This is a genomic window from Streptomyces rubellomurinus (assembly GCF_000961885.1).
In the GTDB taxonomy this organism is placed as follows: Bacteria; Actinomycetota; Actinomycetes; order Streptomycetales; family Streptomycetaceae; genus Kitasatospora; species Kitasatospora rubellomurina.
This window is the reverse complement of sequence record NZ_JZKH01000017.1, coordinates 1-109446: the sequence shown is the minus strand read 5'-3', so window position 1 is coordinate 109446 and position 109446 is coordinate 1. Positions and strand designations below refer to the sequence as shown.

Genomic DNA, 109446 nt, shown 5'->3' with positions numbered 1-109446 from the left:
TCGGCGACCCGGGTGTGCACCTTGAGGATCGTCTGCGCGACGCTCAGCTCGTACTCGCGCGGCTTCAGCTCGTAGTCCACGAAGGCGCCGGGCAGCTCGACCTCGCCCTCGTGGCCCGCCGACAGGTCGATGTCCGCCTCGCCGTGCGCGTTCTGCGCCTGCGCGGCGTCGGCCGCGAAGCCCAGCAGGTGCTCGCGCAGCTCCGCGGAGCGGTCGGTGAGCTCCTGGAACTGCGACCACGGCAGCGCCATCGCCACGCCCGCCGTCGCCGCCCGCACCGTGTACGGCCAGTTGCCGGACGCCTCGGTCAACGCCTCGTCGCCGATGTGGTCGCCATCGGCCAGGGTGCCGACCACCGTCTCCTCGCCGTACTTGCCGGTGCCGAGGCGCTCGACCTTGCCGTGCGCGATCAGGAACACCTCGCTGATCGGCTCGCCCTCGCGCACCAGCAGGTCGCCCGGGGCGAAGTCCCGCTGCACGAACCGGCGGGCCAGCTCCTCCAGCACCGCCTCGTCCCCGAAACCGCGCAGCGCGGGCACCTCGGTCAGCGACGGGGCGATCACGCTCACCGAGGTGCCGGTCTTGGCGAAGCCCACCCGGCCGCGCCCGGTGGCGTAGCTGAGCCGCCGGTTGACCCGGTACGTCCCCGCGCTGACCTGCACCCAGGGCAGCATCTTGAGCAGCCAACGGGAGGTGATCTCCTGCATCTGCGGCGCCGACTTGGTCGTCGTCGCCAGGTTCCGCGCCGCCGCCGTGCTGAGGCTCAGCTGCGCCCGCACCTGCACCAGCGCCGCCGCGCCGCCGGCCGGGCCGGACTCGGTGTCGACCGTCATGTCCTTCATCTCCCGTCACTCGGTTCCCGTACTCGGGCATCCGTCAGGAGATGTAATCGGCCGATGCGGTGGCGCCCGCAAGAGGCGCACGACGTACTCCTTCCTGCACGAACCGCCGTACGCGCCCCTTCGCCCGCTCCCGCACCGCCCGTACGGGTGGCCGGTTCTCGTCGGGCGGCACCGTCAGGGGTGAAAAACCGGATGAGATATGACGCGGACCGGGCCTACCCTCACCGCGATGGCCGAGAACCGACATGACGACAAGACCGCCGGGCGCGGGCGCCGCTCCACGGTCCGCTCGCTGCTGCGCCTGTGGCCCTACGCGCGGGCCGTCCGCGGCCGGCTGGCCGTCTCGGCCACCGCCGCGACCCTCGGCATGCTCACCACCCTCGCCGTCCCGGTGGTGCTCGGCCGGATCGTCGACGGCCCGGTCGCCGACCACGACTCCGGCGCACTGTGGCCGCTGGTCGGCCTGGTGCTCGCCCTCGGCCTGATCGAGGCCGGGCTGTTCTACACCCGCCGGGTGGTGCTGTCCCGCCCGCTCGCCGACCTCGAAGCGCGGATGCGGGCCGACCTCTTCGGCAAGCTCCAGCGCCTCCCGGTCGCCTTCCACGACCGCTGGGGCTCCGGCCAGTTGCTCAGCCGGGCCGGGTCCGACCTCTACGTCATCCGGCTGTTCCTGGCCTTCGCCCTGGTCTTCCTGGTCGTCAACTCGCTGACCTTCCTGGCCGGCGCCGCGGTGATGTTCAGCCTGGACTGGCGGCTCGCCCTGATCTTCCTGGCCCCCGCCGTCCCGCTGCTCCTGATCACCCGCCGCTTCGAGGGCCGCTACTCCGACGCCTCCCGGCGCGCCCAGGACCAGAACGGCGACCTCGCCACCGTGGTCGAGGAGTCCGTGCTCGGCATCCGCATCCTCAAGGCCTTCGGCCGGCACCGCTCGATGGCCGACCGCTTCCGGGAGCAGTCCCGCGAACTGCGCCGCACCGAGCTGCGCAAGGCCCACCTGCTCGCCAACCTGTGGTCCGTCGTCACCGGCCTGCCCGAACTCGCCGTCTGCTGCGCCCTCGCGGTCGGCTCCTACCTCGTCGCCCACGACCAGCTGAGCGCGGGCGACCTGGTCACCTTCCTGTCCACCGCGCTCGCGCTGCGCTTCCCGGTCGAGTCGCTGGGCTGGCTGCTCGCCTACGCCAACGAGGCCTCCACCGCCGCCGACCGCGTCTTCGAGGTGCTGGACACCCCCGAGGCCGACGACCCGGGCACCCGCGCCGACCTCGGCACCGAACCGGACGGCATCCGCCTCACCGGCGTCCGCTTCCGCTACCCCGACGCCCCCGAGGACAGCCCCGACCTGCTGGCCGGCGTCGACCTGCACATCCGCAGCGGCGAGACGATGGCCCTGGTCGGCGCCACCGGCAGCGGCAAGACCACCCTCACCGCGCTGCTCCCCCGACTGTACGAGCCCACCGCCGGCACCATCACCCTGGACGGCCGGGACATCCGCGAGCTGCCCCGGCAGCGGCTGCGCGAGCTGGTCGCCGTCGCCTTCGAGGAGCCCACCCTGTTCTCCGCGACCGTCCGGGAGAACGTCCTGATGGGCGCCCCCGACGCGAGCGAGGCGCAGCTGCGCTCGGCCCTCGCCACCGCCCAGGCCGGCTTCGTCGACCGACTCCCCGAGGGGGCCGGGACGGAGGTCGGCGAGCAGGGCCTGAGCCTGTCCGGCGGGCAGCGCCAGCGGCTCGCGCTGGCCCGCGCCGTGGTCGGCGACCCGGCGTTCCTGGTCCTGGACGACCCGCTGTCCGCGCTGGACGTGCACACCGAGGCGCTGGTCGAACGGGCGCTGCGCGAGGTGCTGGGCTCCACCACCGCCCTGGTGGTCGCCCACCGCCCCAGCACCGTGCTGCTGGCCGACCGGGTCGCGGTGCTGGCGGACGGCCGGATCGAGGCGGTCGGCACCCACCAGGAGCTGCTGCGCGACTGCCCGCACTACCGCGAACTGATGTCGGGCGAGGCCGCCCCCGTCCCCGAGGGGAGCAGCGCCCGATGACCACCACCACCGAGCCGGTCGACGAGCTCGAACCGGTCGAGGAGGAACTGCTCCCGCCCCCGGCCGACGAGGAGGACATCCCCGTCCCGCCCGGCGCGCCGCGGGCGCTGCTGCGCTCCCTGCTCGGCCCGCACCGGGGCCGGATCGCCGTCGCGATGACGGTGATCCTGCTCCAGCAGGCCGCGTTGCAGTCCGGGCCGCTGCTGGTGGCCGTCGCGATGGACCGGGGCATCCCGGCGCTGCGCGAGCACGACGCCGGCCCGCTGATCGCGGTGATGGCCGCCTACCTGTGCTGCGCGCTGCTCGGCCCGGTGCTGGAGTGGGCGTTCGTCAAGATCAGCTCCCGGATCAACCAGGACGTGCTGCTGGACCTGCGCGGCCGGATCTTCCGGCACGCCCAGCGGCTCAGTCTGGACTTCCACGAGCGCTACACCTCGGGCCGGATCATCTCCCGCGCCACCAGCGACATCGACGCGCTGCGCGAGCTGCTGTCCGAGGGGCTGCAGGAGCTGCTGCTCGTCGTCCTGTCGACCTGCTACATCTCGGTGCTGCTGCTGGTGCTGGACTGGCGGCTCGGCCTGGTCTCGCTGGCGTCCCTGCTACCGCTGGCGCTGATCGCCCGCTCGTTCCGCAACCGCTCGATCCGGGTCTACCGCCGCTCCCGCACGTCCGCCGCCTCGATGATCGTCCGCTTCACCGAGACCATGAACGGCATCCGCCCGGTGCAGGCGTTCCGCCGCGAGAAGGCCAACGACGCCGCCTACGCGGTGGTCAACCGGACGGCCGCGACCACGACCGCGGACGGCCTGCTGGAGATCGCCCGGTACGTCGGCCTCTCCCGGGTCACCGCCAACCTGTGGATCACCGGCGTGGTGCTGCTCGGCGCCCAGCTGGTGATGCACGACGCGCTGGAGCTGGGCGTGCTCACCGCCGTCGTGCTCTACCTGCGCCGGCTGCACGACCCGATCGACCAGCTGGCGATGTTCCTGAACGGCTACCAGTCGGCGGCCGCCGCCCTGGAGAAGATCGCCGGCCTGCTCGCCCACGAGCCGACCGTCACCGAGCCGGCCGAGCCCCGGGAGCTGCCGGCCCTCCCGGCGAGCGGGCGAGTGGCGGCCGGGGGGCGCGAAGTGCGCTTCGAGCGGACGCGGTTCGCCTACCGCACCGGCAAGGAGGTGCTGCCGCCCTTCGACCTGGTGATCCCGGCCGGGCAGACCGTCGCGGTGGTCGGTGCGACGGGCGCGGGCAAGTCGACGGTCGCCAAGCTGCTGGCCCGGTTCTACGACCCGACCGGCGGCCGGGTCCGGCTGGACGGCGTGGACCTGCGCGAGCTCGCCACGCCGGAGCTGCGGCGCGGGGTGGTGATGGTGACCCAGGAGTCGTTCCTGTTCTCCGGCACCGTCGCCGAGAACATCGCGATCGGCCGCCCCGCCGCGACCCGCGAGGAGGTCGAGCGGGCCGCCCGGGACATCGGCGCGTACGAGTTCATCGCCGCGCTGCCGGACGGCTTCGACACCGACGTGCGCAAGCGCGGCGGCCGGATCTCCGCCGGGCAGCGCCAGCTGGTCGCCTTCGCCCGCGCCCTGCTGGCCGACCCGGCGGTGCTGATCCTGGACGAGGCGACCAGCTCGCTGGACGTCCCCGGCGAGCAGGCCGTCCAGCGGGCGATGCGCACGGTGCTGGCCGGCCGGACGGCGGTGATCATCGCGCACCGGCTCTCCACCGTGGAGATCGCCGACCGCGTCCTGGTGATGGACCAGGGCCGGATCGTCGAGGACGGCTCCCCGCAGGAGCTGATCGACGGCACCGGCCGCTTCGCCACCCTGCACCGCGCCTGGCGGGACAGTCTCGTCTGACGCGGGCCATGGTTCAGCCCGGCCGGGTGCGCCGTCACGCACCCGGCCGGGCCGCTTTGTCCGGGGGGTGGTTCAGTCCACCGTCACCGCGTAGTCGGCGTGCCAGTCCGGCGACGGGCAGTCCTCCACGGCGGCCACCACGTCGATCGTCCCGCCGGGGAGCACCTGCCCGGCCGTCGTCGCCGGGTCGATCACCACGGCCGGGTCGATGAAGATCGCGTCCTTGTAGCGCGGCCCGCTGGGGTAGCTGCAGTCCAGCGTGCGCGGCGAGGTCGAGGTGCAGCGGTACGGCGGCGGGTCGGCGAGCACGGTCCCCTCGGGCACGGTGATCCGCACCTCGATCGGCTGCCGCGAGTAGGACGGCCCGGTGTTGAACACCCACAGCGGCAGGTGGACGGTCGCGCCGGGCTTGCCGGTGAGGTCGCCGGGCTGCGGGTCGGGGCGGCCGTCGCCCGTGATCGCGGAGGAGGCGCCGACCGTGAAGTGCGCCTTGGTGTCGGCGGTGGTGAAGCTGTACGGCGTGGTGTGGCCGGACTGGTCCGGGTCGCCCGGGTAGAAGGCCTGGACGTCGCCGTCGATCGTGATGAACGGCGAGGTGATCGGCGCGACGCGCAGGGCCAGCTTCTCCACCGAGGCGGCGCCCGGCGCCAGGCCGGCCGGGATCTTGTAGGAGCTGCCGGTGCCGAAGTAGGTCAGGGTGACCGGCGGGTCGGCGGACTGGACCACGCCGGGCGACGGGAAGTGCACGACCACCAGGGTCTCGTCGGTGGTGGTCGACGGGCCGTTGTTGGTGATCCTCACTTCGAGCGTGCCGCTCTCCCCGGGGACGACCGGGCCCGGCGGCGAAAGCTCGACCGAGATCCGCGCCTCGGCGGGCGGTGCGGCCTGGGGGTGGGCGGCGGCCTGCGCCGGTGCCGCGAGGAGGACTACGGAGAGCGCGGCGAGGGCGACCGCGCGCAGGGTTCGCATCATGCTGCCCACGCTCCCGCCGGCCCGCACACCGGGCAACCGGACGGCTGCCGTCCGTAGTACTCGGTCGGAGTACCACGAACGGCAGCGCGGACGACCGTGCCTGGCGCGGAGGATCAGCGCAGCAGCCCGGCGTCCATCCCGGCCGACTCGGCGGGCAGGGCGACCAGCCCCAGCTCGGCCGGCGAGGCCAGCCGGGGGTGCGCGGGCAGCACCCGGACGGTGTAGCCGAACGGGCCGGTCCGGGCCAGCTCCAGCGAGCCCTCGTAGCGGGTCCGCCCGTCCAGGTCGGGCCCGCCGACCGGCTTGAGGGCGAGCACGGCGGCGTCCGAGATGCCGTCCGTCTCGTCCACCCGCCCGGAGACGGCCTGCACCTCGACGTCGCCCGGCTCCAGCGCCCCGAGCGCGACCTGCACCCGCAGCTCCAGTGCGCTGCCCAGCTCCTGGGCCTCGCCCGGGCCCTCCGCCTGGACGTGCTCGACCCGCACGGCCGGCCAGGCCGCCCGGACCTTGGCCTTCCAGGCCGCCAGCTCCCGCGCGCCGCGGTGGCCGCCCGCGGCGAGCTCCCGCTGGGCCAGCGCCGCCGGGGCGTACAGCCGGTCCACGTACTCGCGGACCATCCGGCCGGCCAGCACCTTGGGCCCGAGGGTGACCAGGGTGTGCCGGACCATGGCGATCCAGCGGTGCGGCAGCCCGTCGCCGGCCCGGTCGTAGAACCGGGCGGCGACCTGCTCCTCGATCAGGTCGTAGAGCGCGGCGGCCTCGATGTCGTCGCGCCGCTCGGCCTCGCCGCTGTCCGGGTCGAGCACGCCGGCGCCCTCGTCGGCGGTGGGGATCGCCCAGCCGTTCTGGCCGTCGTACCACTCGTCCCACCAGCCGTCCAGGACGGACAGGTTGAGGCAGCCGTTCAGCGCGGCCTTCATCCCGGAGGTGCCGCAGGCCTCCAGCGGACGCAGCGGGTTGTTCAGCCAGACGTCGCAGCCCGGGTAGAGGTGCCGGGCCATGTCCATGTCGTAGTCCGGCAGGAAGACGATCCGGTGCCGCACGGCCGGGTCGTCGGCGAAGGCGACCATCTGCTGGATCAGCCGCTTGCCGCCGTCGTCGGCCGGGTGGGCCTTCCCGGCGACCACGATCTGCACCGGTCGGGTGGGGTGCAGCAGCAGGCCGCGCAGCCGGTCCGGGTCGCGCAGCATCAGGGTGAGCCGCTTGTAGGAGGGCACCCGGCGGGCGAAGCCGATGGTGAGCACGTCCGGGTCGAGCACCGAGGAGACCCAGCCGAGTTCGGCCTCGCCGGCGCCGCGCTGGCGCCAGGAGGCGCGCAGCCGGTGCCGGGCCTCGTCGACGAGTTGGGCGCGCAGGCTGCGGCGCAGGTCCCAGATCTCGGTGTTGCCGATCCGCTCCAGGCCGGTCCAGCGCCGGGTCTCGCCGGTGGTCATCGCCTCCTCGGCGCGGTCGGCGCCGATCTCGGCGGCGCCCAGCCGGACGACGGCCGGGTCGATCCAGGTGGCGGCGTGCACGCCGTTGGTGACGGAGGTGATCGGTACCTCGGCGGCGTCGAAGCCGGGCCACAGGCCGTTGAACATGGCTCGGCTGACCTCGCCGTGCAGGGTGGAGACCCCGTTGGCGCGCTGGGCGAGCCGCAGGCCCATGGCGGCCATGTTGAACAGCTTCGGGTCGCCGCCGGGCCAGGTCTCGGCGCCGAGCGCGAGCACCTGGTCGGCCGGGACGCCGGGCAGGGCGGCGTCGCCGCCGAAGTGGCGGGCGACCAGCTCGCGGTCGAAGCGGTCGATGCCGGCCGGGACGGGGGTGTGGGTGGTGAACAGGGTGCCGGCCCGGACGGCCTCCAGGGCGGCGGCGAAGTCGGGCCCCTCGGCGTCGCGGCCGGCGGCTTCGGCCTCGCGGCCGGCGGCCCGGTCGGCGCTCTGCTCGGCGCACCGGTCGGCGCACCGGTCGGCGACGAGTTCGCGGATCCGCTCGATGCCGAGGAAGCCGGCGTGGCCCTCGTTGGTGTGGAAGACCTCGGGGGCGGGGTGCCCGGTGAGCCGGCAGTAGGCGCGCACGGCCCGGACGCCGCCGATGCCGAGCAGCATCTCCTGGAGCAGCCGGTGCTCGCTGCCGCCGCCGTACAGCCGGTCGGTGACGTCCCGTTCGGCGGGCGAGTTGGCCTCGATGTCGGAGTCGAGCAGCAGCAGCGGGACGCGGCCGACCTGGGCCTTCCAGATCCGGGCGGCCAGGGTGCGGCCACCGGGCAGGGCGAGGTCGACCCGGCTGGGCGTGCCGTCCGGCTCGCGGAGCAGGCTGACGGCGAGCTCGTCCGGGTCGAGCAGCGGGTAGCGCTCCTGCTGCCAGCCGTCCCGGTTCAGGGACTGCCGGAAGTAGCCGTGGCGGTAGAACAGGCCGACGCCGATGAGCGGGACGCCGAGGTCGCTGGCCGCCTTGAGGTGGTCGCCGGCCAGGATGCCGAGCCCGCCGGAGTACTGCGGCAGCGCGGCGGCGATGCCGTACTCGGGGGAGAAGTAGGCGATCGCGGCGGGCGGCGGGGTCGGGCCGTCCTCGGCCCGGGACTGGTACCAGCGCGGGCCGGTCAGGTACTCCTGCAGGTCGTCGGCGAGGTCGCCGAGTCTGCGGAGGAAGCGCCGGTCGGCGGCGAGCGCGGCGAGCCGGGCGGCCGGGACCTCCCCGAGCAGCCGCACCGGGTCCTCGCCGGTCGCGGCCCAGACCTCCGGGTCCACGGACCGGAAGAGGTCCCTGGTCTCGGGGTGCCAGGACCAGCGCAGATTGAGGGCCAGCTCGTGCAGCGGCTGGAGTTGTTCGGGCAGGACGGTGCGGACGGTGAATCTGCGGATTGCCTTCACGGCGTGAAGCGTAGCCCCGACGGCCGTCATGGCAGTGCGTCAAGCGGGCTATTGGGCATCCGTTCGGCCTATTGATGAGATCGCATTCGGCGCATCGATCCGTACGGGGGGCGCACGAGGCGCACATTTCCGGGAGGCGCGCTACCAATGCGTGAACTCTTCGGTACGGATCCATTTCCGATGGTGCGTCCGCCCGGGGCGATGCCCGAAACTCCTGTCGTACTGCTGCAAAAACCTTGTCCCCGGTGCGAGGATGACCGAAGGTCGTTGATGCCGTGGGGAGTGCGGCGACGGGTGGCGTCCCCCTCAGGCAGCACGTCCGGAACCCTTTTCGTGTCGGTCGTTCCCCTTCTTCCTTAGCCCATTCGGCGTTCGCCGCGCACCGGTGCGTGTCCTCGTGCCCGGCCTGCTCGTTCACGGGTGGACCGGATCGCCCAGGGGCGCGCCACCGGGCGACGTGCGCCCGGGACGCGCGCGGCTCCGGGGCGTCCCGCAGCCGGCTCGGCGGGCACCGGGCAGGTTGTTCGGGGACAGCGGCACGGACAGGTCATCCGGTCGCACGTCCTCCCCCACCCAGCAGTCCTCCCGGTAGTCCTCCCTGCCCGGCCCCGGGCGGCGGGGGTTGCCGCCGACCTCGGGCAGGAGCTTGGCATGCACGGCGACACGCGGGACCAGTCCACACCGGTGGCCGACGATCTCGACGCAGCGGTCGCGACGTCCGCCGGACGGACGGATCCTGACCCTCGGACGGATCCGGCGATGCCGGCGCCCCGGGCGGCCGGGGCGGTCCGCACCGAGCCGGCCGAGGCGGCCCCGCGACCCGGGGCCGAGCCGGGCCGGACGGCACCCCCGCGCCGGCGCACCACCACCACGCGCCGCACCGCCGCGACGGCCGCCGGGGCCGAGCCTCCCGCCGGGAAGACCCCCGCCGCGAAGACCCCCGCCGGGAAGACCCCTGCCGGGAAGGCCGCGCCGGCCCGCAAGGCGCCCGCCCGCAAACCCGCCGCCCGCAAGACGACAGAGAGCGACACCGTGATCGGCCGCATCCCCGTCCTGGACGTCAGCCCCCTCGTCGACTCCGGCCGCCGCCCCGCCAAGGCCGTCGTCGGCGAGACCTTCCTGGTCACCGCGACCGTCTTCCGGGAGGGCCACGACGCCGTCAACGCCAACGTGGTGCTGCGCGACCCGCGCGGCCGCAGCGGCCCGTGGACGCCGATGCGCGAGCTGGCCGAGGGCACCGACCGCTGGGGCGCGTACGTCACCCCGACCGCGCCCGGCCGCTGGTCGTACGCCGTCGAGGCGTGGAGCGACCCGGTCGCCACCTGGCGCAAGGCCGCGGCGGTCAAGCTGCCCGCCGGGATCGACACCGCGCTGGTGCTGGAGGAGGGCGCCCGGCTGCTGGAGCGGGCCGCCGCCGGGGTGCCGAAGAAGGAGGGCCGGGCGCACGTGCTGGCCGCCGCCGACGCGCTGCGCGACCCGGGCCTGCCGCCGCTGTCCCGGCTGGCCGCCGCGCTCGCCCCCGAGGTGCTGGAGCTGCTGGCCCGCTACCCGCTGCGCGAGCTGGTCAGCGCCTCCCGTCCGCTGCCGCTGCAGGTGGACCGCGAGCGCGCGCTGTTCGGCTCCTGGTACGAGTTCTTCCCGCGCTCCGAGGGCGCCGTGGTCGATCCGAGCGGGGTCGAGCCGCCGCGTTCGGGGACGCTGCGCACGGCGGCCGAGCGGCTGCCGGCCGTCGCCGCGATGGGCTTCGACGTGGTCTACCTGCCGCCGGTGCACCCGATCGGGCGGGCCTACCGCAAGGGCCCGGACAACGCCCTGACGGCCGGTCCGCACGACGTCGGCTCGCCCTGGGCGATCGGCTCCCCCGAGGGCGGCCACGACGCCGTCCACCCGGACCTCGGCACCATCGAGGACTTCGACCACTTCGTCGCCGAGGCGCAGGCGCTGCACCTGGAGGTGGCGCTCGACTTCGCCCTCCAGTGCTCGCCCGACCACCCGTGGGTGAACAAGCATCCGGAATGGTTCAGCCACCGCGCGGACGGCACCATCGCGTACGCCGAGAACCCGCCGAAGAAGTACCAGGACATTTATCCGATCAACTTCGACCAGGACATGGACGGAATCGTCAAGGAAACGCTCCGAATCCTGCGGTTCTGGATGGCCCACGGCGTGCGGATCTTCCGGGTCGACAACCCGCACACCAAGCCGGTGCTGTTCTGGGAGAAGGTGCTCGCCGACATCGCCCGCACCGACCCCGACGTGGTGTTCCTGGCCGAGGCCTTCACCCGCCCCGCGATGGTCCACGCGCTCGGGAAGATCGGATTCCACCAGTCGTACACGTACTTCACCTGGCGCACCACCAAGAACGAACTCACCGAGTACCTCACCGAACTCACCGGCGACGCGGCCGCCTACATGCGCCCCAACTTCTTCGCCAACACCCCCGACATCCTGCACGCCTACCTCCAGCACGGCGGCCGGGCCGCCTTCGCCGTCCGCGCCGTCCTCGCCGCCACCCTCTCCCCCAGCTACGGCGTCTACGCCGGCTACGAGCTGTGCGAGAACGAGCCGGCCCACCCGGGCTCCGAGGAGTACCTGCACTCGGAGAAGTACGAGCTGCGCCCGCGCGACTGGAACCGCACCGACACCCTGGCCCCGCTGCTGACCGTGCTGAACCGGCTGCGCCGCCGTCACCCCGCCCTGCGGCAGCTGCGCGACCTGCGCTTCCACCCCACCGACAACGACCAGGTGATCGCCTACTCCAAGACCGCGACCACCGAGGACGGACTCACCGACCAGGTCGTCACCGTGGTGAACCTCGACCCGCACCACGTGCAGGAGGCCACCGTCACCCTGGACGGCGACGGGCCCTTCCCGGTGCAGGACGAGCTGACCGGCGCCGCCTACACCTGGGGCCGGCACAACTACGTCCGGCTCGATCCCTCAGCCGAGCCGGCTCACCTCCTCACGGTTCGGAGGAACCCAGCGTGACAGTGAACGAGCCCGTCCCCGACACCTTCCCCGAGACCTCGAAGAAGAACCTGGACCCGGAGTGGTTCAAACGTGCGGTCTTCTACGAGGTGCTGGTGCGGTCCTTCCAGGACAGCAACGGCGACGGGATCGGGGACCTCAAGGGGCTCACGGCCAAGCTCGACTACCTGCAGTGGCTCGGCGTCGACTGCCTCTGGCTCCCGCCCTTCTTCGCCTCACCCCTGCGCGACGGCGGGTACGACGTGGCCGACTACAAGTCGGTGCTGCCCGAGTTCGGCGACCTCGCCGACTTCATGGAGTTCGTCGACGCCGCCCACGCCCGCGGCATGCGCGTCATCATCGACTTCGTCATGAACCACACCAGCGACCAGCACCCGTGGTTCCAGGCCTCCCGCTCCGACCCGGACGGGCCCTACGGCGACTTCTACATGTGGGCCGACGACGACAAGCAGTACCCCGACGCCCGGATCATCTTCGTCGACACCGAGACCTCCAACTGGACCTACGACCCGGTCCGCAAGCAGTACTACTGGCACCGGTTCTTCTCGCACCAGCCGGACCTCAACTACGACAACCCGCGCGTCCAGGACGAGATGATCGCCGGGCTCCGGTTCTGGCTCGACCTCGGCATCGACGGGTTCCGGCTGGACGCGGTGCCGTACCTGTTCGCCCGCGAGGGCACCAACTGCGAGAACCTGCCGGAGACCCACGAGTTCCTCCAGCGGGTCCGCAAGGAGATCGACGCCGACTACCCGGACACCGTCCTGCTCGCCGAGGCCAACCAGTGGCCGGAGGACGTCGTCGACTACTTCGGCGACTTCGCGGCCGGCGGCGACGAGTGCCACATGGCGTTCCACTTCCCGGTGATGCCGCGGATCTTCATGGCGGTGCGGCGCGAGTCCCGCTACCCGGTCTCGGAGATCCTGGCCAAGACCCCGGCGATCCCGGGCGGCTGCCAGTGGGGCATCTTCCTGCGCAACCACGACGAGCTGACCCTGGAGATGGTCACCGACGAGGAGCGCGACTACATGTACGCGGAGTACGCCAAGGACCCGCGGATGCGCGCCAACGTGGGCATCCGGCGCCGGCTCGCCCCGCTGCTGGAGAACGACCGCAACCAGATCGAGCTGTTCACCGCCCTCCTCCTCTCCCTGCCCGGCTCCCCGGTGCTCTACTACGGGGACGAGATCGGCATGGGCGACAACATCTGGCTCGGCGACCGGGACGGCGTGCGCACGCCGATGCAGTGGACCCCGGACCGCAACGCGGGTTTCTCCTCCGCCGACCCGGGCAGGCTCAGTCTGCCGCCCATCATGGACCCGGTGTACGGCTACCAGGTGACCAACGTCGAGGCGCAGCAGAGCAGTTCGAGTTCGCTGCTGCACTGGACGCGTCGCATGATCGAGATCCGCAAGCTCAACCCGGCGTTCGGCCTCGGCAGCTACACCGAGCTGCCGTCCAGCAACCCGGCCGTGCTGGCCTTCGTGCGCGAGCACGAGGGCGACCTGGTCATGTGCGTGAACAACTTCTCGCGGTTCGCGCAGCCGACCGAACTCGACCTGCGGCAGTACGGCGGGCGCTACCCGGTCGAACTGATCGGCGGGGTGCGCTTCCCGTCGATCGGCGAGTGGCCGTACCTGCTCACCCTCGCCGGACACGGCTTCTACTGGTTCCAGCTCCGGCAACCCCCGCGCCTGAGCGGCAGCAGGCGCCCGAAGTAACGATCCACCGCACCCGACTGCGGACCGGACGGCACCACCAGACCCTCCGGGGGCGCGAGTTGAACCCCGCGCCCCCGGAGTTCGCCGCACCACCGTGTACGACACCGCGTACGGAGAACAGCCCAACGGCCACCCACACGAAGGCGTGACACCCGAGCCGCGCTCGCGTGCCGCGACCTCCGCGCCGTCGAAATCCGGAAGACTGACGGACCCGGCCACGACCCGTCGGGCCGTCCGCGTGCTTCCGGGGAAAGGGAGTCATGTCCGAAACCTCCCGCTCGCAAGCCCATGTGCAGCACGACCCGCCGGCGGGCCCGCGCGGCGCCGGGGCCCGGAGAACCGCCCTGGGGGTCAGCGAACTCGTCCAGGCGGCGCTGCCGCTGATCGCCGAGTGGCTCCCCACCCAGCGCTGGTACGCCGGGAAGGGCCGGCCGATCACCGGCCTCACCCCCGTCGTCGGCACCCCGCTGCAGGTCGGCGACCCAGCCCTGCTGCACCTGCTGCTGCGGGTCGACCACGCCACCCCGGCCGGCCTCCCCCACGGCGACATCTACCAGCTGCTGCTCGGCATCCGCTCCGGCGGCCCGGCCGGCATCGAGCCCAGCGCCGTCCTCGGCCGGCTCAGCCAGGGCCCGTACGACGGCGCCGCCCTCTACGACGCGGTGCACGACCCCGACCTCACCGGGCGGCTGCTCGAACACCTCGCCACCGGCGACCGGTTCGGCTCCCTCTCCTTCCGCCGCACCCCCGGCTCCGGGCTGCCCACCAACCTCCCCGGCCGCGCCTCCACCGCCGAGCAGTCCAACAGCTCGGTCATCTACGGCACCTCGTACATCCTCAAGCTGTTCCGCCGCATCCACCCCGGCACCAACCCCGACCTCGAACTCTCGCTCGCCCTCTCCCGGGCCGGCTCCACCCGCATCCCCCGGGTCGCCGCCTGGTTCGAGAGCCGGATGGAACGCGCCGAACCCGCCACCCTCGGCCTCCTCCAGCGCTACCTGCCCGACGCCGAGGACGGCTGGGAGCTCGCCCTCGACCAGGTCGGCCGGCTCAAGGGCGACCCCTCCCCCGGCAACTTCGCCATCGAGGCGCACCGGCTCGGCCGGGCCACCGCCGAGGTGCACCGGGTGCTCGCCCGCTCCATGCCCGTCGCCCGGCTCGACCGCGCCCAGACCCGGATGCTCGCCACCGCCATGGCCGACCGGCTGGACAGCGCCGTCGCCGCCGTCCCCGGCCTGCTGCGCTTCCGCGCCGCGCTGCGCAGCGCCTTCCAGCAGCTCGCCGACGCCCACCCGGACGGCCTGCCCGTCCAGCGCATCCACGGCGACCTGCACCTCGGGCAGGCCATGCGCACCCCGCACGGCTGGGTGCTGCTCGACTTCGAGGGCGAGCCCGCCAAGTCCGTCAACGAGCGCCGCGAGCCGCAGCCCGCGCTGCGCGACGTCGCCGCGATGCTGCGCTCCTTCGACTACGCGGCCGCCCACCTCCTCGCCGGCGGCCCGGTCGACCCCGAGCTGGCCCACCTCGCCGCCGCCTGGGCCCAGCGCAACCGCACCGCCTTCTGCGCCGGCTACACCGCCGGCGGCGGCGCCGACCCGGCCGCCTCGCCGGAGCTGATGCGGGCGCTGGAGATCGACAAGGCGGTCTACGAGGTGGTGTACGAGGCCCGGCACCGGCCCAGCTGGCTGCCGATCCCGCTGGCCGCGATCAACCGGCTCGCCCTCACCGTCTGATCCCGCCCGCCCCACGCCTGTCCCGCACCGCCCGCAGGAGTTCGCCCACCCCCGCCGCAGGAGGACCACGCCGTGACGCCGCCCGACCCGACCGGCCGCCCCACCCGCCCCGTACCGGCCACCTTCCTGGCCGGTACGGACACTCCCGGAGCGGCCCGTCCCGGGCCCGCGCCCAAGGCGCCCGTCCGGGCCGAACGGGCCGTCCGGGCCGAGCGGCCGCAGGACCCGCCGGAGGCTCTGCCGGCGGCCGTACGGCTGCCCGAGGCACCGCTGCCGCCCGCCGAGGTCGACCGGCTGGTCGGCGGGCAGCACCACGACCCGCACGCGCTGCTCGGCGCGCACCCGGTGCACGGCGGCACGGCGATCCGGGTGCTGCGCCCGCTCGCCGAGCGGGTGGTCGTCGAGACCGCCCAGGGGCCGGCCGAACTCACCCACCAGCAGGGCGGGTTGTTCACCGGGCTGGTGGCCGGCGGCGAACGCCCCGACTACACCCTGCTGGTGACGTACCCCGGCGGCGAGCCGCTGCGCCAGCAGGACGGCTACCGCACCCCGCCGACCCTCGGCGAGCTCGACCTGCACCTGATCTCCGAGGGCCGGCACGAGCAGCTGTGGCGGGCACTCGGCTCGCACGTGCGCACCGTCGACGGCGTCACCGGGACCGCCTTCGCCGTCTGGGCGCCGAACGCGGTCGGGGTCCGGCTGATCGGCGACTTCAACCACTGGGACGGCACCGGCCACCCGATGCGCTCGCTCGGCTCCTCCGGCATCTGGGAGCTGTTCGTCCCCGGCCTCGCCGAGGGCACCACGTACAAGTACGAGATCCACACCCGGCAGGGCTGGGTGCTCGACAAGGCCGACCCGCTCGCCCGCGCCGCGCAGTGCCCGCCCGGCACCGCCTCGGTGGTCACCTCCTCCGACCACGTCTGGCAGGACGACGAGTGGATGGCCCGCCGGGCCCGCGCCGCACACCACCGCGCGCCCATGTCGGTGTACGAGCTGCACCTCGCCTCGTGGCGGCCCGAACTCACCACCTACCGCGCGATCGCCGAGGAACTGCCCGGCTACCTCAAGGAGTTGGGCTTCACCCACGTCGAGTTCATGCCGGTGATGGAGCACCCCTTCGGCGGCTCCTGGGGCTACCAGGTCTCCGGCTACTACGCCCCCACCGCCCGGCTCGGCAGCCCCGACGACTTCCGCCACCTGGTCGACACCCTGCACCGGCACGGCATCGGCGTCATCGTCGACTGGGTGCCCGCCCACTTCCCCAAGGACGCCTTCGCACTGGCCCGCTTCGACGGCGAGCCGCTGTACGAGCCCGCCGACCCGCTGCGCGCCGAGCACCCGGACTGGGGGACGCTGGAGTTCGACTACGGCCGCACGGAGGTGCGCAACTTCCTCGTCGCCAACGCCGTCTACTGGTGCGAGGAGTTCCACGTCGACGGCCTGCGGGTGGACGCCGTCGCCTCCATGCTCTACCTCGACTACTCCCGCGAGGGCGGCGCCTGGACGCCCAACCAGTACGGCGGCCGGGAGAACCTCGACGCCGCCGCCTTCCTGCAGGAGATGAACGCCACCGTCTACCGGCGCTGCCCCGGCGTGGTCACCATCGCCGAGGAGTCCACCGCCTGGGACGGCGTCACCCGCCCCACCGACGCGGGCGGCCTCGGCTTCGGGCTGAAGTGGAACATGGGCTGGATGCACGACTCGCTGGTCTACATGTCCAAGGAGCCCGTGCACCGCAAGTACCACCACAACGAGATCACCTTCTCGATGGTGTACGCCTACTCCGAGAACTACGTCCTGCCGATCTCGCACGACGAGGTGGTGCACGGCAAGCAGGCCCTGGTCTCCAAGATGCCCGGCGACTGGTGGCAGCAGCGCGCCAACCACCGCGCCTACCTGGGCTTCATGTGGGCCCACCCGGGCAAGCAACTGCTCTTCATGGGGCAGGAGTTCGCCCAGGGAGCGGAGTGGGACCACGAGCAGGGCCCGCAGTGGTGGGTGCTCGACGAGCAGTGGCCGGCCCACGAGGACCACCGGGGCGTGCGCCGCCTCGTCCGCGACCTCAACCGCCGCTACCTCGACACCCCCGCGCTCTGGGAGCTCGACACCACCCCGGAGGGCTTCCGCTGGCTCGACGGCGGCGCCGCCGAGGACAACCTGCTCACCTTCGTCCGCCACGCCGCGGACGGCTCCCCGCTCGTCGCGGTCTGCAACTTCTCCCCCGTCGTCCGGCACGGCCACCGCGTCGGCCTGCCCGCCCTGGACGGCCGCGAGCAGCTCTGGGAGGAGGTGCTGAACACCGACGCCGAGGCCTACGGCGGCAGCGGCATCGGCAACTCCCACCCCGTCAAGGCCGATCCGACTCCCTGGGACGGCCAGCCGCGCTCCGCCGAGCTCGTCCTCCCCCCGCTCGCCACCCTCTGGCTCCGCCCGGCCTGAGGCTCTAGGCTCCCCGCCTGGGACTGATCGTCAGCAGGCGGGGGGCTTGCTCGTGTTCGTGGCTCTGGAACTGGTCTACCTGCTGCTGCCGCCGGCCTGCTGGGCGTTCCTGGTCCGCACCCGGATCGTCGGAGCGGCCGTCTTCGCCGTCCTCGCCGGCCTGGCCCTCGCGCTGGTCGGGCTGGAGGAGGACTGGTACTTCACCCGCGCCACCGCCGAGATCGAGACCGGCTACCCCGTCGCCGCCGGCCTGGTCCTCCTGGCGGGCGTGCTGGCCGAGCAGCGGCTGCGCGGCCCCCGGACCGGGAAGGACTACGACCACCCGGTCGCCGGATCGGCCGTCGCGGTCACCGCCCACGTCCTGGTCGGCGCGGGCATCGCGTTCGCCTACCAGCTGCTCGCCCACGACGCCTTCGTCCCGAGCCGCGCGGAGCTGTCCCTGCCTCCCGGGCTGACCGCCACCGCCGTCACCGGGGGCTCCTGCGGCTCCGACTTCTGCTCCCGGACCCTCACGATCGGCAGCGACACCGGCCTGCCGGCCGACGAGGTGGAGGCCCGCCTGCGCGCCGCGCTCGCCGCCGACGGCTGGACCCCGGGCCGCGACGGGGCCCTCGTGCGTCCGCACGGCTGGCTGGTGGACGGGCGGGTGTCTCAGGTCCACGTCACCGGGAGGACGGTGGAGCTGTCCGGCTCGGAGCTCGCCGACCGCGGGCCGTGACCTCCGCCGTTCCCGGTGGGACCTTCGTCCTCATTTCCGCCCCGGCCCCCTGCTCGCGGACGGGCGTTCACGGTGCGAAGGTATGGTCGATATGACCACTTTCCGAGACGACGGGACGGAGACACCCGGGTGGCGCGCAGCGTGTACGTGACCGGAATCGACCGGGGGGACGGCCGCCAGGCGGTCGAGCTCGGGGTCATGGAACTGCTCACCCGGCAGGTGGACCGGGTCGGGGTGTTCCGGCCGCTGGTGCACGCGAGCGCACCCGGCGAGCCCGGGGCGGACCACGTGGTCGAGCTGCTGCGCGGGCGGTACCGGATCGACCTGCCCGGCCCGGAGCTGTACGGGCTCACCTACGAGGAGGCGGCCGCGCTGCAGGCCGCGCAGGGCCAGGACGAACTGGTCTCCGTCCTGGTCGACCGGTTCCGCGCGCTGGAACGCCGCTGCCAGGCCGTCCTGGTGCTCGGCACCGACTTCGCGGACACCACCATCCCGGACGAACTGGCCTTCAACGCCCGCCTGGCGAACGAATTCGGCGCCGCCGTGCTGCCGGTGGTCGGCGGGCAGGGCAAGGAGGCGGAGGCGGTGATCGCCGAGGTCCGCAACGCCCACCGGGCGTACACCGACCTCGGCTGCGAGACCCTGGCGATGATCGCCAACCGGGTCGCCCCGAGCACCAAGCAGCGCATCCAGCGCACCCTCACCGAGAAGCTGCCGATCCCCGCCTACGTCATCCCGGAGGAGCCGGCCCTGGCCGCGCCCACCGTCGCGCAGCTGGTCGAGGCGACCGGCGCCGAGGTGCTGCTCGGCGACGCCGCCGGCCTGGCCCGGGACGTCCGCGGCTTCGTCTTCGGCGGCGCCATGCTGCCCACCTTCCTGGACGCGCTGACCGAGGGCGCCCTGGTCGTCACCCCCGGGGACCGCGCCGACCTGGTGGTCGGCTCGCTGGCCGCGCACGCCGCCGGCGCCCCGCCGATCGCCGGCGTGCTGCTGACCCTCGGCCAGCACCCCGGCCCGAACGTGATGGCGCTCGCCGCCCGGCTCGCCCCCGGCACGCCCGTCGCCGTCGTCCCCGAGGGCAGCTGGCCCACCGCCGCCGCCCTGACCCACCTGGAGGGCAAGCTCACCGCGGCCAGCCCCCGGAAGGCCGAGATCGCCCTCGGACTGTTCGAACTGCACGTCGACACCGCCGAGTTGACGAACCGGATCGAGGTCGGCCGGTCCGAGCGGGTCACCCCGATGATGTTCGAGCACGAGCTGCTGGAGCGGGCCCGCGGCAACCGCCGGCACGTCGTCCTGCCGGAGGGCACCGAGGAGCGGGTGCTGCGCGCCGCCGAGATCCTGCTGCGCCGCAACATCTGCGACCTCACCCTGCTCGGCGAGGTCGACGCGGTGCGCCGCAAGGCCGCGGCCCTCGGCATCGACCTGCCGCAGGAGGAGCCGGGCGCTGACCGCGCGCAGGCCCGGATCGTCGACCCGACCACCAGCCCGCTGCGCCGCCAGTTCGCCGAGCTGTACGCGCGGCTGCGCGCCCACAAGGGGATGACCGTCGAGCTGGCCCTGGACGTGGTCACCGATGTCTCCTACTTCGGCACCCTGATGGTGCAGGAGGGCATCGCGGACGGCATGGTGTCCGGCGCGGTGCACTCCACGGCCGCGACCATCCGGCCGGCCTTCGAGGTGATCAAGACCTCGCCGGGCGCCTCGATCGTCTCGTCCGTCTTCTTCATGTGCCTGGCCGACAAGGTGCTGGTGTACGGCGACTGCGCGGTCAACCCGGACCCGGACGCCCAGCAGCTGGCCGACATCGCCATCCAGTCCGCCGCCACCGCCGCCCAGTTCGGGGTGGAGCCGCGGGTCGCGATGCTGTCCTACTCGACCGGCACCTCCGGCTCGGGCGCGGACGTGGACAAGGTCCGCAAGGCGACCGAGCTCGTCCGCGCGCTGCGCCCGGACATCCTGGTCGAGGGGCCGATCCAGTACGACGCGGCGGTGGACCCGTACGTCGCGGCGACCAAGCTGCCGGGCTCGGAGGTCGCCGGGCGGGCCACCGTGCTGATCTTCCCGGACCTCAACACCGGCAACAACACCTACAAGGCCGTCCAGCGCTCGGCCGGCGCGGTGGCGGTCGGCCCGGTGCTGCAGGGGCTGCGCAAGCCCGTCAACGACCTCTCGCGCGGGGCGCTGGTGCAGGACATCGTCAACACGGTCGCGATCACCGCGATCCAGTCGCAGGACCGCAAGGGAGCCGAACAGTGAGTGAAGGTACGCGCGTTCTCGTCCTGAACGCCGGCTCCTCGTCGGTGAAGTACCAGCTGATCGACATGCTGGACGGCACCCGGCTCGCCGCCGGCCTGGTCGAGCGGATCGGCGAGCCCAGCGGGCGGCTGGCGCACGCCCCGCGCACGGGCGACCGGCGCGAGCTGCTGCAGGTCTTCCCGGACCACTCGGCCGCGCTGAAGGCCGTCGCCGAGGAGCTGGCCGCGGACGGCCTCGGCCTGGACTCCCCCGAGCTGGCCGCGATCGGCCACCGGGTGGTGCACGGCGGCAAGCGGTTCACCGAGCCGACCGTGATCACCGACGAGGTGCTCACGGAGATCCGCCGGCTGATCCCGGTCGCGCCGCTGCACAACCCGGCGAACATCGTCGGCATCGAGGTGGCCCGCGCGCTGCGGCCCGACCTGCCGCAGGTGGCCGTGTTCGACACCGCCTTCCACGCCTCGATGCCCGAGCACGCGGCCCGGTACGCGATCGACAAGGCCGTCGCCGACGAGCACCGGGTGCGCCGCTACGGCTTCCACGGCACCTCGCACCAGTACGTCTCGCGGGCCACCGCCCGGCTGCTCGGCAAGGACCCGGCCGAGGTGAACGTGATCGTGCTGCATCTGGGCAACGGCGCCTCCGCGTCGGCGGTCAGCGGCGGCCGCTGCGTGGACACCTCGATGGGCCTGACGCCGCTGGAGGGCCTGGTGATGGGCACTCGTTCGGGTGACATCGACGCGGGCGTGGTGTTCCACCTGCACCGGGTCGGCGGCCTGTCCGTGGACGAGATCGACGACCTGCTGAACCGCCGCAGCGGCCTGCGCGGCCTGTGCGGGGACAACGACATGCGCGAGATCATGCGCCGCGCGGACGAGGGGGACGCGGACGCGAAGCTCGCCTTCGACGCGTACGTCCACCGGCTGCGCAAGTACATCGGCGGCTACTACGCGGTGCTCGGCCGGGTGGACGCGATCGCGTTCACCGCGGGGGTCGGGGAGAATGCGGCGCCGGTGCGCGCGGCGGCCACCGCCGGGCTGGACGAGCTGGGCATCGCCGTGGACGCCGAGTTGAACTCGGTGCGCTCGGCGGAGCCCCGGATCATCTCGCCCGGGTACGCCCGGGTGGCGGTCGCCGTGGTGCCCACGGACGAGGAGCTGGAGATCGCCCGCCAGTCCTTCGCCCTGGTCCACCGGGAGAGCGCACTGCCCGGGGAGCGACTGCCCGGGGAATGAGACCCGCCCGTCTCGCTCCTCGGGACGATTCGTCGGCGATTCCTCACGATCCGTGCCGAATGCGCCTATAACACGAACGGATAGACTGACCGATATGCGCCGAGCGAAAATTGTCTGCACCCTGGGTCCGGCGACGGACTCCTACGAACAGCTGAAGGCCATCGTCGAGGCGGGCATGAACGTCGCCCGACTGAACATGAGCCACGGCAACCACGCGGACCACGAGGAGCGGTACCGAAAGGTCCGCCAGGTCTCGGAGGACACCGGCAAGGCCATCGGCGTCCTTGCCGACCTCCAGGGTCCCAAGATCCGTCTGGCGACCTTCGCCAACGGCCCGGTGACCGTCGACAACGGCGACGAGTTCACCATCACCACCGAGGACGTCCCCGGTGACCAGCACATCTGCGGCACCACCTACAAGGGCCTGCCCGGCGACGTGAAGCCCGGCGACCCGATCCTGATCAACGACGGCGTCATCGCCCTGGAGGTCGTCAGCGTCGACGGCCCGCGGGTGAAGACCGTGGTGGTCGAGGGCGGCGTGCTCTCGAACAACAAGGGCATCAACCTGCCCGGCGCGGCCGTGAACGTGCCCGCGCTGTCCGAGAAGGACAAGGACGACCTGCGGTTCGCGCTGCGCCTCGGCGTCGACATGGTCGCGCTGTCCTTCGTCCGCAACGCGGCCGACATCAAGGACGTCCACGCGATCATGGACGAGGTCGGCATCCGGGTGCCGGTCATCGCCAAGATCGAGAAGCCGCAGGCCGTCGAGGCCATGGAGGAGATCGTCCTCGCCTTCGACGCCATCATGGTCGCCCGCGGCGACCTCGCGGTGGAGTACCCGCTGGAGCGGGTGCCGCTGGTCCAGAAGCAGCTGATCACGCTGGCCCGCCGCAACGCCAAGCCGGTCATCGTCGCCACCCAGATGATGGAGTCGATGATCCACGCCTCGCGCCCGACCCGCGCCGAGGTCTCCGACGTCGCGAACGCCATCCTGGACGGCACCGACGCGGTGATGCTCTCCGCCGAGTCCAGCGTCGGCAAGTACCCGGTCGAGACCGTCCGCACCATGAGCCGGATCTGCGAGAAGGCCGAGGAGGAGCTGGTCGGCCAGGGCCTCCAGCCGCTCAACCCGGGCCGCAAGCCGCGCACCCAGGGCGGCTCGGTCGCCCGCGCCGCGTGCGAGCTCGGCGACTTCCTGAACGGCAAGGCGCTGGTCGCGTTCACCAAGTCCGGTGACACCGCGCGCCGGCTGTCCCGCTACCGCTCGCCGATCCCGGTGATCGCGTTCACCCCCGACTCGGCCACCCGCAACCAGCTCTCGCTCAGCTGGGGCGTCGAGGCCTACGTCACCGAGCAGGTCGCCACCACCGACGCGATGGTCGCCCAGGTCGACCGCGAGCTGCTGAAGATGGGCCGGCTGGAGGAGGGCTCCACGGTGATCGTCACCGCCGGTGTCCCGGTCGGCATCCCCGGCACCACCAACATGGTCCAGGTGCACCACCTGGGCACCCGGGGCGAGTGAGCCACCGGTAGCGCCAACGCCGTTGGGGCGGCCCTCCGTTCGCGGAGGGCCGCCCCAACGGCGTTGTGGTGCCGACTACTTGTCGCGGCTACTTGTCGCTGTAGGGCGCGTCGTCGTTGAACAGGTGCATCCCCGGGATGTGCAGCGTGCCGCCGAACTGGCCGGCCTGCTTGGCGGTGACCTGGGTCAGCTCCAGCTCCAGCGGGATCGGGATGGAGCCGATCAGGTCGTACAGCCAGCGCGGCAGGGTGTCCGGGGTGAGGGTGATCTCGCCCAGGTCGATCGGGATCGGCAGGCCGAGCACCTTGGAGAGGTGGCCGGACAGCCGCTCCACGTACATGGTCACCGGGCCGTTGCGCATGGTCGAGGTGGTGCCCGGGCCGCCCTGCACGTGGAAGGTGACGCCGTTGCCCTCCAGAGTCGACATGTCGAGGTTCTCAATGTCGACGCTGTCCACCACGAACTTCAGCACCCGCTTGGTGCCGGTCGGGGTCCGCACGTCGTAGACGCCGTGGAAGGCCGCGCCGTGCAGGCCGAGCCGGCTGGACTGCAGCGTCCAGTTCTGCAGCGGGACGACGTCCCCGCCGGCGGCCTTGCCGGCCGTCAGGTTGCGGGCGTCCACCGCGCAGTTGGGGTCGGTGGTCGGCGTCGCGGTCGGCGAGCCGGACGGCGTGGCGGCGGGCGCGGCGGAGGCGCCCGCGCTCGGCTTGGCACCGGCGGCGGGCTTCGGCGCCGCCTTCCCGCTCGGGCCCGCGGACGGCGTGGCGGCGGGCGCGGCGTCCTGCGCACCGGTGTCCTGGGTGCCGGTGCCCTGGGTGCCGGCCGCCGGGGCCTGCTGCGGCTGGGCGGGCTGGGCCTGGGTGCCGGCCCGCGGCGCGGGGGCGCCCGGGGCCGGGGCGGTGGCCGGCGCGGGCGTGGTCGCACCCGGCTTGGCGCTCGGCGACGGGCTGGCCGCACTCCCCGGGTCCAGCAGGTGGGTGATGCCGCCGACGATGTCGTCGATCAGGCCGGCCTGGCTGGCCGTGCCGGTGCCCGTGCCGCCGTCCCGGTAGACCGCGCTCACCGCGCCCGAGCCGCCGGTGGCGGCGGAGCGGACGGCGGGCGGCTGGGTGGTCGGCGTCTGGACCGGCGGCTTGACCGGCGAGGTCGGCTGCTGGGCGGGCACGCTCGGCGCCTGGGTCGGTGTCTGGGTGGGTGCCTGGGTGGGTGCCTGGGTGGGCAGCGAGGTCGGGCCGCCGGTGGGCACCGCGGACGGGCCGGGCGGCGGTGCGGGCAGCTCGCTCTTCGGGACGGGCGTCTCGACCGGCGCGACGTCCGGCACCGAGGCGGGGGCCGTCCCGCACTTGCCCGCCGCGGCCTCGGCCACCGCCGGGTTCGGCGTGTAGGCGGCGGCCATCAGAAGCGCGGTCGGCACCGCGGCCATCGCCAGCGCCCGACCCCGCAGGCGGACCCGTACGGGGGTGCGCGGCGCGGCGTGCCGGCCGGCCCTGCGCGCGGGCGCGTCCGCGCCGTCCGGTTGCTCGGCCGGCCCGGTCACCGCGCGTCCCCCTGGTCCCCGGCCGCGGCCGGCGCCTCGGCGGCGGGCTCGCGCGGCTCCGCCTGCGCGGGCAGCTTCGCGGTGGGCGCCTCGGCGACGGGCGCGCCCTTGGTCTCGGTAGCGGCCTCGGCGGCGGGCGCGGCCTCGGTCTCGGTAGCGGCCTCGGCGACCGTCTCGGTGGCGACGCTCTGGGCGACGGCGTTCGTGGCCACGGCGTTCGAGGCCGCGGCGGCCTCCGCCTTCCGGGCCCGGCGCCCGCGCCGCCCCTTGGCCGCCGCCTCGGGCTTCGGCTCCGGCAGCGGCGCCCAGGACACCATCAGTCCGCCGCCGATCAGGCCGGGCAGCAGCGCCATGCCGAAGCCCGCCAGGTTGGAGACCGGGATCGACACCAGCGTCAGCAGGATCGTCGCGATGCCCGCGAAGACCCGGACGGCCGGCTGGAACCAGGCGGTCAGGCCGAGGATGATCATCAGGACCCCGATGATCAGCGATCCGGCGCCCGCCGTGGTGGACATCGCGATCGTCATGCCGCCGAGCGACAGGTGCGCGTACGGGAAGTAGAGGATCGGGACGCCGGCGATCATGGCCAGCTTGCCGCCCCAGTAGGGCCTGGTGCGGCGGAAGTCACGCCAGTGCCGCCAGAGCCACCCGATCGGGTTCTGATGGCCGGGCCGCGTCTCGACCGTTGCGCTGGACATGGTGTAACTCCTCGGCGTCGCTACGAGGTTGGAACAAAAAAGGGGGGTGGCCGGGGGCGGCGGTCGCCCGCCGCACCCGGCTCGGGGCTTGTCTGACAATTCCCGCCGGGCGCGCGAATTGTCAGACAAGCCCCCAGGACCCGTCACCCGGCCGAGCCGGGCGGCGTGCCGTCAGGCGAGGCTCAGAAGCACTCGTTGCCCGCGCCGTCGCCGCTCTTCAGCGAGAGGCTCAGGCCGTTCAGCTTGAAGGTGCCGGCCGAGGTGGCCCGCGCGGTCTGCTGAACGCTGCTCAGGTCGGCCGTCTTGGCGGCCTGGGCGAAGCCGGTCGCGCCGGAGGGCAGGCCGGCGCCGCCGCCGGCCTTGGTGACGCCCGGGTGCGGGGTCCAGCCCTGGGTGGCCGAGCCGGCGAGGGTGGAGGCGTCCTGGCCGATGTTGATGTCGGTGAAGGTCGCGTCGGCCTTCAGCTGCTCCAGGTCGATCAGCAGGTTGTCGGCCACGACCGGCTTGCCCGCCTCGGTGCCGGCGTGCAGCTGGAGGGTGATCTTGCCCAGACCGAACGCGGACAGGTCGGTGACCACCGACTGGCACATGTTGGTGATCTCGGCGTGGTCGAAGGCCGAGACGGCGACCGGGTGCGGCTTGCCGTTCGCCTCGATGTCGACGGAGCCGAACTGGGCGAAGTTGGTGCCGTGCAGGTGGTCGGTGCTGACCTTGAACTGCTGGCCGGAAATGCTGAACGAGGCGGCGAGCGCGCTGTTGGCGATCGAGACGCCGACCATCGCGGTGGCCGCGACGCTCGGCACCATCACCAGGGCGAAGCGCTTCCAGCGGGTCTTGCCGTAGGTCTTGGACATGCGAGTCCTCCTTCTAGGACGTACATCTCCGGCTCCCGGCGGCGCGTCCCGCGCCGGTGGGGGCCTGGGATGGGAGAGAGCTACGTCCTCGGTAGCGGAGAGCGCCTTGGGCGTCGTCGGCCCCGGGAGCGGCCTGCGTGCGGCGGCACTCCCGTCCTTCCGCCGACCGTCCTGGTGGGACGGCGGGCCGGACCGGCGACATTCGGCGATCACCCCCGAGCGACAACCAGCGACCGCGCAGGGCCGCGCGGCCGGTCGAAGGCAGGAACCGCCGTGGGACCGCGGATACCCCCCTGCCCTCCCTACCGCCGGCCGTGGACCGGCGGAGCACCCGGTGGGGTTCCCGAACTCCGCGTCGCCGACCGGCGGTCGGAGGGTGTGGAGTCTGGGACCGGGCGTGGCCGATCGTGCTTGAATCCCGGGCGAAGCACAAGGGGTTGCTTACTGACGGGTAATGCAACATTCGGTGGCATCGATCATGGAACGACCGCGATGCGCACCCTGCGTGACGCTTCACAGAACCGCCGCTGACGAAATCCCCCGGAAACACCAGTGAAACACCCGTGGGTAGTCACGGAATGTGACCACCCACGGGTGAAATCAAGATTTGGTAAACGTCCGCCCGGTTGACGCGATTGTCGTCAAATCACCCAACGACACCGCAGGTCACCCGCCGTGCCAGGCGCCACGGCGGCCACCCCCGCGCACCACGCCCCGGACGGGCTCAGAACAGCACCCGGGCCAGCGCCGAACGGGCCGCGGTGACCCGCGGGTCCTCCGGACCGATCACCTCGAACAGTTCGAGCAGACGGACCCGGGCGGTGTCCCGGTCCTCGCCGAAGGTCCGGCCCACGGTGTCCACCAGGCGCCCGAAGGCGTCCTCGACGTGACCGCCCACCAGGTCCAGGTCCGCCGCCTTCAGCTGAGCCTCGACGTCCTTCGGAGCGGCCGCGGCCGTCGCCCGGACCTCCTGCGGGTCCAGGGCCTCGACCCGGCGCAGCAGTTGGGCCTGCGCCAGGCCCAGCTTCGCCTCGGTGTTGCCGGGCTGCTCGGCCAGCACGTTCTGGTACGCCTGGACGGCGCCGCCCAGGTCGCCGCGGTCCAGCGCGTCGTGCGCGGCGGCCAGCGCCGGGTCCTCCGGCCGCTGCGGGGCGGCGGCCGGGCCGCCCTCGCCCGGGGCGACGGCGCCGCCGACGATGCCGAAGCGCTGCTCGGCGACCAGCAGCAGCTGGTCGAGCACCTTGCGGACGTTGGCCGCGCTCTCCGCGCCCTGGAACAGCGGCACCAGCTGGCCGGCCACCACGGCCATCACGGCCGGGATGCCCTGGATGCCGAACTGCTGGGCGATCAGCTGGTTCGCGTCGACGTCGATCTTGGCGAGCACGAAGCGGCCGGCGTACTCCTCGGCCAGGCCCTCCAGGACCGGGCTGAGCTGCTTGCAGGGGCCGCACCACTCGGCCCAGAAGTCGATGACGACCGGCACCTCGGTGGAGCGCTGGACGACCTCGGTCTCGAAGGTGTCCTCGGTGACGTCGATGACGAGCTGGTAGGCGGCGGCGGGGGCGGCGATGCCGTCCGCCTCGGCGGCGGCGACCTGCCGGGCCCGCTCGGCCCGGGCCTGCTCGGCCTTCTGGGCAGCCTCGCCGGCTGCCTTCACTGCGGCGAGGTCGACCGCACCGCGCAGGGCGGAGCTGTTGAGACGCGAATTCCGTGGCTGCATGGCACCATCCTCCCCCGTCCGCGCTGCTCGTGGGCGCCATCCTCCGGAAAGTCGCCCCGCGCGGGCCGCGCGGCGCGGATTCCCGTGCCGGGCACCCGCTCCCCGGTAGCCTGAAGCGTTCGGCGAGGGTCCCCACCCTCGCCCGCGCCGCTCCCGTCCCACGGGGTGCGGCGCCTGGTTGTCGCCAGCTTTCGCTACGAGTCGTAGCGTAACTGGATCCGGGGCCCCGGCCGCAAGCCCCACCGGTGGTTCGGGGACGTGACCTGCCCCACTTTCCCGGCCCGCGCGGCTGCCCGAACCGGCGAACAGTCGCTACCGTTACCAGCCCCACCCAAGTTACTTACCAGTAAAGCGCAAGGAGGCCCGGTGCCGGCCGCCCAGCCCCCCGCGAGCCCGCTGACCGCCGACCCCGCGGCCACCGAGCCCGCGGCCGCCGAGCCCGGAGCCGCCGGCGCCCCGGCCACCGGCCCCGCGGCCGCCACGGCCCGGGCCAAGGGCCGTCCCCGCAGCGCCGCCGCCGACCTCGCGATCCTCGACGCCACCCGCGAGGCCCTGGCCGAACTCGGCTGGGGCGGCCTGACCATGGGCCACGTCGCGACCCGCGCCAAGGTCGCCAAGACCACCCTCTACCGCCGCTGGCCCTCCAAGAACGAACTCGTGGTCGACGCCGTCGCCAGCCTGTTCGACGAACTGGAGATGCCCGACCTGGGCAGCCTGCGCGCCGACATCGAGGCCGTGGTCGCCCAGTTCGCCGACCTGCTGGCCCGCCCGGAGACCCAGGCCGCGCTGCTCGCCCTGTTCGCCGAGGGCACCCGCGACCGCCAGCTGCGCCGCCGCATCCGCGAGGCCATCGTCGACCCGCAGAAGCACCTCGTCCGGCAGGGCCGCGCCGCCGCCCAGGCCCGCGGCGAACTCGCCCCGGACGCCGACCGCGAGACGGCCTGCGCGGAGATCGACATCATCTTCGACATCGTCGCCGGCACCGTCGAACACCGTGTCCTGGTCAGCGGCGAACCGATCACCCCGGAGTGGATCACCCGCTTCACCGACCTCCTCCTGGGCTCGCTCACCCTCTGCTGAAAGCCGAGAGCGGCGCGCCGAGGGCACGGCGAAGCCGCCGTACGGGCGGTCCCGTACGGCGGCTTCGCGGCGGCTCCGCGGTGGTCAGGGCCTCAGAACGCCGCGTTCTCCTGGTAGGTGCCCCACTCGGCGCGCAGGGCGTTGCAGATCTCGCCCAGCGTCGCCTCGGCGCGGACCGCGTCCAGCATCGGCGGGATCATCGACTCGCCCGAGCGGGCGGCCGCCAGCATGGCGTCCAGCCCGGCCTTCACGGCCGTCTCGTCCCGGGCCGCCTTGCGCTCGCGCAGCACGCGGACCTGCTCGCGCTCGACCTCGTGGCTGACCCGCAGGATCTCCAGCTCGGGGGTGACGCTGCGCGGGTGGCAGTTGACGCCGACCACGCGCTTCTCGCCCTTCTCCACGCCCTGCTGGTACTGGAAGGCGGCCTCGGCGATCTCGCCGGTGAACCAGCCCTCCTCGATGCCGCGCAGGATGCCGGAGGTGATCGGGCCGATCTCGTGGTCCTCGCGGCCCTTGTCGAGGATCCGCTGGAAGATCGCCTCGGCCTGCTGCTCGATCCGGTCGGTCAGCGCCTCGACGTACCAGGAACCGCCCAGCGGGTCGGCCACGTTGGTGACGCCGGTCTCCTCCATCAGCACCTGCTGGGTGCGCAGGGCGATCTCGGCGGCCTGCTCGGAGGGCAGCGCCAGGGTCTCGTCCAGGGCGTTGGTGTGCAGCGAGTTGGTGCCGCCGAGCACCGCGCTGAGCGCCTCGACGGCGGTGCGCACCACGTTGTTGTACGGCTGCTGCGCGGTGAGCGAGACGCCGGCGGTCTGGGTGTGGAAGCGCAGCCACTGCGCCTTGTCGGTCTTCGCGCCGAAGCGGTCGCGCATCCAGCGGGCCCAGATCCGGCGCGCGGCGCGGAACTTGGCGATCTCCTCGAAGAAGTCGAGGTGCGCGTCGAAGAAGAAGGACAGGCCGGGCGCGAAGACGTCCACGTCCAGGCCCCGGGACAGGCCCAGCTCGACGTAGGCGAAGCCGTCCGCGAGGGTGTACGCCAGCTCCTGCGCGGCCGTCGCCCCGGCCTCGCGGATGTGGTAGCCGGAGACGGACAGCGGCTTGTACGCCGGGATGCCCCGGGCGCAGTGCTCCATCAGGTCGCCGATCAGGCGCAGGTGCGGCTCGGGGGCGAAGAGCCACTCCTTCTGCGCGATGTACTCCTTGAAGATGTCCGTCTGCAGGGTGCCGTTGAGCACGGCCGGGTCGACGCCCTGGCGCTCGGCAGCCACGATGTACATGCAGAAGATCGGGACGGCCGGGCCGCTGATCGTCATCGAGGTGGTGACGTCGCCGAGCGGGATGCCGTCGAACAGCACCTCCATGTCGGCGGCCGAGTCGATGGCCACGCCGCAGTGGCCGACCTCGCCGAGCGACTTGGCGTCGTCCGAGTCGTACCCCATCAGGGTGGGCATGTCGAAGGCGACCGAGAGGCCGCCGCCGCCCGCCTCCAGGATCATCCGGTAGCGCTCGTTGGTCTGCTGCGCGTTGCCGAAGCCGGCGAACTGGCGGATGGTCCACGTCCGGCCGCGGTAGCCGGTGGGGTGGAGGCCGCGGGTGAAGGGGTACTCACCGGGCCAGCCGATCCGTTCGAAGCCCTCCACGGCCTGCCCGGGGGCGGGCCCGTACACCGGCTCGACCTCGTCACCGGAGAGGGTGGTGAAGTCCGCGTCCCGCTTGCGGGCCTTGTCGTACCGGTCCTGCCAGCGCTGGCGTCCGCGCTCGATCTCCTCGGCGTCCATGGCCCCGAACTCCGCTCCGTACGGCCGCCACGGCACGGGCGGCACAGTGATAGGACGTCCTACTAATTTACTCGGACGTCCTACTACTTGTCGATGGATACCCGCCCGAAATGACGGGAGCGCCCCTCCCCCGCGGTTCGGGGAGGGGCGCTCTCGAAGGTCCCGCGTCGGCGGCGCTCAGGCGCCGACCGGCTCCGGCGCCTGGATCAGCGGCGCGACCTCGCGCGACACCCGGCGCTCGACGAAGAAGGCGGCGGTCGGGACGACCCCGGCCAGCAGCACCCAGGCCAGCTTGCCGACCGGCCACTTGGCCTTGGTGCCCAGGTCGAAGGCGAACACCAGGTACACCACGTACAGCCAGCCGTGCGCGATGCCGACCGCGGTGGTGAAGCCGGACGCGCCGTCGATGTCCAGCACGTACTTGGCGATCACGCCGGCGGTCAGCAGCACGAGGAGGACGCCGGTGACATACGCCATGGCCCGGTAGCGGGTCAGCACACTCTGCTTCATGGCATCGAGGGTAACCGTCCTCACGGCCTCCCCCGCGCAGCCCCCTCACCCGGATCGGTGAAGTCTCCGGCGGCCACCCGCAGCGGCCTGAGCAGCTCGAACACCTCGCGGCACTGCTCGGGGCCGTACTCCTCCAGCCCGAACTCCATCGCCATCAGCTCCCGGGTGGCCTCCTCGACGACCTCGCGGCCACGCTCGGTGATCGCCGCGAGCACCCCGCGGCCGTCCAGCGGGTTGGGGCGGCGGGCGACCAGGCCGGCCCGCTCCAGCCGGTCGACGGTGTTGGTGACGCTGGTCGGGTGGACCATCAGCCGCTCGCCGATCTTGGACAGCGACAGCTCGCCGGTCCGGCTGAAGGTCAGCAGCACCAGCGCCTCGTACCGGGCGAAGGTCAGCCCGTACGGCTTGAGCACCGCGTCGACCCGAGAGAGCAGGATCTGGTGCGCGCGCATGATCGAGGTGATCGCCGCCATCGAGGGGACGCCGCCCCAGCGGCGGGTCCACAGCTCGTCGGCGCGGGCGATCGGGTCGAAGTCGAGTGCGAGGGGCTTGGCCACCTCCTTACCGTACCGGCGGACGGTACGCGTGCTACCAGCCGTCCTGATGCTGGACAAGCGCGGCACGTGGCGGGAACCCGCCAATCGGGCCGTCAGGTCCGTACCAGGACGTTGCGGGGACGTGAACCCGCGCCAACCGCCGGACGGCCGTTGGCCGTTGCCCACTTCTCCGGGCAACGTCGCACTACCAGGCCCCGGTTCAACGGGTAACCCGCTGAAAGACGGGACGGTTCGCCCCGGTTCGTCCGTCCGTTCACATTCCCGCGCTCTGGCGGGACTTGGCCAATTCATGAGCAAGACCTGTCATTTCGTTTGCCCGGTCGCCATGATTTCCGCCAACCCCGCAAGGCAGCCACCACCCCCACCCACCGGTGGTCTGCCCCTCGGCCGTACGGGGTCCCGCACGTCAGCGCCCGTCCCGCCCCTCAGGAGCCGACCCCGGCCCCCGGGACGCCGCGCGACCGCGCCCAACCGCGGTTTCCCGGAAGGACTCGTCCGTGAAGCGAAAGCTCGCAGCAGTCGCCGTACTCTCCGCCACCGCCCTGCTCACCGGCGTCGTCGGAGTGAGCAGCGCCGCCCAGGCCAGCCCGCTCGGTGCCCCGCAGCCGCAGGCCTCCGAGCAGCACGCCGCCGCGCTCGCGCTGGCCGGCGGGCAGTCGGGTCCGCTGGCCAGGGCCCTGAAGCTGGGCGGCCAGGAGCAGCTGGTGGCCAAGGACGCGGTGGTGGACCGCGACGGCACCAAGCACCTGCGCTTCGAGCGCACCTACGCCGGCCTGCCGGTGCTCGGCGGCGACCTGGTCGTCCACCAGAGCGCCGCGGGCACCGTGACCTCGGTCGACAAGGCCGTCGGCACGCAGCTGAGCCTGCCGAGCCTCACCCCGCAGATCCCGGCCGACAAGGCCGCCGCCCAGGCCACCGGCGCCGTCCAGGCGACCGTGGGCATAGCCGCCGACAAGGACGAGTCCCCGATCAAGGCGGTGCACCAGACCGGCAAGGCCGAGCTGGTCATCTGGGCGAGCGACGGCAACCCGCGCCTGGCCTACCGGACGACGGTCGAGGGCGAGCGCGCGGACGGCACGCCGAGCAGCCAGCTGCTGGTCACCGACGCGGCGACCGGCCAGGTGCTCTCCACCCACGAGCAGGTGCAGACCGCGGCCGGCACCGGCAACGGCGTCTTCGTCGGCACCGTCCCGCTGACCACCACCCAGACGAGCACCGGCTACTCGCTGAAGGACGCCTCCCGCGGCGGCCAGTCGACCGTCAACATGAAGAACCGCACCTCCGGTTCGGGCACCCTGTACGCGAAGACCACCAACACCTGGGGCAACGGCACCGTCTCCAGCGGCGAGTCCGCCGCGGTGGACGCCCAGTACGGCGCGGCGGCGACCTGGGACTTCTACAAGAACACCTTCGGCCGCAGCGGCATCAAGAACGACGGCGTCGGCGCGACCAGCCGGGTGCACTACGGCTCCGGCTACGTCAACGCGTTCTGGAGCGACAGCTGCTTCTGCATGTCGTACGGCGACGGCGCGAGCAACACCCACCCGCTCACCGAGATCGACGTGGCGGGCCACGAGATGAGCCACGGCGTCACCTCGGCCACCGCCGGCCTGAACTACTCGGGTGAGTCCGGCGGCCTCAACGAGGCCACCTCGGACATCCTCGGCACGATGGTCGAGTTCTACGCCAACCTGCCCAAGAACCCGCCGAACTACTGGATCGGCGAGCTGATCAACCTGAACGGCGACGGCAGCCCGCTGCGCTACATGGACAAGCCGAGCAAGGACGGCTCCTCGGCCGACTCCTGGTACTCGGGCGTCGGCAACCTGGACGTCCACTACTCCTCGGGCGTCGCCAACCACTTCTTCTACCTGCTGTCCGAGGGCAGCGGCGCGAAGACCATCAACGGGTTCAGCTACAACAGCCCGACCTCCAACGGCGCGTCGGTGACCGGCATCGGCCGGGACAAGGCCGCGCAGATCTGGTACCGCGCGCTGACCGTCTACTTCACCTCCACCACCAACTACGCGAGCGCCCGCACCGGCACCCTGAAGGCCGCGGCGGACCTGTACGGCGCGAGCAGCGCCGAGTACAACGCGGTCGCCGCCGCGTGGAGCGGCGTCAACGTCAACTGACGTACGCCGCACCGCGCCGCAGTCAGGACGCCCGGGGCCCCGCCATGGAGGGCCGGCCCCGGGCGTCCACCCAACTCCCCCGACCCGTCGAGACGACCGTCAAGGCGGCCCGTCAAGACGGCCCGGCTGGCGGAGTCCCGCCAGTGGGGACGAACCGCCCGCACCGGGCACGGGAACGCACCCGAACCACCCGTACCGGCACTGGCGGTTCCCGGCCAATCCCCGCACGCGGCCTGTCCTTCGCCGCCGCCGATTGTCATGCTTATGACCAAGCCCCCGTCGACGCACCGCCGCCCCACCCACCGGCGCAGCGTCAGCAGCCGCACGGGAGCCGCACGTCCGCGCCCTACCGCCCCAACGGCGCCAAGCCCGGCGCCCCGGTACGCGGCGCGCCCGCGCGCACTCGCGGGTCTCCTGGAAGGAACCCCCGTACGTGAAGCGAAAGCTGACGGCCGGAGCCGTACTCTCCGCCACCGCCCTGCTGGCCGGCGTCATCCAGATCGCCGCCGTCCCCGCCGCCCAGGCCGCCGCCCCGGGCCCCGAGCTGCAGCAGACCTCCCCGCTGAGCCTCGCCGCCGGGCAGAGCGCCCCGCTCGCCCAGGCGCTGGGGCTGCCCGGCCAGGAGCGGCTGGTCGCCAAGGACGCCGTGGTGGACCGCGACGGCACCAGGCACCTGCGGTACGAGCGCACCTACGAGGGCCTCCCGGTGCTCGGCGGCGACCTGGTCGTCCACCAGCGCACGGACGGCTCGGTGGCCTCCGTCGACCGGGCCTTCGACGGCCGGCTGGCGCTGCCGACCCTCACCCCCGGCCTGGCCGCGAACCAGGCCGGCGAGAAGGCCACCGCCGCCGTCCGGGCGACGGTCGGCCTGGCCGCCGACGAGGACGAGGCCGCGCTCGCCCGGGTCGACGGCGCCGACGCCGCCGAGCTGGTGGTCTGGGCGGCGGACGGCAACCCCCGCCTGGCCCACCGCACGGTGGTGCGCGGCGAGCGCGCGGACGGCACCCCGAGCCGCCAGCAGGTGGTCACCGACGCCACGAGCGGCGAACTGCTCTCCACCCACGAGGAGATCCAGACCGCGTCCGGCACCGGCAAGGGCGTCAACGTCGGCACCGTCCCGCTGACCACCACCCAGAGCGGCTCCACGTACTCGCTCAAGGACGCGAGCCGCGGTGGCCAGTCCACCACCGACCTGAAGGGCGCCACCTCGGGCAGCGGCTCGCTCTTCACCAGCACCAGCAACAGCTGGGGCAACGGCCTGGTCTCCAACCGCCAGTCCGCCGCCGTGGACGCCCAGTTCGGCGCGGCCGCCACCTGGGACTTCTACAAGAACACCTTCGGCCGCAACGGCATCAAGAACAACGGCGTCGGCGCGGCCAGCCGCGTCCACTACGGCTCCGCCTACGTCAACGCGTTCTGGGACGACTCCTGCTTCTGCATGACGTACGGCGACGGCGCCGGCAACACCCACCCGCTCACCGCCATCGACGTCTCCGGCCACGAGATGAGCCACGGCGTCACCTCCGCCACCGCCGGCCTCAACTACTCCGGCGAGTCCGGCGGCCTCAACGAGGCCACCTCGGACATCTTCGGCACCATGGTCGAGTGGTACGCCAACCTGCCGGCCAACCCGCCGAACTACCTGATCGGCGAGAAGATCAACATCTTCGGCAACGGCAAGCCGCTGCGCTACATGGACAAGCCCTCCCAGGACGGCAAGTCCGCGGACTCCTGGTACTCCGGCGTCGGCAACCTGGACGTCCACTACTCCTCGGGCGTCGCCAACCACTTCTTCTACCTGCTGTCCGAGGGCAGCGGCGCGAAGACCATCAACGGCTACACCTACAACAGCCCGACCTCCAACGGCGCGAAGGTGACCGGCATCGGCCGGGACAAGGCCGCGAAGGTCTGGTACCGCGCGCTGACCGTCTACTTCACCTCCACCACCAACTACAAGGCCGCCCGCACCGGCACCCTCAAGGCCGCGGCGGACCTGTACGGCGCCACCAGCGCCGAGTACAAGGCGGTCGCCGCGGCCTGGAGCGGGGTGAACGTCAACTAGCCGCCCCGGTCAGCCACCCCCGGAAAGACGGCAGGCTGCCGCGGCCCTTTGGGAGAGGAGGCCGCGGCAGCCTGTCGGACGTCCGCGCGGGGCGAGGGGTCAGGCGACGGCGGGCGCCAGCTCGCCGCGCTCCTCCTGGGCCAGGGTGCGCTCGACGTAGATGCCGCCGAACGGCACCACCGACAGGACGAACAGCAGCCGGCTGCGCTTGGCGTCCCACTTCTGCGCCAGCCGGGCCTGCTGCCAGAACACCACGTACAGGATGAAGAGGGTCCCGTGGACGGGGCCGAGCACCGGGACGGCGTTGAAGCTGGTGGTGTACTTCAACGCCGTGCAGATCAGCAGCAGGACGAAGGAGATCCCCTCGGGGGCGGAGACCAGGCGCAGGCGGTGGACGGCGCTGCTGTTCACGATGGATACCTCATTGCGGGGGTCGGTGATCACTTGTGAACCGACTCACAAGCTCCCGGTCATTATCTCCGAGCACACGTCCGGGCCCCGGGCCGGGGTGGGCGCACGTGCCCGATGTCACAGCCGCGCCCCAGAACGCGGCGGCGTGCGGCGCCGCACCGGCCGCACCCCCTATCCTGCTGCCCGCGCGCCCACCGATCCGGGCGCGCGAGGCATCGCACCACGGGGGAGTCACACGATGTTCAAGCGGGACTGGGACCGCAGGACCTGCGCCAAGCGCGGGCACATCACCTACAAGCCGACCGAGCCCGAGCTGGCCGCCCGGCTGCACGCGGCCACCGCGGTCGGCGACGCCTGGCGCTGCCTGCGCTGCGGCGACTTCGCCCTCGGCGCCCCGCACGGCTCGGGCCCGGCGCAGAACGCCCCGCTGGTGCCGCGCGGCAAGGCCCTGCGGGACCTCTTCATCCTGCGCTTCCTGGCCGTCGAACGGGTGCTGCGCGGCGTCGTCATCATCCTGATCGCGTGGGGCGTCTGGAAGTTCTCCAACAGCCAGGACGCGGTGCACCGGGTCTTCGACGAGAACCTGACGGTCTTCAAGCCGGTCACCGACCACTTCCACTGGGACCTCGAACACGCGCCGATCGTCGAGACGATCCGCAAGACCTTCGACTACAAGAAGAGCACCCTGCTGATCGTCGCCGGCGCCCTGGTGGCGTACGCGCTGATCGAGATCGTCGAGGCGGTCGGCCTCTGGCTGAACAAGCGCTGGGCCGAGTACCTGACGGTGGTCGCCACCGCCGCCTTCCTGCCGCTGGAGGGCTACGAGCTGCACGAGCACGTCAGCGCGGTGAAGATCTGCACCCTGCTGCTGAACATCGCGGCGGTGCTGTGGATCATGCTCTCCAAGCGCCTGTTCGGGCTGCGCGGCGGCGTGGTCGCCTTCGAGGCGGAGCGCCACTCGGCCTCGCTGCTGGAGGTCGAGGAGGCCGCCGGCGCCGTCCCGCACCCCGGTCACGGCCACGGGGCGCACGCGCGCACCTGACCGGCGCGAACGTACCGGACTCGTACCAGGAGGGTCGCAGTCCGACCCCGCCCCCTCCCCGTGCCGCGGCCGCGACGGCTAGATTGCGGCCGTGGCACAGTTCAGACTCCAGGGATCACGGGTGCTCGCGGTCGAGTTGGCCGGCGACGCCGTCAAGGCCCGGCACGGCTCGATGGTCGCCTACACCGGGCAGATGACCTTCAAGAAGCTGACCGGCGGCGGGGACGGCCTGCGCGGCATGGTCGCCAGACGGCTGACCGGCGAGAAGATGACCGTCATGGAGGTGAAGGGGCAGGGCACCTGCTACTTCGCCGACCAGGCCACCGAGATCAACCTGGTCCGGCTCGACGGCCGGGCGCTGTACGTCGAGGCGGACAACCTGCTCTGCACCGAGGCCTCGCTGCACACCGGCACCAGCTTCACCGGGCTGAACGGCATGTCCTCCGGCAACGGCCTGTTCACCACCAAGGTCGAGGGCCACGGCTGGGCCGCCGTCACCTCCAACGGGCCGGCCGTCGTCCTGCGGGTCGGCAAGGACATGCCGCTGCGGGTCGACCCGGGCGCGTACGTCGCGCACACCGGCGACCTGCACCGCAGCCTGAAGTCCGGCGCGGGCTGGACGACGGTGATCGGCGAGGGCGGCGGCGAGGCCGTCCAGATCGAGTTCACCGGCGAGGGCCTGGTGTACGTCCAGCCCTCGGAGAAGACCACCCTCGGGGGCGACGTCTGATGGCCTTCACCAGGATCAACGGCAAGATGGTCGAGGCCCTGGTGGCGCCCGGGCAGCAGCTGTTCAGCCAGCGCGGCGCGATGCTCGCGTACACCGGGGACGTCCGGTTCACCCCGAGCATCACCGGCGGGCAGGGCGGCGTGATGTCGATGATCGGCCGCCGGGTCGCCAACGAGGACACCCCGCTGATGACCGTCGAGGGCGAGGGCCGGGTGATGTTCGGCCACGGCGGCCACCACGTGCACGTCGTCGACCTCACCGGCGACACCCTGTTCGTCGAGTCGGACCGGCTGCTCGCCTTCGACGGCACGCTGCGCCAGTCCACCGTGTTCCTCGGCTCGCAGGGCGGGGTGATGGGCATGGTCCGCGGCCAGGTCTCCGGGCAGGGCCTGTTCACCACCCGGCTGGAGGGCCACGGCTCGGCCGCGGTGCTGGCGCACGGCGGCGTCCTCGAACTGCCGATCACGCCCGGGCAACCGGTGCACGTCGACCCGCAGGCGTACGTGGGGCACCGCGGCGAGGTGCGCAACAAGCTGTCCACCGCGATCGGCTGGCGCGAGATGATCGGCCGGGGCTCGGGCGAGGCGTTCCAGCTGGAGCTGTCCGGCCAGGGCACGGTGTACGTCCAGGCGAGCGAGGAGAAGCTCTGATGTCCTACCCGCCGCAGCCGCCGTACGGGGCCCCGCAGCCGCCGTACGACCAGCCGACCGAGCCCGGCTTCGTCGTCCCGCCGCTGCCGCCCGCGGCGCCCGCCCCGCCCGGGTACGGGCCGCCGCAGGGGTACCCGCCGCCGGAGCCCACCTACGTGGACCTGCAACCGGCCCACGCCCCCGCGCAGTTCGACGGGCCGGCGGTGCACGACGCGTACACCCTGCCGGTCAACGACAACGTCAACCCGTACGCCTTCTCGGTGGAGCTGAACGGGTCGCACTTCCTGCAGAAGGGCAAGATGATCGCCTACTACGGCGACATCACCTTCCGCGGCGTCGGCGCCGGCCTGGTCGACCGCGCGCTCGGTCAGCACTTCAACTCCCCGATGCACGCGGCGGACTGGGTGGTCGCCCAGGGCCGCGGCAAGCTGCTGCTGGCCGACCGGTCCTTCGACCTGAACTCCTACGACCTGGAGGACGGCAACCTGACCGTCCGCTCCGGCAACCTGCTGGCCTTCGACCCCACGCTGCGGCTCAAGCAGTCGATCATCCCGGGCTTCCTGACCCTGCTCGGCACCGGCCGCTTCGTCGCCGCCTCCAACGGGCCGGTGCACTTCGTCGAGCCGCCGATCCGGGTGGACCCGCAGGCCCTGGTCGGCTGGGCGGACTGCCCGGCGCCGTGCCACCACTACGACCACGCGTACCTGCACGGGGTGGTCGGCGGCCTGCGGCGGCTGACCGGCATCGGCGGGGCCTCCGGCGAGGAGCACCAGTTCGAGTTCATCGGCGCCGGGCAGGTGCTGCTGCAGTCCAGCGAGAAACTGCTGGCCGAGCGCTCGGTCGGCGTGGTCGGGGCCGAGGCGGGCGTCCCGATGGGCGGGGTGCCGACCCAGCCGGGGCACGACGCCGGCAACCCCCAGACCCCCGGGCTCGGTAACCTGGGCGACCTCGGTCGACGTTTCGGTCTGTAAACTTGTACAACATTTAACTAAATCGGCTATGCTAGGACCCATGGATACGCACACGATCGACACTGCGGACACCCCTCCGTCGCAGCCCGAGGAGGAGACTCCCTGGCTGACCGCCAGGGAGCAGCGGATGTGGCGCGCCCATCTGGAGGTCGCCAAGCTGCTGGAGTACCAGCTCAGCCGTGAACTCCAGCCCCACAACCTGGCCATCAACGACTACGAGATCCTCGTCGTCCTCTCCGAGGCCCCCGACCGCCGGATGCGGATGACCGACCTCGCGACCGCCACCCTGCAGTCGAAGAGCCGCCTCTCCCACCAGATCACCCGCATGGAGAGCGCCGGCCTGGTCCTGCGCCAGGAGTGCCCCGGCGACCGCCGCGGCCTCTACGCCCACCTCACCGAGCAGGGCTGGGAGACCATGCAGCGCGTCGCCCCCGACCACGTGCGCAGCGTCCGGGCCCACTTCATCGACCGCTTCACCCCGGAGCAGCTGGAAGCCATGTACGAGGCCCTGGCCCCGGTGGCCGACCACCTCCGCAACCTCCGCGGCCGCTCCTGACCCGCGGTCCCGCGCGGGAGGCCGGCCGGGCCGACTTCCCGCGCGGGTGGGGGAAGGTCAGCTCTCGGTGAGGCCGGCGACGAGTTCGTCGGCGGCGCGGTACGGGTCGAGGGCGCCCTCGGCGACGCGGTCGGCGAGGGCGGCGAGGTGGCGGTCGCCGCGCAGGTCGCCGATGCGGGAGCGCAGTTCGACGAGCGCGATCGCCTCGATCTCGGCGGCGGCCCGGCGGCGGCGGCGCGCGGCGAGTTCGCCGTGCTCCTCCAGCCAGGCGCGGTGCTTCTCCAGCGCCTCGACGACCTCGTCCACGCCCTCGCCGCGGGCCGCGACGGTCTTGACGATCGGCGGCCGCCAGTCGCCCGCCTCGCGGGCCTCGCCGAGGCCGAGCATGTGGTTGAGCTCGCGGGCGGTGGCGTCGGCGCCGTCCCGGTCGGCCTTGTTGACGACGAAGACGTCGCCGATCTCCAGGATGCCCGCCTTGGCGGCCTGGATCCCGTCGCCCATCCCCGGGGCGAGCAGCACCACGGCGGTGTCCGCCTGCCCGGCGATCTCGACCTCGGACTGGCCGACGCCCACGGTCTCGACCAGGATCACCTCGCAGCCGGCCGCGTCCAGCACCCGCAGCGCCTGCGGCGCCGCCCAGGACAGCCCGCCGAGGTGGCCGCGGGTGGCCATCGAGCGGATGAACACCTCGGGGTCGGTGGCGTGGTCCTGCATCCGGACCCGGTCGCCGAGCAGCGCGCCGCCGGAGAACGGCGAGGACGGGTCGACGGCCAGCACCCCGACGCGCTTGCCGAGCCGCCGGTAGGCGGAGACCAGGGCGGAGGTGGAGGTGGACTTGCCGACCCCGGGCGAGCCGGTCAGGCCCACCGTGTACGCCCGCCCGGTGTACGGCGCGAGCGCGGCCATCGCCTCCCGCAGCTGCGGCGCGGCGTTCTCGACCAGCGTGATCAGCCGGGCGACCGCCCGCGGCCGGCCCTCCCGGGCCTGCTCGACCAGCGTGGCGACATCGATCATCAGGATCTCCTTGCACAGATGCCGGCAGATGCCGAAGGGGCTGCGGACCACTTGTGGCGGTCCGCAGCCCCGAGGTCAGGTCGGAACGGGTCAGGCCTTCGGAACCCGCACGATCAGCGCGTCGCCCTGGCCGCCGCCGCCGCACAGCGCGGCCGCGCCGACGCCGCCGCCGCGGCGCTGCAGCTCCAGCGCCAGGTGCAGCACCACGCGGGCGCCGGACATGCCGATCGGGTGGCCGAGCGCGATCGCGCCGCCGTTGACGTTGACGATGTCCGAGGAGACGCCGAGGTCCTTGCTGGACTGGTGGGCGACGGCGGCGAAGGCCTCGTTGATCTCGATCAGGTCGAGGTCGGCGACCTCCAGGCCCTCCTTGGCCAGCGCGTGCTTGATCGCGTTGGACGGCTGCGACTGCAGCGAGTTGTCCGGGCCGGCGACGTTGCCGTGCGCGCCGATCTCGGCGAGCCAGGTGAGGCCCAGCTCCTCGGCCTTGGCCTTGCTCATCACGACCACGGCGGCGGCGCCGTCCGAGATCTGCGAGGAGGTGCCGGCGGTGATGGTGCCGTCCTTGGCGAAGGCGGGGCGCAGCTTGGCCAGGCCCTCGACGGTGGTGTCGGCGCGGATGCCCTCGTCCTGGCTGAAGAGGACGGGCTCGCCCTTGCGCTGCGGGATCGCGACGGGGGTGATCTCGGCGTCGAAGACGCCGTCCGCCTGGGCCTTGGCGGCGCGCTGGTGGGAGGCGGCGGCGATCTCGTCCTGGACCTCGCGGGAGATGCCGAGGCGGGTGTTGTGCTTCTCGGTGGACTCGCCCATCGGGATGTTCTCGTAGGCGTCGGTCAGGCCGTCGTGGGCCATCGCGTCGAGCATCGCGATCGAGCCGTACTTGAAGCCCTCGCGGGACTTGGGCAGCAGGTGCGGGGCGTTGGTCATGGACTCCTGGCCGCCGGCCACCACGATGTCGAACTCGCCGGCGCGGATCAGCTGGTCGGCCAGCGCGATGGCGTCGAGGCCGGAGAGGCAGACCTTGTTGATGGTCAGCGCCGGGACGTTCATCGGGATGCCGGCCTTGACGGCGGCCTGGCGGGCGGGGATCTGGCCGGCACCGGCCTGCAGCACCTGGCCCATGATCACGTACTGGACCTGCTCGCCGGTGACCCCGGCCCGCTCCAGCGCGGCCTTGATCGCGATGCCGCCGAGCTCGGCGCCGGAGAAGCCCTTGAGCGAGCCGAGCAGGCGGCCCATCGGGGTCCGCGCCCCGGCAACGATCACAGAGGTGGTGTTGGTCATGGGACGGGCCCCTTCGCACGTCGTGGCCAGGTTGAGGATGCGCTCAATGTACTGACCTGCTACCCGCCCGTCACCGGAGCAACGGTGTGATCGAGCGCACTGGCACCATCCAGTCAACACCGTGCCGGAACGGTCCGGGTGAACCGGGCGCGTGTGAGCAGGCTCGCACCCGCGGCACTGGCGCGGTCGGCGGGCATGCGATGCACTGGGTGCCACTTTGCTGCCTACGGCCCCGGAGGCCCGTCGTGCTGACCCGCATCGACCACATCGGCATCGCCTGCCGAGACCTCGACAAGACCGTCGAGTTCTACCGCGCAACCTACGGCTTCGAGGTGTTCCACACCGAGGTCAACGAGGAGCAGGGCGTCCGGGAGGCCATGCTCAAGATCAACGACACCGGGGACGGCGGCGCCTCGTACCTCCAGCTGCTGGAGCCGACCCGCCCGGACTCGGCGGTCGGCAAGTGGATGGAGAAGAACGGCGAGGGCGTGCACCACATCGCCTTCGGCACCGCCGACGTGGACGGCGACTCGGAGGACATCCGCGCCAAGGGCATCCGGGTGCTGTACGAGCAGCCGCGGATCGGCTCGATGGGTTCGCGGATCACCTTCCTGCACCCCAAGGACTGCGGCGGCGTGCTGACCGAGCTGGTCACCGCCGCGGAGCCGGGCGAGCACGGGGAGCACTGACCCCGCGACGGTGGTGCCGCCCGGGCCGGGCGGCACCACCGCGGCGCCCCTGCGGCACCCCGCACGGCTAGCGACCCGTCAGTAACCTCGCCGGAGAGCCGGAAAACCCCCACGCGGCCATTCCCCCGCACTGCCGTCCCACTACAATGCCCAGGTGCGCGCAGGCTCCGGGGGACGGAGACGACGGGCACGGCCGATGACAGGCCCGTCCGCCCTCCGGTGGTCGGCCCGTCGCAAGGGGAGTCCATTACGCGGGCACGGCTGAACAGTCGCAACACGGATCTGTCACCATTCTCCACAAGGCAAGAGTTCGCCCAGGAGTCCACTCGGACGGGGGAACGCGGCACACCCGCGCTCCCGCGCCCAGGATTCCGGCGACCGCGGCGGACGGCCCCGGCTAGACGGGGGTCGTCCAGCGACTGCGGATGCAAGGACCAGCAGGACCGGTGCCCCGGGAATCGGGGGCCCGGGACCGGCCGGGTCGAAGACGCGACCAGGAGATGGATGGGACCGCGGAGTGCGGGGCAACGACCGCTACGAGGTTGACGATCACCTCTCCCAGTTCGAGGCCGAGATGGGTCGGACTCGGAAGGAGCGGGACAAGGCAGTCGAACACGCCGAGGACCTCGCCTACCAGGTGGAGGTGCTCCGGGCGAAGCTGCACGAGTCCCGCCGCATGCTCGCCCAGCCGCGCGCCTTCGACGCCGTTTCCGGCCAGGCCGAGCAGATGCTCCGCACCGCCGAGATGCAGGCCCAGCAGCTGCGCGCCGACGCCGAGCGCCAGCTGCGCGACTCCCAGGCCGCCACCCAGCGGATCATGGCCGAGGCCGCCGAGCGCACCGCCCGGCTGGAGGCCGAGCTGGCCGCCCGCCGCCGCCAGCTGGAGGACGAGCTCGCCGAGCTGCGCCGCTCCGCCGAGCAGCACGTCAACGGCTGGGCCGAGCAGACCCGGGCCGGCACCGAGCAGGAGGCCAACCGCCTGCTCCAGGAGGCCCGCGTCGAGGCCGAGCGGATGATCGCCGCCGCCCGCGCCGAGGCCGTCGCGCTCTCCGACCAGGCCCGCGCCCAGACCGCCGCCGACGTGGACGCCGCCCGCGGCGAGGCCCAGGCCGCCGCCGAGGCCGCCCTGCAGCGCGCCCAGACCGACGCCGAGCGCCTCCTGCGCGCCGCCTCCGAGCAGGCCCAGCAGGCCGGCGCCCAGGCCGCCGCGGACGTCGACGCGGCCCGCGGCGAGGCCCAGCAGCAGCTGGCCGCCGCCCACGCCGCCGCCGAGCAGCAGCTCGCCGCCGCCCGGGCCGAGATCGACCGGCTCAAGGCCGAGGCCGAGGCCGAGCAGACGCGCACCGAGCAGCAGCTCGGCGCCGCGAAGGCCGAGATAGAGCGGCTGCGCGCGGAGGCCATCGCCGAGGCCGAGCGCGCCCGCCGCGAGGCCGCCGAGCTGCGCACCCAGGCCGAGCAGGCCGCCGAGCAGCTGCAGGCCGACGCCGAGGCCGCCGCCGAGCGCAAGGTCGCGGACGGCGAGGCCGCCACCGAGCAGCGTTCCCAGACCGCCCGGGCCGAGATCGCCCGGCTGGTCGCGCAGGCCACCAAGGAGTCCGAGGCCATCCGGCGGGAGGCCGAGGCCGTCCGCGCCGAGGCCGCCACCAAGCAGGCCGAGGCGGACGCCGCCAAGGCCGCCGCGGCCGAGGAGGGCGAACGGCTGCGGGCCACCGCCGAGTCCGTCGCCGCCGAGCTCAAGGCCGAGGCCGAGGCCGCGATCGCCGAGCTGCGCGCCCGGGCCGAGCGGGACGTCGCCGAGCTGCGGGCCACCGCGCAGGCGGAGGCGCAGCGACTGCGCGGCGAGGCCGAGGAGGAGGGCCGGGCGGCCGGCGCCAAGGAGGCCGCCGTCCACCTCGCCACGGCCGCCAAGACCGCCGAGGAGGTGCTCGACCGCGCCAACCGGGACGCCGAGACGGCGCGCGGCGAGGCCGCCGCCGAGGCCGAGCGGATCCGCACCGAGGCCGCCGCCGAGGCGCAGCGGCTGCGCGAGCAGGCCCAGGCCGCCGTCGAGCAGGCCCAGAACGCCGCCCTGGACGACGCCGCCGCGATCCGCGAGCGGATCGAGCAGATGCAGGACGAGGCGGCCCGGCTGCGGGCCGAGGCCGAGGAGCTGCGCGCCCAGGCCGCCGCCGAGGCCGACCGGGTGCGCGGCGAGGCCCGCCGCCAGGCAGTCCTGCAGATCGAGGAGTCGGCGAAGAACGCCGAGGAGCTGCTCACCAAGGCCAAGGCCGACGCGGACGAGCTGCGCGCGGGCGCCGCCGGGGAGATCGAGCGGCTGCGCGAGCAGGCCCAGGAGCAGGCCGCCGAGACCCAGGGACGGGCCGAGCAGACCCTGGCCCGGGCCCGCACCGAAGCCGAGAAGATCACCGCCGCCGCCGAGCAGCAGGGCCAGGACGCCCTCGCCGCAGCCAAGGCGGCGGCCGCCGAGAACCGGGTCGCCGCCGAGCGCGAGACCGTCGAACTCCGGCGCCAGGCAACGGAGTTCGACCAGCGGGTGCGCGCCGAGGCGACCGCCGCCGCGGAGGCACTGACCGCCGAGGCGCAGGCCGAGGCGAACGCCGTCCGGGACGCCGCGGTCGCCGACGCCGAGCGGGTGCGCACCGAGGCCGACACCGAGGCCGCCCGCACCCGGGGCGAGGCCGAGGCCGCCGCGCACGCGCTGCGCGAGGAGAGCCGGCGCGAGCACGAGGCCGCGGCCGCCGGGCTGCAGCGCGAGCGCGAGGAGACCGCCGAACAGCTGGCCGCCGCCCGGGCCGCCCGCGAGCAGGCCGAGCAGGCCGCCGCCGAGCTGCGGGACACGGCCGACCGGCAGGTCGCCGAGCAGCGCGCGGAGGCCGAGGCGTACGCCGCCCGCGTCCGCGCCGAGGCCGACCGGGCCACCGCCGAGCAGCGCGAGAGCGCCGAGCGGGAGACCACGGAGCTGCGCGAGGCCACCGAGCGGCAGGTCGCCGAGCAGCGCGCCCTGGCCCAGCAGGAGACCACCGCCCAGCGCACCGAGGCCGCCGAGTACGCCGACCGGATCCGCACCGAGGCCGAGCAGGCCGCCGAGGAGCTGCGCACCCGCACCGAGCAGTACGTCGCCGAGCAGCACGCCGCCGCCGACGAGTACGCCCTCGGGCAGCGCCAGGACGCCGACCGCTACGCCGCCGAGCAGCGCGAGGCGGCCGACGAGCGGCTGGCGCGGGCCGAGGAGACCGCCGAGCGGCGCGTGGCCGACGCCGAGCAGGCCGCCCGGGCCGTCCGCGAGGAGGCCGCCGCCGAGCTGGCGCTCGCGAACGAGCAGGCCGAGACCGTCCGCGCCGAGGCCGGCCGCACGCTGTCCGAGGCCCGCGCGGCCGCGGAGGGCATCCGCGCCGAGGCGGCCGAGGAGCTGGAGCAGGCCCGCGCCGAGGGCCGGGAGCTGGTCGCCGCCGCCCGGGCCGAGGGGGCGGGGCTGGTCTCCGACGCCGAGGACGAGGCCGCCGAGGTCCGCCAGTCGGTGGCCGGCCTGCACGAGGCCGCCGCCGAGCAGATCGCCGCGCTGAAGGCCGCCGCCGAACGCGAGGTCGCCGAGGTCCGCGCCCTGGCCGACCAGGAGACGGCCGAGCAGCGCGAGGCCGCGGATCGTCACGTCGCCGAGCTGCGCGCCGCCGCCGAGCAGTACGTCGCCGAGCAGCACGCCGCCGCCGACGAGTACGCCCTCGGCCGGCACCAGGACGCCGACCGCTACGCCGCCGAGCTCCGCGAGCTGGCCGACCGCGAGACGGCCGAGCTGCGCGCCCGCACCGAGGCCGAGACCACCGCCCTGCGCGAGCGCACCGAGTTGGAGCTGGCCGCCGAGCGCGAGGCCACCGAGGCCGAGCTGGGCCGGCAGCGCGCCGAGGCGCAGGCCTACGACGAGCAGCTGCGCCACGACGCCGACGCCGAGCTGCGGGCCGCCGAGGAGGCCGGCGAGCAGCTGCGCGCCGAGGCCGAGGCGCAGGCCGCCCGTACCCTCGCCGACGCCGAGGCGCTGGCGGCCCGGACGGTCGCCGAGGCCGAGGAGCTGGCCGCCGGGCTGCGCGCCGAGGCCGAGGAGTACGCGCTCGCCACCCGCGGCCTGGCCGACGACTACGACGCCGCCACCCGCGCCCGCGCCGACGTCTACGACGCGGAGACCCGGGAGGCCGCCGAGCAGTTCGACAAGGCCACCCGCGACCGGGCCACCTCGGTGCTGGAGAAGGCCTTCGCGGACGCCGAGGCGCTCGGCGAGGACGCCCAGACCACTGCGCTGGCCACCACCGCCGCCGCCGAGGAGCAGGCGGACGCGATGGTCGCGGCCGCCCGCAAGGAGGCCGACCGGCTGGTCGCCGCCGGCGAGGCGGCCGGCCAGGCCGAGGTGGAGAAGGGCCGTTCCGACGCGGACGCCCTGCTCGCCGAGGCCCGCCGGGACGCGACCGCGATCCGCGAGCGCGCCGAGGAGCTGCGCGAGCGGACCGACGCCGAGGTGGAGGCGCTGCACGAGCGCGCCCGCAAGGAGAACGCGGCCGCCATGAAGTCGGCCGGCGAGCGGGTGGACGCGCTGGTGACGGCCGCCCAGGAACAGCTGACGGAGGCCGAGGAGCAGGCGGTGGCCACCGTCGCCGAGGCCGAGGACCGCGCCGCCGCCCTGGTCGCGGCCGCCGAGGACCGCGCGGCCGAGCTCACCTCGGAGGCTTCGGCGGAGGCCAGCAAGGTCCGGCTCTCGGCCGTGCGCAAGGCCGAGGGGCTGCTCAAGGAGGCGGAGACCAAGCTCGCCACCTCCACCGACCGCGCCGAGGCGCTGATCGAGAAGGCGGAGGCGAAGCTGTCCGCCGCCGAGGCGGAGTCCGAGGAGCGGCTGGACAAGGCCGCCGCCGAGGCGGAGAAGCGGCTGCGGGACGCCGACCGCACCGCGGACGAGCAGGTCGAGCTGGCGAAGGCGGAGGCCGAGCGGCTGATCGCCGAGGCGAAGGCCGAGGCGAAGCGGGTCACCGACGAGGGCCGGCGTGAGCTGGACGAACTGGTGCGCCGCCGCAAGGACATCAACACCGAGATCTCCAGGGTGCAGGACGTGCTGTCCGCCCTGGAGGCCTTCGAGGCGCCGGCGCCGGTCGCGCAGACCAACGGGGGAAGCAACAGCAAGAAGGACGGGGGTGCCAAGGCCGGTGCCGGAGTTGGCTCCCCCCGGTCGGGCGGCAATCGTTCCAAGAACGCACCACCCGATTGAGCGGACATTGGCGGTCATTGTCCGTGAGAGAACGGCATATCGCCGTCGACACTCCGGTACCGTGTCAGGATTCCCTCAACCACCTCAGCGGTTTGACGACAGGAAGCCCAGAGTCCCATGAGCGACAGTCACTCCCCTCACGGCTTCGACCTGGTGCGCCGCGGGTACGAGCGCGCCCAGGTCGACGAGCGGATCACCAAGCTGGTGGCCGACCGTGACAGTGCCTTGACCCGGATCTCCGCGCTGGAGAAGCGCATCGAGGAGCTCCACCTGGAGACCCAGACCGCCCAGGCGGCGGTCGCGGACCAGGAGCCGTCCTACGCCGGCCTCGGCGCCCGGGTCGAGAAGATCCTGCGGCTCGCCGAGGAGGAGGCCAAGGACCTGCGCGACGAGGCGCACCGCGCCGCCGAGCAGCACCGCGAGCTGGCCGAGGCCGCCGCGCAGCAGGTCCGCACCGAGGCCGAGAACTACGCCAAGGACCGCAAGGCCAAGGCAGAGGACGAGGGCCTGCGGATCGTCGACAAGGCGAAGAGCGACTCCGCCCAGCTGCGCGCCGAGGCCAACAAGGACGCCCAGAACAAGCGCGAGGAGGCGGACGCCCTCTTCGAGGAGACCCGCACCAAGGCCGCCCAGGCCGCGCTGGAGTTCGAGACGAACCTGGCCAAGCGCCGCGAGCAGTCCGAGCGCGACCTGGCCGCCCGTCAGGCCAAGGCCGAGAAGCGCCTCGCCGAGATCGAGCACCGGGCGGAGCAGCTGCGTCTGGAGGCCGAGAAGCTGCGCACGGACGCCGAGCGCCGCGCCCGCCAGACCGTCGAGACGGCCCAGCGCCAGTCCGAGGACATCGTGGCGGACGCCAACGCCAAGGCGGACCGCATCCGCAGCGAATCCGAGCGCGAGCTGGCGGCGCTGACGAACCGTCGCGACAGCATCAACGCCCAGCTGACCAACGTCCGCGAGATGCTGGCGACGCTGACCGGCGCGGCCGTGGCCGCCGCCGGGGTGCCGAGCGACGACACCATGGGCGTGCCCGCCCAACAGTCGCGCTGACGCCGCCGCGCTGACCCGTCAGCGCCGACGTCCCGCCACTGGCGCCGTGGCGCCGGCCCCCTGTACCGACGCCGACGCGAAGCAGGCCCTCACCCGTTCGGGTGGGGGCCTGTTGCGCGCACAGCACTCACTATCTCGGGTAGGCCCCGTCCGGCCGCTGGTAGCCGCTGCTGAGCTGGTTCCCCTCGTCGTCCGAGACCGTGCCGAACCAGGAGGTGCACCAGACCGACACCGAGTCGGGCCAGTACTGCACCTCGAACGGGTGGCCGGGCCCGTAGTCTCCGTACGAGGTGACGATGAAGGTCTCCCCCGGGCGCATCCAGTAGTCCTCGCCGAGCGGTTCCAGGGTCAGCTCCAGCAGCCCTTCGCCACGGTTGGTCACCGGCATCCGGCCGGTCACTTCCAGGGCCGAGTAGTCCCAGCCGGCCGCGTCCTCGCTCATCCGGCGGCCACCCGGGCCAGGAGCCGGCGCACGGCGGCGTCGAAGGCCTCGGGGGCCTCCAGGGCGCTCAGGTGGCCCACGCCGGGGATGACGGTCAGTTCGGCGTCCGGCCGGGCCCGGAGGATCAGCTCGGCCTCGTCCGGTGCCACCAGGGAGTCCTGGGCGCCCGTCACGACGGCGACCGGCACCCGCAGGCCCGCCAGCACGTCCAGGGAGTCCGGGCGGGCCGCCATGGCCCGCTGGGCCCAGGCGACGGCGGCCGGCGGGGCGGCGGCGACCATCGCCTCCACCCGGGCGACCAGGTGCTGCGAGTCCGGCCCCAGCTGCCCGGCCGCGACCCGCTCGTCCAGCAGCAGTCCGACGCTGTCGCGGGCGGTGACGGCGGCGGCCGTCCGCTCCCGGTTGGCCCGGACGGCGTCGGCGTCGGCGGTGGCCCGGGTGTTGGCCAGCAGCAGGCCGGCGAGCCGGTCCGGGTGGCGGCGGGCGAGGGCCAGCGCCACGTAGCCGCCCATGGAGAGCCCGCCGACCACCGCGCGTTCGATCCCGGCCGCGTCCAGCATCAGCGCCACGTCGTCGGCGACCAGGTCCAGCGAGGGCTCGTCGGCCCCCAGCTCGGTGCCGCCGAACCCGCGCTGGTCGGGGGCGAGCACCCGGGCCTCGTCCCCGGTCAGGCCGGGCAGCGCGTCCAACTGGGCGGACCACATCGCGGCGTTCAACGGAAAGGCGTGCAGGAGCACGAGGGGTGTTCCGGTACCGCTCTCGCGGACGGACACTGCGGAGGGGAGCTCGGTCATGGCCCCCAACCTATTCCGGCACGCCCGCCGGGCCCACTCAGCGGGCCCTGATATCCGCTTTGTCCTAGCCTGACAAAGAGCGTAGGGAGCCCGAATGATCGAGTTGCACGACCTGACAAAACGTTACGGCAAGACACTCGCGGTGGACCGGCTCAGCTTCCGGGTCCCCCAGGGCGTGGTGACCGGCTTCCTCGGCCCGAACGGCGCCGGCAAGTCCACCACCATGCGCATGATCCTCGACCTCGACCGCCCGACCAGCGGCCGGGTCACCATCGACGGCAAGCGCTACGGGCAGCTCAGCGAGCCGCTCAAGTACATCGGCGCCCTGCTGGAGGCCAAGGCCGTCCACCCCGGCCGCACCGCCCGCGACCACCTGCGCTGGCTCGCCCAGAGCAACCGCATCCCCGAGCGCCGGGTCGACGAGGTGCTCTCCCTGGTCGGTCTCACCCCGGTCGCCCGCAAGCGCGCCCGCGGCTTCTCGCTCGGCATGGGCCAGCGCCTCGGCATCGCCTCCGCCCTGCTCGGCGACCCGGAGATCGTCATGTTCGACGAGCCGGTCAACGGCCTCGACCCGGAGGGCATCCTCTGGATCCGCAACCTGATGAAGCGCCTGGCCGGCGAGGGCCGCACCGTCTTCGTCTCCTCCCACCTGATGAGCGAGATGGCCGTCACCGCCGACCACCTGGTGGTCATCGGCAAGGGCCGGCTGCTCGCCGACCTGCCGATGCCGGAGTTCATCCGGCGCAACTCCCGCTCCGCCGTCCGCCTGCGCACCCCGCAGCCCGAGCGGCTGCTCGACCTGCTGGCCGGCGCCGGCCTGCGGCACGAACCCGGCCCGGACGGCTCCTACGAGGTCGTCGACGGCGACCTCGCGGCGCTCGGCGAACTGGCCGCCGCCAACGGCCTGGTGCTGCACGAACTCAGCCCGCAGCAGGCCTCGTTGGAGGAGGCGTTCATGCAGATGACGGCCGACTCGGTGGAGTACCACGCGGGCGACGGCCCGGGCCGCGACGCGGCCGGAGCGCCCGGCGTCTGGGGCGCGGGCTGGAAGGCGGACGGCGCCCGGCCGGCCGCGGCCGTGCAGCAGGAGGAGAACTGAGATGACGTCCTTCCCGGCGATCCTGCGCTCCGAGTGGACGAAGATCCGCAGCGTCCGCTCGACGGTCTGGACCCTCGCCCTGGCCTTCGTGGTCACCGTGGGCATCGGCGCGCTGCTGTCCCTGCTCACCAACAACAACTTCACCGAGTTCCGCAGACACGACGCCGACACCCCGTTCGACGCGACCGGCACCGCCTTCTCCGGCATCATGCTCGGCGAACTGGCCATCATCGTCTTCGGCGTGCTGGCGATCGGCAACGAGTACAGCAGCGGGATGATCCGGGTCACCCTGGCCGCCGTCCCGCAGCGCGCCACCCTGCTCGCCGGCAAGGCCGTCGTGCTCGGCGCCCTGGCCCTGCTGGTCTCGCTGGTGACGGCCTTCGTCACCTTCTTCCTCGGCCAGGCCCTGCTCGGCTCGCACTCCACCACCCTGGGCGAGCCGAACGTGCTGCGCGCGGTGCTCGGCGCCGCGCTCTACCTGACCATGCTCTGCCTGTTCGCGGCCGGCGTGACCACCATGCTGCACAACCAGACGCTGGCGCTCGGCGTGCTGGTGCCGTTCTTCTTCCTGCTCTCGCCGATCCTCTCGGCGGTGCCGAAGGTCAAGACCCTCGCCCACTACTTCCCCGACTACGCGGGCTCGCGGATGCTGCTGGTGTACGAGCAGCACGGCCAGCCGTACGGGCCGTGGGCCGGGTTCAGCATCTGCCTGGCCTGGACGGCGGCGGCGCTGCTCGGCGGCGCGCTGGTGCTCAAGAACCGCGACGCGTAGCGGCCCGCAGGCCCGTCAGTACCGCGGAGCGCCGCGGCCCCGGAGGATGTTGGAGGCCCGGCGCTCCCGCGCTCCCCAGCAGGCCCGGTGCCAGTGCCGCCGGTCGTCGACCCCGCCGCCGTGCATCGGCCAGGCCACCAGGTGGCCCACCCCGGGCGGGATCTCCTGGTCGCAGCCCGGGCAGCGGTAGTGCCGCCCCGACGTCCCGGCGACCGTCTGGACCACCCAGTCGTCACCCTGGTAGCTCTCGGTACGGCGCAGCGATCCGCCGAGCGGGGCGGTCGGCTCGGCGCTCTCGCGGGGGGCGGCGCTCCTGTTCCGGTTGTGGCGCGGCGACACGGCGGACTGCCTCTCTTCCGGTGGCTCGGGTGCGCTCCAGCCTAGCCCTGCGGGCCGCCCACCCGATCTGAATGCCTCTATCACGAGTGCGCCCGACACTTCGCGGTTTTTACCGAGATCCACCCGGAGACCACCGAAATTCGGGGCTTCGCGTGCCATTGGCACATGACATCGGATACCCACGAAGGGACGAGGCGGGGCCCGCACCCTGCGCGCACCCGAGGAGGCCCAAGGATGACCAAGACCAGCGCCCGCGCCGAGACCCGCCGGCCCGTCGGAGTACGGCCACCGGCTCCCGGCCCGGCGCTGACCACCGTCGCGCCGGTGACGGCCGTCGCGGGCGAGCCGCTGCCCGCCGCCCAGCGGGGCGGCACGGCGGCGCCGGACACCGCCCCGGTGCGGGTCGGCGCGTTCCTGCTGTCCGCGCAGTTCCCCGGGCAGGGCCACGCCGAGGTGCTGGACCGCACCGTCCGGGCCGCCGTCGAGGCCGAGCGGGCGGGTCTGGACAGCGTCTGGCTGGCCGAACACCACTTCGTCCCGTACGGGGTCTGTCCGAACGCCGCGACGCTGGCCGCGCTGCTGCTCGGCCGGACCCGCCGGATCGGCGTCGGCACGGCGGTCAGCGTGCTCTCCACCGCCCACCCGGTGGCGCTCGGCGAGCAGGCCGCGCTGCTGCACCTCACCTCCGGCGGGCGGTTCACCCTCGGGGTCGGGCGCGGCGGGCCGTGGATCGACCTGGACGTCTTCGGCAGCGGCGTGGACGCCTTCGAGCAGGGCTTCCCGGAGCGGCTGGACCTGCTGCTGCGCTGGCTGCGCGGCTCCCGGGTGGGCGCGGACGGGCCGCAGTTCAGCTTCCCCGAGGTGGCGGTCGTCCCCCGGGCCACCGAGCCGCTGCGTCGGCCCGGCCTGGGCAGCTGGCTGGGCCTGGACGAGTCCGCGCCGGTGCGCTTCCCGCGCCAGCGCCAGGACGCCGCGCCACTGCGCGGCGAACCGACCCGCGGTGAGCCCGTGCGCACCGACCCGCTGCCCGAGGACCGGCTGCGCGATGACCTGACGGCGGCAGGTCGGCCGGTGGCCGGCCCGCCGGTGGTGGTCGCCTGCACCTCGCCGGGCGGGGTCGGGCTGGCCGCCGAGCGCGGGCTGCCGATGCTGCTCGGCATGCACTCCGGCGACGAGGACAAGCTGCGGATGCTGGAGCTGTACCGCACCGCCTGGCTGGCGGCCGGCCGCTCCGAGGAGCAGCTGCGCCGGGTGAGCCGGCAGCACGTGGCGGCCGGGGTGGCGCAGGTCGACGACCGTGCCTCGGCGGCCAGGGCGACGCTGCTGAACGCGATGCCCGGCTGGTTCGAGTACGGGCTCGGCGCGCACCGCACGGTGGACGGCCGCGAGCGCAAGATGCGCGACCCCCGCCAGTACACCGAACTCCTCTGCGACCTGCACGCGGTGGGCACTCCCCGGCAGTGCGCCGACCGGCTGCTGGCCACCGCCGAGCGCACCGGCATCCGGCGGTTCGCACTCCTCGCGGAGGGCAGCGGCGACCGCGCGGCGACCCTGCACAACATCGCCCGGCTGGGCTCCGAGGTGCTCCCCCAACTGAGCTGAAAAGGAAGCGGGTTGACCGAACGACCGGGCCGTCGCCACCCTCCCGCGACCGGGGGGGCGGCGACGGCGCCGCGCGTCAGCAGTCCCGCAGCTCCTCGGACTGGTTGAGCAGCTGCTCCCGGACCGACGTGAAGCGGTCGTACCGCGCCTCGTTGGCCTCGGAGGGCAGGAACACCGCCACCCGGTGACAGTTCTGGAACGCCAGCCGGACCCCGAAGTGGCGCTGCAGGGCGCCCCGGATGGCGTCGCTGGCGAGGGCGCGCAGCAGCTGGCCGCGGGCCTGCTCGCTGGGCGGCGGCACCTGGTTGTCGGCGAAGTCGGTGCCGTCGACCTTCGCCTGGGCGACCAGCGAACTGATCAGGTCCCACGCGTACGGCAGCGAAACGCGGACGCAGTCGACGAATTCCCGCTCGTCGACCTCGCCCCGCTCGGCCTTCTCCAGCAGGGCCGGTGAGACGTCGAGCGACATGGATTCTCCTCTCGCGGTCCACCCGCGCGGCGCCCGGGTGGTCATGCGTAGTCCAAGCTCACAGTGAGGGTGGTGGCGGAAGCCGCGAGGGGCGTCCGGCACCCGTGGAACGGGGTTCCGGCACCTTTGCGACACCGCGGAGTGGCGCCACGGGACGTAACGACCCGGACACCGAACGCGCTCAGAACAGCGTGGCAGCCAGCAGCCGAACAGGCTGGTGATTCTTGCGGATTGCTTCTGAAATATGCAGCAGCACACCAGATTGGCCGGATCCTGTCGGATCGTTCATCTGAAGTCTCCGTCCCCGTTGACGCCGGTCCCGCGAGCGTGCCGTCACACACGGTAGAGACCCCGTGTGGCGGGCGCCAGACCGCGACGGGCGGATGCGGGACCCGCCGAAACTCCATGTTCGCGGCGTTCGCGCTTTCTTCACCCGGTCGTCCCGGAATCGCATCAACTGGCCCCGGTGGGCTAGCGTGGTCGACCGTGCGTCTCGTAATTGCCCGCTGCTCAGTCGACTATGCCGGTCGGCTCTCCGCCCACCTGCCCTCCGCCACCAGGCTCATCCTGGTCAAGGCCGACGGCAGCGTCAGCATCCACGCCGACGACCGCGCCTACAAGCCGCTCAACTGGATGTCCCCGCCGTGCGCCCTCAAGGAGGCCGACGGGGTCTGGACGGTGGAGAACAAGGCCGGCGAGAAGCTCATCATCACGCTGGAGGAGGTGCTGCACGACTCGTCCCACGAGCTCGGGGTCGACCCGGGCCTGATCAAGGACGGCGTCGAAGCCCACCTGCAGGAGCTGCTCGCGGACCGGATGGAGGTGCTCGGCTCCGGCTGGTCGCTGATCCGCCGCGAGTACCCGACCGCGATCGGCCCGGTCGACATCCTGTGCCGCGACGCGGACGGCGCCACGGTGGCCGTCGAGATCAAGCGCCGCGGCGAGATCGACGGCGTCGAGCAGCTCACCCGCTACCTCGAACTCCTCAACCGGGACCCGCTGCTGGCCCCGGTCAAGGGCGTCTTCGCTGCGCAGGAGATCAAGCCCCAGGCCCGCGTACTGGCCACCGACCGGGGCATCGGCTGCGTCGTGCTGGACTACGACGAGCTGCGCGGCATCGACGACGACAAGCTCAAGCTGTTCTGAGCCGCACCTAGGCCGTCTTGGTCGGGCTCGGCGTCGCGGACGACGGCGGGGCGGTCGGGGTCGGGGTCGGCGTCGGCTGCGACGAGGGCGAGTTGGTCACCACCGGCGGCACGGACGGCTGCGTCGGCTGGGGCTGCTGCGGCGCCGGCGGCTGGACCGGCGGCTGCGCGGGCTCCTGGACGGGCGGCTGCGCCGGGTCCGACTCCTGCGCCCCCGGCGAGCGGCTGGGCTTCTTCGACGACGACACCGACGCCGACGCACTCGGCGAGCGCGAGGCGCTGCCGCTCTCGGACGGCGTCGGACTGCTTCCGGCCCCCGCCGGGGCGCTCGACGCGCCGGCGGCAGGGGCGCCGGGGCTGGTGCTGGTGTGCGGCACCGGCGGCAGCCCGTCCTGACTGTCCCCGACGTCGTCCAGCCGCCCGTGCGGCTCGTTCCCCCTCGGCTCGTCCGGGCCGAGGCTCATCGCCGCCGCCGTCCCGAGCACCCCGAAGGTGAGCACGGCCGCGGTGGCGAGGACGATCCGCCGCCGCCGGCTGGAGCGCAGCCGGCGCGGCACCCGGGCCGCGATCTTGCGGATCACCGGCCCGCGCGCGGCCGCCACCGTGGTCGGCCCGGCCGGCAGCTGCCGGCCCTCGGCGCGCAGCAGCTCGATCATCCGGCGCGCGGCCGCGACCCCGCGCTGCTCCCCGGCGGCGGTGCGCAGGGTGAGTGCGGTCTCCAGTTCGGCGACGGCCCGGGACGGCTGCTGGACGCAGATCGCGTGCACGGCGGACTCGTGGTGGAACCACGCCTGCTCGGCGGGCGTGCCGACCCGCCGGGCCGCCTCCAGGCCGAGCTGCAGCACCCGCTCCCAGGCGCCCCAGCGCAGCGCGAGCGCCAGCGCGGGGGCGGCCGCCCGGGCGAGCCGGACCACCGCCTCGTGCCGTCCGGCGGCCCGGTCGGCGAGCAGCACGCCGATCACCACCTCGGCCTCGGCGGCAACCTGCTCCAGCGACACCGAGCCGTGCCCGACCCACCAGGCGAAGTGCTGGGCGGCGCCGTCCGCGCAGCCGCGCGCGGGCCAGTGCGGGACGAGCAGGTCGAGCGCGCCGGCGGTCAGCCGGTGGTGCCCGCCGATGGACACCGCCAGCCCGGCGTCGGCGAGTTCGGCGAGGGCGGCCTCGCCGTGGCCGACGTCGATCAGCGCCGGCAGGTGCGGCGCGGTGGGGCACTCGCCGCCGAGCGCGACGGCGAGGCGCAGGACGGCCTGCGCGGGCTCGCTCAGCCCCTCGGCGAGCCGGACGGCGGGCGAGGCGGTCTCGGCGACCGAGGGCAGCGGGACGGTGCGGCGCAGCGCGCTCTCGCGGACCGCCGGGTCGGGGTGGTGGACGGGCTCCTCGACGGTCCCGAAGACGTCCTTGCGGTCCTCCTCGGCGGCGACCAGTGCGTCCACCGCGACGTCCCGCTGGCGCAGCAGCGCGGCGGCCTGGACGAAGCGCAGCGGCAGGCCCTCGGACTCGAACCAGAGGTCGACCGCCCAGGCCTTCTCGGCGACGTCCAGGGGCCGCCCGGCCAGGCGCGCGGTGAGGGCGAGGCAGGCGGCGCGGGAGAGTCCGGCGACGGGGTGGTCCTGGAGCCGGGAGTCGGCGGGCAGGGCCGGGCTGCCGGGGGAGACCGACAGCAGGAAGGCGCAGCCGGGGGCGGCGGCCAGCAGCTCCTCCAGCTCGTCGCCGGAGGGTTCGGCGCCGTCGATGACGACGACGGCGGCGACCTCGGCGAGGTGCCCGGCGAGCTGGCCGGGGTCGGGCCGGTAGCCGGGGGCGTGGTGGGTGGCGGCGAAGAGGTCCTGGAGCAGGTCGGCGCCGGTGCGGCGGTGGCCGCAGAGCTGGACGACGCCGCCGGGGGCGAGGTCGGCCGAGGCCTCGGCGACGGCCGACAGCAGCGCGCTGCGGCCCGAGCCCGCCTGGCCGACCAGGCGTATCGAGCGGCCCTCGGCGAGCAGGCCGAGCAGTTCGGCGATGTCGGCCTCGCGGTCGAGCAGCGGCAGGTCGGCGGGCCCGGCGCCCATGGCGAGCGGGCCGACCGCGCGGCCGGGGCCGCCGAGCGGGCCGCGGGCGGGTTCGCTGCGCTCGATCCGGCGGGGGCGGGGGCGCCACTCCTCGGGGCAGGGCCTGGCCTCGGAGCCGTCCGGGGCGCCGACGCCGACGAGCAGGCCGCCGGAGACCAGTTCGCCGCCGCGGGTGCGGGCGGCGGCTTCCTGCCGGAGTTCGCCGGATGGCTGTGCCACGTTCTGCTCCGCATCGTGCTCGGCCGCCGGCACCGCGCGCCGGCCGGCTGACGTCCCGTTCGCGGCCGCGCGGGGGCTGGGGGCAGCGGGCGGCGGCCGTCATTCTGACGGGCAGACTCTCGCACATCCGGTCACCGCCGCGCAGGGCGGTCCCGGAGACGGGGGGAATCCGGGGGAATCAGACGACGTGCGCCTCGGCGATGCCGCCGTCCACCGCCAGGATGCGGTGCAGCTTGGTGGCCACCAGCAGCCGCTGGAGCTGGGCCGGGACGGAGCGCAGCACCAGTCGGCGGCCGATCCGGCCGGCCCGCCGGTGGGTGCCCATGATCACGCCGAGGCCGGTGGCGTCCCAGAACTCCAGCCGGGCGAGGTCGAGCACGAGGTCGCCGAGGCCGCCGTCGACGGCCTGGTGCAGGCGGGCCCGCGCGTCGGCGGCGGTGCGCACGTCGAGGCGGCCTTCGATGGCCAGCGCCCGGTGGTCGCCGGTGATGCGCATGCTCTCCTCCTTCGCCTGGTCGCTCTGCTGGTCGCTCTGGTGGCCGGGGCGGGGTGTTGCGATCGGGTGGGCCGCCGTGGTGCGGCTCCTCGGCCGGAAGACGGCGAGAAGACGGCGAGGCGTCGGGTTCCCTCATCTGACGGTGAACCGGCACCCCAGGTTGCTGGTTTCGGCCGAATCTGAAGCAACTTCACTCGTCCGAGGGAATATACGCAGTCAGTCTCCACACCTACGCTCGATTCCCGCCCAAATCACCCGTCTGCGGCACGCAGCGTGAGGAAGCTCACCCGACCCGGCACAGCGGGCCGTACGATGCTCCGATCGCACGGCCCGCCGGGTCATCGGGTCTCGGGGCTCACTTGGCCTCGTACGGGTAGAAGCCCTGGCCGCTCTTGCGGCCGAGGTCGCCGGCGGTGACCATGCGGGCCATGATCTCCGGGGCGGCGAACTTCTCGTCCTGGGTCTCGTCGTAGATGTTCCGGGCGGCGTGCAGCAGGATGTCCACGCCGGTCAGGTCGGCGGTCTGCAGCGGGCCCATCGCGTGGCCGAAGCCGAGCCGGCAGGCGGTGTCGATGTCCTCGGCGGTGGCCACGCCCGACTCGTACAGCTTGGCGGCCTCGACGACCAGCGCGGTGATCAGGCGGGTGGTGACGAAGCCGGCGACGTCGCGGTTGACCACCACGACCTCCTTGCCGACGCCCTCGGCGTAGGCGCGGGCGGCGGCCAGCGTCTCGTCGCTGGTCTTATAGCCGCGGACGAGCTCGACCAGCTTCATCATCGGGACGGGCGAGAAGAAGTGCACGCCCACGACCGACTCCGGGCGCCGGGTGACGGCCGCGATCCGGGTGATCGGGATGGCGGAGGTGTTGGTGGCCAGCACGGCGCCGTCCTTGGCGAGCTTGTCCAGCTCGCGGAAGACGCCCTCCTTGACCTCCAGCTTCTCGAACACGGCCTCGACCACGATGTCGGCCTCGGCGACGGCGCCCAGGTCGGTGGTGGTGGTGATCCGGCCCAGCGCGGCCTCGGCGTCCTCGGCGCTCAGCTTGCCCTTGGCGACGAACTTCTCGTACGAGGCGCGGATGCCGGCGAGGCCGCGCTGCAGCGCCTCCTCGGTGACGTCCCGCAGCACCACCGGGTGGCCGGCCTGCGCGGACACCTGGGCGATGCCGGCGCCCATCAGGCCGGCACCGATCACGGCGATCTGCTTGCTGGACGCATTGCTCATGGCTGGGTCTCCCGATGCCGTCGCCGCCCCGAGGGCGGGCCCTGAAGGCGGCTCAGGGCAGGGGTCACCGCCGCGGAGCCGCGTCGCTCAGCGGGGACTCTAACGCCCAAATCCCCCGCGCATAAGCAATCGAGAGTGTGATCTGCAACCGAACCGGTCGCCCGACCGGGAAGACGATCAGATGGTCAGCCCGAGGTCCTGGGCCAGGATCGCCGCCTGCACCCGGCTGCGCAGCCGCAGTTTCGCCAGGATCCGGCTGACGTGCGTCTTCGTGGTGGCCTCCGCCATCTCCAGCCGGGCGGCGATCTCCCCGTTGGACATCCCCGCGCCGACGCAGGCCAGCACCTCGCGCTCGCGGGCGGTCAGCGCGGCCACCGCCTCCCGCGCCGCCGGGCCGACCGGCCGGTCCGGGCGGGCGAAGGTGCCGATCAGCCGCCTGGTCACCGAGGGCGCCAGCATGCCGTCCCCGCGGGCCACCGTCCGGATGCCCTCGACCAGGGTGTCCGCCTCCAGGTCCTTGAGCAGGAAGCCGGCCGCACCGGCCCGCAGCGCGCCGTAGACGTACTCGTCCAGGTCGAAGGTGGTCAGCACCAGCACCTGGGCGGCCCCGGCGGCGACCACCTCCCTGGTCGCCGAGACGCCGTCCAGCCGGGGCATCTGCACGTCCATCAGCACCACGTCCGGCCGCAGCTCCAGCGCCAGCCGGACGGCCGCCTCGCCGTCCGCGGCCTGCCCGACCACCTCGACGTCCGGTTCGGCCCGCAGGATCATCACCAGCGCCGCCCGCACCGCCGCCTGGTCCTCGGCGACCAGCACTCGGATCGTCATGCCCCTGCCTCGCTCCCCCGCCCGCACGGCAGCACCGCGCGCACGCTCCAGTACCCGTCCCGCGGCCCGGCCTCGAAGCTGCCGCCGAGCAGCCCGGCCCGCTCCGACATGCCCACCAACCCGGCCCGGGCGCCCGGCAGTTCACGCCCGGCCCCGCCCCGGTACGGGCTGTCGACGGCGATCCGCAGCCGCTCCGGCTCGAACTCCAGCCGCAGCCGGACCAGCCCGGGCCCGGCGTGCTTGAGCGCGTTGGTCAGCGACTCCTGCACGATCCGGTACGCGGCCAGCCCGACCGGCACCGGGACGTCCCGGTGCTCGCCGTGCTCGGTCAGCTCGAACTCCAGCCCCACGTCCTGCCCGGCCGCCCGGGCCTTGGCCAGCAGGGCGTCCACCGCGGCCAGGTCGGGGGCCGCGTACGACGCGTCGGCCTCTCCCCCGCCGCTGTCACGCAGCAGCCCGATCATCCGGCGCATTTCGGCCAATCCCTGGACGCTGTTCTCCCGGATCACCGCCAGCACCTCCACCAGCGGATCGTCCGCGGGCAGCTGCCGGCGCCGGGCGACGGACTGCGCGCCGGTGGCGTGGATCGCGATCGCCGACAGGTGGTTGGCCACCACGTCGTGCAACTCCCGTGCCATCCTGGCCCGTTCGGCGACGACCGCCTCGCGCCGGTCCATCTCCGAGAGCAGCGCGGTCTGTTCCGCCCGCAGCCGCTCGCTCTCCGCCTCCTGCCGGTGCTTGCGCACCAGCTCGCCGGTCCACACCGGCGCCAGGAACACCAAGGAGGCGACCACCACGATCAGCAGCCCCGCCGCGGTGCCGCTCTTCCACCACGCCAGCGCGGAGAGCACCAGGACCGTCGAGCCGCCGGTCAGGTGCAGCACCCGGGACATCCGGTGGCTGCCGTAGAGCACCGCCGCGTACAGCAGATCGGTGTACATGATCGTCGTCGCCAGCAGGCTGCCGGCGAACACCCCGGCCGCGAAGGCCAGCCCGCCCAGCGACACCGTGAGCACCGGCCGGGTGCGCCGGACCAGCTCCAGCCCCGCCATGACGAGCAGCGGCGCCACCACCGCCCACAGCGGCACCTCGTCGGCCCGGTCGTACACCCGGAAGACGATCAGTACGGCGCCGCCGAGCACCCCGCACAGGGCGATCAGCCGGTCCATGCGGCGCGGTGGGACGGATGGTACGAGCACACCCCCATCTCACCATCCCGGACGCGCCACCCGGCTCCCGTCCACGGAGGAGGCCGCTACATCGAAAGGTGCAGCCCCGGACGGCACCGCGCGACGACGAAACCCGCCCGCCCGCGGAGGAGCCTGGAAGCACCGCCGAAACGCCCGGGAGCAGAACGTGATCGTCACCCTCATCGTCGCGGCCGAGATCTCCTGGTGGATCGTGCTCGGCCTCGCCCTCTCCACCCGCTACCTGCTGCGGTGGCGCCGCACCAGCACCGCCCTGCTGATCGGCCTGCCGGCGGTGGACCTCGCCCTGTACGCCCTCACCGTGCTCAACCTGCGGGGCGGCACCCAGGCGAGCTGGATGCACGCCCTCGCCGCGAGCTACGCGGGCTTCTCGGTCGGCTACGGCCCCTCGCTGGTCGCCTGGGCCGACCGGCACTTCCTGCACCGCTTCGCCGGCGGCCCCAAGCCGCTGCCCGCGCCGAAGTACGGGCCGGAGCGGACGGCGCACGAGTGGCAGATCGCCAAGCGGACGGTCGTCTCGGCGGTGATCACGCTGGGCCTGATCAGCCTGCTGGTGCCGCTCTCGGCCGGCGCCGCCCACGTCGGCACCTTCGCCCAGTGGTACTGGAAGCTGGGCATCGCGGCCGTCGTCAACGTGGTCGTGGCCGGCTGCTACTCGCTGTGGCCGAAGGAGCCGCCGGCCGGAGTCCGGGTCGAGGACGGCCGCGTGGTCGAGGACGGCCGCGTCGCCGAGAAGGTCGAGTCCGGTTCCTAGCGGTTCTCCCCCGGCACCCACAGCACGTCCCCGCGCTCCTTGTTGGCCACCCGGGCCAGGATGAACAGCAGGTCGGACAGCCGGTTGAGGTACTTCGCGGTCAGCGGGTTGACGGTGTCCCCGTGCTCGGCGATCGCCGCCCAGGTGGAGCGCTCGGCCCGCCGCACCACCGTGCAGGCCAGGTGCAGGTGGGCCGCGCCGGGCGTGCCGCCGGGCAGGATGAAGCTGCGCAGCTTCTCGACCTGCTCCAGGTAGTGGTCGCAGTCCCCCTCCAGCCGGTCGATGTAGGACTGCAGCACCCGCAGCGGCGGGTACTTCGGGTCCTCGACCACGGGGGTCGACAGGTCCGCGCCCACGTCGAACAGGTCGTTCTGGACCCGGATGAGCACGGCCGCCACGTCCTCGGACAGCGAACCGGCCGCCAGCGCCACCCCGATCGCCGCGTTCGCCTCGTTGGCGTCGGCGTACGCGATCAGCCGCGGATCGGTCTTGGTGGTCCGGCTCATGTCGCCGAGCGCGGTGGTGCCGTCGTCCCCGGTACGGGTGTAGATGCGCGTCAGATTGACCATGCGGCCACCCTAGCCGCCGACGTTAGGCGACGTTAACCCTCTGCCCGGGCGGGGCCGCCTCCAGCCAGGCCAGGAAGCCGGTGAGCGCGTCCTCGCTCATCGCCAGCTCCAGCGGCGCCCCGTTGTGCAGGCACCGCAGCACCACCGAGCCGGAGAGCAGCGCCAGCTCCTCCTGCCCCTCCGGGTAGCGCCGGCCCAGCACCTCGATCTCCCGGCGCGGCAGCACCTTGCGCGGACGCGGGGCGTACGAGAAGACCCGGAACCACTCGATGGAGTCGCCGCTGTAGCGCCCGATACCGAAAACCCACCCCTTGCCATCGGTCGGGGGGACCGGGGCGGAGGTGGGTTTGCCGTTCTCGTCGAGGTCGGGCTGCGTCGAGGCGTCGGCGGGCATTTTGAGCCGGTAGCTGCAGTCGAAGGTGCCGCCGACCCGCTGGATCAGGCGGCGGCGCACGGCGAAGGCCATCAGCCCGATGACTCCCAGCGCCACGACCGCCGCACACACCACAAGCGCGAGGACCATGCTCACCTACCTCCTCGCTACCCGCGTTCCCCGTAACGGTCGTATCAGGCGACCGCGCTGACCTGTCAACTACGACGACAGTCCCGGGGTCACGCTCGCGCGTCCCCGGGACCGTCGGTCGACCCCGCTAAGCCGGGGTCCGGCGCACTCAGGCGTGGGCCTTGAGGCCGCGCGCCGCGAACAGCCGCACCTCGGCGCGACGCTCGGCGTGCGCGTCCAGGTCCGACTTGGCCTGCTCCAGTGCGCGCTCGGCACGGGCGACATCGATCTCGTCCGCCAGCTCGGCGATCTCCGCGAGCAGAGACAGCTTGTTGTCGGCGAACGAGATGAAACCGCCGTGGACCGCGGCGATCACGGTGCCGCCGTCCGTCGTGCGGATGGTCACCGGGCCGGTCTCCAGCACGCTCAGCACCGGGGTGTGGCCCGGCATGATGCCGGTGTCACCGGAGGCCGTACGGGCGACGACGATGGTGGCCGCACCGGACCACACCTTGCGGTCGGCTGCGACCAGCTCGACGTGCAGCTCAGCCAACGTGGGCTCCTAGGCTCATGCAACCCCCGATTACTCGGGAGTTTCGGTAAGAATAACGGCCCCGCGCCTCCGGCATGAAACCGACGGCGCGGATTTGACCGGAATCACAGCCGATGCGACGCGAGGGGTGGCCCAGGCTCGGGGGCCACCCCTCACGGTCACTCAGCTGCTACCGGCCGCGACTACTTCTTCGCCAGCTCGGCGGCGTTCTTCTCGAGGTCCTCGATGCCACCGCACATGAAGAAGGCCTGCTCCGGAACGGCGTCGTACTTGCCGTCCGCGATCGCGTTGAAGGCCTCGATGGTCTCCGACAGCGGCACGGTCGAACCCTCGACACCGGTGAACTGCTTCGCCACGTAGGTGTTCTGCGAGAGGAAGCGCTCGATGCGGCGGGCACGGTGGACCGTGATCTTGTCCTCTTCGGACAGCTCGTCCATACCGAGGATGGCGATGATGTCCTGGAGGTCCTTGTACTTCTGCAGGATCCCCTTGATACGGACGGCCGTGTCGTAGTGGTTCTGCGCGATGTACCGCGGGTCGAGGATGCGGGACGTGGAGTCCAGCGGGTCGACGGCCGGGTAGATGCCCTTCTCCGAGATCGGGCGCGACAGAACGGTGGTCGCGTCCAGGTGGGCGAAGGTGGTGGCCGGCGCCGGGTCGGTCAGGTCGTCCGCGGGGACGTAGATCGCCTGCATCGAGGTGATCGAGTGACCGCGGGTCGAGGTGATGCGCTCCTGCAGGAGGCCCATCTCGTCGGCCAGGTTCGGCTGGTAGCCCACCGCGGAGGGCATGCGGCCGAGCAGGGTCGACACCTCGGAACCGGCCTGGGTGAACCGGAAGATGTTGTCGATGAAGAGGAGCACGTCCTGCTTCTCGACGTCACGGAAGTACTCCGCCATGGTCAGCGCGGACAGCGCGACGCGCAGACGGGTGCCCGGCGGCTCGTCCATCTGGCCGAAGACCAGCGCGGTCTTGTCCAGGACGCCCGAGTCGACCATCTCGTCGATGAGGTCGTTGCCCTCACGGGTGCGCTCGCCGACACCGGCGAACACCGACACACCACCGAAGTTCTCGGCGACGCGGTAGATCATCTCCTGGATCAGAACGGTCTTGCCGACACCGGCACCACCGAACAGACCGATCTTGCCACCCTGGACGTACGGGGTGAGGAGGTCGATGACCTTGATGCCGGTCTCGAACATCTCGGTCTTGGACTCGAGGTCCTTGAAGTTCGGAGCGGTGCGGTGGATCGGCCACCGGACCTCGACCTGCTTCTCGAACTCGTCCTTGTCGACGTTCAGCACGTCACCGAGGGCGTTGAAGACCTTGCCCTTGGTGATCTGGCCGACCGGCACGGAGATGGCCGCGCCGGTGTCGGTGACCTGCGAACCGCGGACCAGGCCGTCGGTCGGCTGCATCGAGATGCCGCGCACCAGGCCGTCGCCGAGGTGCTGGGCGACCTCGAGGGTCAGGGTCTTCTTGCCCGTGCCGTCGGGGTTGTCCACCTCGACGTGCAGAGCGTTGAACATCTCCGGAATCGCGTCGACGGGGAACTCCACGTCGACGACCGGGCCGATGACCCGCGCGACGCGGCCCGTCGCCGTGGTCGGCTCAACAGTGGTGGTCATACTCATTCGCTCCCGCGGCTCGCGTCAGCGAGCGCGTTCGCGCCACCGACGATCTCGCTGATTTCCTGGGTGATCTCGGCCTGACGGGCCGAGTTGGCAAGCCGCGTGAGCGACTTGATGAGCTCGCCGGCGTTGTCCGTCGCGCTCTTCATCGCGCGGCGGCGGGCGGCGTGCTCGGAAGCGGCCGACTGCAGCAGCGCGTTGTAGATCCGGCTCTCGACGTACCGCGGCAGCAGCGCGTCGAGGACGCCCTCCGCCGACGGCTCGAAGTCGTACAGCGGGAAGATCTCCGACGTGGCCGGCGTCTGGTCGCTGAGCTGGACCTCGTCCAGCTTCAGCGGCAGCAGCCGGGCCTCCACCGCGTCCTGCGTCAGCATCGACACGAACTCGGTCGAGACCACGTGGAGTTCGTCCACGCCGCCGGTCTCGGCCGTGAAGGCCTCGATCAGCTCGGCCGCCACCGTCTTCGCGTCGCCGTAGGTCGGCTTGTCCGAGAAGCCCGTCCACGAGTTCCCCACCGCCAGGTTGCGGAAGGTGTAGTACGACAGACCCTTCCGACCGACGATGTAGGTCACCACGTCCTTGCCCTCGCCGCGCAGGCGCTCGATGAGCGTCAGCGAGGCCTTGATGGCGTTGGACGAGTAACCGCCCGCCAGGCCGCGGTCCGCCGTGATCAGCAGGACGGCCGCGCGCGAGGCGTTCGGGTTCTCGGTGGTGAGCGGGTGCTTGGCGTTGGACCGGGTGGCCACCGCCGTCACCGCCCGGGTGAGCTCATCGGCGTACGGAGCGGAGGCCGCCACCGCGCGCTGCGCCTTGCCGATGCGCGCCGCGGAGATCATCTCCATCGCCTTGGTGATCTTCTTCGTCGCGGTGACAGAGCGGATCCGGCGCTTGTAGACCCGAAGCTGTGCTCCCATGGGTCGTTACGTCCTTTCCCTCGCTACCGGACTCAGGCCTGCTCGGAGAGCAGCTTGCCGTCGGCGGTCTGGTAACCCTGCTTGAAGGCCTCGATCGCGCTGGTCAGCGCGTCGACGGTGCCGTCCGCGAGCAGACCGGTCTCGACGATGCCGGCGAGCAGGTCCTTGTGCTGCAGGCGCACGTGGTCCAGGAACTCGCGCTCGAAGCGGCGGACCTCGGCGACCGGGACGTCGTCCAGCTTGCCGGTGGTGCCGGCCCAGATGGAGACGACCTGCTCCTCGACCGGGAACGGCTGGTACTGGCCCTGCTTCAGCAGCTCGACCATGCGCGCACCGCGCTCCAGCTGGGCCTTGGAGGCCGCGTCCAGGTCGGAACCGAAGCCGGCGAAGGCCTCCAGCTCACGGTACTGGGCGAGGTCCAGGCGCAGACGGCCGGCGACCGAGCGCATGGCCTTGATCTGGGCGGAGCCACCGACGCGGGAGACCGAGATACCGACGTTCACGGCCGGGCGGATGCCGGCGTTGAACAGGTCGGACTCCAGGAAGCACTGGCCGTCGGTGATGGAGATGACGTTGGTCGGGATGTACGCCGAGACGTCGTTGGCCTTGGTCTCGATGATCGGCAGACCGGTCATCGAGCCGCCGCCCAGCTCGTCGTTCAGCTTGGCGCAGCGCTCCAGCAGGCGGGAGTGCAGGTAGAAGACGTCACCCGGGTAGGCCTCGCGGCCCGGCGGGCGGCGCAGCAGCAGGGAGACGGAGCGGTAGGCCTCGGCCTGCTTCGACAGGTCGTCGAAGATGATCAGGACGTGCTTGCCGGCGTACATCCAGTGCTGGCCGATGGCCGAGCCGGTGTACGGGGCGAGGTACTTGAAGCCGGCCGGGTCGGAGGCGGGAGCGGCCACGATGGTGGTGTACTCCAGCGCGCCGGCCTCCTCCAGGGCGCCGCGGACGGACGCGATGGTGGAGCCCTTCTGGCCCACGGCGACGTAGATGCAGCGGACCTGCTTCTCCGGGTCGCCCGAGCGCCAGTTGTCGCGCTGGTTGATGATCGTGTCGACGGCCACCGCGGTCTTGCCGGTCTGGCGGTCACCGATGATCAGCTGGCGCTGGCCGCGGCCGATCGGGGTCATCGCGTCGATGGCCTTGATGCCGGTCTGCAGCGGCTGCTTGACCGACTTGCGGGCCATGACGCCGGGGGCCTGCAGCTCCAGGGCGCGGCGGCCCTCGGCGGCGATGTCGCCCAGACCGTCGATCGGGTTGCCCAGCGGGTCCACGACGCGGCCCATGAAGCCGTCGCCGACCGGAACCGAGAGGACCTCGCCCGTGCGGCGCACGGTCTGGCCCTCTTCGATGCCGCCGAACTCACCGAGGATGACGACACCGATCTCGCGGGTGTCGAGGTTCAGCGCGAGGCCGAGCGTGCCGTCCTCGAACTTCAGCAGCTCGTTCGCCATGACCGAGGGCAGGCCCTCGACATGGGCGATACCGTCCGCCGCGTCAGTGACCGTGCCGACCTCTTCCACAGAAGCGGCGTCCGGCTGGTACGACTGGACAAAGTCGGCCAGCGCGTCCCGGATCTCCTCCGGACGGATCGTAAGCTCCGCCATCAGGCTTCCCTGCTCTCCTAGTTTGCGATCCTCGGCCCGCCATTGAGGGCCGCAAGTATTCGACTCTCGGCCGGGTCTTCCGAACCGGCCGTACGATGTGCCGGCTCCATGGGGAGCCGGTTTCCCGACCGAGGGTCGGATGTGCTGCTTCGGTGCTCAGCCTTCGAGCGACTGGCGAGCGCCTTCGAGGCGGCTCGACACGGTGCCGTTGATGATCTCGTCGCCGATCTGCACCCGGACGCCGCCGACGACCTCGGGGTCGACGTCGATGTTCAGGTGGACCTGGCGGCCGTACATCCGGCCCAGAGCACCGGACAGGCGCTCCTTCTGGGTGTCCGACAGCGGCACCGCGGTGGTGACCAGGGCCACCACACGGCCGCGGCGAGCGGCGGCGAGCTTGGAGTAGGACTCCAGGCCCTGCTCCAGGCTACGGCCACGCGGCGCGTTGACCAGGGCGGTGACCAGCCGGACGGTGCCGGCGTTGGCCCGGCCGCCGAGCAGCTTCTTGATCAGCTCGGCCTTGGCGACGGCGCCGGCCTTCGGCTCGGTCAGCGCGGCGCGCAGCTCGTGCGAGCCGCTCACCACCCGGCCGAAGCGGAACAGCTCGTCCTCGACGTCGTCCAGGGCGCCGGCCTTGTCCGCGGCGATGACCTCGGCGTAGGCGGCCAGCTCCTCGACGGCGTCCACCAGGTCGCGGCCACCCGACCAGCGGGAGCGGACCAGGCCCGCGACCAGGTCGACGGTCTCGCCGGAGACCTGGCCGGTCAGCAGCGAGGTGATCAGCTGGGCCTTGTCCTGGCCCGACCGCGAGGGGTCGGTCAGGACGCGGCGCAGCGACACCTCGCGGTCCAGCACGGCCGTCACGGCGGTGAGCTCCTCGGCGACCTTGGCCGCGTCCACCGAGGTGGAGTCGGTCAGGCTCTCGAGGTTCTGCCGGCCGGCGGCGAGGGCCTCACGGCTGGCGCCGATCACTTGGCCGCACCCTGAGCAACGGCGGCCTTGGCCTCCAGCTCGTCCAGGAAGCGGTCGATCACGCCGCTCTGCCGGGCGTGGTCCTCCAGGGACTCACCCACGATGCGGGAGGCCAGCTGGGTGGCCAGCGAACCCACGTCCTGGCGCAGGGCGGCAGTCGCCTGCTTCTTGTCGGCCTCGATCTGCGCGTGGCCGGCGGCGACGATGGCCTCGCGCTGACGCTGGCCCTCCTCGCGCATCTCGGCGAGCTGGGCGGCGCCCTGCTCGCGAGCGGCCTCGACGATGCGGGCAGCCTCGTGGCGCGCCTCGGCGAGCTCGGCGCGGTACTGCTCAAGCAGGGCCTGGGCCTCGGCCTGAGCGGCCTCGGCACGCTCCATGCCGCCCTCGATGGCGTCCCGGCGCTCCGACAGCACCTTCTCGATGCTGGGGAGGAGCTTCTTGCCGAGCAGACCGAAGACGATGAAGAAGCAGAGCAGGCCGATGATCACCTCGGGCCACGCGGGGAGGAGAGGGTTCATCTTCTCCTCGGCCGCGAGCGAGAACGCGGTGTTCATGTCTGGACCTTCCTCAGAAAGGGTCTACGGCGGATTACTTGTTGCCGAAGACGAACGGCATGACGATGCCGATGAGGGCGAGCGCCTCGGTCAGCGCGAAGCCGATGAACATGTTGGAACGGATGAGACCGGCAGCCTCGGGCTGGCGGGCCATGGCCTGGACACCGTTACCGAAGATCAGACCGACGCCGATGCCGGGGCCGATGGCGGCGAGGCCGTAGCCCAGGGAGGCGACGGAACCGTAGACAGTGCCCTCAGCGATCATGCTCATTGCGATTGTCCTTTGCAGGGGTGGTGAACCGGTGGTGATTGGCCACCGGGCGATCCAGGGGGTGGTTCATGGGAGGCCAGGGCCTCAGGCTCAGTGCGCCTCTTCGAGGGCACCGGCGATGTAGCTGCTGGCCAGCATCACGAAGATGTAGGCCTGCAGGAACTGGACCAGCAGCTCGAACGCGGTCAGCGCGACGGCGACGACGAAGGACGCCGAGCCGTACAGGGCGCCCAGGGTCGGGCTGAGCAGGTACCAGGAGGCGATGGAGAACATCACGATCAGCAGGTGGCCGGCGAACATGTTCGCGAAGGCTCGGACCGCGAGCGTGAAGGGGCGCACGAAGATGTTCGAGAAGAACTCGATCGGCACCAGGATGAACATGACCCAGCCGGGGATGCCCGACGGCCAGCAGAGGTTCTTCAGACCACCGACGAAGCCGTGCTTCTTGAAGGTCAGCGTCATGTAGGTGATCCACACGATCGCCGAGAGGCCGGCCGGGAACGCGATCGCCGCCGCCACGGGGAACTGCGCGAACGGGATGATCGACATGATGTTCATCAACCAGATGAAGAAGAACATCGAGACCAGCATCGGGACGTACTTCTCGCCCTTCTTGCCGATCGTCTCCAGCACGATGGAGCGCTTGACGAAGTCGTAGCCGATCTCACCGACCAGCTGCAGCTTGCCGGGGACCAGGCGCGGCTTGGCGAAGGCGGCCCAGAAGAAGACCACGACCAGCAGTGCGACGATGATCGACAGCAGCATCGGCTTGTTGAACTCGACGCTGCCGATCGAGAAGATCGGCTTGAACTGGAACTCGTTCAGGCCCGGGGCCGGGAAGCCGCAGCCAGCGTCCCCGAAGTGGCAGCTGCCTGAGGCGAGCGAGGACGTGAGTTCAGCACTCACCGCGGACTCCTTCGTCGTGACGCATGGTTACGGCAACCTCGGTGTGTCGGCGTGGCCTGTGGCCACGGAGCGGCACTGGAACTTGATGGGTTTCTCGCCGACCCCGCGCGGCGGTGCGCTGCACCACGGCGGGATCATCGAAGACTGCGCGGGCCCGGGGGGCGATCCGTCCGCTCTCCGGACAGACCTGGCCTCTTCCCGTACTCCGTTGTTGCGACGGACGATAGCAGCCCGTCAGTGCGACATAAACACCGCCCCCCTCGTTGGGGGGACAGTCAGGCCTCGTCACTGTTGACGACCCTTGTCGGAGGGCTTGTCGTCCTTGTTTTCCGAGGCGTGGGGGTCCACGTAGAACATCTTGGCCCTGAGGGCGCCGCGCACCTGGAAGCCCGTCCAGATCAGCGCGCAGCCGAGCAGCGTGAAGGCGAAGGCCTGCCGGTGGAACAGCTCGGTGTTCTTGAAGACGGCCAGCACGATGCCGACCAGCAGGATCTGCGTGGTGTACACCAGGAGCGCCGCGGCCATCATGATCTGCGGGTTCGACCTGGTCAGCCGGTCGAGCGCGACCTGGCCGAAGCTGAAGAAGGCCATCACCAGCAAGGTGCCGAAGAGCGCGCCGAGCAGGCCCTTCCCACCGGCGACGGCGAAGGAGATCGCCATGGCGATGATCCCGGCGACCGCAGTGGGGATCGCGGCGCCTCGGAGGATCCGGGCGTCGGTGGACGGCATGTCGGCAGCTCCGGCGGCATGTCGATGTGGCGGGGGACGGGCACAGACTGTGGCGGTGAGGCCGACCGAGGCATCGCCGTGGGCCGCCCGCTGGAGCGGCGGGCCCAGTCGAGGAGACCGACAGGGACGGAGTCATCCACCTGTCAGGACTGTCGGCGTGTTCTCGGTACTCGTGAACGGTATCACAAACTATTTGATGAGAGCTTTACCATGATTGTGTGGCACCTGTCACACCATTGGCGCAATCCATCCGCCGTTCGGGTGACCCCATTTGACGCAACGTCAATTCTCTTGTCAACGGCGGCCGCTGGCCTTGTCGTGGTCGGAGGCCGCCGAGGAGCCCCGGCTGGCTTCACCCAGAATCTGCTTGTCCTTCGCCGACAGTTCCGCCATCGGGCCGGACTGCTGCCGGCGGTAGCGCGGCGGGACGAAGGACTGCACCGCGCGCGGCGCCCGCGGCCGGAACCGCGGGGTGAGCAGCACCACCAGGCCGACCAGGCAGAGCCCGGCGAGCGTCAGGATCACGGTCCGTCCGGTGTTGGTCACCGAGAAGGCCACCGTGCCGAAGGCGATCAGCGCCGCCCAGAAGTACATGATCAGTACGGCCCGGCTGTGCGAGTGCCCGACCTGGAGCAGCCGGTGGTGCAGGTGGCGCTTGTCCGCGGCGAACGGCGACTGTCCGGCCCAGGTGCGGCGCACCACCGCGAGCAGCAGGTCGGCCAGCGGCAGCGCGATGACCGTCAGCGGCAGCAGCAGCGGGATGTAGATCGGCACCAGCGCGTGCACGGTGGCGGTCTGCGAACCGGTCTCGCTGTTGATCAGGTCCGGGTCGACCCGGCCGGTGATGGAGATCGCGGCGACGGCGAGCATGAGGCCCAGCATCATCGAGCCGGAGTCGCCCATGAAGATCCGCGCGGGGTGCATGTTGTGCGCCAGGAAGCCCAGGCACATGCCGATCAGCAGCACGCTGAACAGCACGGCGGGGGCCGCGTCGGTGATCGCGTAGCCGTACCAGAGCCGGTAGCTGTACAGGAAGAAGGCCATCGCGGCGATGCAGACCATGCCGCCGGCCAGGCCGTCCAGGCCGTCGATGAAGTTCACGGCGTTGACCATGACGACGACCAGGATGACCGAGATGACCATGCCCTGGGTGGGGCTCACCGCGACGGCGCCGACGCCCGGCACCGGGAGGGTGATCACCGTGACGCCCTGCCAGACCATCACACCGGCGGCGATCATCTGGCCGCCGAGCTTCACCAGCGCGTCCACGCCCCACTTGTCGTCGAGCACGCCGAGCAGCCACATGATCCCGGCGCCGGACAGCAGCGCGCGGATGTCGGTGCCCTGGGTGAACACCTTGCTCAGGTTGTCCAGCTGCGAGGCGACCAGGATGCCCGCGCACAGCCCGCCGAACATGGCGATGCCGCCGAGCCGCGGAGTGGGCTCGCGGTGCACGTCGCGGGCGCGCACCGGCGGCATCGCGCCGGCCGCGATGGCGAACTTCCGGACCGGGCCGGTCAGCAGGTAGGTGACGGCGGCGGTGCAGAACAGCACCAGCAAGTACTCACGCACCACTGGCCTCCTGCATCACTGTCGTACGGGGAGGTACCGAAGGTACTCCCCTGCCTTCCCGGGGTTCGAGGTGTGTCGCCACGGGACACACCTTATTGAGTCGGACGCCCGGGACGCGCATCGCGGTTCGCCCTCCCGGGTAGGAGATCGGGATTCCCGTTTCAGACGCCGTCCGCGTAGGCCGCCGCCAGCTCCCGGACCCGCTGCGCGACCGGCGCGGCCGCGTCACCGGCGAGCAGCCGGCCGACCAGCCCGGCGATCTCGGCCAGCTCCGCCGGGCCCATGCCCTGGCTGGTCACCGTGCCCGTGCCCAGCCGGATCCCGGAGGCCTCGGCGGGCGGCGCCGGGTCGTACGGCAGCGCGCACTTGCCGAGCAGCAGCCCGGCCGCCGCGCAGCGCCGCTCGGCCTCCGCGCCGCTGACGCCCAGCGGGCTGACGTCCGCCGTCACCAGGTGGGTGTCCGTCCCGCCCGTCAGGGGGCGCAGACCGGCCTCCGCGAGCCCCTCGGCGAGAGCCCGCGCCCCGGACACCGTGCGCAGCGCGTAGGCCCGGTACTCGGCCGTCGCGGCCTGCGCGAGGGCCACCGCCTTGCCGGCCACCTCGTTCATCGCCGCGCCGCCCTGGCTGAACGGGAACACCGCCCGGTCGATCCGCTCGGCGAGCTCCGCGGTGCACAGCAGCAGGCCGCCGCGCGGGCCGCGCAGCAGCTTGTGGGTGGCCGCGACGGTGACGTCCGCGAACGGCACCGGCGAGGGCGCCGCCCCGGCCGCGACCAGCCCGGTGGTCTGCGCGACGGCGGCGACCAGGTAGGCGTCCACCTCGTCGGCGATCTCCCGGAAGGCCGCCCAGTCCGGGTGCCGGGGGTGCGAGATCGAGCCCGCCACGATGGCCTTCGGGCGGTGCCGGCGGGCCAGGTCGCGCACCTGGTCGAGGTCGACCAGTCCGTCCTGCTCGCGCACCCCGTAGCCGGTGAATTCGAACCAGCGGCCGGAGAAGTTGGCCCGCGAGCCGCAGCTGAGGTGGCCGCCGTGCTCCAGCGACATCGCGAGCACCCCGTCGCCGGGCCGCAGCAGCGCCGCGTACGCCGCCAGCATCGCCGAAGTCACCGACCGGGGCTGGACGTTGGCGTGCGGGGCGGCGAACAGCGCGCGGGCCCGGTCGATCGCCAGCAGCTCGGCGGCGTCCGCCAGCGCGCAGCCGGTGTGGTGCCGGCGGCCCGGGTAGCCCTCGGCGTACTTGTCGATCAGCGGCCCGGTCAGCGCCGCCAGCACGGCCGGGCTGGTCAGGTTCTCCCCCGCCAGCAGCTGGATCGACTCGGCCCGCCGCTCGGCCTCGGCCGCGAGCAGGTCGGCGATCTGCGGATCGGCCCGGAACAGCGCCTCGGACGCCGCGGGGCGCCCCCTCGTGGCGGTCGGGCTCGTCGCGGCATCGGTGACGGTCATGGCGGTGCTCCCGGGCGTGCGGGGACGGTGCCACCAGCGTAGGACGGCACCCCGGCCGCGGCCCGCCGGAAAGCGGCCGGACGGGCCGGACGGGCCCCGGGAAACCGCCGGACGGCCCCTTTGAAGGCCGGCCGCTAGCGGGCCGGCACGCCGGTGAGGGCGGTCACCACCGGGTCGACGGCGTGGAATATCTCCTCGCCGCAGTTGCGGAACATGCCGATCGGCGCCCCGTACGGGTCGTCCAGCTCGTCCGACTCCGGGGTGGCCGCGAGCAGCCAGCCGCGCAGCGCGGCGGCCGCCCGGACGAGGGCGCGGGCGCGCTCGGTGACGTCGGCGCCGCGCCGGGGGTCGGGCAGGGTGCCCGGGTCTATCGTCCGCACCAGGCGGGTGAACTCCTTCAGTGTGAAGGTGCGCAGCCCCGCCTCGTGCCCCATCGAGATCACCTGGGCGCGGTGGTCCAGGGTCGCGGTGAGCACCAGGTCGGCCTCGACCACGTGCTCGTCCAGCAGTTCCCGGCCGGTGAAGCCCCCGCTGTCGGCGCCGTACTCGTTCAGCACGGTCGCCGCGTGGTCCTCCATCGGCGCGCCCTCGTGACCCCAGGTGCCGGCGCTCTCCACCAGGATGCGCCCGGCCACCCGGGGGCTGAGCCGGGTGTCCAGCTCACGCCGGGTGAGCCGCTCGGCGATCGGCGAGCGGCAGATGTTGCCGGTGCAGACGAACAGGATCCGGAAGTGGTCCAGCGGCCTGGGGCCCACGCTCAGGTACGGCGCTATGCCGGGCCCGGCATGGAGCGAGGCGATGGGCGTCAACTTCCGGCCTCCAGGTCGGGGACGACCTCCCTCAGCTGCTCGATGCTGATCGCGCCGGCGCGCAGCAGGACCGGGGTCTTGCCGGTGACGTCGACGATGGACGAGGCGGTCGCGTAGTCGGCGGAACCGCCGTCCAGGTAGACCGAGATCGCGTCGCCGAGCTGGTGCTGGGCGTCGTCGCAGGTGGCCGGGGACGGCCCGCCGGTCTTGTTGGCGCTGGAGACGGCGAGCGGGCCGGTGGTGTTCAGCAGCTCGATGGCGACCGGGTGCAGCGGCATCCGCACGGCGACGGTGCCGCGGGTCTCGCCCAGGTCCCAGCGCAGCGAGGGCTGGTGCTTGGCGACCAGGGTCAGGCCGCCCGGCCAGAAGGCGTCGACCAGTTCCCAGGCCTGCTCGGAGAAGTCGGTGACCAGGCCGTGCAGGGTGGTCGGCGAGCCGACCAGCACCGGGGAGGGCATGTTGCGGCCGCGGCCCTTGGCGGCCAGCAGCTCGGCCACCGCCTCCGGGGAGAAGGCGTCCGCGCCGACGCCGTACAGGGTGTCGGTGGGCAGCACGACGAGTTCGCCGCGGCGGATGGCCGAGGCGGCCTCGCGCAGGCCGGTGGCACGGTCCCCGGCGTCGGCACAGTCGTAACGGCGGCTCATCGGTGCGGTCCCCTTCCGGAAAGGCTCATGACATTCACGGCGCGGTAGCGCTGCGCTCGGTGTTCACGATCCGGCCCGTCACGACCCGGCCCTGCGGGCGGTCGTGAAGCGCGGCCGGTTGTTCAGGTCGCGGTGGTCGGCGGTGTCCGTCCAACCGCGTTCCTCGTTGAAGATCCACGGCACCTGGCCGCCCTGCTGGTCGGCGTGCTCGACCACCACCGCGCCGCCCGGGCGCAGCAGCCGGGCGGCGACCCGCTCGATGCCGCGGATGGTGTCCAGGCCGTCCTCGCCGGAGAACAGGGACATCTGCGGGTCGTGGTCGCGGGCCTCGGGCGCGACGTACTCCCACTCGGTGAGCGGGATGTACGGCGGGTTGGAGATCACCAGGTCGAAGCGGCCGTCCCAGGAGCGGTCGTCGGCGAAGGCCCGGGTGGCGTCGCCGGCGTGCAGGGTGACCCGGGCGCGGTCGGGGCTGGCCTCGATGTTGCGCCGGGTGTACTCCAGCGCGCCCTCGTCGAGCTCGAAGGCGTGCACGCTGGAGCGCGGCAGTTCCTGGGCGAGGGCGAGCGCGATCGCGCCGGAGCCGGAGCACAGGTCGACGACCAGCGGCTCGGCCACGTCCATCTCGCGCACCGCTTCTATGGCCCACTCGACGACCGTCTCGGTCTCCGGCCGGGGCACGAACACTCCGGGGCCGACTTCGAGTTCGAGGTAGCGGAAGAACGCCCGCCCGGTGATGTGCTGCAGCGGCTCGCGCGCCTCGCGGCGGGAGACGGCCTCCCAGTAGCGGGCGTCGAAGTCCGCGTCCTTCACGGTGTGCAGCTGGCTGCGCTTGACGTTGTGGACGTAGGCGGCGAGTTCCTCCGCGTCGAAGCGCGGCGACGGCACGCCGGCCGCGGCCAACCGCTGGGTGGCCTGGGCCACCTCGGCGAGCAGCAGGTTCATCCGTACGACCTCTTGTTTCTGCGCTCCGGCTTCAGGCTTGTCGGGCTGGGGCGCGCCGGTCTCAGTTCTGTTGGGCCGCGGCGAGCTTGGCCGCGGCGTCCGCGTCGACGCAGGACTGGATCACCGCGTTCAGGTCGCCGTCCAGGACCTGGTCCAGGTTGTACGACTTGAACCCCGTGCGGTGGTCCGAGATGCGGTTCTCCGGGTAGTTGTACGTCCGGATGCGCTCGGAGCGGTCCACCGTGCGGACCTGGCTGCGACGCGCGTCCGAGGCCTCGCGCTCGGCCTCCTCCTGCGCGGCGGCCAGCAGCCGCGAACGCAGGATGCGCATCGCCTGCTCCTTGTTCTGCAGCTGGCTCTTCTCGTTCTGGCAGGACGCCACGATACCGGTCGGCAGGTGGGTGATCCGGACCGCCGAGTCCGTGGTGTTGACCGACTGGCCGCCGGGGCCCGAGGAGCGGTAGACGTCGATGCGCAGGTCGTTGGCGTGGATCTCGACCTCGACCTCCTCCGCCTCGGGGGTGACCAGCACGCCCGCCGCGGAGGTGTGGATGCGGCCCTGCGACTCGGTGGCGGGGACGCGCTGCACGCGGTGCACGCCGCCCTCGTACTTCAGTCGGGCCCAGACGCCCTGGCCGGGCTCGGCGTTGCCCTTGGTCTTGACCGCGACCGAGACGTCCTTGTAGCCGCCGAGGTCCGACTCGTTGGAGTCGATGAGCTCGGTCTTCCAGCCGACCCGCTCGGCGAAGCGCAGGTACATCCGGAGCAGGTCGCCGGCGAACAGCGCGGACTCCTCGCCGCCCTCGCCCGCCTTGATCTCCAGGATGACGTCCTTGTCGTCGCTCGGGTCGCGCGGGACGAGCAGCAGCCGCAGTTCCTCGGTCAGCTCTTCCTGCCGCGCCTCGGAGTCCTTCACCTCGGCGATGAAGTCCGGGTCCTCCGCGGCGAGTTCGCGCGCGGCCACGATGTCCTCGCCGGCCTGCCGCCACTCCCGGTAGACCCGGGTGATCGGGGTCAGCTCGGCGTAGCGCTTGGCCAGCTTGCGGGCGTTGGCCTGGTCGGCGTGGACGGACGGGTCTGCCAGCCTCTTCTCGAGGTCGGCGTGCTCGACGAGGAGCTCTTCGACTGCCTCGAACATGGGGTGGCCTTCTTCCCGGGGGCTCGGAACGTGTGGGCGGGGACGTGCGGGGTGCGGAGCGTACGGGCCGGAGCGCGTCGGGGGGACGCGAACGGCGCCGACCCCCAGCGCCCCCGGAACGAGTACGGGGACGCCGGGAGCCGGCGCCGAGGGAGCGCTAGGCCTTCGCGCTGTGCTGCTTGCCGAAGCGGGCCTCGAAGCGGGCCACGCGGCCGCCGGTGTCGAGGATCTTCTGCTTGCCGGTGTAGAACGGGTGGCACTGCGAGCAGACCTCGGCGCGGATCTCGCCGCTGGTCTCGGTCGAGCGGGTGGTGAACTCGGCGCCGCAGGTGCAGGTCACGCGCGTGACCACGTACTCGGGGTGAACGTTGGGCTTCAAGGGGTTCTCCTAGGTTTCGGGAGGGCACCGGGTCGGCGGCTGGAATGCCGCTCGTGAACCGGGACCGACGAACCAGTCTGCCAGGACCGGCCGCATCTTCCCAAACCGGGTCGGGTCCGCGGGTATTCCTGGCCCGCCCGGCGCCCCGCTCAGCGCCTGGCGCGGGCGGTCGGCGAGGCGGTCGGGGCGGCCTGCGCCGGGTTCTCCGGCTGGGCCGAGACGACGGTCTGCGGGATCGGCTGGTCGGCCTTGAGCGCCGCCCACACCTGCCCGGCCTGCGGCTGCTGCTCGACCACCCGGTTCGGGTCGCTGGGGGCGGTGACCACGGGCAGGGTGACCATGCTCAGCCGGTCCGGCCCGATCCCCTTGAGTTCCTGCACCAGCCCGACCAGGGAGTTCACCGAGCCGAGCGCGGAGTCGGTGGTGATGCTCTTCGTCACGGTGTCGCCGATCGACCACAGCTTGACCGGGTCGGTGAACAGGCCCGCCCCGCCGGCCTGCTGGAGCAGCGACTTGACCATCTGCTTCTGCAGCTCGATCCGGCCGAGGTCGCTGCCGTCGCCGACGCCGTGCCGGGTGCGGACGAAGGCGAGTGCCTGCTGGCCGTTCAGGTGGTGCTCGCCGGGCGGCAGGTCCAGGCCGCTGTCCTTGTCGTGGATGGCCACCGTGGTGGTCACGGTGGCCCCGCCTATCGCGTCGACGACCCGGGCGAAGCCGGCGAAGTCGATCTGCACGTAGTGGTCCATCCGCAGCCCGGTGAGCTGTTCGGTGGTCTTGACCGCGCAGGCCGCGCCGCCGGCCTCGAAGGCGCTGTTGTACATCGCGCGCTTCACCGCCGGGACGGCCTTGCCGCTCGGGTCGGTGCAGTCCGGCCGGTCGACCAGGGTGTCGCGCGGGATGGAGACGACCGAGGCCCGCGAGTGGTCCTGGCTGACGTGCACCACCATCGCGGTGTCCGAGCGGGCGCCGTCGGTGGTGCCGCCGGCCAGGCTCCCGTTGTCGCCGGAGCGCGAGTCGGAACCCAGGACGAGGATGTTGAAGGAGCCGTCGGTGGCGGCCGGCGGACGGGCGTCGCCGAGCCGCTCGTCGATGTCGACGGTCTTGATGTTGCCGTTGAGCCTGACGTACGCGTACACGGCCGCTCCGGCGCCCAGGACGACGAGCGCGACGAACGCGCAGGCGGCCACCCGCAGGACCCTGCGGCGGCGGCTGGGGGTGCTCTTGTGCTCGGCCATACGGTCCAGAGTAAATCGGACAAGTAGCCGAAAAAGCCCAAAGTCGTCCCGATCGTGAAACAGTGCCCGGCCGGACGCACCGAACCCCGGACCGCTCGCGCGATCCGGGGTTCGGTGTCCGACAGCCGTCCGGCTACGGTCAGTCGCCGGAGCCGGGGGTGGTCTTGGCGATCTGCATCAGGAACTCGGCGTTGCTCTTGGTCTGCTTCATCTTGTCCAGCAGCAGCTCGATCGCCTGCTGCGAGTCGAGCGCGTGCAGCACCCGGCGCAGCTTCCAGACGATGGCCAGCTCCTCGCTGCCGAGCAGGATCTCCTCCTTGCGGGTGCTGGAGGCGTCCACGTCGACGGCCGGGAAGATGCGCTTGTCCGAGAGCTTCCGGTCGAGCTTGAGCTCCATGTTGCCGGTGCCCTTGAACTCCTCGAAGATCACCTCGTCCATGCGCGAGCCGGTCTCGACCAGCGCGGTGGCCAGGATGGTCAGCGAGCCGCCGTTCTCGATGTTGCGCGCGGCGCCGAAGAACTTCTTCGGCGGGTACAGCGCGGTCGAGTCGACACCACCGGACAGGATGCGGCCGGAGGCCGGCGCCGCCAGGTTGTAGGCGCGGCCCAGGCGGGTGATCGAGTCCAGCAGGATGACCACGTCGTGGCCCAGCTCGACCAGGCGCTTGGCGCGCTCGATGGCCAGCTCGGCGACGGTGGTGTGGTCCTCCGCCGGGCGGTCGAAGGTCGAGGAGATGACCTCGCCCTTCACCGACCGCTGCATGTCGGTGACCTCTTCCGGACGCTCGTCGACCAGGACGACCATCAGGTGGCACTCGGGGTTGTTGTGGGTGATCGCGTTGGCGACCGCCTGCAGCACCATGGTCTTGCCGGTCTTCGGCGGCGCGACGATCAGACCGCGCTGGCCCTTGCCGATCGGCGACACCAGGTCGATGATCCGGGTGGTCAGCACGCCCGGGTCGGTCTCCAGGCGCAGCCGCTCCTGCGGGTACAGCGGGGTCAGCTTGTTGAACTCGGGGCGGCCGCGGCCGCTCTCCGGGTCCATGCCGTTGACGGAGTCCAGCCGCACCAGGGCGTTGAACTTCTCGCGGCGCTCGCCCTCGCGGGGCTGGCGCACCGCACCGGTGATGGCGTCGCCCTTGCGCAGGCCGTTCTTGCGGACCTGGGCGAGCGAGACGTAGACGTCGTTCTGGCCCGGCAGGTAGCCGGAGGTGCGCACGAACGCGTAGTTGTCGAGGATGTCGAGGATGCCCGCGACCGGGATCAGGACGTCGTCCTCGCCGATCTGCGGCTCGACCGGGCCGGCGGCCTCGAAGCCGTCACGGCCGCGACGGCCACGGCGGTCGCGGTAGCGGCCGCGACGGCCCCGGCGGCCCTCGCCGAACTCGTCGTCGTCGTAGCCGCCCTGCTGGGCCTGCGGCTGCTGCTGCGCGGCCTGCTGGCCGGCCTCGCGGCGCTGCTGGCCGTCGCCCTGGCCGCCCTGCTGCTGGCCGCCCTGCTGGGTCTGGCGGTCGGCGCGCTCGCGGCGGTTGCGGCGGTCGCGGCGGGACTCGCGGCCCTCGCCGTCCTGGCCGGCGTCGCCGCCGTCCTGGCGCTCGGTGCGGTCCGTGCGCTCGGTGCGGTCGCCGCGCTCGCGGCGCTCACGGCGGTCGCGACGGGTCTCGCGGCCCTCCTCGCGGCCCTCGAAGGCGCGGGTCTCGGCCGGGCGGGCCTCGGCCTGCTTGGTCTCTGCGACCACGACGGCGGCGTCCGCACCGGCGGCGGCGACGGCCTCGGCGGTCGGGGCGCCGGCGGCCGAGGTGGCACGGCGGCGGGGGCGCTCGGCACGGGCCGGCGCGGCGGTCTCGGCGGCGGCCTGGACCGGGATGTCGATCTGGGCGGCCTGCTGGGCCTGCGACTCGGCGGCGGCCGGGGCCTCGGCGGCAGCGGCGGCCTTGGTGCGGCGGGCCGGCTTCTCGGTGACCTCGGCGTCCGCCTTCGCGGCGGTGCGCTTGGCGGCCGGGGCGCCACCGGCGGCGAGCAGCGGGTCCCCGCCGCTCTTCTCCTTGATGGTCTCGATCAGCTGGCTCTTGCGCATGCGTCCGGTACCGGTGATGCCCAGGTCCGCGGCGAGCTTCTGCAGCTCGGCCAGGACCATGCCGTCCAGGCCCGCGGCGGCGCTGCGGCGGCGCCGCGCCGGGGCAGCGGGTGCGGCGGCCGCGTCGGACGCCTCTGCGTCCGGGCGCGCGCCCATCAGATCGGTGGAGTCGCTCACTAAGGGTCCTTCCCTGGAGCGGACGTCGGCCTGTCTGGCTCGGCGACCGGTTGTGCTGTCCTGACCAACGCTCGACTGCGTCGGTCCGAGGCGGTGATCCCCTCGAATGGCGGGAGCCCGTCGAGGGAGAGCTGGGAGGTGCGGTGCGTGAAGCACGGTGGTGCTGAGTGGCGCGGTGGGCCGGTCGGTGTCGACCTCCCCTGAGGGCGTTGCGCCCCCACGCTGCCTGTGAATCCCGGGCCCCCGTCGCGTGACGGTGGCCCGCGCTCCGCCCGTCCTGGCCTCCAGTGGGGAGGCCGCGGGTGGGAGTCAGGTGCCGTCACGGCTTCGGGATGCGACCGCATGTCGCGCAGGCAGGCTGCGTACGCGCTGCGGTGGGCTCCCGGAGAATCGTCGCCCCGGGCATCGCCTGGACTCCACGGCAGTGGAGTGCTGGGATCGGGACGCGGCGCACCGAGCCCCGGAGGGCACCTGGTGCAGCAATGAGGTTAACACTACCGACCCCCTCAGACATTCCCCGGCCTTGCCCTTGCCAATCGTGTCCGGACGGCCCGGCTCGCGCCGGGCCGTGACCGGCAGCTCAGACGTCCAGCGGGAGCACGGTGGCCCCGGCGCGGTCGACGTTCAGGCGGTGCGCGGCGAACGCCGGGTCGCCGCCGTGGCCGTGGTGCCCGGCGAAGGAGAGCACCTTGTCGACGCCGGCCTCGTCGGTGAGCGCGAGGACGGTCGGGCCGGCCCCGGAGATGACCGCCGGGACGCCCTCCGCGCGCAGCGCGCCGACCAGGGCGGCGCTGTCCGGCATCGCGGAGGAGCGGTAGTCCTGGTGCAGCCGGTCCTCGGTGGCGGCGAGCAGCAGCTCGGGGCGCCTGGTCAGCGCCTCCACGAGCAGCGCGGAACGGCCGGCGTTGGCGGCGGCGTCGGCCAGCGGGACGGTCTTCGGCAGCAGGCCGCGGGCGGTCTCGGTGAGCACCGCGCCGGCCGGGACGAACACCACCGGGACGACCTGCTCGGAGGGCTCCAGCGCGACCGCCTTCGCCGTCTCCTCCTCGGTCCACGCGATGGTGAAGTTGCCGCGCAGGCAGGCCGCGACGTTGTCCGGGTGGCCCTCCAGCTCGGAGGCGAGGGCCAGCAGCGCGTCGTCGTCGAGCGCGGACGGGCCGCCGATGGTGACGGCCCGGGCGGCCACGATGCCGGCGCAGATCGCGGCGGAGGAGGAGCCCAGGCCACGGCCGTGCGGTATCCGGTTGGCGCAGACCACTTCGAGGCCGCGCGGCTGGCCGCCGAGCCGGTCGAAGGCGGCCCGCATCGAGCGGACCAGCAGGTGGCGCTCGTCGCGCGGCAGCGTCTCGGCGCCCTCCCCGGCGATGTCGACGGCGAGTCCGGAGTCGGCGACCCGGACGACCACGTCGTCGTACAGACCCAGCGCGAGCCCGAAGGCGTCGAAGCCCGGGCCGAGGTTGGCGCTGGTCGCGGGAACCCTGACCCGGACGGCGGCGGCACGGAACGCAGGACCGGCCATGCGGTGGACTCTCCTGGGGAAATCGGGCGGCGCTCAGCGCGTCGTCAGGTGCGAGGTGGGGAGCCGCAGGCCCCCTCCGGGGCGGGCGGTCACGGTCGTCGGCGCGGCCCCTGTGAGGCCGAGCCCGGGGCAGGTGCCAGACGGCCGGAGCCAGAGTATCGAAGAGAGGTTCCCCAGTGGTACACCCCGTGGGCCTTCGATCTGGTGTGTTGCCGCTTCTGGCCGGAATGCGACCGGAAATCGGATCGGAATGCGCCGCCGAATTGACACAAAAGTGTCAGCGGAGAACGTCGACGGGTCGACCCCCGAAAGGGTCGACCCGTCGAACCGTCAGTCCCCGTACCGGGTGGGGGGAAGTCGGGTCAGTCGAGCAGGCCGAGGCGCCGCGCGGCGGCCTCCGGGTCGACCGGGACGACCTGCGGCTGCGGCGCGCCGGCCACCGCCCAGTCCGGGTCCTTGAGGCCGTTGCCGGTGACGGTGCAGACGATCCGCTGGCCCGGGTCGACCAGGCCGGCCTCCGCCTTGGCCAGCAGGCCGGCCACCGAGGCGGCCGAGGCGGGCTCCACGAAGACGCCCTCCTGCGAGGCCAACAGCCGGTAGGCGGACAGGATCTGACGGTCCGTCACCTTGTCGATGAGGCCGCCGGACTCGTCCCGCGCGGCGAGCGCGTAGTCCCAGGAGGCCGGGTTGCCGATCCGGATCGCGGTGGCGATGGTCTGCGGCTTCAGCACCGGGGCGCCGTCCACGATCGGGGCCGAGCCGGCGGCCTGGAAGCCCCACATCCGCGGGGTGCGGGTGGCCATCCGGTCGGTGGCGTACTCGCGGTAGCCCTTCCAGTAGGCCGTGATGTTGCCCGCGTTCCCGACCGGCAGGACGTGGATGTCCGGGGCGTCGCCGAGCATGTCGACGATTTCGAAGGCGGCCGTCTTCTGACCCTCGATCCGCACCGGGTTCACCGAGTTGACCAGCGCCACCGGGTACTTCTCGGACAGTTCGCGGGCGAGCGTCAGGCAGTCGTCGAAGTTCCCGTCCACCTGCAGGATCTTCGCGCCGTGCACCAGCGCCTGGCCCATCTTGCCGAGGGCGATCTTGCCCTGCGGGACGAGCACCGCGGAGACCATCCCGGCCCGCACCGCGTACGCGGCGGCGGAGGCCGAGGTGTTGCCGGTGGACGCGCAGATGACGGCCTGCGCGCCCTCCTCCTTGGCCTTGGAGATGGCCATCGTCATCCCGCGGTCCTTGAAGGAGCCGGTCGGGTTGGCGCCCTCGACCTTGAGGTAGACCTCGCAGCCCGTGCGCTCGGACAGCACCTGGGCGGGGACGAGCGGCGTGCCGCCCTCCAGCAGGGTGACCACCGGGGTGGCCGCGGTGACCGGCAGGCGGTCCCGGTACTCCTCGATCAGGCCGCGCCACTGGTGGGTGTGCGCGCCTCGGACGACGTTCTCGGCAACGGCGTTCATGGCTGTTCCTTATTCCCCTTCGACCCGCATGATGCTGGCCACGTCCCGCACGCTGTCCAGCGCGCGGAGCTTGTCGACCGTCGCCGACAGCGCGGCGTCGGTGGCGCGGTGGGTGACCACGACGAGCGAGGCGTCGCCGTCGCGGCCCTGCTGGCGCACGGTGTCGATGGACACGCCGTGCTCGGCGAAGACGGACGCCACCTGGGCGAGCACGCCCGCGCGGTCGTCCACGTCCAGGCTGACGTGGTAGCGGGTGACGACGTCGCCCATCGGCTTGGCCGGGAGCCGGGTGTACACCGAGTCACCGGGGCCGGTGGCGCCCGCGAGCTTGTTGCGGCAGACCGCGACCAGGTCGCCGAGCACCGCGGAGGCGGTCGGCGAGCCGCCCGCGCCCGGGCCGTAGAACATCAGCCGGCCGGCCGCCTCGGCCTCGACGAACACCGCGTTGTACGCCTCGCGGACGGAGGCCAGCGGGTGCGAGAGCGGGATCATCGCCGGGTGGACCCGGGCGGTGACCGACTCGCCGTCCTTGGCCCGCTCGCAGATCGCGAGCAGTTTGACGACGCAGCCCATCTCCTTGGCCGAGGCGATGTCGGCGGCGGTCACCTCGGTGATGCCCTCGCGGTACACGTCCGCGGCGGTCACCTTGGTGTGGAAGGCGATGCCGGCCAGGATGGCGGCCTTGGCGGCGGCGTCGAAGCCCTCCACGTCGGCGGTCGGGTCGGCCTCGGCGTAGCCGAGCGCGGTGGCCTCCTCCAGCGCCTCCGAGTAGCCGGCGCCGCTGGTGTCCATCTTGTCGAGGATGAAGTTGGTGGTGCCGTTGACGATCCCCAGCACCCGGTCGACCTTGTCCCCGGCCAGCGACTCGCGCAGCGGGCGCAGCAGCGGGATCGCGCCCGCCACCGCGGCCTCGTAGTACAGGTCCACCCCGGCCTCGGCGGCCGCGGCGTGCAGCTCGGTGCCGTCCTGGGCGAGCAGCGCCTTGTTCGCGCTGACCACCGAGGCGCCCTGCTTGAAGGCGGACAGGATCAGGGACTTGGACGGCTCGATGCCGCCCACCACCTCGACCACGACGTCGATGTCGCCCCGGTTGATCAGGGCCTCGGCGTCGGTGGTGATCAGGTGCTCGGGCACCCCGGGGCGGACCCGGCCGGCCCGGCGGACCGCGATCCCGGCGAGCTCGACCGGAGCACCGATGCGAGCCGTGAGGTCGTCGGCCGTCGTCGTCATGATGCGCGCCACCTCGGAGCCCACCACACCACAACCCAGCAACGCCACCTTCAGCGGGCGCGTACGCATCATCCGACTCCGCTCTGCATTCATCGTGCTTCGGTGTTTCCGGCGGATTCTCGGGGCCGCCGGAAACTTCGGTCCGTACCAGTCTCGGGGACTTTCCGCACGGATCTACGGTCGTTCCATGATCTGAGACGAGAATTTCGTCATCCGATATCCAGGCGCAGGAGATCCTCCTCCGTCTCGCGCCGGACGATCACCCGGGCCGCGCCGCCCTCGACGGCGACCACGGGGGGCTTGAGGGCGTGGTTGTAGTTGCTCGCCATCGAGCGGCAGTAGGCGCCGGTGGCGGGCACCGCGATCAGGTCGCCGGGGGCCAGGTCGGCGGGCAGGAAGGCGTCCCGGACGACGATGTCGCCGGACTCGCAGTGCTTGCCGACCACCCTGACCAGCATCGGCTCGGCCGCACTGGTGCGCGACACCAGCGCCACCGAGTACTCGGCGTCGTACAGCGCGGTGCGGATGTTGTCCGACATCCCGCCGTCCACGCTGACGTAGGTGCGCAGGCCCTCCAGCGGCTTGACGGTGCCCACCTCGTACAGCGTGAACATGGTCGGGCCGACGATCGCCCGGCCCGGCTCCACGCTCAGCCGGGGGACGGCCAGGCCCGCGCCGGCGCACTCCCGGCGGACGATCTCGGCCAGCGCGGCCGCGATCTCGGCCGGCTCGCGCGGGTCGTCCTCGCTGGTGTAGGCGATGCCGAGGCCGCCGCCGAGGTCGATCTCGGGCAGCTCGACGCCGTGCTCGTCGCGGATCCCGGCCAGCAGGCCGACCACCCGGCGGGCGGCCACCTCGAAACCGGCCATGTCGAAGATCTGCGAGCCGATGTGCGAGTGGATGCCGCGCAGCTCCAGGCTGTCGCCGTGCGCGAGCACCCGGCGCACCGCCTCGGCGGCCGCTCCCCCGCTCAGCGACAGGCCGAACTTCTGGTCCTCGTGCGCGGTCGCGATGAACTCGTGGGTGTGCGCCTCGACGCCCACGGTGATCCGGATCAGCACCTGCTGGCGCACGCCGTGCCGGGCGGCGATCGCGGCCAGCCGCTCGATCTCCTGGTAGGAGTCGACCACGATGTGGCCCACGCCGGTCTTCACCGCGTGCTCCAGCTCGTCCGCCGACTTGTTGTTGCCGTGCAGCGCGATCCGCTCCGGCGGCATCCCGGCGGCCAGCGCCACCGCCAACTCGCCGGTGCTGCACACGTCGAGGTTCAGGCCCTCCTCGAACAGCCAGCGCACGACCGCCTTGGAGAGGAACGCCTTGCCGGCGTAGTAGACGTCCGCGTCGGCGCCGAAGGCCTCCCGCCAGGCGCGGGCCCGGGAGCGGAAGTCCTCCTCGTCCAGCACGTAGGCCGGGGTGCCGAACTCGGCCGCCAGCCGCTTGACGTCGATGCCGCCGACGACGGCCACGCCCTCGCCGTCGCGGGTGACGGTGCGCGACCAGACCTTGGGGTCGAGCGCGTTCAGGTCGGCGGGCGGGGCCTGGTAGTGGCCCTCGGGCAGGACGTCGCCGTGGCGGGGGCCTGCCGGGTGTGCGGAACGACTCATGCTCTCGTCAGTCCTTCGAGACCTATGGCGAGGGGCGGCGACGGTCTCCGTTGACCGTCAGCCGCCCCCGCTGTGCGCTTGGGGGTGGTGCCTACATCCGCTCGGGCGCCGTCACGCCCAGGAGCGTGAGGCCGTTGGCGACGACCGTGCGCGTCGCGTCGGCCAGCCAGAGGCGGGCGCGCGTGAGGTCGGTGACCTCCTCGTCGCCACGCGGCAGGATCCGGCAGTTGTCGTAGAAGCGGTGGTACTTGGCGGCCAGCTCCTCCAGGTACACGGCGACGCGGTGCGGCTCGCGCAGCTCGCCGGCCGAGGCCAGGACGCGGGGGAACTCGCCGAGGTGGCCGAGCAGGTCGGACTCCCACTCGGTGCTCAGCAGCTCCGGTTTGAAGTCCTCGGCCGTGCCGCGCGTGATGCCCTGCTCGTCGGCGTTGCGCTGGACGGCGCACATCCGCGAGTGGGCGTACTGGACGTAGTAGACCCGGTTCTCGTTGGTCTGGCTGGTCAGGACGTTGATGTCCAGCGTGATCGTCGAGTCCGTGGACGAGCGCGCCAGGGTGTAGCGGGCGGCGTCGACGCCGATCCACTCGACCACGTCGTCGATCGTGATGATGTTGCCGGCCCGCTTGGACATGCGGACCTCTTCGCCGTCGCGAAGCATCTTCACGAACTGGCCGATCTTCACCTCGATGTTGTGGTTCAGGTCGTCGCCCGCGCAGGCCGAGATGGCCTTGAGGCGGTTGACGTAGCCGTGGTGGTCGGCGCCCAGCATGTAGAGCGCGACCTCGGCGCCGCGGTCCCGCTTGGACAGGTAGTACGCGGCGTCGGCGGCGAAGTAGGTCTTGTCGCCGTCCGCCTTGATCAGGACGCGGTCCTTGTCGTCCCCGAAGTCGGTGGTGCGCAGGAAGACCGCGCCGTCCTGCTCGAAGACGTGGCCCTGCTCGCGCAGCCGGTCGATGGCCTTCTCGACGGCGCCGGAGTCGTGCAGCGTCTTCTCGGAGAACCAGACGTCGAAGTGGGTGCCGAACTCGTCCATCGAGCGCTTGATCTCGGCGACCATGAGCTTCAGGCCCTCGGTGCGGAAGACCTGGAGCTGCTCCTCCTCGGAGAGGTCGAGCACGCCCGGGATCGCGTCGGTGAGCGCCTTGGCGATGTCGACGATGTACTCGCCGACGTAGCCGCCCTCCGGCACCTCACGGCCGTTCGCGGCGGCCTGCAGCGAGGCGGCGAACTTGGTGATCTGCACGCCGGCGTCGTTGAGGTAGTACTCGGTGGTGACGTCGGCGCCGGAGGCCCGCAGCACGCGCGCCAGCGAGTCGCCGACCGCCGCCCAGCGGACGCCGCCGATGTGGATCGGGCCGGTCGGGTTGGCGGAGACGAACTCCAGGTTGATCTTCAGGCCCTTGAGGGCCTCGTTGCGGCCGTAGGCCTCGCCCGCCTCGACGATGGTGCGCGCGAGCGCACCGGCGGTGGCGGTGTCCAGGGTGATGTTCAGAAAGCCCGGACCGGCGATGTCGACCTTGGCGACGCCGGTGATCCCTCGCAGGCGGTCGGCCAGCAGCTCCGCGACGGCTCGCGGCGGCTTGCCGGCCGCCTTGGCGAGCTGGAGGGCCACGTTCGTCGCGTAGTCGCCGTGGTCCCGGTTCTTGGGCCGCTCGACCGTCACGTGCTCGGGCACGGCGACGGTCAGCTCGCCCGCCTCGACGGCGGCGCTCACTGCGGCCTGGACTGCCTGGGAAAGGTCTGCGGGGGTCACGACGCCAAGCGTAGGCGAGACGGGGTACCCGCCCGCCACCCGGTTTACCGGTTGAGACGGCGCCGCGCCGCCCCGCCCGGGTTGTCAGCCGCGATCCGTGTACTCCGTTCGCTCAGGGCGAAACCCGCCGGGGCTCCCCTGCGGCCGCATCAGCCGCCGGACCAGCGCCACCAGGTCGGCCGGGTCGAAGGGCTTGCCGAGGTAGCCGTCCACGCCGACCGTCTCCCCCAGGTCGAGGTCCGCCGGGGTGCAGGCGCTGACGATCGCGATCGGCAGCTCGCGGGTGTCCGGGGTCGCGCGCAGCCGGGCCGCCGTCCGCAGGCCGTCCAGGCGCGGCATCACCACGTCCAGCGTGATCACGTCGGGCTTCACCCGGCGGACGACCTCCAGGCACTCGGCACCGTCGGTCGCGGTCACCACCTCGAAGCCTTCGAGCTCCAGGTTGACCCTGATCAGCTGGCGGATCACCTCGCTGTCGTCCACCACGAGGACCCGCCCGGACACTCCCGACACCTCACCGAGGGTATCGGCGGCCCCGCCGCCCCGTCCGGCCTTTGGGCACTTCTGCCTCCCGCCGCCCGCCCGGACGATCTTCCGGGCCCCGACTGGATCTTCGGGAAACGTGTGCGCGGAGCACGGCCGGAGCCTGGTAGTGTTCTCGACGTCGGAAGCGCGAGCGGCCGACGAGGCCAGTAGGCCCCCGTAGCTCAGGGGATAGAGCACCGCCCTCCGGAGGCGGGTGCGTAGGTTCGAATCCTACCGGGGGCACTTCGCAGGAAGTGCAACTGAGGCCCAGATCAGTGGAGTTGATCCACGGATCTGGGCCTTCGTCGTGTTCCGGGCCGGATGGCCGCCCGCCCGCCGGGCGGCTCAGGCAGCGCCCTCGACCTGGGAGTAGAGGGACGCGATGGTGTGGTCGAAGTACGCGCTGTACGAGGTGTCGTCGCTCTCGCCGCCCTGCTGGTAGCCGCCGATGGCGCCGATCACGTCGCCGGTCGCGGTGTTGATCCACGGGCCGCCGCTGGTGCCGGCCGGGTAGGCCGGGCACTGGACGACCCGCTGGTAGGTGCTCTGCTGGGCGGTGGTGTTGGTGCAGAGGCTGGGCTCCTCGGTGTCGCCCGGGTAGCCGTACAGGCGGACGGTCGCGCCGAACGGCTCGTCGGTGCCGAGCTTGTTGCCGCCGACCACGTCCTCGACCTTGCGGCCGTTGCTGGGGGCGGTCTCCAGGATCGCGAAGTCCTCGTCCGCGTCGCCCTTCTGGGACCAGTCGGCGGTGGTGTGGATCGCGGTGACCTGCCAGGTGCCGTACGGGGCCTTGCCGTCGCGGTAGCCGGGGGCGAAGAGGACGCCGTCGGTGCTGGTGAGGCAGTGCGCGGCGGTCAGCAGCAGGTTGCCGGTGGGGCTGTGCAGCACGCTGGCGGTGCAGAAGTGGTTGCCGGCCGTCACCGAGCCCTGGAACAGCGCGCCCACCGTGGCGGCCTCGTGGTCGTCGCCGGGGGCGGTGGCGGTGGTGCCCAGGACGGCGCCGCGCCCGCTCGGGGTGGGGGTGGTGCTCGGGGTGTCGGTGGGGGTCGGGGTGTCGGTCGGCGTCGGGGCGGCCCCGGTCGGGGTCGGCGTGGGGCTCGGGGTCTGCGCGGGGGCGGTGACCGGCGCGGGCGGGGCCGGGGCCGGCGTGGTGCTCGGCGCGGCGGTGAGCGCGGGCCGGGCGCTGCGGGCGGCCTTCCCTGCGGCCGAGGCGTCGTTCAGGCTCAGCCCGTGGGTGCCGACCACGACCGCGGCGACGGCGGCGGCCGAGAGGGCGGTGAGCAGGGTCGGGGCCAGCACGCGGCGGCTCGCCTTCGGACGGCGGTGCTGACCCATGGCCTTGCTCTCCTGTCGTCGAACGGTGGAGTACCGGTCACTGACTATGACGCGTTCGCCTGCAAAGGGCGTTACTCGCGCCTTGGAGAGTCATGAGAAAAACGTCACCCGGCCCCGGGCAAGCGTATCGACCCCGTTCCGAACGGGGTCGACACCTCCTCCAACTGTGGCTTTCAGCCCGTCCGTTGGCGATCCGATGGGGCGGCGGCGCGGGCCTTGTCGGTCGGCTTTCCGTCCACCGCGGCGGCCGGGGCCCGGTGCGTCGCGGCCTCCCGGGCCGGCTGGGCCGACTCCGCGGCGGCCCCGCCCGGGACGGTGGTGGCCTCGCCGGGGGCGGGCCGGTGGTCGACCATCACGAAGGCGACCAGGGCCGCCAGGATCAGCACGCCCATCGCGACCCAGGTCGCGACCACGTAGCCGTGCACCGCGCCCTGGGCCCGTACCGCCGGGTCGGAGGCGAGCCGGGTGCCCAGGTACGTCGCGGTGGCGCTGGCCGCGATCGTGTTCAGCAGCGCGGTGCCGAAGGAGCCGCCCACCTGCTGGGCCGAGTTGATGGTCGCCGAGGCGGCGCCGGCCTCGTTCGGGGCGACCCCGAGGGTGGCCAGGCTCATCGACGGCATGAAGACCAGGCCCATGCCGAAGCCGAGCAGCAGTTCGGCGGGCAGCACCATGGCGGCCCACGGACTGTCGACCTTCATCTGGGTCAGCCAGGCCATGCCGCAGGCGGCGAGCAGCAGCCCGGGGCCGATCAGGTTCCGGGACGGCACCCTGGTCATCAGCCGGGCCGCGAAGCCGGTCGAACTGATCACGATGGCGCCCGTCATGGGCAGGAAGGAGAGGCCGGCGACCACCGGCGAGAAGTGCTTGATGGCCTGCAGGTAGTAGGTCAGGAACAGGAACAGGCCGAACATGCCGACCATGGCGAGGCCCACCGCGAGCGCGCCGCCGCCGCGGTTGCGGTCGGCCACGATGTGGATCGGCAGCAGCGGGTGCGAACTGCGCTTCTCGACCAGGACGAACAGCGCGAGCAGGGCCACGCCCAGCAGCAGCGAGCCGATCACCAGGCCGTCGCTCCAGCCCCGGGTGACGGCCTCGGAGGTGCCGAAGACGATCGCGAGCAGGCCTCCGCAGCCGAGCAGTGCCCCGGGCAGGTCGAGTTTGATCCGCCGGCCCTTGGCGATGTGGTCGCGCTGGAGCACCGAGAACGCGGCGAAGGCGGTGGCCACCGCGATCGGGGAGTTCACGAACAGGCACCAGCGCCAGTTCAGGTACTCGGTGAGCAGGCCGCCGGTGATGAAGCCGATCGCGGCGCCGCCGGCGGCGATCGCACCGAAGATGCCGAAGGCCGTACTGCGTTCCTTCGGGTCGGAGAACGTGGTGGAGAGCAGTCCCAGCGCGGAGGGCGCGAGCAGGGCGCCGAACGCGCCCTGCAGGGCACGGGCGCCGAACAGCATGGACGGGTCGACGGCGGCGCCGCCGAGGGCGGAGGCGAGCGCGAAGCCCAGCAGGCCCACGGTGAAGACGCGCTTGCGGCCGAAGAGGTCGCCGAGGCGCCCGCCGAGCAGCAGCAGGCCGCCGAAGGCGAGCGTGTAGGCGGTGATCACCCATTGCCGGTCCGCGTCCGAGATGCCGAGATCCTTCTGGGCGGACGGCAGGGCGATGTTCACGATGGTGATGTCGAGGACGATCATGAGCTGGGCGATGGCGATGACGGCCAGCGCCCACCAGCGGCGACGGTCCGCGTCCTCATGACCGGTGGCGGGTTGCGCAGACACTGGTCGAGCCTTCCGTTGGGGGGCGGAGAGGTCACGCAGTCGCCTTCCAGTCGACCTCCGTCCCGGACGGATCGCAAGGAAAAACCTTGCCAAATCGACCTTTCTCGGACAAAAGGACCAGGCCCTGGGACCTCCGGCGGAGGTCCAGGGCCCGGTCCCGCGGCCCGTCGTCAGAGCGCGGACAGCTCCGCGACCAGGTCGTCCAGCCCCAGCGAGCCCTGCGACAGCGCCGCCATGTGCCAGGCCTTGAGGTCGAACTCCGCGCCGCGCGCCTCGTGCGCCGCCCGCGCCGCCGCCCGGCCGCGCAGCCAGGCGCGCTCGCCGAGCTTGTAGCCGATCGCCTGGCCGGGCAGGCCCAGGTAGCGGACCAGCTCGCTGTCCAGGAAGTCGGCGGACAGGCCGCAGTACAGGCCGAAGAACTCCCGGGCGTGGTCCGGGGCGACCGGCTCGCCCGGGCGGTACGGGGAGTCGGCGGGGAAGTCCAGACCGACGTGCATGCCGATGTCGACGATCACCCGCAGCGCGCGCATCATCTGCGCGTTGAGGTAGCCGAGGCGGTGGCCCGGGTCGGTGAGGTAGCCGAGCTCGTCCATCAGGCGCTCGGCGTACAGCGCCCAGCCCTCCATGTTGGCGCTGACCCCGCCGAGGGTCACCTGGTAGGTGGAGAGCCGGTCGGCGACGTACACCCACTGCGCGAGCTGCAGGTGGTGGCCCGGGACGCCCTCGTGGTACCAGGTCGAGACCAGGTCCCAGACCGGGAAGCGCTCCTCGCCGAGCACCGGCAGCCAGGTCCGGCCGGGGCGGCTGAAGTCCAGCGACGGCTGGGTGTAGTACGGCGCGGCGGCGCTGCCGGGCGGGGCGATCCTGGACTCGACCCGGGTGATCGGCTCGGCCAGGTCGAAGTGGGTGCCCTGGAGGTCGCGGATCGCCTGGTCCATCAGGCCCTGGAGGTACTCGCGGGCGGCGTCGGAGCCCTCGATGGCCGGGCCGTCCGACTCCAGCCACTTCATCGCGGCCATCGGGCCGACGCCCGGGCGGACCTTCTCCGCCTCGGCCTCCATCTGCGCGCGCAGGTCGTGGAACTCGCTCCAGGCCCAGGCGTAGGCCTCGTCCAGGTCGAGGTCGGCGCCGGTCCAGTAGCGGACGAACCGGCCGTAGCGCTCCCGGCCGACCGGGTCCGGGGTGTCGGCGGCCGCCGGCCCGTACACGTCGCGCAGCCAGTCGCGCAGCGCGGCCAGCGCCTCGGCGGCGGCCACCGCGTGGCCGTCCAGCTCGGCGCGCAGGCTCTCCGGGGCGTCCTGGACGAAGGTGCCGAACCAGCCCGCCCGTCGCCCACCGCCACCCTCGCTCGAGCCGCTGCGCGGCGCACCTTCTTCTGGAACCTCCCCCTCCAGCCAGTCGCCGAACTGTCCGACCACGGTGGTCACCTGGCGCGGGCCGGAGAGCAGGCCGCGCTCGATGCCCTCGGCCAGGGTCTGCCGGTACTGCTCCAGCGCCAGCGGCACCCGGGCCAGGCGGCCGGCGACCACCCGCCACTCGGCCTCGGTGCCGGTGGCCATCAGCGTGAAGCACTCCCGCACGTTGTGCACCGGCGAGCCGAGGTTGCGCAGCGAGCGGTAGTCCTCGCCCGCGTCGTGGACGGCGAGTTCGGCGGTCAGCCGCTCGCGCAGCAGCCGGGCGCAGCGGCGCTCGGCCTCGTCCTCGACGGCGCCGCCCCGCTCGGCCTCGTCGAGCCGGGCGAGGGTGCGGCGGCCGAGCTCGGCCAGCCGGGCGGAGCCGGCCGGGGAGAGGTCGGGCAGGCGGTCGTCCTCGGGATTGACGCCGAGGTAGACCGCGATCAGCGGGTCCAGTTCGGCGAGTTCGCGGACGTAGTCGTCGGCGATGCGGCGCGGGGTGGTGCCGCCGGAGGTGATCGGTTCTTCAGCCATCCGCACATCATGGCGTGGCCTCGGGCGATTGCAAGACCCCGGCGATCAAGGGCGGCGATCGACCGGGGCGCCTCACCGGACGCAAACATCCATTCGGAAACGACCGTGCGGAGACAGGACCGGATCGCCCCGATGCCCATTACCCTGACGCCATGAAAGCCCGCCCCACCACGGCAGACGACCCGGCCACCGCCCCGACCGCGCCCGAGCCGCGCCCGCGGCGCAGCGGCTACCGGCGGCTGCCGGTCCAGCAGCGCCGCGAGCAGCTGATCGCCGTCGCCCTGGAGCTGTTCGCCTCCCGGCCGCCGGAGGAGGTGAGCCTGGACGACGTCGCCGAGGCCGCCGGGGCGTCCCGCCCGCTGGTCTACCGCTACTTCGCGGGCGGCAAGCAGCAGCTGTACGAGGCCGCGCTGCGCACCGCGGCGGACGAGCTGACCAGCCGGTTCACCGTGCCGGCGGCGGGCACGCCGTCCGAGCAGCTGGCGGCCGTCCTGGACGGCTACTTCGCCTTCGTGGCCGAGCACGACGCCGGCTACTCGGCGCTGCTGCGCGGCGGTTCGGTGGTGGAGACGGCCCGCACCTCGGCGATCGTCGACGACGTCCGGCGGGTGGCGCTCAAGCGGACCCTGCGCCACCTGGGGGTCCGGGAGGCCGGGCCGCGGCTGACGCTGCTGGTCCGCTCGTGGATCGCGGTGGTCGAGGGCGCGTCGCTGAGCTGGCTGGACGAGGGGCGCGCGCTGCCGGTGGACGGGCTGCGCGACTGGCTGGTGGACCAGTTCACCGCGATGGCGGCGGCGACGGCGCTGCACGACCCGCAGACGGCCGAGGTGCTGGCGGCGGTGCTGGCGCTGGAGGGCCCGCAGGAGGAGCGGGCCGGGCGGCTGCGCGCGGTGCTGGGCGGGAGCTGAGTCCGGGAGGTCCCGACCCCCGTGCCAAGGGTCGGGGCCCCAAGGGTCGGGGCCGCTGTCAGGCCTTGCCGAGCACCTGGCGCTGCCGGCCGAGGCCGTCGACCTCGATCTCGACGACGTCGCCGGGGGCGAGGAACGGCGTGCCGGGGTGGCCCAGGGTGACCCCGGCCGGGGTGCCGGTGACGATCACGTCGCCCGGGTCGAGCACCATGAACCGGCTCGCGTAGCGGACGAGCTCCAGCACCGGGAAGATCATCTGCGCGGTGCTGCCGTCCTGCCGCAGCTCGCCGTTGACCCACAGCCGCAGCGCCAGGGCCTGCGGGTCGGGCACCTCGTCGGCGGTGACCAGCCAGGGCCCGAGCGGGGTGAAGGTCTCCGCCGACTTGCCCTTGTCCCACTGGCCGCCGCGCTCGAACTGGAAGGCCCGCTCGGTGACGTCGTTGGCGATCGTGTAGCCGGCGATCACCCCGGCGGCCTCGGCGTGCGAGTCCAGGTAGCGGGCGGTGCGGCCGATCACGACGGCCAGTTCGGCCTCGTAGTCGGTCTTCTCGCCGTCGCGCGGCACCAGCACCTCGTCGTACGGGCCGACCACGGTGTTGCCCGGCTTGAGGAAGATCACCGGCTCGGCCGGGATCGCGAGGCCGGCCTCGGCCGCGTGGTCGCGGTAGTTGAGCCCGATGCCGACGACCTTGCCCGGCCGGGCCACCGGGGCGCCCACCCGCAGGCCGTCCAGGTCCACCACCGGCAGCAGGCCGGCGGCGGCGTCCCGCGCCAGCTCGGCGGTGTCCAGCCCGGACAGGAAGGCCCCGTCGAGGTCGCGGGCCCGTCCGGACAGGTCGTACGCGGTGCCGTCCTCGCCCAGCAGGACCGGGCGCTCGGCGCCCTGCGGTCCGACGCGGAGCAGTCTCATCGATCCGTCACCAGCCTTTCGTCGCGGCTCACCGGAGCGGCGGGGCGCCGCTCCGGGGTCCGGTGACGAGGTATACCAACCGTCCGGGGCGGCGGACCAGACCGTCCCGATGGGCGAAATCCTCCCGACTCGCCCGGGTGCGGCGAGGGCGAATCGGCCGCCCGTACGGTTGACAGGCCGGTGCGCCCGGGCTTCGCCGTTGGCGGAACCGGGCGCGCGGCGGCGCCGGGGCGCGTGATCATCCGGTCATGGAGATCACCCGGGTGCGCGAAGAACTGCACATGATCACACTGGAGTTCGGCACCGCCTACCTCTGGCGGGACGAGCACGGGCTCACCCTCGTCGACACCGGCATCGCCGGCTCGGCGGGCCCGATCGAGCGGGCCGTCCGCGAGCTCGGGCTGGACCCGGCCGCGCTGCGCCGGATCGTGCTCACCCACCACCACGAGGACCACACCGGCTCCGCCGCCGAACTCGCCCGCCGCTGGTCCGCCGAGGTGGTCGCGCACCGGCTGGACGCCCCGGTGATCCGGCGCGAGCAGCCGCCCGTGCCGCCGGTGCTGAGCCCGTTCGAACAGGAGCTGTGGGACGGGCTGCCGCCGATACCGCCCGCCGAGCCCTGCCCGGTGCACCGGGAGGTCCGGGACGGCGACGTGCTCGACATCGGCGGCGGCGCGGTGGTCGTGCACGTGCCCGGGCACACCGACGGCAGCATCGCGCTGCACCTGCCCGGGCCCGGCGTGCTGTTCACCGGCGACATCGCCTCCCACGTGCAGGGGCGGACCAGGCCAGGGGTGTTCCACACCGACCCGGCCCGGGCCCTGGAGTCCTTCCGGCGGCTGGCCGAACTCCCGGTGGAGACGGCCGTGTTCGGGCACGGCGACCCGATCGCCGCGGGCGCCTCAGCCGTGCTGCGCGGCGCCGCCGAGCAGCTCGGACAGCGCTAGCCCCCAGGAGGCGCCGGCGCCGTCGCGGGCCACCACCCGCTGCCAGCGGTCGAGGTCGCGCTCGGCGTCGGCCCGGGCCGCCGGGTGGGCGGCGAGGGCGGGCAGCAGCTCGCGCAGCAGGGCGACGGCGGCGCCCGGCCGGCCGTCCCGGGCCAGCCAGAGGGCCAGGTCGTGGCAGGTGCGCAGGGTGCGCGGGTCGGCGGCGCCGCAGGTCCGGGCGAGCTCGGGCAGCAGCGCGGTCAGGGTCTCGACGGCCCGCCCGAACGCGCCCTCCTCGCCGTACCGCCACGCCCGGTGGGCCTGGTCGCGCAGCTCCTCGGGGGTGCGGTCGCCGGTGCCGAGCATGCCCGGCCGGACCGTCCGCAGCCGGGCCCGCACCTCGGCGGCCGTGGCGGGCCGGTCGGCCGGGTCCTTGGCGAGCAGCTGGTCGACCAGGTCGGCCAGGGCCGGGTCGACGCTGCGCAGCCGGGGCGGAGCCTCGGTGGCGTGCTTGGTCAGGTAGCCGAGGGGCGTGTCGGCGCGGAACGGGAGCCGGCCGGCGCAGACCTCGAACAGCATGATGCCGAGGGCGTAGAGGTCGGCCCGGCCGTCCACCGCGCCGTCCGCCCAGCACTCGGGCGCCAGGTAGGGCACGGTGCCGACCACGCTGCCGCTGGAGGTGAGCCGGGGGCCGGTCTGGCTGAGCAGCCGGGCGATGCCGAAGTCGACCACCTTGACCCGGCGGTCGGCGTCGATCATCACGTTCCCGGGCTTGATGTCCCGGTGGACGACGCCGCTGCGGTGCGCGGCGTCCAGCGCCTTGCACACCTGGCCCATCCACTTCAGCGCGAGCCCGTTCTCCGGCCGCTCCCGCTTGAGGACCGCGGACAGCGCCTCGCCGCGGACCAGCTCCATCACCAGGTAGTGGGCCTCCCCGGCGCCGTCCGGGGCCCTCCCGTAGTCGTGCACGGCGGCGATGTGCGGGTTGGAGAGGCTGCTCGCCGTCCGGGCCTCGCGGACGAACCGCTCCACCGCCTCCTGGTCGGCGGCGTGCTCGGCGAGCAGCACCTTCACCGCGACCTGCCGGTTGAGCACGATGTCGCCCGCCCGCCACACCGCGCCGTAGCTGCCCCGCCCCAGCGGCGCCTCCAGCCGGTACCGGCCGCCGAGCAGGTCCCCCTGCCGCATCCGCTCCCCCAAACCCCGACCGTCCCCGCCCGGCGTGCGCCGGGCGGGGTCACGATAGCGGCGGCCGGGAACGAACGGGTGAACGACCGTGCTACGCGGGCTGCTTGGGCAGGCCGGGCGGGTTCAGCTCGGACGTCCGGACGGCTTCGGCCTCCAGGCCCCAGCGCTTGAGGACCTGCCCGTACGTGCCGTTCCTGATCAGCTCGTTCAGCGCCTGGTTGAGCGCCTGGACCAGCCCGTTGTCCTTCTTGGTGGCCGCGGCGATCTTGCCCTGGACGTCCTTGCCGCCGCCCGAGTAGGTGCCGACGATCTCGGTCTCGCCGGTCTGCGCGACGTGGAAGGACAGGCTCGGGTTGGGGCCGACGTACGCGTCGATCCGGCCGGAGGAGAGCGCCAGGTAGAACTCGGTGCCCTGGAAGTACTTGATGTCGATCGGCTTGCGGCCGGCCTTGACGTTCTCCTCGCTCCAGGAGATCAGCAGCTTCTCCTGGTTGGTTCCGGAGGAGACGCCGACCGACCGGCCGGCCAGGTCGGCGGGCCCGGTGACCTTGAGGCCGCTGCCCTTCTTCGCCTCGAAACCGAGGTTGTCCAGCCGGTAGGTGGCGAAGTCGTACTTCTCCTTGCGCGCCTCGGTGACGGTGATGTTGGAGACGCCGACGTCGTACTTGCCGCTGTCCAGGCCGACGAAGATGTTCTCCCAGGAGCCCGAGTCGATCTGCACCTCAAGACCGAGCACGTTGCCGAGCAGGTACGCGATGTCCGGCTCGACGCCGATCACGGTCGTGTCGTCGGTGGCGTGGAAGTCCAGCGGCGGGGTGGTGCCGAGCGAGTCGACGACCTTCAGCGTGCCTCTCCGTCTGATCTCCTCCGGGACCAGCGCCGCGATCGCGTCGACCTTCGGCGTGGTGACCCGGTTCTGGTTCGGCGACAGGTTCACCACGGTGCCGTTCGGCGCGACGGTGCCCCCGGCCGGGGCGAGGCCCGCCGCGGCGTCCGTGGCACCGCTGCCGCAGCCGGCCAGGACGAGGGCGGCGGCGAGGGCGCCGGCGGCGGTCACGAGGGCGCGACGGGGGAGGGACATGGCTCGAACTCCTGCTCGGTGAAGGGGGGTCGGTGACGGGGAAGGTGGGTGACGGGGAAAGGGGGGTGCGTCAGAGCACCTTGGCCAGGAAGGCCCGGGTGCGCTCGTGCCGCGGCCGGTCCAGCACCTCGGCCGGCGGGCCCTGCTCGACGACCACGCCGCCGTCCATGAACACCACGGTGTCGGCGACCTCGCGGGCGAAGCCGATCTCGTGGGTGACCACGATCATCGTGGTGCCGCTGCGGGCCAGGTCCTTCAGCACGTCGAGGACCTCGCCGACCAGCTCGGGGTCGAGCGCCGAGGTCGGCTCGTCGAACAGCAGCACCTTCGGCTCCAGGGCCAGCGCCCGGGCGATCGCCACCCGCTGCTGCTGCCCGCCGGACAGCTGCCGGGGGTAGGCGGCGGCCTTGTCGGCCAGCCCGACCCGCTCCAGCAGCGCCAGCGCCGCCGCCCTGGCCGCGGCCTTGGGCCGGCGCAGCGCGGCCACCGGCGCCTCCACGAGGTTCTCCAGCACGGTCAGGTGCGGGAACAGGTTGAAGTTCTGGAACACGAAGCCGATGCCGGTGCGCTGGCGCAGCACCTCGCGCTCCTTGAGCTCGTACAGCTTGTCGCCGGAGCGCCGGTAGCCGATCAGCTCGCCGTCGATCGCCACGTGGCCGCGGTCCAGCTTCTCCAGGTGGTTGATCGTCCGCAGCAGGGTGGACTTGCCGGAGCCGGACGGGCCGAGCACGACCGTCACCGAGCCAGCCGGGACGTCCAGGTCGACGCCGCGCAGCACCTCCAGCGGGCCGTAGCTCTTGTGCAGTCCGCGCACCCGCACCATCGGGGCGGGCGTCGGGGCGCTCTTCGTCAGGGTGGTCATCCTCGTCCTCCGGGGAGACGGGCCGGCAGGGCCGGTACGGCGGCGCGCAGGCGCTGCCACGGGGTGGGCGGCGGGGTGCGTTCGGCGCCGCGGGCGAAGTGGCGCTCGACGTAGTACTGGACGACCGACAGCAGCGTGGTCAGCAGGACGTACCAGACGGTGGCGACCATCAGCAGCGGCACCACCCGGCCCGTCCGGCCGTAGATCACCTGGGCCTGGTAGAACAGCTCGCCGATCGCCATCACGTAGACCACCGAGGTGCCCTTGAGCAGCGAGACCACCTCGTTGGCGGCGGCCGGCAGGATGCCCCGCATGGCCTGCGGCAGCACGATCCGCCAGGCCTGCCGCCAGCGCGGGATGCCCAGTGCGGCGGCGGCCTCGCGCTGGCCGCCGTCCACCGCGAGGATGCCGCCGCGGATGATCTCGGCGGCGAACGCGGCCTGGTGCAGCCCGAGGCCGAGCACCGCGGCGCCGAGCGCGCTGAGCACGCCGACCACCTCGAACTCGCCGAAGGTCGGGCCGAACGGGATGCCGAAGCCGAGGCGCTTGTAGAGGTACGAGAGGTTGAACCAGAACACCAGCTGCACGATCAGCGGGATCGAGCGGAACACCCAGACGTACCCCCAGGCGATCGCCCGCAGGATCGTGCTGCGGGACAGCCGCATCGCGGCCACCACGGCGCCCAGCGTGAAGCCCAGGACGGTTCCGTAGAACGTGAGCTGAAGGGTGATGCCGATCGCCCGCAGGATGCTGTCGGCGGTGAAGTAGAGGCGGAAGGTGGGCCAGTCCCAGCCGGGGTTGGTGGCCAGGCCGTGGCCGAACTGCACCAGCAGCACGAGCGCGGTGATCCCGGCCGCCCAGCGCAGCGGGTGCCGGGCGGGGACGGTCCGCAGGCCGTCCAGTTCGGCGAGGTCGAGGTCGGGGTCGGCGGCGCCGGGCCCGGGGCGGGTCGGGGGCGCGGCGGCTTCGGTGGTGACGGTCATCGCAGGTCTCCTTCGACGGGCCCGGCGGTCACGGGTGCTCGGGCGGTCACGGGTGCTCGGGCAGTCACGGGTGCTCGGGCAGTCACGGGTGCTCGGGCGGGCTGATCTGCGACTCCTTGATCGCCGAGTCGGCGACCCCCCACTTCGCGAGGATCCGCTGGTACGTCCCGTCCTTGATCAGCTGGTTGACCGCCGCCTGGAAGGCCGGGGTGAGCTTCGAGCCCTTCTTGAAGGCGAACCCGACGTCCAGCCGGTGGAACTCGCCGAGGAACCTCGTCCCGGACGCCTCCTGCGCGGCCTGGTGGCGCAGTCCGTTGATGGTGGACATCTCGACGTCGATCCGCCCCTGCTGGAGGCCGGTCAGCAGGGCGCCCGACTCGCTGAACGCCTTGACCTCGTACGGCTTCTTCCCGGCGTCGGTGCACACGTTGCGGTGGCTGTTCAGCGTGGTCTCGAAGGTGGTGCCGGCGCCGGTGCCGATGGTCAGGCCGCACAGCTGCACCAGGTCGGTGACGGGCCGGCGCTCGGTGTCGTCCTTCCGCACCGCGAAACCCTGGCCGTCGTCGATGTAGGTGACGAAGTCGATGGTCCGCAGCCGGGCGGCGGTGACCCCGAAGTTGCCGGTGCCGACGTCGAACTTGCCGCTGTCCAGGGCGGGCAGGATGGTCTCGAAGGCGGCGTCCTCGCGCTGCACGGTCAGGCCGAGCACCTTGGCCACGGCGTCGGTGAAGTCCACGTCGATCCCGGCGGGCTTCTTCGTGGCCGGGTCGGGATAGAAGGCGGTGGGCGGCACGCCGAAGGAGGAGCCGAACCGGATCGTGCCGGCGGCGCGGACCTCCTCGGGCAGCAGCGCGGCCGCGGCCTCCGACTTCGCGACCCCGGAGACGACGTCCTGCGTGGCGGGGGCGGCGGCCCCGCTCGCGCCGGCCGCGCCCGCGATCTTCGGGTCGGAGCCGCAGCCGGCCAGCGCCAGGGCCGGCAGCAGGACGGCGGCGGCCAGGGCGGCGCGGCGGCGGGCGGTGGTGGTTCTCACGGGGGGCCTTTCAGTGGGGTGCGGGCGGTGCGGGGTCGGCCGTTGGTGCGCCCTCGTCGGGCGGAGCGTCCTCGACGGACGGTGCGCCTTCGACGGGCAGCGGCTTCTCGAAGGGCAGCGGCCCGATGGTCAGCGGATCGGCCGCGAGGTCGAACAGCGGCGTGTAGCCGGCCGCCAGGTAGAGGCCCCTGGCCTCGGGCTGGCGCGGCCCGGTCGTCAGGTAGATCCGGGCGTAGCCGGCGGCCGCCGCCGTGCGCTCCAGCTCGGCCAGCACCCGGCGGGCGAGGCCGCGGCGCCGGTGGGCGGAGTGCGTCCACATCCGCTTCACCTCGGCGGTGCGGTCGTCGTAGCGCTTGTACGCGCCGCCGGCCACCGGTTCGCCGTCCTCCAGCAGGAGCAGCAGCACCCCGCCGTGCGGTTCGGTGAAGGCCTCCCCGGGGTAGCGGGTCAGTTCCTGCCGCGCCTGGGGCCCGTACCGGCGGACGTACTCCTCGGCGAGTTCGCGCAGCAGCGGCTCGACCAGCGGGTCGTCCACGGCGACCCGGCGGAACTCCGGGCCGCGGGGAGCGGCCCGCGGGCCGTCGCCGGTGGGGGCGCGGCCGAGGACTTCGACGGGCATGGCTCAACCTTTCGGGGCAGGCTTTCGGGGCAGGCCGGGGCGCGGCCGCGGCGAACGGCCGTGAAGCGGTGGAGCACGCGGAGTGCACGGAGCACGGGCGGGCGGGGGCGCGAGGGAGGCGGCGGAACTGCCGGAGCGCAGTGCGAAGCCGTCGACGGAAGAGGAGATCTGACGCTACGTCAGCACAGGAGGGGCAGGCCGAGGGAGGCGCCCCGGGAGGGTCGGGCCGGGCGGGCGGCCCGCCGCCGGTTCAGCCGCGACAGGCCGCCGACCACACCCGACCGAAGTCGATGTGGTCGCGGGTGACCAGGGGCTGCTGGGCGTTCATGGGCTCAAGTTGAGCAGTCGCCCGAGTGGTACGTCAACCATCCATCGTTGCCGCTCTGTTGCGATCTCTTGTCACCTTTTCGACCTCGCCGGGCGACCCGTTCGCCGCCCTTGACAGCCGTCGATCGCGCCCGCGTACGATCGGCGGCGGAGCGCAGTGTGCAAGCGCACCGGCCGCGTTGAGGGACGCCGGCCGGCGCGGGGCCCGTACGTGACGACCACCCGTACGTGAAGACCACCCGTACCACCCGCCCGCACCCCCTGCCCGCCTCCACTCCCGCCAGGAGCCTCCGCCATGGCCACCCCGCCGGCCGTCCTGCCCGCGCCCTCCGTCCGCAAGCCCCCGCCCGCCCCGGCCGAGCCCCGGATCGTCCCCCGCCGAAAGCCCGGCCAGTGGGCCGCCGCGGCCGTCGCGCTGCTGCTGGCCGCGATGGCCGCCGCCTCGGTGGTCCGCAACGACGCCTTCCAGTGGGGCGTGGTCGCCGACTGGTTCACCGCCCGCTCGGTGCTGAACGGCCTCGGCCTGACCCTGTGGCTGACCGGGCTCACGCTCACCCTCGGCTTCCTCTTCGGCACCCTCCTCGCCACCATGCGGCTGTCCGCCAACCCGGTTCTGCGCACGCTGAGTTGGGCCTACATCTGGGTGTTCCGCTCCACCCCGCCGCTGGTGCAGCTGCTGTTCTTCTTCAACATCGGCGCGCTCTACCCGACGCTCGGCCTCGGCATCCCGTTCGGCCCCGAGTTCGTCACCGTGAGGACGGTCAACCTGATCGGCCCCACCCTGACCGCCGTCATCGGCCTCACCCTGCTGGAGTCCGCGTACGCCGCCGAGGTGATCCGCGGCGGCATCCTGTCCGTCGACCGCGGCCAACTGGAGGCCGCCGCCGCGCTCGGGCTCGGCCGCTGGCGGGTGCTGCGCCGGATCGTGGTGCCGCAGGCGATGCGGGCGATCGTGCCGAGCGCCGGGAACATGCTGATCGGCGCGCTCAAGGGCACCAGCATCGTCAGCGTGCTGGCCGTCTCCGACCTGCTCTACTCGGTGCAGCTGGTCTACCTGCAGTCGTACCAGGTGATCCCGATGCTGGTGGTCGCCACCCTCTGGTACCTGGTGGTCACCACCGTGCTGTCCATCGGCCAGTACTACGTGGAGCGGCACTTCGCCCGGGGCGCGACCCGGGACGGCCTGCCGCCCACCCCGCTGCACCGCGCCCGCACGGCCGTGCGCACCGCCGCCCGCGCCGCCGTCCACCGGGCGGCGCGGTCATGACGGCGCTGGTGATCGTCGGCGCCGGCCCGCGCGGCACCGGCCTGCTGGAGCGGATCGCCGCCAACGCCGCCGAACTCCTGCCACCCGACCGGCCGTTGGCGATCCATCTGGTCGACCCGTACCCGCCCGGCGCGGGCCGGGTCTGGCGCCGCGACCAGTCCCCGCTGCTGCGGATGAACTCGATGGCCGAGGACGTCACCATGTTCACCGACGAGCGCTCCACCCTGGACGGCCCGGTCCGCCCCGGCCCCTCGCTCGCCGAATGGGCCCGCCGCCCCGAGGAGTTCGCGCCCTACCGGGAGGTCGCCGACCCGGCCGTACGGGCCGAGCTGCGCGCCCTCGCGCCCACCGACTTCCCCACCCGGCGCGCCCAGAGCGCCTACCTGGACTGGGTGTTCCGGCGCGCCGTCGCCGACCTGCCGCCGCACGTCACGGTCACCATCCACCGCGACACCGCCCGGCGGATCGACGGCCCGGCGGACGGCCCGCAGACCGTCCACCTCACCGGCCGGGCGCTCACCGCCGACCACGTCGTGCTCACCCTCGGCCACCTCGACTCCGCCCCGCACCCCCGCCACGCCGCCGACGCCGAGTTCGCCGCCCGGCACGGCCGCTTCCACCTGCCGCCCGCCTACTCCGCCGACGTGGCGGGCGAGTTGGCGGCCCTCGCGCCCGGCGAGCCGGTGGTGCTGCGCGGCCTGGGCCTGGCCGCCGTCGACCTGGTCGCGCTGCTCACCGAGGGCCGCGGCGGCCGCTTCGAGCCGGCCGGCGACGGGCCCGCCCTGCGCTACCGGCCGTCCGGGCGCGAACCGGTGCTGCACCTCGGCTCCCGGCGCGGCGTGCCGTACCACGCCAAGACCGGCTACCGGCTGCAGGGCCCGCCGGCCCCGCTCCCCCGGTACTTCGACGCGGCCGCCGTCGACGCGCTGCTCGCCACCCCGGGGCCGCTCGAACTGCGGCGCGACCTCTGGCCGTCGATGGCCAAGGAGGTTGCCTTCGGGCACTACCACGAGCTGTTCCACGCCCACCCCGAGCGCACCGCCCTGCCCTGGCCCGCGTTCCTGGCCCGCTACGACCGCTGCGCCTGGTACTCGCCCGAGCGCGCCGCCCTGGTCGCCGAGGCCGTCCCCGACCCGGCCGACCGGATCGACTTCGAACGGCTCGACCAGCCGCTGGCCGGCCTCGCCCTCGGCTCCGCCGAGGAACTGCAGGCCCACCTGCGGGCGTACGTCGCCGCCGACGCCGACCGCCGCGCCGATCCCGCGCACAGCGCCGACCTCGGTGCCTTCCTCGCCCTGCTCTCGCTGTTCGGCCAGCTCCCCCGGGTGGTCGCGAGCGGTCGGCTCACCGCCCGCTCGGTCGCCGAGGAGGTGGACGGGTGGTTCTCCGGCTACTTCAACTCGCTCGCCTCCGGCCCGCCCGGCTTCCGGCTGCGCCAGCTGCTGGCGCTCTCCGAGGCGGGGGTGGTGCGCTTCCTCGGTGCGGGCGTCCGGGTCGACCGGGACGAGGCCACCGGCACCTGGCGGGCCTCCGGCGCCACCGTGCCCGGCCACACCGTCACCGCCACCGCCCTGATCGAGGGGTACCTGCCGCAGCACGCGCTGCACCGCACCCTCGACCCGGTGCTGCGCCAACTGCACGGCGCCGGGCGGCTGGTGGAGGAACAGCTGGCCGACCGGGAACACACCCACCGCTCCGGCCTGGTCGCCATCGCCCCCGCCGACGGCCGGCTGCTCGACCCGGCCCTGGGCGGCGCCCCGCACCCCCGGCGCACCGCCCTCGGCCCGCACACCAGCCTGCGCGCGGCGGCCGCCTTCGCCCGCCCGCGCACCGACGCCCCGGCCTTCCGCCAGAACGACGCCGCCGCCCGGGCCCTGCTGCGCTCCCTCGCCGCGCTCCCGGCGGAGGTGCTGGCGGCATGACCGGGGCGCGTCCCACGGCCCCTACGGCCCCTACGGCTCCTCCGACGACTTCTACGGCCCGAGGATCTCCTCCACCAGGTCCGCGTCCGAAACGAAGCCCGGCGCCTCGGCCACCCGGTCCACGACACCCTTGACGCCCGTCCCGCGGCGCAGCGCCCGGGCCGCCTCCGCGCCGGACTCCCCGCCGGCCCGGACCAGCCGGACCAGCCGCTCCGCCTCCGCCCGGTCGAGCCGGATCCGCCAGCCGCGGACGACCTGGTTCGGCCCGTGCCGGAAGCGGGCCCGCTTCCGGTACTCCGCCAGGTCGGCCCGGGCGTGCATGCTGCGCCGGTCGTGCGGGCCGAAGGCCTCGACGAGGTCGGGCAGCAGTTCGTCCAGCCGGAGCGCGGCGCCCTGGAAGTCGCCCCGCTGGGCCTGGCAGGCCGCGAGGTCGCGCCGGGCCTGGAGGAGGAGCGGGTCGCGCGGGCCCCCGGCGAGCTCCAGCACCGGCAGCAGTTCGGTCAGCAGCCGGATCGCGGTCACCGTCTCGCCGCTGTTCCGGACGATCCGGACCAGGTCGCACCGCACCTCGACGGTCTGCGGATCGCCCGCCCCGAGGGCCGGCTCCAGGTCCGCCAGCAGGTCCTGCACCAGCAGGACGGCCTGCGCCGGCCGGCCGGCCCGGGCGAGGTGCGCGCCGAGCTCCCGCCGGGCGGCGACGACCTCCGGATCGGTCGCGCCCAGCGCCGGCAGCGCCGCGTCGACCACCGGCCCGAGGAGGCGCACCGCCTCCCCGGGGCTCGCGTCCCGCGCGGCCCGGCCATGCTCCAGCAGCCGGGCCCGCAGGACCGCCCGGTCCTCGACCGGTACGGGCACCGCGTCGCCCGGCACGGCCCGTCCGGCGTGCCACGCCGCCGGGGGCTCGGGGTAGGCCAGTGCCGGCCGCCCCACCGGCCGCAGCGTCGGCTGCCCCGGCCGGCGGACCGCGGCGCGCCGCCGCACGGGGGCGACGGCCGGGCGACGGGCCGGCGCGGTCCGGGTGACGACGGTCGGGGCCGGGGGCACGGCCCGCCCCTGCGCCGCGTCGGCGAGCCGCCGCTCGACCGTCCGGGCGTCGGCCGGCCGCTCGGCCGGGTCCTTCGCGAGCAGGTCGGCGACCAGCGCGGGCAGGTGCTCCGGCAGCCCGTACCGGGCCGGATCGAGCGCCGGTGGCGGCTCGTTGAGGTGCTGGTACATCAGCACCGGGGTCGAGTCCCCGGCGAACGGCCGTGCCCCGGTGAGGAGTTCGACCAGCAGGCAGCCGAGCGCGTACAGGTCGGCCCGGCCGTCCACCCGGCCGCCGGTCCACCGCTCGGGCGCCATGTACGGCGGGCTGCCGATGACCGTCCCGACGGTGGTCAGTCCGCCCGCGCCGGTGTCCAGCTGCGCGATGCCGAAGTCCAGCACCTTCAGCTGCCCGGCCTCGGTGATCATGATGTTGTCGGGCTTGATGTCGCGGTGC

General features: G+C 73.0%; 89 protein-coding genes and 1 tRNA gene. 31 read left to right on the top strand and 59 right to left on the bottom strand.

Features of this window, described 5'->3' with window-relative positions; genetic code table 11:
• On the bottom strand, nt 1–833 hold an 833-nt coding region (locus VM95_RS11355), incomplete at its 3' end, for a cyclic nucleotide-binding domain-containing protein (protein WP_045694964.1).
• Between the two features lie 238 nt (nt 834–1071).
• Between VM95_RS11355 and VM95_RS11350 the strand changes: the two genes are divergently transcribed.
• On the top strand, nt 1072–2877 hold the full coding sequence (locus tag VM95_RS11350; protein ID WP_045694914.1) for an ABC transporter ATP-binding protein: 1806 nt from the start codon (nt 1072–1074) through the stop codon (nt 2875–2877).
• Nucleotides 2874–4733, top strand: a complete 1860-nt coding sequence (locus VM95_RS11345) for an ABC transporter ATP-binding protein (RefSeq protein WP_045694910.1) — start codon at nt 2874–2876, stop codon at nt 4731–4733. Before VM95_RS11350 ends, VM95_RS11345 begins: the two co-directional genes overlap by 4 nt.
• 72 nt (nt 4734–4805) lie before the next feature.
• On the opposite strand, the gene VM95_RS11340 is transcribed toward VM95_RS11345, so the two are convergent.
• Together VM95_RS11340 and glgP are read right to left on the bottom strand one after the other, a co-directional pair.
• The gene (locus VM95_RS11340; RefSeq protein WP_045694907.1) at nt 4806–5705 is read right to left on the bottom strand and encodes a COG1361 family protein; all 900 of its coding nucleotides are present in this window, start codon (nt 5703–5705) and stop codon (nt 4806–4808) included.
• Between the two features lie 113 nt (nt 5706–5818).
• Nucleotides 5819–8557 (bottom strand): alpha-glucan family phosphorylase, encoded by a 2739-nt coding sequence (gene glgP / locus VM95_RS11335; RefSeq protein ID WP_045694903.1) that lies wholly within the window; start codon nt 8555–8557, stop codon nt 5819–5821.
• 1032 nt (nt 8558–9589) lie between these two features.
• Here glgP and VM95_RS11330 point away from each other — a divergent pair.
• The 8 genes from VM95_RS11330 to pyk all read left to right on the top strand — a co-directional run bounded on the left by VM95_RS11330 (nt 9590) and on the right by pyk (nt 23175).
• Nucleotides 9590–11545 carry an alpha-1,4-glucan--maltose-1-phosphate maltosyltransferase gene (locus VM95_RS11330; protein ID WP_045694961.1) on the top strand — a complete coding sequence of 652 codons (1956 nt, stop codon included), beginning with the start codon at nt 9590–9592 and terminating at the stop codon, nt 11543–11545.
• Nucleotides 11542–13266 (top strand): maltose alpha-D-glucosyltransferase, encoded by a 1725-nt coding sequence (treS, locus tag VM95_RS11325; RefSeq protein ID WP_045694901.1) that lies wholly within the window; start codon nt 11542–11544, stop codon nt 13264–13266. Before VM95_RS11330 ends, treS begins: the two co-directional genes overlap by 4 nt.
• A gap of 260 nt (nt 13267–13526) precedes the next feature.
• Nucleotides 13527–14999, top strand: a complete 1473-nt coding sequence (locus tag VM95_RS11320) for a maltokinase N-terminal cap-like domain-containing protein (RefSeq protein ID WP_045694897.1) — start codon at nt 13527–13529, stop codon at nt 14997–14999.
• Nucleotides 15000–15071: 72 nt separating this feature from the next.
• Nucleotides 15072–17441: a 1,4-alpha-glucan branching enzyme gene (gene glgB / locus VM95_RS11315; RefSeq protein ID WP_078859788.1), complete on the top strand. Its 2370-nt coding sequence runs from the start codon at nt 15072–15074 to the stop codon at nt 17439–17441.
• Nucleotides 17442–17499: 58 nt separating this feature from the next.
• The gene (locus tag VM95_RS38720; protein WP_157882043.1) at nt 17500–18159 is read left to right on the top strand and encodes a hypothetical protein; all 660 of its coding nucleotides are present in this window, start codon (nt 17500–17502) and stop codon (nt 18157–18159) included.
• Between the two features lie 129 nt (nt 18160–18288).
• A complete protein-coding gene (gene pta / locus VM95_RS11305; protein ID WP_045694894.1) occupies nt 18289–20418 on the top strand; it encodes a phosphate acetyltransferase in 2130 nt (709 codons plus the stop codon).
• Nucleotides 20415–21653, top strand: coding sequence for an acetate kinase (locus VM95_RS11300; RefSeq protein ID WP_045694892.1), 1239 nt, complete (start codon nt 20415–20417; stop codon nt 21651–21653). The genes pta and VM95_RS11300 overlap by 4 nt, the downstream gene beginning before the upstream one ends.
• Nucleotides 21654–21747: 94 nt before the next feature.
• Nucleotides 21748–23175 (top strand): pyruvate kinase, encoded by a 1428-nt coding sequence (gene pyk / locus VM95_RS11295; protein ID WP_045694889.1) that lies wholly within the window; start codon nt 21748–21750, stop codon nt 23173–23175.
• Between the two features lie 88 nt (nt 23176–23263).
• Here pyk and VM95_RS11290 read toward each other — a convergent pair whose 3' ends face one another.
• From VM95_RS11290 to VM95_RS11275, 4 genes are all read right to left on the bottom strand, one after another.
• Complete coding sequence (locus VM95_RS11290; protein WP_045694887.1) at nt 23264–24712, bottom strand: hypothetical protein; 1449 nt, start codon at nt 24710–24712, stop codon at nt 23264–23266.
• On the bottom strand, nt 24709–25410 hold the full coding sequence (locus tag VM95_RS38715) for a DUF6114 domain-containing protein (protein ID WP_063773484.1): 702 nt from the start codon (nt 25408–25410) through the stop codon (nt 24709–24711). The genes VM95_RS11290 and VM95_RS38715 overlap by 4 nt, the downstream gene beginning before the upstream one ends.
• Before the next feature lie 182 nt (nt 25411–25592).
• Complete coding sequence (locus VM95_RS11280) at nt 25593–26264, bottom strand: DUF6230 family protein (RefSeq protein ID WP_045694885.1); 672 nt, start codon at nt 26262–26264, stop codon at nt 25593–25595.
• Between the two features lie 724 nt (nt 26265–26988).
• Nucleotides 26989–27984 (bottom strand): tetratricopeptide repeat protein, encoded by a 996-nt coding sequence (locus VM95_RS11275; protein WP_045694883.1) that lies wholly within the window; start codon nt 27982–27984, stop codon nt 26989–26991.
• A 366-nt stretch (nt 27985–28350) separates the two neighbouring features.
• Here VM95_RS11275 and VM95_RS11270 point away from each other — a divergent pair, with 366 nt between their 5' ends.
• Nucleotides 28351–29064 carry a TetR/AcrR family transcriptional regulator gene (locus VM95_RS11270; protein ID WP_244178720.1) on the top strand — a complete coding sequence of 238 codons (714 nt, stop codon included), beginning with the start codon at nt 28351–28353 and terminating at the stop codon, nt 29062–29064.
• Between the two features lie 92 nt (nt 29065–29156).
• Here the strand turns inward: VM95_RS11270 and icmA are convergent, their stop codons facing one another.
• The 3 genes from icmA to VM95_RS11255 form a co-directional block, all read right to left on the bottom strand.
• Nucleotides 29157–30842, bottom strand: a complete 1686-nt coding sequence (gene icmA, locus VM95_RS11265; RefSeq protein ID WP_045694881.1) for a coenzyme B12-dependent isobutyryl-CoA mutase large subunit — start codon at nt 30840–30842, stop codon at nt 29157–29159.
• Between the two features lie 177 nt (nt 30843–31019).
• Nucleotides 31020–31352, bottom strand: a complete 333-nt coding sequence (locus VM95_RS11260; RefSeq protein ID WP_045694879.1) for a DUF3817 domain-containing protein — start codon at nt 31350–31352, stop codon at nt 31020–31022.
• Nucleotides 31353–31372: 20 nt separating this feature from the next.
• Nucleotides 31373–31909 carry a MarR family winged helix-turn-helix transcriptional regulator gene (locus VM95_RS11255; protein ID WP_045694876.1) on the bottom strand — a complete coding sequence of 179 codons (537 nt, stop codon included), beginning with the start codon at nt 31907–31909 and terminating at the stop codon, nt 31373–31375.
• Nucleotides 31910–32406: 497 nt separating this feature from the next.
• Here VM95_RS11255 and VM95_RS11250 point away from each other — a divergent pair, with 497 nt between their 5' ends.
• Nucleotides 32407–34044, top strand: coding sequence for a M4 family metallopeptidase (locus VM95_RS11250; RefSeq protein ID WP_045694874.1), 1638 nt, complete (start codon nt 32407–32409; stop codon nt 34042–34044).
• 433 nt (nt 34045–34477) lie between these two features.
• The gene (locus tag VM95_RS11245; RefSeq protein ID WP_045694872.1) at nt 34478–36106 is read left to right on the top strand and encodes a M4 family metallopeptidase; all 1629 of its coding nucleotides are present in this window, start codon (nt 34478–34480) and stop codon (nt 36104–36106) included.
• Between the two features lie 99 nt (nt 36107–36205).
• Here the strand turns inward: VM95_RS11245 and VM95_RS11240 are convergent, their stop codons facing one another.
• Nucleotides 36206–36517, bottom strand: coding sequence for a DUF3817 domain-containing protein (locus VM95_RS11240; RefSeq protein WP_341846002.1), 312 nt, complete (start codon nt 36515–36517; stop codon nt 36206–36208).
• A 238-nt stretch (nt 36518–36755) separates the two neighbouring features.
• Between VM95_RS11240 and VM95_RS11235 the strand changes: the two genes are divergently transcribed.
• The 5 genes from VM95_RS11235 to VM95_RS11215 all read left to right on the top strand — a co-directional run bounded on the left by VM95_RS11235 (nt 36756) and on the right by VM95_RS11215 (nt 40466).
• Entirely contained in the window at nt 36756–37559 is an 804-nt protein-coding gene (locus tag VM95_RS11235; RefSeq protein WP_045694869.1) for a DUF2127 domain-containing protein, read from the top strand.
• A 91-nt stretch (nt 37560–37650) separates the two neighbouring features.
• Nucleotides 37651–38289 carry an AIM24 family protein gene (locus VM95_RS11230; protein WP_045694867.1) on the top strand — a complete coding sequence of 213 codons (639 nt, stop codon included), beginning with the start codon at nt 37651–37653 and terminating at the stop codon, nt 38287–38289.
• The gene (locus tag VM95_RS11225; RefSeq protein ID WP_045694865.1) at nt 38289–38939 is read left to right on the top strand and encodes an AIM24 family protein; all 651 of its coding nucleotides are present in this window, start codon (nt 38289–38291) and stop codon (nt 38937–38939) included. The genes VM95_RS11230 and VM95_RS11225 overlap by 1 nt, the downstream gene beginning before the upstream one ends.
• Nucleotides 38939–39910 (top strand): AIM24 family protein, encoded by a 972-nt coding sequence (locus VM95_RS11220; protein ID WP_208615437.1) that lies wholly within the window; start codon nt 38939–38941, stop codon nt 39908–39910. The genes VM95_RS11225 and VM95_RS11220 overlap by 1 nt, the downstream gene beginning before the upstream one ends.
• A gap of 40 nt (nt 39911–39950) precedes the next feature.
• On the top strand, nt 39951–40466 hold the full coding sequence (locus VM95_RS11215) for a MarR family winged helix-turn-helix transcriptional regulator (RefSeq protein WP_078859785.1): 516 nt from the start codon (nt 39951–39953) through the stop codon (nt 40464–40466).
• A 57-nt stretch (nt 40467–40523) separates the two neighbouring features.
• On the opposite strand, the gene meaB is transcribed toward VM95_RS11215, so the two are convergent.
• Nucleotides 40524–41480: a methylmalonyl Co-A mutase-associated GTPase MeaB gene (gene meaB, locus VM95_RS11210; RefSeq protein WP_045694941.1), complete on the bottom strand. Its 957-nt coding sequence runs from the start codon at nt 41478–41480 to the stop codon at nt 40524–40526.
• 90 nt (nt 41481–41570) lie between these two features.
• Nucleotides 41571–42764 carry an acetyl-CoA C-acetyltransferase gene (locus VM95_RS11205; RefSeq protein WP_052706845.1) on the bottom strand — a complete coding sequence of 398 codons (1194 nt, stop codon included), beginning with the start codon at nt 42762–42764 and terminating at the stop codon, nt 41571–41573.
• Between the two features lie 245 nt (nt 42765–43009).
• On the opposite strand from VM95_RS11205, the gene mce reads away from it, so the two are divergent.
• From mce to VM95_RS11190, 3 genes are all read left to right on the top strand, one after another.
• Nucleotides 43010–43453, top strand: a complete 444-nt coding sequence (gene mce / locus VM95_RS11200) for a methylmalonyl-CoA epimerase (RefSeq protein ID WP_045694860.1) — start codon at nt 43010–43012, stop codon at nt 43451–43453.
• A 517-nt stretch (nt 43454–43970) separates the two neighbouring features.
• A complete protein-coding gene (locus tag VM95_RS11195; RefSeq protein ID WP_045694858.1) occupies nt 43971–48698 on the top strand; it encodes a hypothetical protein in 4728 nt (1575 codons plus the stop codon).
• Nucleotides 48699–48815: 117 nt separating this feature from the next.
• Entirely contained in the window at nt 48816–49745 is a 930-nt protein-coding gene (locus tag VM95_RS11190; RefSeq protein WP_045694855.1) for a coiled-coil domain-containing protein, read from the top strand.
• A 130-nt stretch (nt 49746–49875) separates the two neighbouring features.
• Here the strand turns inward: VM95_RS11190 and VM95_RS11185 are convergent, their stop codons facing one another.
• Entirely contained in the window at nt 49876–50187 is a 312-nt protein-coding gene (locus tag VM95_RS11185; RefSeq protein WP_052706721.1) for a hypothetical protein, read from the bottom strand.
• The gene (locus VM95_RS11180) at nt 50184–50981 is read right to left on the bottom strand and encodes an alpha/beta fold hydrolase (protein WP_045694853.1); all 798 of its coding nucleotides are present in this window, start codon (nt 50979–50981) and stop codon (nt 50184–50186) included. Before VM95_RS11180 ends, VM95_RS11185 begins: the two co-directional genes overlap by 4 nt.
• 94 nt (nt 50982–51075) lie before the next feature.
• Between VM95_RS11180 and VM95_RS11175 the strand changes: the two genes are divergently transcribed.
• Both VM95_RS11175 and VM95_RS11170 read left to right on the top strand, forming a co-directional pair.
• The gene (locus VM95_RS11175) at nt 51076–52080 is read left to right on the top strand and encodes an ABC transporter ATP-binding protein (protein ID WP_045694851.1); all 1005 of its coding nucleotides are present in this window, start codon (nt 51076–51078) and stop codon (nt 52078–52080) included.
• Nucleotide 52081: 1 nt separating this feature from the next.
• Nucleotides 52082–52852, top strand: coding sequence for an ABC transporter permease (locus tag VM95_RS11170; RefSeq protein WP_045694850.1), 771 nt, complete (start codon nt 52082–52084; stop codon nt 52850–52852).
• Between the two features lie 15 nt (nt 52853–52867).
• On the opposite strand, the gene VM95_RS11165 is transcribed toward VM95_RS11170, so the two are convergent.
• Complete coding sequence (locus VM95_RS11165) at nt 52868–53191, bottom strand: hypothetical protein (RefSeq protein WP_045694848.1); 324 nt, start codon at nt 53189–53191, stop codon at nt 52868–52870.
• Between the two features lie 396 nt (nt 53192–53587).
• On the opposite strand from VM95_RS11165, the gene VM95_RS11160 reads away from it, so the two are divergent.
• Nucleotides 53588–54793 (top strand): LLM class flavin-dependent oxidoreductase, encoded by a 1206-nt coding sequence (locus tag VM95_RS11160; RefSeq protein WP_045694938.1) that lies wholly within the window; start codon nt 53588–53590, stop codon nt 54791–54793.
• A 76-nt stretch (nt 54794–54869) separates the two neighbouring features.
• Here VM95_RS11160 and VM95_RS11155 read toward each other — a convergent pair whose 3' ends face one another.
• Nucleotides 54870–55262 (bottom strand): SCO5389 family protein, encoded by a 393-nt coding sequence (locus tag VM95_RS11155; RefSeq protein WP_045694845.1) that lies wholly within the window; start codon nt 55260–55262, stop codon nt 54870–54872.
• A 486-nt stretch (nt 55263–55748) separates the two neighbouring features.
• On the opposite strand from VM95_RS11155, the gene nucS reads away from it, so the two are divergent.
• Nucleotides 55749–56408: an endonuclease NucS gene (nucS, locus tag VM95_RS11150; protein ID WP_045694843.1), complete on the top strand. Its 660-nt coding sequence runs from the start codon at nt 55749–55751 to the stop codon at nt 56406–56408.
• 7 nt (nt 56409–56415) lie between these two features.
• Here nucS and VM95_RS11145 read toward each other — a convergent pair whose 3' ends face one another.
• The 5 genes from VM95_RS11145 to VM95_RS11125 form a co-directional block, all read right to left on the bottom strand.
• Nucleotides 56416–58674, bottom strand: coding sequence for an ATP-binding protein (locus tag VM95_RS11145; protein WP_063773485.1), 2259 nt, complete (start codon nt 58672–58674; stop codon nt 56416–56418).
• A 178-nt stretch (nt 58675–58852) separates the two neighbouring features.
• Nucleotides 58853–59170 carry an STAS domain-containing protein gene (locus VM95_RS11140; protein ID WP_045694841.1) on the bottom strand — a complete coding sequence of 106 codons (318 nt, stop codon included), beginning with the start codon at nt 59168–59170 and terminating at the stop codon, nt 58853–58855.
• A 355-nt stretch (nt 59171–59525) separates the two neighbouring features.
• Nucleotides 59526–60395 (bottom strand): 3-hydroxyacyl-CoA dehydrogenase family protein, encoded by an 870-nt coding sequence (locus VM95_RS11135; RefSeq protein WP_045694839.1) that lies wholly within the window; start codon nt 60393–60395, stop codon nt 59526–59528.
• A gap of 177 nt (nt 60396–60572) precedes the next feature.
• Nucleotides 60573–61223 carry a response regulator gene (locus VM95_RS11130; protein ID WP_045694837.1) on the bottom strand — a complete coding sequence of 217 codons (651 nt, stop codon included), beginning with the start codon at nt 61221–61223 and terminating at the stop codon, nt 60573–60575.
• Entirely contained in the window at nt 61220–62392 is a 1173-nt protein-coding gene (locus VM95_RS11125; RefSeq protein ID WP_045694834.1) for a sensor histidine kinase, read from the bottom strand. Before VM95_RS11125 ends, VM95_RS11130 begins: the two co-directional genes overlap by 4 nt.
• A gap of 187 nt (nt 62393–62579) precedes the next feature.
• On the opposite strand from VM95_RS11125, the gene VM95_RS11120 reads away from it, so the two are divergent.
• Complete coding sequence (locus VM95_RS11120) at nt 62580–63185, top strand: hypothetical protein (RefSeq protein WP_045694831.1); 606 nt, start codon at nt 62580–62582, stop codon at nt 63183–63185.
• Here the strand turns inward: VM95_RS11120 and VM95_RS11115 are convergent.
• The 26 genes from VM95_RS11115 to VM95_RS10990 all read right to left on the bottom strand — a co-directional run bounded on the left by VM95_RS11115 (nt 63182) and on the right by VM95_RS10990 (nt 90881).
• Entirely contained in the window at nt 63182–63754 is a 573-nt protein-coding gene (locus VM95_RS11115) for a cob(I)yrinic acid a,c-diamide adenosyltransferase (protein WP_045694827.1), read from the bottom strand. The two genes, VM95_RS11120 and VM95_RS11115, sit on opposite strands and share 4 nt — an antisense overlap.
• A 22-nt stretch (nt 63755–63776) precedes the next feature.
• Nucleotides 63777–64277: a DUF2550 domain-containing protein gene (locus tag VM95_RS11110; RefSeq protein WP_030057523.1), complete on the bottom strand. Its 501-nt coding sequence runs from the start codon at nt 64275–64277 to the stop codon at nt 63777–63779.
• Between the two features lie 148 nt (nt 64278–64425).
• Complete coding sequence (locus VM95_RS11105; RefSeq protein WP_045694825.1) at nt 64426–64809, bottom strand: F0F1 ATP synthase subunit epsilon; 384 nt, start codon at nt 64807–64809, stop codon at nt 64426–64428.
• A 182-nt stretch (nt 64810–64991) separates the two neighbouring features.
• Nucleotides 64992–66437 (bottom strand): F0F1 ATP synthase subunit beta, encoded by a 1446-nt coding sequence (gene atpD, locus VM95_RS11100; protein WP_045694824.1) that lies wholly within the window; start codon nt 66435–66437, stop codon nt 64992–64994.
• Nucleotides 66438–66439: 2 nt separating this feature from the next.
• The gene (locus VM95_RS11095; protein WP_045694821.1) at nt 66440–67354 is read right to left on the bottom strand and encodes a F0F1 ATP synthase subunit gamma; all 915 of its coding nucleotides are present in this window, start codon (nt 67352–67354) and stop codon (nt 66440–66442) included.
• A 32-nt stretch (nt 67355–67386) separates the two neighbouring features.
• The gene (gene atpA, locus VM95_RS11090; RefSeq protein WP_045694817.1) at nt 67387–68961 is read right to left on the bottom strand and encodes a F0F1 ATP synthase subunit alpha; all 1575 of its coding nucleotides are present in this window, start codon (nt 68959–68961) and stop codon (nt 67387–67389) included.
• A 156-nt stretch (nt 68962–69117) separates the two neighbouring features.
• On the bottom strand, nt 69118–69933 hold the full coding sequence (locus tag VM95_RS11085; RefSeq protein ID WP_045694814.1) for a F0F1 ATP synthase subunit delta: 816 nt from the start codon (nt 69931–69933) through the stop codon (nt 69118–69120).
• Nucleotides 69930–70487: a F0F1 ATP synthase subunit B gene (locus tag VM95_RS11080; protein WP_045694811.1), complete on the bottom strand. Its 558-nt coding sequence runs from the start codon at nt 70485–70487 to the stop codon at nt 69930–69932. The genes VM95_RS11085 and VM95_RS11080 overlap by 4 nt, the downstream gene beginning before the upstream one ends.
• A 34-nt stretch (nt 70488–70521) precedes the next feature.
• On the bottom strand, nt 70522–70758 hold the full coding sequence (atpE, locus tag VM95_RS11075) for an ATP synthase F0 subunit C (RefSeq protein ID WP_078859784.1): 237 nt from the start codon (nt 70756–70758) through the stop codon (nt 70522–70524).
• Between the two features lie 90 nt (nt 70759–70848).
• Nucleotides 70849–71664, bottom strand: coding sequence for a F0F1 ATP synthase subunit A (gene atpB / locus VM95_RS11070; RefSeq protein ID WP_045694809.1), 816 nt, complete (start codon nt 71662–71664; stop codon nt 70849–70851).
• Nucleotides 71665–71949: 285 nt separating this feature from the next.
• The gene (locus tag VM95_RS11065) at nt 71950–72393 is read right to left on the bottom strand and encodes a Cg1360 family ATP-synthase-associated protein (protein WP_045694806.1); all 444 of its coding nucleotides are present in this window, start codon (nt 72391–72393) and stop codon (nt 71950–71952) included.
• 294 nt (nt 72394–72687) lie between these two features.
• The gene (locus VM95_RS11060; RefSeq protein ID WP_045694803.1) at nt 72688–73965 is read right to left on the bottom strand and encodes an MraY family glycosyltransferase; all 1278 of its coding nucleotides are present in this window, start codon (nt 73963–73965) and stop codon (nt 72688–72690) included.
• A 161-nt stretch (nt 73966–74126) separates the two neighbouring features.
• Nucleotides 74127–75407, bottom strand: coding sequence for a serine hydroxymethyltransferase (locus tag VM95_RS11055; protein ID WP_045694800.1), 1281 nt, complete (start codon nt 75405–75407; stop codon nt 74127–74129).
• A 134-nt stretch (nt 75408–75541) separates the two neighbouring features.
• A complete protein-coding gene (locus tag VM95_RS11050) occupies nt 75542–76216 on the bottom strand; it encodes an arsenate reductase/protein-tyrosine-phosphatase family protein (RefSeq protein WP_425265295.1) in 675 nt (224 codons plus the stop codon).
• Nucleotides 76213–76860, bottom strand: a complete 648-nt coding sequence (locus VM95_RS11045) for an L-threonylcarbamoyladenylate synthase (protein WP_045694797.1) — start codon at nt 76858–76860, stop codon at nt 76213–76215. The genes VM95_RS11050 and VM95_RS11045 overlap by 4 nt, the downstream gene beginning before the upstream one ends.
• A 78-nt stretch (nt 76861–76938) precedes the next feature.
• Entirely contained in the window at nt 76939–77805 is an 867-nt protein-coding gene (prmC, locus tag VM95_RS11040) for a peptide chain release factor N(5)-glutamine methyltransferase (protein ID WP_045694794.1), read from the bottom strand.
• A 61-nt stretch (nt 77806–77866) separates the two neighbouring features.
• The gene (gene prfA / locus VM95_RS11035) at nt 77867–78943 is read right to left on the bottom strand and encodes a peptide chain release factor 1 (protein ID WP_045694792.1); all 1077 of its coding nucleotides are present in this window, start codon (nt 78941–78943) and stop codon (nt 77867–77869) included.
• A 157-nt stretch (nt 78944–79100) separates the two neighbouring features.
• Nucleotides 79101–79322 (bottom strand): 50S ribosomal protein L31, encoded by a 222-nt coding sequence (gene rpmE, locus VM95_RS11030; RefSeq protein ID WP_030057539.1) that lies wholly within the window; start codon nt 79320–79322, stop codon nt 79101–79103.
• A 149-nt stretch (nt 79323–79471) separates the two neighbouring features.
• Nucleotides 79472–80557: an LCP family protein gene (locus tag VM95_RS11025; protein ID WP_045694789.1), complete on the bottom strand. Its 1086-nt coding sequence runs from the start codon at nt 80555–80557 to the stop codon at nt 79472–79474.
• Nucleotides 80558–80696: 139 nt separating this feature from the next.
• On the bottom strand, nt 80697–82811 hold the full coding sequence (rho, locus tag VM95_RS11020; protein WP_045694786.1) for a transcription termination factor Rho: 2115 nt from the start codon (nt 82809–82811) through the stop codon (nt 80697–80699).
• 580 nt (nt 82812–83391) lie between these two features.
• Complete coding sequence (gene thrB, locus VM95_RS11015) at nt 83392–84330, bottom strand: homoserine kinase (protein ID WP_045694784.1); 939 nt, start codon at nt 84328–84330, stop codon at nt 83392–83394.
• Nucleotides 84331–84692: 362 nt separating this feature from the next.
• Nucleotides 84693–85790, bottom strand: coding sequence for a threonine synthase (thrC, locus tag VM95_RS11010; protein ID WP_045694781.1), 1098 nt, complete (start codon nt 85788–85790; stop codon nt 84693–84695).
• 9 nt (nt 85791–85799) lie between these two features.
• Nucleotides 85800–87092 carry a homoserine dehydrogenase gene (locus VM95_RS11005; protein ID WP_045694780.1) on the bottom strand — a complete coding sequence of 431 codons (1293 nt, stop codon included), beginning with the start codon at nt 87090–87092 and terminating at the stop codon, nt 85800–85802.
• A 137-nt stretch (nt 87093–87229) separates the two neighbouring features.
• Nucleotides 87230–88624 (bottom strand): diaminopimelate decarboxylase, encoded by a 1395-nt coding sequence (lysA, locus tag VM95_RS11000; protein ID WP_045694779.1) that lies wholly within the window; start codon nt 88622–88624, stop codon nt 87230–87232.
• A 91-nt stretch (nt 88625–88715) separates the two neighbouring features.
• Nucleotides 88716–90377: an arginine--tRNA ligase gene (gene argS, locus VM95_RS10995; protein WP_045694777.1), complete on the bottom strand. Its 1662-nt coding sequence runs from the start codon at nt 90375–90377 to the stop codon at nt 88716–88718.
• 84 nt (nt 90378–90461) lie between these two features.
• Nucleotides 90462–90881 (bottom strand): response regulator, encoded by a 420-nt coding sequence (locus VM95_RS10990; protein ID WP_045694773.1) that lies wholly within the window; start codon nt 90879–90881, stop codon nt 90462–90464.
• Nucleotides 90882–91073: 192 nt separating this feature from the next.
• Here VM95_RS10990 and VM95_RS10985 point away from each other — a divergent pair.
• Nucleotides 91074–91145: transfer RNA gene (locus VM95_RS10985), tRNA-Arg, on the top strand.
• Nucleotides 91146–91247: 102 nt separating this feature from the next.
• On the opposite strand, the gene VM95_RS10980 is transcribed toward VM95_RS10985, so the two are convergent.
• The 3 genes from VM95_RS10980 to VM95_RS10970 form a co-directional block, all read right to left on the bottom strand.
• Nucleotides 91248–92237: a trypsin-like serine peptidase gene (locus VM95_RS10980; RefSeq protein WP_045694769.1), complete on the bottom strand. Its 990-nt coding sequence runs from the start codon at nt 92235–92237 to the stop codon at nt 91248–91250.
• Nucleotides 92238–92410: 173 nt separating this feature from the next.
• Nucleotides 92411–94051 (bottom strand): MFS transporter, encoded by a 1641-nt coding sequence (locus VM95_RS10975; protein WP_107072926.1) that lies wholly within the window; start codon nt 94049–94051, stop codon nt 92411–92413.
• Nucleotides 94052–94182: 131 nt separating this feature from the next.
• Nucleotides 94183–95940, bottom strand: coding sequence for a DUF885 domain-containing protein (locus VM95_RS10970; protein ID WP_045694765.1), 1758 nt, complete (start codon nt 95938–95940; stop codon nt 94183–94185).
• 152 nt (nt 95941–96092) lie between these two features.
• Here VM95_RS10970 and VM95_RS10965 point away from each other — a divergent pair, with 152 nt between their 5' ends.
• The gene (locus VM95_RS10965) at nt 96093–96848 is read left to right on the top strand and encodes a TetR/AcrR family transcriptional regulator (protein WP_078859783.1); all 756 of its coding nucleotides are present in this window, start codon (nt 96093–96095) and stop codon (nt 96846–96848) included.
• Nucleotides 96849–96906: 58 nt separating this feature from the next.
• Here VM95_RS10965 and VM95_RS10960 read toward each other — a convergent pair whose 3' ends face one another.
• Nucleotides 96907–97758: a fumarylacetoacetate hydrolase family protein gene (locus VM95_RS10960; protein WP_045694762.1), complete on the bottom strand. Its 852-nt coding sequence runs from the start codon at nt 97756–97758 to the stop codon at nt 96907–96909.
• Between the two features lie 248 nt (nt 97759–98006).
• Here VM95_RS10960 and VM95_RS10955 point away from each other — a divergent pair, with 248 nt between their 5' ends.
• On the top strand, nt 98007–98705 hold the full coding sequence (locus VM95_RS10955) for an MBL fold metallo-hydrolase (protein WP_045694760.1): 699 nt from the start codon (nt 98007–98009) through the stop codon (nt 98703–98705).
• Here VM95_RS10955 and VM95_RS10950 read toward each other — a convergent pair.
• From VM95_RS10950 to VM95_RS10925, 6 genes are all read right to left on the bottom strand, one after another.
• Nucleotides 98661–99872 (bottom strand): serine/threonine-protein kinase, encoded by a 1212-nt coding sequence (locus tag VM95_RS10950; protein WP_052707288.1) that lies wholly within the window; start codon nt 99870–99872, stop codon nt 98661–98663. The genes VM95_RS10955 and VM95_RS10950 overlap by 45 nt on opposite strands.
• A 91-nt stretch (nt 99873–99963) precedes the next feature.
• The gene (locus VM95_RS10945; protein WP_045694757.1) at nt 99964–100953 is read right to left on the bottom strand and encodes an ABC transporter substrate-binding protein; all 990 of its coding nucleotides are present in this window, start codon (nt 100951–100953) and stop codon (nt 99964–99966) included.
• A 70-nt stretch (nt 100954–101023) separates the two neighbouring features.
• Nucleotides 101024–101815, bottom strand: coding sequence for an amino acid ABC transporter ATP-binding protein (locus tag VM95_RS10940; RefSeq protein ID WP_045694754.1), 792 nt, complete (start codon nt 101813–101815; stop codon nt 101024–101026).
• Nucleotides 101812–102798: an amino acid ABC transporter permease gene (locus VM95_RS10935; protein ID WP_045694751.1), complete on the bottom strand. Its 987-nt coding sequence runs from the start codon at nt 102796–102798 to the stop codon at nt 101812–101814. Before VM95_RS10935 ends, VM95_RS10940 begins: the two co-directional genes overlap by 4 nt.
• 82 nt (nt 102799–102880) lie before the next feature.
• A complete protein-coding gene (locus VM95_RS10930) occupies nt 102881–103831 on the bottom strand; it encodes an ABC transporter substrate-binding protein (protein WP_045694748.1) in 951 nt (316 codons plus the stop codon).
• Nucleotides 103832–103841: 10 nt separating this feature from the next.
• Nucleotides 103842–104450 (bottom strand): GNAT family N-acetyltransferase, encoded by a 609-nt coding sequence (locus VM95_RS10925; protein ID WP_078859782.1) that lies wholly within the window; start codon nt 104448–104450, stop codon nt 103842–103844.
• 622 nt (nt 104451–105072) lie between these two features.
• On the opposite strand from VM95_RS10925, the gene VM95_RS10920 reads away from it, so the two are divergent.
• Nucleotides 105073–106044 carry an amino acid ABC transporter permease gene (locus tag VM95_RS10920; protein ID WP_045694746.1) on the top strand — a complete coding sequence of 324 codons (972 nt, stop codon included), beginning with the start codon at nt 105073–105075 and terminating at the stop codon, nt 106042–106044.
• Entirely contained in the window at nt 106041–107966 is a 1926-nt protein-coding gene (locus VM95_RS10915; protein ID WP_045694743.1) for an FAD/NAD(P)-binding protein, read from the top strand. Before VM95_RS10920 ends, VM95_RS10915 begins: the two co-directional genes overlap by 4 nt.
• Before the next feature lie 51 nt (nt 107967–108017).
• On the opposite strand, the gene VM95_RS38710 is transcribed toward VM95_RS10915, so the two are convergent.
• Nucleotides 108018–109446 (bottom strand): protein kinase domain-containing protein (locus VM95_RS38710; protein ID WP_052707287.1); only part of this gene is annotated, 1429 nt, incomplete at its 5' end.

Coding starts and splice junctions, on each gene's coding strand:
- VM95_RS11155 (WP_045694845.1), bottom strand. CDS start 55,262: ATGTCGCTCGACGTCTCACCGGCCCTGCTGGAGAAGGCCGAGCGGGGC.
- VM95_RS10965 (WP_078859783.1), top strand. CDS start 96,093: ATGAAAGCCCGCCCCACCACGGCAGACGACCCGGCCACCGCCCCGACC.
- VM95_RS11025 (WP_045694789.1), bottom strand. CDS start 80,557: ATGGCCGAGCACAAGAGCACCCCCAGCCGCCGCCGCAGGGTCCTGCGG.
- prfA (WP_045694792.1), bottom strand. CDS start 78,943: ATGTTCGAGGCAGTCGAAGAGCTCCTCGTCGAGCACGCCGACCTCGAG.
- prmC (WP_045694794.1), bottom strand. CDS start 77,805: ATGAACCTGCTGCTCGCCGAGGTGGCCCAGGCCACCCAGCGGTTGGCC.
- VM95_RS11170 (WP_045694850.1), top strand. CDS start 52,082: ATGACGTCCTTCCCGGCGATCCTGCGCTCCGAGTGGACGAAGATCCGC.
- thrB (WP_045694784.1), bottom strand. CDS start 84,330: ATGGCCGGTCCTGCGTTCCGTGCCGCCGCCGTCCGGGTCAGGGTTCCC.
- VM95_RS11220 (WP_208615437.1), top strand. CDS start 38,939: ATGTCCTACCCGCCGCAGCCGCCGTACGGGGCCCCGCAGCCGCCGTAC.
- VM95_RS10915 (WP_045694743.1), top strand. CDS start 106,041: ATGACGGCGCTGGTGATCGTCGGCGCCGGCCCGCGCGGCACCGGCCTG.
- VM95_RS10950 (WP_052707288.1), bottom strand. CDS start 99,872: ATGCGGCAGGGGGACCTGCTCGGCGGCCGGTACCGGCTGGAGGCGCCG.
- VM95_RS10945 (WP_045694757.1), bottom strand. CDS start 100,953: ATGTCCCTCCCCCGTCGCGCCCTCGTGACCGCCGCCGGCGCCCTCGCC.
- VM95_RS11350 (WP_045694914.1), top strand. CDS start 1,072: ATGGCCGAGAACCGACATGACGACAAGACCGCCGGGCGCGGGCGCCGC.
- VM95_RS10935 (WP_045694751.1), bottom strand. CDS start 102,798: ATGACCGTCACCACCGAAGCCGCCGCGCCCCCGACCCGCCCCGGGCCC.
- VM95_RS10955 (WP_045694760.1), top strand. CDS start 98,007: ATGGAGATCACCCGGGTGCGCGAAGAACTGCACATGATCACACTGGAG.
- VM95_RS11110 (WP_030057523.1), bottom strand. CDS start 64,277: ATGGTCCTCGCGCTTGTGGTGTGTGCGGCGGTCGTGGCGCTGGGAGTC.
- VM95_RS11130 (WP_045694837.1), bottom strand. CDS start 61,223: ATGACGATCCGAGTGCTGGTCGCCGAGGACCAGGCGGCGGTGCGGGCG.
- VM95_RS11095 (WP_045694821.1), bottom strand. CDS start 67,354: ATGGGAGCACAGCTTCGGGTCTACAAGCGCCGGATCCGCTCTGTCACC.
- icmA (WP_045694881.1), bottom strand. CDS start 30,842: ATGGACGCCGAGGAGATCGAGCGCGGACGCCAGCGCTGGCAGGACCGG.
- VM95_RS11045 (WP_045694797.1), bottom strand. CDS start 76,860: ATGAGCCGCCGTTACGACTGTGCCGACGCCGGGGACCGTGCCACCGGC.
- atpE (WP_078859784.1), bottom strand. CDS start 70,758: ATGAGCATGATCGCTGAGGGCACTGTCTACGGTTCCGTCGCCTCCCTG.
- VM95_RS11180 (WP_045694853.1), bottom strand. CDS start 50,981: ATGACCGAGCTCCCCTCCGCAGTGTCCGTCCGCGAGAGCGGTACCGGA.
- VM95_RS10970 (WP_045694765.1), bottom strand. CDS start 95,940: ATGGCTGAAGAACCGATCACCTCCGGCGGCACCACCCCGCGCCGCATC.
- VM95_RS11125 (WP_045694834.1), bottom strand. CDS start 62,392: ATGGACCGGCTGATCGCCCTGTGCGGGGTGCTCGGCGGCGCCGTACTG.
- VM95_RS11080 (WP_045694811.1), bottom strand. CDS start 70,487: ATGAACACCGCGTTCTCGCTCGCGGCCGAGGAGAAGATGAACCCTCTC.
- VM95_RS11185 (WP_052706721.1), bottom strand. CDS start 50,187: ATGAGCGAGGACGCGGCCGGCTGGGACTACTCGGCCCTGGAAGTGACC.
- VM95_RS11340 (WP_045694907.1), bottom strand. CDS start 5,705: ATGATGCGAACCCTGCGCGCGGTCGCCCTCGCCGCGCTCTCCGTAGTC.
- VM95_RS11190 (WP_045694855.1), top strand. CDS start 48,816: ATGAGCGACAGTCACTCCCCTCACGGCTTCGACCTGGTGCGCCGCGGG.
- lysA (WP_045694779.1), bottom strand. CDS start 88,624: ATGAGTCGTTCCGCACACCCGGCAGGCCCCCGCCACGGCGACGTCCTG.
- VM95_RS11005 (WP_045694780.1), bottom strand. CDS start 87,092: ATGATGCGTACGCGCCCGCTGAAGGTGGCGTTGCTGGGTTGTGGTGTG.
- thrC (WP_045694781.1), bottom strand. CDS start 85,790: ATGAACGCCGTTGCCGAGAACGTCGTCCGAGGCGCGCACACCCACCAG.
- VM95_RS11345 (WP_045694910.1), top strand. CDS start 2,874: ATGACCACCACCACCGAGCCGGTCGACGAGCTCGAACCGGTCGAGGAG.
- VM95_RS11065 (WP_045694806.1), bottom strand. CDS start 72,393: ATGCCGTCCACCGACGCCCGGATCCTCCGAGGCGCCGCGATCCCCACT.
- VM95_RS10940 (WP_045694754.1), bottom strand. CDS start 101,815: ATGACCACCCTGACGAAGAGCGCCCCGACGCCCGCCCCGATGGTGCGG.
- VM95_RS10920 (WP_045694746.1), top strand. CDS start 105,073: ATGGCCACCCCGCCGGCCGTCCTGCCCGCGCCCTCCGTCCGCAAGCCC.
- VM95_RS11135 (WP_045694839.1), bottom strand. CDS start 60,395: ATGAGCAATGCGTCCAGCAAGCAGATCGCCGTGATCGGTGCCGGCCTG.
- VM95_RS10980 (WP_045694769.1), bottom strand. CDS start 92,237: ATGGGTCAGCACCGCCGTCCGAAGGCGAGCCGCCGCGTGCTGGCCCCG.
- VM95_RS10960 (WP_045694762.1), bottom strand. CDS start 97,758: ATGAGACTGCTCCGCGTCGGACCGCAGGGCGCCGAGCGCCCGGTCCTG.
- atpA (WP_045694817.1), bottom strand. CDS start 68,961: ATGGCGGAGCTTACGATCCGTCCGGAGGAGATCCGGGACGCGCTGGCC.
- VM95_RS11215 (WP_078859785.1), top strand. CDS start 39,951: ATGGATACGCACACGATCGACACTGCGGACACCCCTCCGTCGCAGCCC.
- VM95_RS11275 (WP_045694883.1), bottom strand. CDS start 27,984: ATGCAGCCACGGAATTCGCGTCTCAACAGCTCCGCCCTGCGCGGTGCG.
- VM95_RS10925 (WP_078859782.1), bottom strand. CDS start 104,450: ATGCCCGTCGAAGTCCTCGGCCGCGCCCCCACCGGCGACGGCCCGCGG.
- VM95_RS11140 (WP_045694841.1), bottom strand. CDS start 59,170: ATGCGCATCACCGGCGACCACCGGGCGCTGGCCATCGAAGGCCGCCTC.
- VM95_RS11320 (WP_045694897.1), top strand. CDS start 13,527: ATGTCCGAAACCTCCCGCTCGCAAGCCCATGTGCAGCACGACCCGCCG.
- VM95_RS11205 (WP_052706845.1), bottom strand. CDS start 42,764: ATGACCAACACCACCTCTGTGATCGTTGCCGGGGCGCGGACCCCGATG.
- VM95_RS38715 (WP_063773484.1), bottom strand. CDS start 25,410: ATGTCCAGCGCAACGGTCGAGACGCGGCCCGGCCATCAGAACCCGATC.
- VM95_RS11235 (WP_045694869.1), top strand. CDS start 36,756: ATGTTCAAGCGGGACTGGGACCGCAGGACCTGCGCCAAGCGCGGGCAC.
- VM95_RS11280 (WP_045694885.1), bottom strand. CDS start 26,264: ATGTCCAAGACCTACGGCAAGACCCGCTGGAAGCGCTTCGCCCTGGTG.
- VM95_RS11260 (WP_045694879.1), bottom strand. CDS start 31,352: ATGAAGCAGAGTGTGCTGACCCGCTACCGGGCCATGGCGTATGTCACC.
- VM95_RS11055 (WP_045694800.1), bottom strand. CDS start 75,407: ATGACCGTCACCGATGCCGCGACGAGCCCGACCGCCACGAGGGGGCGC.
- VM95_RS11175 (WP_045694851.1), top strand. CDS start 51,076: ATGATCGAGTTGCACGACCTGACAAAACGTTACGGCAAGACACTCGCG.
- pyk (WP_045694889.1), top strand. CDS start 21,748: ATGCGCCGAGCGAAAATTGTCTGCACCCTGGGTCCGGCGACGGACTCC.
- atpD (WP_045694824.1), bottom strand. CDS start 66,437: ATGACCACCACTGTTGAGCCGACCACGGCGACGGGCCGCGTCGCGCGG.
- VM95_RS11115 (WP_045694827.1), bottom strand. CDS start 63,754: ATGGTCAATCTGACGCGCATCTACACCCGTACCGGGGACGACGGCACC.
- VM95_RS11225 (WP_045694865.1), top strand. CDS start 38,289: ATGGCCTTCACCAGGATCAACGGCAAGATGGTCGAGGCCCTGGTGGCG.
- meaB (WP_045694941.1), bottom strand. CDS start 41,480: ATGATCGATGTCGCCACGCTGGTCGAGCAGGCCCGGGAGGGCCGGCCG.